Source organism: Pseudomonas sp. LFS074 (genome assembly GCF_047978165.1).
Classification (GTDB): Bacteria; Pseudomonadota; Gammaproteobacteria; order Pseudomonadales; family Pseudomonadaceae; genus Aquipseudomonas; species Aquipseudomonas putida_P.
Genome location: NZ_JBFPFV010000001.1, coordinates 1,257,401 through 1,370,016, shown reverse-complemented (window position 1 = coordinate 1,370,016; position 112,616 = coordinate 1,257,401). Strand labels below are relative to the sequence as shown.

At 62.6% G+C, this 112,616-nt stretch carries 110 protein-coding genes and 1 riboswitch (2 of these 111 running past the window's edge); of the genes, 33 read left to right on the top strand and 77 right to left on the bottom strand.

What is annotated here, in order from left to right:
• Together rmuC and ACNQP3_RS06330 are read right to left on the bottom strand one after the other, a co-directional pair.
• On the bottom strand, positions 1-1,228 hold the 5' portion of the coding sequence (rmuC, locus tag ACNQP3_RS06335) for a DNA recombination protein RmuC (protein WP_171577275.1). 146 nt of this gene lie to the left of the window's left edge; the window shows 1,228 of its 1,374 coding nt (coding positions 1-1,228); the start codon lies at positions 1,226-1,228; its stop codon lies off the left edge, out of view.
• A gap of 205 nt (positions 1,229-1,433) precedes the next feature.
• Positions 1,434-1,853, bottom strand: a complete 420-nt coding sequence (locus ACNQP3_RS06330; RefSeq protein WP_012270971.1) for a tetratricopeptide repeat protein — start codon at positions 1,851-1,853, stop codon at positions 1,434-1,436.
• Between the two features lie 951 nt (positions 1,854-2,804).
• On the opposite strand from ACNQP3_RS06330, the gene ACNQP3_RS06325 reads away from it, so the two are divergent.
• From ACNQP3_RS06325 to ACNQP3_RS06315, 3 genes are all read left to right on the top strand, one after another.
• Positions 2,805-3,029, top strand: a complete 225-nt coding sequence (locus ACNQP3_RS06325; protein WP_009686213.1) for a hypothetical protein — start codon at positions 2,805-2,807, stop codon at positions 3,027-3,029.
• A 249-nt stretch (positions 3,030-3,278) separates the two neighbouring features.
• Complete coding sequence (locus ACNQP3_RS06320) at positions 3,279-3,761, top strand: hypothetical protein (RefSeq protein ID WP_012270970.1); 483 nt, start codon at positions 3,279-3,281, stop codon at positions 3,759-3,761.
• 147 nt (positions 3,762-3,908) lie between these two features.
• Complete coding sequence (locus tag ACNQP3_RS06315; protein WP_012270969.1) at positions 3,909-5,174, top strand: OmpP1/FadL family transporter; 1,266 nt, start codon at positions 3,909-3,911, stop codon at positions 5,172-5,174.
• Positions 5,175-5,216: 42 nt separating this feature from the next.
• On the opposite strand, the gene ACNQP3_RS06310 is transcribed toward ACNQP3_RS06315, so the two are convergent.
• Entirely contained in the window at positions 5,217-6,146 is a 930-nt protein-coding gene (locus tag ACNQP3_RS06310; RefSeq protein ID WP_123109102.1) for a LysR family transcriptional regulator, read from the bottom strand.
• Positions 6,147-6,260: 114 nt separating this feature from the next.
• Here ACNQP3_RS06310 and ACNQP3_RS06305 point away from each other — a divergent pair, with 114 nt between their 5' ends.
• A complete protein-coding gene (locus ACNQP3_RS06305) occupies positions 6,261-6,521 on the top strand; it encodes a DUF2798 domain-containing protein (RefSeq protein WP_012270967.1) in 261 nt (86 codons plus the stop codon).
• A 228-nt stretch (positions 6,522-6,749) separates the two neighbouring features.
• Here ACNQP3_RS06305 and ACNQP3_RS06300 read toward each other — a convergent pair whose 3' ends face one another.
• The 14 genes from ACNQP3_RS06300 to cobO all read right to left on the bottom strand — a co-directional run bounded on the left by ACNQP3_RS06300 (position 6,750) and on the right by cobO (position 17,961).
• Positions 6,750-7,301, bottom strand: coding sequence for a glutathione peroxidase (locus ACNQP3_RS06300; protein WP_012270966.1), 552 nt, complete (start codon positions 7,299-7,301; stop codon positions 6,750-6,752).
• Between the two features lie 46 nt (positions 7,302-7,347).
• Positions 7,348-7,470, bottom strand: a complete 123-nt coding sequence (locus tag ACNQP3_RS06295; protein ID WP_012270965.1) for a hypothetical protein — start codon at positions 7,468-7,470, stop codon at positions 7,348-7,350.
• Positions 7,467-8,669, bottom strand: a complete 1,203-nt coding sequence (locus ACNQP3_RS06290; RefSeq protein WP_413470053.1) for an MFS transporter — start codon at positions 8,667-8,669, stop codon at positions 7,467-7,469. Before ACNQP3_RS06290 ends, ACNQP3_RS06295 begins: the two co-directional genes overlap by 4 nt.
• 64 nt (positions 8,670-8,733) lie before the next feature.
• Entirely contained in the window at positions 8,734-9,138 is a 405-nt protein-coding gene (locus tag ACNQP3_RS06285; protein ID WP_012270963.1) for a MarR family winged helix-turn-helix transcriptional regulator, read from the bottom strand.
• A gap of 69 nt (positions 9,139-9,207) precedes the next feature.
• On the bottom strand, positions 9,208-9,930 hold the full coding sequence (locus ACNQP3_RS06280; protein ID WP_012270962.1) for an adenosylcobinamide-GDP ribazoletransferase: 723 nt from the start codon (positions 9,928-9,930) through the stop codon (positions 9,208-9,210).
• A gap of 1 nt (position 9,931) precedes the next feature.
• Positions 9,932-10,498: an alpha-ribazole phosphatase family protein gene (cobC, locus tag ACNQP3_RS06275; RefSeq protein ID WP_012270961.1), complete on the bottom strand. Its 567-nt coding sequence runs from the start codon at positions 10,496-10,498 to the stop codon at positions 9,932-9,934.
• Entirely contained in the window at positions 10,495-11,550 is a 1,056-nt protein-coding gene (gene cobT, locus ACNQP3_RS06270) for a nicotinate-nucleotide--dimethylbenzimidazole phosphoribosyltransferase (RefSeq protein ID WP_012270960.1), read from the bottom strand. The genes cobC and cobT overlap by 4 nt, the downstream gene beginning before the upstream one ends.
• A complete protein-coding gene (gene cobU / locus ACNQP3_RS06265; protein WP_012270959.1) occupies positions 11,547-12,068 on the bottom strand; it encodes a bifunctional adenosylcobinamide kinase/adenosylcobinamide-phosphate guanylyltransferase in 522 nt (173 codons plus the stop codon). Before cobU ends, cobT begins: the two co-directional genes overlap by 4 nt.
• Before the next feature lies 1 nt (position 12,069).
• A complete protein-coding gene (locus tag ACNQP3_RS06260; RefSeq protein WP_012270958.1) occupies positions 12,070-13,524 on the bottom strand; it encodes a cobyric acid synthase in 1,455 nt (484 codons plus the stop codon).
• Positions 13,521-14,513, bottom strand: coding sequence for a threonine-phosphate decarboxylase CobD (cobD, locus tag ACNQP3_RS06255; RefSeq protein ID WP_012270957.1), 993 nt, complete (start codon positions 14,511-14,513; stop codon positions 13,521-13,523). Before cobD ends, ACNQP3_RS06260 begins: the two co-directional genes overlap by 4 nt.
• Positions 14,506-15,414, bottom strand: a complete 909-nt coding sequence (gene cbiB, locus ACNQP3_RS06250; RefSeq protein WP_012270956.1) for an adenosylcobinamide-phosphate synthase CbiB — start codon at positions 15,412-15,414, stop codon at positions 14,506-14,508. The genes cobD and cbiB overlap by 8 nt, the downstream gene beginning before the upstream one ends.
• Positions 15,411-16,061 carry a 5,6-dimethylbenzimidazole synthase gene (gene bluB, locus ACNQP3_RS06245; RefSeq protein ID WP_012270955.1) on the bottom strand — a complete coding sequence of 217 codons (651 nt, stop codon included), beginning with the start codon at positions 16,059-16,061 and terminating at the stop codon, positions 15,411-15,413. Before bluB ends, cbiB begins: the two co-directional genes overlap by 4 nt.
• Complete coding sequence (locus ACNQP3_RS06240) at positions 16,058-17,353, bottom strand: cobyrinate a,c-diamide synthase (protein WP_012270954.1); 1,296 nt, start codon at positions 17,351-17,353, stop codon at positions 16,058-16,060. Before ACNQP3_RS06240 ends, bluB begins: the two co-directional genes overlap by 4 nt.
• Positions 17,350-17,961: a cob(I)yrinic acid a,c-diamide adenosyltransferase gene (gene cobO, locus ACNQP3_RS06235; RefSeq protein ID WP_012270953.1), complete on the bottom strand. Its 612-nt coding sequence runs from the start codon at positions 17,959-17,961 to the stop codon at positions 17,350-17,352. Before cobO ends, ACNQP3_RS06240 begins: the two co-directional genes overlap by 4 nt.
• 118 nt (positions 17,962-18,079) lie before the next feature.
• Positions 18,080-18,302: riboswitch (cobalamin riboswitch) on the bottom strand.
• Between the two features lie 235 nt (positions 18,303-18,537).
• On the opposite strand from cobO, the gene ACNQP3_RS06230 reads away from it, so the two are divergent.
• Entirely contained in the window at positions 18,538-19,902 is a 1,365-nt protein-coding gene (locus ACNQP3_RS06230; RefSeq protein WP_012270952.1) for a PQQ-dependent sugar dehydrogenase, read from the top strand.
• Between the two features lie 11 nt (positions 19,903-19,913).
• On the opposite strand, the gene ACNQP3_RS06225 is transcribed toward ACNQP3_RS06230, so the two are convergent.
• The 6 genes from ACNQP3_RS06225 to ACNQP3_RS06200 all read right to left on the bottom strand — a co-directional run bounded on the left by ACNQP3_RS06225 (position 19,914) and on the right by ACNQP3_RS06200 (position 27,123).
• On the bottom strand, positions 19,914-22,460 hold the full coding sequence (locus ACNQP3_RS06225; protein ID WP_012270951.1) for a dermonecrotic toxin domain-containing protein: 2,547 nt from the start codon (positions 22,458-22,460) through the stop codon (positions 19,914-19,916).
• 175 nt (positions 22,461-22,635) lie between these two features.
• Positions 22,636-23,169 (bottom strand): C40 family peptidase, encoded by a 534-nt coding sequence (locus ACNQP3_RS06220; RefSeq protein ID WP_012270950.1) that lies wholly within the window; start codon positions 23,167-23,169, stop codon positions 22,636-22,638.
• A gap of 139 nt (positions 23,170-23,308) precedes the next feature.
• Positions 23,309-23,953, bottom strand: a complete 645-nt coding sequence (locus tag ACNQP3_RS06215; protein ID WP_012270949.1) for a C40 family peptidase — start codon at positions 23,951-23,953, stop codon at positions 23,309-23,311.
• A gap of 127 nt (positions 23,954-24,080) precedes the next feature.
• The gene (gene hda / locus ACNQP3_RS06210) at positions 24,081-24,788 is read right to left on the bottom strand and encodes a DnaA regulatory inactivator Hda (protein ID WP_012270948.1); all 708 of its coding nucleotides are present in this window, start codon (positions 24,786-24,788) and stop codon (positions 24,081-24,083) included.
• 181 nt (positions 24,789-24,969) lie between these two features.
• Entirely contained in the window at positions 24,970-26,043 is a 1,074-nt protein-coding gene (locus ACNQP3_RS06205) for an AI-2E family transporter (protein ID WP_012270947.1), read from the bottom strand.
• A gap of 12 nt (positions 26,044-26,055) precedes the next feature.
• Positions 26,056-27,123 carry a DUF2066 domain-containing protein gene (locus ACNQP3_RS06200; protein ID WP_012270946.1) on the bottom strand — a complete coding sequence of 356 codons (1,068 nt, stop codon included), beginning with the start codon at positions 27,121-27,123 and terminating at the stop codon, positions 26,056-26,058.
• A 255-nt stretch (positions 27,124-27,378) separates the two neighbouring features.
• Between ACNQP3_RS06200 and purM the strand changes: the two genes are divergently transcribed.
• The 4 genes from purM (at position 27,379) to ACNQP3_RS06180 (ending at position 30,191) form a co-directional block, all read left to right on the top strand.
• Positions 27,379-28,437, top strand: coding sequence for a phosphoribosylformylglycinamidine cyclo-ligase (gene purM, locus ACNQP3_RS06195; RefSeq protein ID WP_003252437.1), 1,059 nt, complete (start codon positions 27,379-27,381; stop codon positions 28,435-28,437).
• Positions 28,437-29,090 (top strand): phosphoribosylglycinamide formyltransferase, encoded by a 654-nt coding sequence (purN, locus tag ACNQP3_RS06190; protein ID WP_012270945.1) that lies wholly within the window; start codon positions 28,437-28,439, stop codon positions 29,088-29,090. The genes purM and purN overlap by 1 nt, the downstream gene beginning before the upstream one ends.
• A gap of 8 nt (positions 29,091-29,098) precedes the next feature.
• Complete coding sequence (locus ACNQP3_RS06185; protein WP_012270944.1) at positions 29,099-29,809, top strand: DUF3108 domain-containing protein; 711 nt, start codon at positions 29,099-29,101, stop codon at positions 29,807-29,809.
• Positions 29,810-30,008: 199 nt separating this feature from the next.
• On the top strand, positions 30,009-30,191 hold the full coding sequence (locus ACNQP3_RS06180) for a hypothetical protein (protein ID WP_012270943.1): 183 nt from the start codon (positions 30,009-30,011) through the stop codon (positions 30,189-30,191).
• A gap of 46 nt (positions 30,192-30,237) precedes the next feature.
• On the opposite strand, the gene ACNQP3_RS06175 is transcribed toward ACNQP3_RS06180, so the two are convergent.
• The 7 genes from ACNQP3_RS06175 to ACNQP3_RS06145 all read right to left on the bottom strand — a co-directional run bounded on the left by ACNQP3_RS06175 (position 30,238) and on the right by ACNQP3_RS06145 (position 38,559).
• A complete protein-coding gene (locus ACNQP3_RS06175) occupies positions 30,238-30,777 on the bottom strand; it encodes a DUF2058 domain-containing protein (protein WP_012270942.1) in 540 nt (179 codons plus the stop codon).
• 26 nt (positions 30,778-30,803) lie between these two features.
• Entirely contained in the window at positions 30,804-31,637 is an 834-nt protein-coding gene (mazG, locus tag ACNQP3_RS06170) for a nucleoside triphosphate pyrophosphohydrolase (RefSeq protein ID WP_012270941.1), read from the bottom strand.
• Between the two features lie 62 nt (positions 31,638-31,699).
• Positions 31,700-33,940, bottom strand: a complete 2,241-nt coding sequence (relA, locus tag ACNQP3_RS06165) for a GTP diphosphokinase (RefSeq protein ID WP_012270940.1) — start codon at positions 33,938-33,940, stop codon at positions 31,700-31,702.
• 96 nt (positions 33,941-34,036) lie between these two features.
• Entirely contained in the window at positions 34,037-35,395 is a 1,359-nt protein-coding gene (rlmD, locus tag ACNQP3_RS06160; RefSeq protein WP_012270939.1) for a 23S rRNA (uracil(1939)-C(5))-methyltransferase RlmD, read from the bottom strand.
• A complete protein-coding gene (gene cysM / locus ACNQP3_RS06155) occupies positions 35,396-36,295 on the bottom strand; it encodes a cysteine synthase CysM (RefSeq protein WP_024717686.1) in 900 nt (299 codons plus the stop codon).
• Positions 36,296-36,462: 167 nt separating this feature from the next.
• On the bottom strand, positions 36,463-37,836 hold the full coding sequence (locus tag ACNQP3_RS06150) for a sensor histidine kinase (protein WP_012270937.1): 1,374 nt from the start codon (positions 37,834-37,836) through the stop codon (positions 36,463-36,465).
• A gap of 3 nt (positions 37,837-37,839) precedes the next feature.
• Entirely contained in the window at positions 37,840-38,559 is a 720-nt protein-coding gene (locus ACNQP3_RS06145) for a response regulator transcription factor (RefSeq protein ID WP_264316877.1), read from the bottom strand.
• A 194-nt stretch (positions 38,560-38,753) separates the two neighbouring features.
• On the opposite strand from ACNQP3_RS06145, the gene ACNQP3_RS06140 reads away from it, so the two are divergent.
• The 4 genes from ACNQP3_RS06140 (at position 38,754) to ACNQP3_RS06125 (ending at position 43,428) form a co-directional block, all read left to right on the top strand.
• Positions 38,754-41,507, top strand: coding sequence for a response regulator (locus ACNQP3_RS06140; protein WP_264316876.1), 2,754 nt, complete (start codon positions 38,754-38,756; stop codon positions 41,505-41,507).
• A gap of 61 nt (positions 41,508-41,568) precedes the next feature.
• Complete coding sequence (locus ACNQP3_RS06135) at positions 41,569-42,558, top strand: 2-hydroxyacid dehydrogenase (RefSeq protein ID WP_012270934.1); 990 nt, start codon at positions 41,569-41,571, stop codon at positions 42,556-42,558.
• Positions 42,559-42,589: 31 nt separating this feature from the next.
• On the top strand, positions 42,590-43,027 hold the full coding sequence (locus ACNQP3_RS06130; protein ID WP_012270933.1) for a hypothetical protein: 438 nt from the start codon (positions 42,590-42,592) through the stop codon (positions 43,025-43,027).
• A complete protein-coding gene (locus tag ACNQP3_RS06125) occupies positions 43,024-43,428 on the top strand; it encodes an META domain-containing protein (RefSeq protein WP_012270932.1) in 405 nt (134 codons plus the stop codon). The genes ACNQP3_RS06130 and ACNQP3_RS06125 overlap by 4 nt, the downstream gene beginning before the upstream one ends.
• A gap of 34 nt (positions 43,429-43,462) precedes the next feature.
• On the opposite strand, the gene ACNQP3_RS06120 is transcribed toward ACNQP3_RS06125, so the two are convergent.
• Positions 43,463-43,927, bottom strand: a complete 465-nt coding sequence (locus ACNQP3_RS06120) for a TlpA disulfide reductase family protein (RefSeq protein WP_012270931.1) — start codon at positions 43,925-43,927, stop codon at positions 43,463-43,465.
• A gap of 85 nt (positions 43,928-44,012) precedes the next feature.
• Between ACNQP3_RS06120 and arsC the strand changes: the two genes are divergently transcribed.
• The 3 genes from arsC to ACNQP3_RS06105 are packed head-to-tail and all read left to right on the top strand — an operon-like array spanning position 44,013 to position 45,374.
• A complete protein-coding gene (gene arsC / locus ACNQP3_RS06115) occupies positions 44,013-44,366 on the top strand; it encodes an arsenate reductase (glutaredoxin) (protein ID WP_041166405.1) in 354 nt (117 codons plus the stop codon).
• Positions 44,363-44,968, top strand: coding sequence for an NAD(P)H:quinone oxidoreductase (wrbA, locus tag ACNQP3_RS06110; protein ID WP_012270929.1), 606 nt, complete (start codon positions 44,363-44,365; stop codon positions 44,966-44,968). Before arsC ends, wrbA begins: the two co-directional genes overlap by 4 nt.
• Positions 44,961-45,374: a DUF2069 domain-containing protein gene (locus tag ACNQP3_RS06105; protein ID WP_041166404.1), complete on the top strand. Its 414-nt coding sequence runs from the start codon at positions 44,961-44,963 to the stop codon at positions 45,372-45,374. The genes wrbA and ACNQP3_RS06105 overlap by 8 nt, the downstream gene beginning before the upstream one ends.
• A 40-nt stretch (positions 45,375-45,414) precedes the next feature.
• Here the strand turns inward: ACNQP3_RS06105 and ACNQP3_RS06100 are convergent, their stop codons facing one another.
• Together ACNQP3_RS06100 and ttcA are read right to left on the bottom strand one after the other, a co-directional pair.
• On the bottom strand, positions 45,415-46,086 hold the full coding sequence (locus ACNQP3_RS06100) for a DNA-3-methyladenine glycosylase I (RefSeq protein WP_012270927.1): 672 nt from the start codon (positions 46,084-46,086) through the stop codon (positions 45,415-45,417).
• 4 nt (positions 46,087-46,090) lie between these two features.
• Positions 46,091-46,915, bottom strand: coding sequence for a tRNA 2-thiocytidine(32) synthetase TtcA (gene ttcA / locus ACNQP3_RS06095; protein ID WP_012270926.1), 825 nt, complete (start codon positions 46,913-46,915; stop codon positions 46,091-46,093).
• A gap of 262 nt (positions 46,916-47,177) precedes the next feature.
• Here ttcA and ACNQP3_RS06090 point away from each other — a divergent pair, with 262 nt between their 5' ends.
• The gene (locus tag ACNQP3_RS06090) at positions 47,178-47,777 is read left to right on the top strand and encodes a Yip1 family protein (RefSeq protein WP_012270925.1); all 600 of its coding nucleotides are present in this window, start codon (positions 47,178-47,180) and stop codon (positions 47,775-47,777) included.
• Between the two features lie 131 nt (positions 47,778-47,908).
• A complete protein-coding gene (locus tag ACNQP3_RS06085; RefSeq protein WP_012270924.1) occupies positions 47,909-48,403 on the top strand; it encodes a SprT family zinc-dependent metalloprotease in 495 nt (164 codons plus the stop codon).
• An 87-nt stretch (positions 48,404-48,490) separates the two neighbouring features.
• On the opposite strand, the gene fpr is transcribed toward ACNQP3_RS06085, so the two are convergent.
• Positions 48,491-49,270, bottom strand: a complete 780-nt coding sequence (gene fpr, locus ACNQP3_RS06080; RefSeq protein WP_012270923.1) for a ferredoxin-NADP reductase — start codon at positions 49,268-49,270, stop codon at positions 48,491-48,493.
• A gap of 118 nt (positions 49,271-49,388) precedes the next feature.
• Between fpr and finR the strand changes: the two genes are divergently transcribed.
• Positions 49,389-50,315: a LysR family transcriptional regulator FinR gene (gene finR / locus ACNQP3_RS06075; protein ID WP_012270922.1), complete on the top strand. Its 927-nt coding sequence runs from the start codon at positions 49,389-49,391 to the stop codon at positions 50,313-50,315.
• Here finR and ACNQP3_RS06070 read toward each other — a convergent pair.
• The 3 genes from ACNQP3_RS06070 to ACNQP3_RS06060 form a co-directional block, all read right to left on the bottom strand.
• Positions 50,312-50,677, bottom strand: a complete 366-nt coding sequence (locus ACNQP3_RS06070; RefSeq protein WP_010952700.1) for a diacylglycerol kinase — start codon at positions 50,675-50,677, stop codon at positions 50,312-50,314. The genes finR and ACNQP3_RS06070 overlap by 4 nt on opposite strands.
• 73 nt (positions 50,678-50,750) lie before the next feature.
• Complete coding sequence (gene erdR, locus ACNQP3_RS06065; RefSeq protein WP_012270921.1) at positions 50,751-51,401, bottom strand: response regulator transcription factor ErdR; 651 nt, start codon at positions 51,399-51,401, stop codon at positions 50,751-50,753.
• A gap of 179 nt (positions 51,402-51,580) precedes the next feature.
• Positions 51,581-52,291: a tRNA-uridine aminocarboxypropyltransferase gene (locus tag ACNQP3_RS06060; protein WP_012270920.1), complete on the bottom strand. Its 711-nt coding sequence runs from the start codon at positions 52,289-52,291 to the stop codon at positions 51,581-51,583.
• Between the two features lie 218 nt (positions 52,292-52,509).
• Between ACNQP3_RS06060 and ACNQP3_RS06055 the strand changes: the two genes are divergently transcribed.
• Positions 52,510-52,929, top strand: coding sequence for a quorum-sensing-regulated virulence factor family protein (locus tag ACNQP3_RS06055; RefSeq protein ID WP_012270919.1), 420 nt, complete (start codon positions 52,510-52,512; stop codon positions 52,927-52,929).
• Between the two features lie 15 nt (positions 52,930-52,944).
• On the opposite strand, the gene ACNQP3_RS06050 is transcribed toward ACNQP3_RS06055, so the two are convergent.
• Positions 52,945-53,154 (bottom strand): hypothetical protein, encoded by a 210-nt coding sequence (locus tag ACNQP3_RS06050; protein ID WP_012270918.1) that lies wholly within the window; start codon positions 53,152-53,154, stop codon positions 52,945-52,947.
• Between the two features lie 160 nt (positions 53,155-53,314).
• Here ACNQP3_RS06050 and ACNQP3_RS06045 point away from each other — a divergent pair, with 160 nt between their 5' ends.
• A complete protein-coding gene (locus ACNQP3_RS06045; protein ID WP_012270917.1) occupies positions 53,315-54,436 on the top strand; it encodes an LOG family protein in 1,122 nt (373 codons plus the stop codon).
• 49 nt (positions 54,437-54,485) lie between these two features.
• On the opposite strand, the gene recX is transcribed toward ACNQP3_RS06045, so the two are convergent.
• The 4 genes from recX to ACNQP3_RS06025 all read right to left on the bottom strand — a co-directional run bounded on the left by recX (position 54,486) and on the right by ACNQP3_RS06025 (position 57,753).
• Complete coding sequence (gene recX, locus ACNQP3_RS06040) at positions 54,486-54,956, bottom strand: recombination regulator RecX (RefSeq protein ID WP_012270916.1); 471 nt, start codon at positions 54,954-54,956, stop codon at positions 54,486-54,488.
• Between the two features lie 20 nt (positions 54,957-54,976).
• A complete protein-coding gene (gene recA / locus ACNQP3_RS06035) occupies positions 54,977-56,044 on the bottom strand; it encodes a recombinase RecA (RefSeq protein ID WP_012270915.1) in 1,068 nt (355 codons plus the stop codon).
• 103 nt (positions 56,045-56,147) lie between these two features.
• Positions 56,148-56,630, bottom strand: coding sequence for a CinA family protein (locus tag ACNQP3_RS06030; RefSeq protein ID WP_012270914.1), 483 nt, complete (start codon positions 56,628-56,630; stop codon positions 56,148-56,150).
• Positions 56,631-56,694: 64 nt separating this feature from the next.
• A complete protein-coding gene (locus tag ACNQP3_RS06025) occupies positions 56,695-57,753 on the bottom strand; it encodes a hypothetical protein (RefSeq protein ID WP_012270913.1) in 1,059 nt (352 codons plus the stop codon).
• 186 nt (positions 57,754-57,939) lie between these two features.
• On the opposite strand from ACNQP3_RS06025, the gene mutS reads away from it, so the two are divergent.
• The gene (gene mutS / locus ACNQP3_RS06020; RefSeq protein ID WP_071890924.1) at positions 57,940-60,513 is read left to right on the top strand and encodes a DNA mismatch repair protein MutS; all 2,574 of its coding nucleotides are present in this window, start codon (positions 57,940-57,942) and stop codon (positions 60,511-60,513) included.
• A 140-nt stretch (positions 60,514-60,653) separates the two neighbouring features.
• Complete coding sequence (gene fdxA / locus ACNQP3_RS06015; RefSeq protein WP_012270863.1) at positions 60,654-60,977, top strand: ferredoxin FdxA; 324 nt, start codon at positions 60,654-60,656, stop codon at positions 60,975-60,977.
• A 534-nt stretch (positions 60,978-61,511) separates the two neighbouring features.
• On the opposite strand, the gene rpoS is transcribed toward fdxA, so the two are convergent.
• The 8 genes from rpoS to ACNQP3_RS05975 form a co-directional block, all read right to left on the bottom strand.
• On the bottom strand, positions 61,512-62,519 hold the full coding sequence (rpoS, locus tag ACNQP3_RS06010; protein WP_264316875.1) for an RNA polymerase sigma factor RpoS: 1,008 nt from the start codon (positions 62,517-62,519) through the stop codon (positions 61,512-61,514).
• Positions 62,520-62,627: 108 nt separating this feature from the next.
• Positions 62,628-63,485: a peptidoglycan DD-metalloendopeptidase family protein gene (locus ACNQP3_RS06005; protein WP_012270862.1), complete on the bottom strand. Its 858-nt coding sequence runs from the start codon at positions 63,483-63,485 to the stop codon at positions 62,628-62,630.
• A 229-nt stretch (positions 63,486-63,714) separates the two neighbouring features.
• Positions 63,715-64,353, bottom strand: coding sequence for a protein-L-isoaspartate(D-aspartate) O-methyltransferase (locus ACNQP3_RS06000; RefSeq protein ID WP_003252348.1), 639 nt, complete (start codon positions 64,351-64,353; stop codon positions 63,715-63,717).
• A 35-nt stretch (positions 64,354-64,388) separates the two neighbouring features.
• Complete coding sequence (gene surE / locus ACNQP3_RS05995; RefSeq protein ID WP_012270861.1) at positions 64,389-65,138, bottom strand: 5'/3'-nucleotidase SurE; 750 nt, start codon at positions 65,136-65,138, stop codon at positions 64,389-64,391.
• On the bottom strand, positions 65,126-66,184 hold the full coding sequence (gene truD / locus ACNQP3_RS05990) for a tRNA pseudouridine(13) synthase TruD (protein ID WP_012270860.1): 1,059 nt from the start codon (positions 66,182-66,184) through the stop codon (positions 65,126-65,128). The genes surE and truD overlap by 13 nt, the downstream gene beginning before the upstream one ends.
• The gene (ispF, locus tag ACNQP3_RS05985; RefSeq protein ID WP_012270859.1) at positions 66,181-66,654 is read right to left on the bottom strand and encodes a 2-C-methyl-D-erythritol 2,4-cyclodiphosphate synthase; all 474 of its coding nucleotides are present in this window, start codon (positions 66,652-66,654) and stop codon (positions 66,181-66,183) included. Before ispF ends, truD begins: the two co-directional genes overlap by 4 nt.
• A 76-nt stretch (positions 66,655-66,730) precedes the next feature.
• Complete coding sequence (gene fghA / locus ACNQP3_RS05980) at positions 66,731-67,585, bottom strand: S-formylglutathione hydrolase (protein ID WP_012270858.1); 855 nt, start codon at positions 67,583-67,585, stop codon at positions 66,731-66,733.
• A gap of 8 nt (positions 67,586-67,593) precedes the next feature.
• Entirely contained in the window at positions 67,594-68,706 is a 1,113-nt protein-coding gene (locus ACNQP3_RS05975; RefSeq protein WP_012270857.1) for an S-(hydroxymethyl)glutathione dehydrogenase/class III alcohol dehydrogenase, read from the bottom strand.
• Between the two features lie 107 nt (positions 68,707-68,813).
• Between ACNQP3_RS05975 and ACNQP3_RS05970 the strand changes: the two genes are divergently transcribed.
• Positions 68,814-69,710: a LysR substrate-binding domain-containing protein gene (locus ACNQP3_RS05970; RefSeq protein WP_012270856.1), complete on the top strand. Its 897-nt coding sequence runs from the start codon at positions 68,814-68,816 to the stop codon at positions 69,708-69,710.
• A 69-nt stretch (positions 69,711-69,779) separates the two neighbouring features.
• Here ACNQP3_RS05970 and ispD read toward each other — a convergent pair whose 3' ends face one another.
• From ispD to rpsB, 23 genes are all read right to left on the bottom strand, one after another.
• Positions 69,780-70,487, bottom strand: coding sequence for a 2-C-methyl-D-erythritol 4-phosphate cytidylyltransferase (gene ispD / locus ACNQP3_RS05965; RefSeq protein WP_012270855.1), 708 nt, complete (start codon positions 70,485-70,487; stop codon positions 69,780-69,782).
• Positions 70,484-70,765 (bottom strand): cell division protein FtsB, encoded by a 282-nt coding sequence (gene ftsB, locus ACNQP3_RS05960; RefSeq protein WP_012270854.1) that lies wholly within the window; start codon positions 70,763-70,765, stop codon positions 70,484-70,486. The genes ispD and ftsB overlap by 4 nt, the downstream gene beginning before the upstream one ends.
• A 166-nt stretch (positions 70,766-70,931) precedes the next feature.
• The gene (eno, locus tag ACNQP3_RS05955) at positions 70,932-72,221 is read right to left on the bottom strand and encodes a phosphopyruvate hydratase (RefSeq protein WP_012270853.1); all 1,290 of its coding nucleotides are present in this window, start codon (positions 72,219-72,221) and stop codon (positions 70,932-70,934) included.
• A 154-nt stretch (positions 72,222-72,375) separates the two neighbouring features.
• Positions 72,376-73,221 carry a 3-deoxy-8-phosphooctulonate synthase gene (gene kdsA, locus ACNQP3_RS05950; protein WP_012270852.1) on the bottom strand — a complete coding sequence of 282 codons (846 nt, stop codon included), beginning with the start codon at positions 73,219-73,221 and terminating at the stop codon, positions 72,376-72,378.
• 3 nt (positions 73,222-73,224) lie between these two features.
• Positions 73,225-74,853: a CTP synthase gene (locus tag ACNQP3_RS05945; RefSeq protein WP_012270851.1), complete on the bottom strand. Its 1,629-nt coding sequence runs from the start codon at positions 74,851-74,853 to the stop codon at positions 73,225-73,227.
• Positions 74,854-75,122: 269 nt separating this feature from the next.
• The gene (gene tilS, locus ACNQP3_RS05940; RefSeq protein WP_012270850.1) at positions 75,123-76,406 is read right to left on the bottom strand and encodes a tRNA lysidine(34) synthetase TilS; all 1,284 of its coding nucleotides are present in this window, start codon (positions 76,404-76,406) and stop codon (positions 75,123-75,125) included.
• 141 nt (positions 76,407-76,547) lie between these two features.
• Positions 76,548-77,495 (bottom strand): acetyl-CoA carboxylase carboxyltransferase subunit alpha, encoded by a 948-nt coding sequence (locus ACNQP3_RS05935; protein WP_041166396.1) that lies wholly within the window; start codon positions 77,493-77,495, stop codon positions 76,548-76,550.
• A 107-nt stretch (positions 77,496-77,602) separates the two neighbouring features.
• Entirely contained in the window at positions 77,603-81,127 is a 3,525-nt protein-coding gene (gene dnaE / locus ACNQP3_RS05930) for a DNA polymerase III subunit alpha (RefSeq protein ID WP_012270848.1), read from the bottom strand.
• 178 nt (positions 81,128-81,305) lie between these two features.
• On the bottom strand, positions 81,306-81,929 hold the full coding sequence (gene rnhB, locus ACNQP3_RS05925) for a ribonuclease HII (RefSeq protein ID WP_012270847.1): 624 nt from the start codon (positions 81,927-81,929) through the stop codon (positions 81,306-81,308).
• A 1-nt stretch (position 81,930) separates the two neighbouring features.
• Complete coding sequence (gene lpxB / locus ACNQP3_RS05920) at positions 81,931-83,058, bottom strand: lipid-A-disaccharide synthase (protein WP_012270846.1); 1,128 nt, start codon at positions 83,056-83,058, stop codon at positions 81,931-81,933.
• A 1-nt stretch (position 83,059) separates the two neighbouring features.
• Positions 83,060-83,836, bottom strand: a complete 777-nt coding sequence (lpxA, locus tag ACNQP3_RS05915; RefSeq protein WP_012270845.1) for an acyl-ACP--UDP-N-acetylglucosamine O-acyltransferase — start codon at positions 83,834-83,836, stop codon at positions 83,060-83,062.
• The gene (gene fabZ, locus ACNQP3_RS05910) at positions 83,833-84,273 is read right to left on the bottom strand and encodes a 3-hydroxyacyl-ACP dehydratase FabZ (protein ID WP_003252314.1); all 441 of its coding nucleotides are present in this window, start codon (positions 84,271-84,273) and stop codon (positions 83,833-83,835) included. Before fabZ ends, lpxA begins: the two co-directional genes overlap by 4 nt.
• Before the next feature lie 114 nt (positions 84,274-84,387).
• Positions 84,388-85,443 carry a UDP-3-O-(3-hydroxymyristoyl)glucosamine N-acyltransferase gene (gene lpxD, locus ACNQP3_RS05905; protein WP_012270844.1) on the bottom strand — a complete coding sequence of 352 codons (1,056 nt, stop codon included), beginning with the start codon at positions 85,441-85,443 and terminating at the stop codon, positions 84,388-84,390.
• Position 85,444: 1 nt separating this feature from the next.
• Entirely contained in the window at positions 85,445-85,948 is a 504-nt protein-coding gene (locus tag ACNQP3_RS05900; RefSeq protein WP_012270843.1) for an OmpH family outer membrane protein, read from the bottom strand.
• Between the two features lie 44 nt (positions 85,949-85,992).
• Positions 85,993-88,356 carry an outer membrane protein assembly factor BamA gene (gene bamA, locus ACNQP3_RS05895; protein WP_012270842.1) on the bottom strand — a complete coding sequence of 788 codons (2,364 nt, stop codon included), beginning with the start codon at positions 88,354-88,356 and terminating at the stop codon, positions 85,993-85,995.
• A 74-nt stretch (positions 88,357-88,430) separates the two neighbouring features.
• Positions 88,431-89,783, bottom strand: a complete 1,353-nt coding sequence (rseP, locus tag ACNQP3_RS05890) for an RIP metalloprotease RseP (RefSeq protein WP_012270841.1) — start codon at positions 89,781-89,783, stop codon at positions 88,431-88,433.
• A gap of 71 nt (positions 89,784-89,854) precedes the next feature.
• A complete protein-coding gene (ispC, locus tag ACNQP3_RS05885; RefSeq protein WP_012270840.1) occupies positions 89,855-91,045 on the bottom strand; it encodes a 1-deoxy-D-xylulose-5-phosphate reductoisomerase in 1,191 nt (396 codons plus the stop codon).
• Positions 91,042-91,857 (bottom strand): phosphatidate cytidylyltransferase, encoded by an 816-nt coding sequence (locus ACNQP3_RS05880; RefSeq protein WP_012270839.1) that lies wholly within the window; start codon positions 91,855-91,857, stop codon positions 91,042-91,044. The genes ispC and ACNQP3_RS05880 overlap by 4 nt, the downstream gene beginning before the upstream one ends.
• Positions 91,857-92,612: a polyprenyl diphosphate synthase gene (uppS, locus tag ACNQP3_RS05875; RefSeq protein WP_012270838.1), complete on the bottom strand. Its 756-nt coding sequence runs from the start codon at positions 92,610-92,612 to the stop codon at positions 91,857-91,859. Before uppS ends, ACNQP3_RS05880 begins: the two co-directional genes overlap by 1 nt.
• 15 nt (positions 92,613-92,627) lie before the next feature.
• Entirely contained in the window at positions 92,628-93,185 is a 558-nt protein-coding gene (frr, locus tag ACNQP3_RS05870) for a ribosome recycling factor (protein WP_012270837.1), read from the bottom strand.
• Positions 93,182-93,925, bottom strand: a complete 744-nt coding sequence (pyrH, locus tag ACNQP3_RS05865; RefSeq protein ID WP_012270836.1) for a UMP kinase — start codon at positions 93,923-93,925, stop codon at positions 93,182-93,184. The genes frr and pyrH overlap by 4 nt, the downstream gene beginning before the upstream one ends.
• A 180-nt stretch (positions 93,926-94,105) precedes the next feature.
• Positions 94,106-94,969 (bottom strand): translation elongation factor Ts, encoded by an 864-nt coding sequence (tsf, locus tag ACNQP3_RS05860; RefSeq protein ID WP_012270835.1) that lies wholly within the window; start codon positions 94,967-94,969, stop codon positions 94,106-94,108.
• Between the two features lie 185 nt (positions 94,970-95,154).
• Complete coding sequence (gene rpsB / locus ACNQP3_RS05855; protein WP_012270834.1) at positions 95,155-95,892, bottom strand: 30S ribosomal protein S2; 738 nt, start codon at positions 95,890-95,892, stop codon at positions 95,155-95,157.
• Positions 95,893-96,237: 345 nt separating this feature from the next.
• Here rpsB and map point away from each other — a divergent pair, with 345 nt between their 5' ends.
• The 4 genes from map (at position 96,238) to ACNQP3_RS05835 (ending at position 101,367) form a co-directional block, all read left to right on the top strand.
• Positions 96,238-97,020, top strand: coding sequence for a type I methionyl aminopeptidase (map, locus tag ACNQP3_RS05850; RefSeq protein WP_012270833.1), 783 nt, complete (start codon positions 96,238-96,240; stop codon positions 97,018-97,020).
• Positions 97,021-97,062: 42 nt separating this feature from the next.
• Complete coding sequence (locus tag ACNQP3_RS05845) at positions 97,063-99,765, top strand: [protein-PII] uridylyltransferase (protein WP_012270832.1); 2,703 nt, start codon at positions 97,063-97,065, stop codon at positions 99,763-99,765.
• A gap of 30 nt (positions 99,766-99,795) precedes the next feature.
• Complete coding sequence (dapC, locus tag ACNQP3_RS05840; RefSeq protein WP_012270831.1) at positions 99,796-100,995, top strand: succinyldiaminopimelate transaminase; 1,200 nt, start codon at positions 99,796-99,798, stop codon at positions 100,993-100,995.
• Positions 100,996-101,136: 141 nt separating this feature from the next.
• Positions 101,137-101,367, top strand: a complete 231-nt coding sequence (locus tag ACNQP3_RS05835; RefSeq protein WP_123109231.1) for a hypothetical protein — start codon at positions 101,137-101,139, stop codon at positions 101,365-101,367.
• Positions 101,368-101,423: 56 nt separating this feature from the next.
• Here ACNQP3_RS05835 and ACNQP3_RS05830 read toward each other — a convergent pair whose 3' ends face one another.
• The gene (locus tag ACNQP3_RS05830) at positions 101,424-103,070 is read right to left on the bottom strand and encodes a Na+/H+ antiporter (protein ID WP_012270829.1); all 1,647 of its coding nucleotides are present in this window, start codon (positions 103,068-103,070) and stop codon (positions 101,424-101,426) included.
• A 308-nt stretch (positions 103,071-103,378) separates the two neighbouring features.
• Here ACNQP3_RS05830 and ACNQP3_RS05825 point away from each other — a divergent pair, with 308 nt between their 5' ends.
• The 4 genes from ACNQP3_RS05825 (at position 103,379) to ACNQP3_RS05810 (ending at position 106,486) form a co-directional block, all read left to right on the top strand.
• The gene (locus tag ACNQP3_RS05825; protein ID WP_003252272.1) at positions 103,379-103,726 is read left to right on the top strand and encodes an ArsC family reductase; all 348 of its coding nucleotides are present in this window, start codon (positions 103,379-103,381) and stop codon (positions 103,724-103,726) included.
• 31 nt (positions 103,727-103,757) lie between these two features.
• The gene (dapD, locus tag ACNQP3_RS05820) at positions 103,758-104,792 is read left to right on the top strand and encodes a 2,3,4,5-tetrahydropyridine-2,6-dicarboxylate N-succinyltransferase (protein ID WP_012270827.1); all 1,035 of its coding nucleotides are present in this window, start codon (positions 103,758-103,760) and stop codon (positions 104,790-104,792) included.
• An 81-nt stretch (positions 104,793-104,873) separates the two neighbouring features.
• Entirely contained in the window at positions 104,874-106,079 is a 1,206-nt protein-coding gene (locus ACNQP3_RS05815) for a cysteine desulfurase (protein ID WP_264316874.1), read from the top strand.
• A complete protein-coding gene (locus ACNQP3_RS05810) occupies positions 106,076-106,486 on the top strand; it encodes a SufE family protein (RefSeq protein WP_012270825.1) in 411 nt (136 codons plus the stop codon). The genes ACNQP3_RS05815 and ACNQP3_RS05810 overlap by 4 nt, the downstream gene beginning before the upstream one ends.
• 162 nt (positions 106,487-106,648) lie before the next feature.
• Here the strand turns inward: ACNQP3_RS05810 and tcdA are convergent, their stop codons facing one another.
• Positions 106,649-107,458 carry a tRNA cyclic N6-threonylcarbamoyladenosine(37) synthase TcdA gene (tcdA, locus tag ACNQP3_RS05805; protein ID WP_264316873.1) on the bottom strand — a complete coding sequence of 270 codons (810 nt, stop codon included), beginning with the start codon at positions 107,456-107,458 and terminating at the stop codon, positions 106,649-106,651.
• A 119-nt stretch (positions 107,459-107,577) separates the two neighbouring features.
• Here tcdA and ACNQP3_RS05800 point away from each other — a divergent pair, with 119 nt between their 5' ends.
• Positions 107,578-110,166 carry a glycosyltransferase gene (locus ACNQP3_RS05800; RefSeq protein WP_012270823.1) on the top strand — a complete coding sequence of 863 codons (2,589 nt, stop codon included), beginning with the start codon at positions 107,578-107,580 and terminating at the stop codon, positions 110,164-110,166.
• A gap of 30 nt (positions 110,167-110,196) precedes the next feature.
• Here the strand turns inward: ACNQP3_RS05800 and ACNQP3_RS05795 are convergent, their stop codons facing one another.
• Together ACNQP3_RS05795 and ACNQP3_RS05790 are read right to left on the bottom strand one after the other, a co-directional pair.
• Positions 110,197-111,345, bottom strand: coding sequence for a DUF1120 domain-containing protein (locus tag ACNQP3_RS05795; protein ID WP_012270822.1), 1,149 nt, complete (start codon positions 111,343-111,345; stop codon positions 110,197-110,199).
• On the bottom strand, positions 111,311-112,616 hold the 3' portion of the coding sequence (locus tag ACNQP3_RS05790; protein ID WP_012270821.1) for a fimbria/pilus outer membrane usher protein. It continues 1,046 nt past the right edge of the window; the window shows 1,306 of its 2,352 coding nt (coding positions 1,047-2,352); its start codon lies off the right edge, out of view; it ends in the stop codon at positions 111,311-111,313. The genes ACNQP3_RS05795 and ACNQP3_RS05790 overlap by 35 nt, the downstream gene beginning before the upstream one ends.

Genomic DNA, 112,616 nt, shown 5'->3' with positions numbered 1-112,616 from the left:
CACGCCCTTCGCACAGTTTATTGCGGGCGGCGGCATAGGCCTTGTCCACCTGCTGCAGGCGGTTGCCCAATTCGTCCAGGTCCTGGATGAACAGCACGAACTTGTCGTACAGCCAACCGGCGCGCTCGGCGATCTCGCGGGCGTTCTGGCCCTGGCGTTCCTGCTTCCACAAGCTGTCGATCACCCGCAGGGTGGCGAGCAACGTGGTGGGGCTGACGATCACGATCTGCCGGTCGAAGGCTTCCTGGAACAAGTTCGGCTCGGCCTGCAGGGCTGCCGAGAAGGCCGCCTCGATGGGTACGAACAGCAGCACGAAATCCAGGCTGTGCAGGCCTTCGAGGCGGTTGTAGTCCTTGCTCGACAACCCTTTGACGTGGCTGCGCAGCGACTGCACGTGCTGTTTGAGCGCGGCCTCGTCATTGCCGGCAACGAACTGCTGGTACGCGGTAAGGCTGACCTTGGCGTCCACCACCACCTGCTTGTCGCCAGGCAGCATGATCAGCACATCGGGCTGGAAGCGCTCGCCATCGGCGCTCTTGAGGCTGACCTGGGTCTGGTATTCACGGCCTTTTTCCAGGCCAGCATGCTCCAGCACCCGCTCGAGGATCAGCTCGCCCCAGTTACCCTGGGTTTTCTGGCCCTTCAGGGCTTGCGTGAGGTTGGTGGCTTCGTCGGAGAGGCGCAAGTTGAGCTGTTGCAGTCGTTCCAGCTCCTTGCCCAGCGAGAAGCGCTCGCGGGCTTCTTGCTGGTAGCTTTCCTCCACGCGTTTTTCGAAGGACTGGATACGCTCCTTGAGCGGGTCGAGCAACTGCCCGAGGTGCTGCTGGCTGGTCTGGGCGAAGCGCTGCTCGCGCTCGTCGAAAATTTTGGTGGCCATGTCGGCGAACTGGGCGCGCAGCGTGTCACGGGCCTCCTGCAGGTCTTCCAGACGCTGCTGGTGGCTTTCCTGCTGCTCACGCAGTTCGGCCTCAAGGCGGGCGGTTTGCGCTTCCAGCCGGCGCAGTTCGGCTTCACGGTTGGCACGTTCAAGGTGCCAGGCGTGAGCTGCGTCACGGGCGTTGTCGCGGTCTATCTGCAGCAGCTCAAGCTCGCGGCCCTGGGCGGCCAGCTGGGTCTGCTTGACGGTGTTCGCTTCGCTGAGGTCGCTGACTTCGTCGCGGCTGGCGTCCAATTGCGCCTGCAAGCCGGCCTGAGCCAGTTGGGCGGCGTTCAGACGCTCTTCGAGCAAAGCCTGCTCACCTTGCCGCGCGCCCTGGCGGCGCTGCACCTGCATGACCCACCCCAGGCAGGGTAAAGCGCCTGCCACCAAGCCCAGCAGAATGCTGGCCAGATCCACTGTCATGCTTACCCCGAAAGATCCTGGACGATTGATGCGCAGCTTATCAGCCTGAGCACTGTGTTGCCTGTGCGGGCCTGTTCGGGGTCAGCACACCTCAGCCAGGAAACCACTGCCGCAACAGCCGCCGCGCTTCCTGCGACCCCTGCCCTGCCGCAAGCTCCAGCCAATAGCGCGCCTGCTCAGGCTCGTTATGCTGGCACTGCCGCGCGTACTCCAATTGCGCCCGCCGATCCCCTGCACGGGCGGCCTGGCGCAGCAGCTCATGGCCAATGCGCCGGTCGCGGGCGTTGCCACAATCGCGGCACAGCATCTGCCCCAAGCGGCTTTGCGCCACCACCACGCCCTGGCGCGCTGGCTGCTTCAACAGGCGCCCGGCCAGATGCTTGACCTGGGGCTTGTCGCCCAGGCGCGGGCTGTCGAGCAGCCACAAGGCCACTTTCAGGGAAAAGCGTTTGGCGGGAGGCGCAGGTGTCGATGCAGCGGGGCTGGCGAGGTGTTTACCGCGGAACTTCATGAGCAACAGGTTTGGCAACTCGAAAGGCGCGCCACTCTACTCTTTTTTTTTCACCCTGACCTGTCGATTTCTGGAGGATTGAAAAAAAATTTCAATGATCTTTTCTTGACGTTTTCAGGAGGGTGACCACCCGGTCTGTCGGGGCATGTCGATTGTCGGACAGTTCCTTCTATTGCTGGCACGCCCGTGCTAGAGCAAGCGCCCGGGACAATCCACAGTTCCTGTGGATAACTCGGTGGACAACCCTCTCCTATTCCCCGCAAACCCCCGTAAATTGGGGGCTTTGCTCAAACTGACGATTTTTTCACCAGCTAAAAATAGTGTTTTTTTTCATTGACTTAACCATGCAGTCAAGTCATTGGCGAGGTTCTCGAAGCCTGTTGCCAGGCTGTTACAGAGGATGCCCCGAATGTGAACAAGTGCACCATAACCCTCCAATTGAGTGCACGAAAAGGGCACATCGGCCCGCATACGGGCCATTTGCCCCCTCTTCACAGCAGCGAGAATTCGCGCCATACTGCGCGGCTCACCTGAACAAACGTAGTGCTTGCTATACCTGTGCACTTGCGGTAAGGTGCGCCTCGTTAGTACCAAGCTGAAAGTCAATTCTGGCCACAAGCGTCCTTGCAGAACCGCTCCCCCCAAGAGCGACCCTGCTGAAACCAGGACCGGCCCATTCAATGATTCTGTCGCCAGCCTTGCGCTGTTCAAGCACGAATCACATGACAGATTGATCAGGATCCCACCCCGACGGCCTAGAACCTTGGCCCCGGCGTGCTGCCTGCCTTCCGAAGTACCTACCAGTCAGCCCAAGCGCCCACATTTGATTGCGCCCCCTCTGGCTGCCCTGTTCCAGTCAGGTTCGTTCGTCCCTTAATAAAGGCGTCACTGGAACGTTTCTATCATGCACGGATCATATCCCCCGTGTTTAAAGCAGGAACCTCCAACAATATGCAAACTCATCATCAAATTCAGGCTGCCATTGGCACCCTCTCCCAGGCCTTCTCGCCGTTGAAGTGCCTTATCGTTGCCCCACGCAAGGGCAGCTTCAGCTTTACCCTGGTAGACGAACACGGCGTTGCCTGCCACACCGAGCGCCTGTACCCCGAACAGTACAGCCGCAATGAACCGCTGCAGGCAGTGATCGCCCGGACTCGCCAGTCGCTCACCGCGTGAGCGGCGAATACCGCGTCATTCAAGCGCTGAATCATCGAGTCGCAAGCCTGCCTGAACGTTCTTGGCGTAATTGCCTTAGGGCATATAGCGTGGAACGTCAGGCAGCAATCGATTTAAAAACAGCTCTTTACACCACGATTATCACACTACACTTCAACTCGAGCGGTGCTTGCCGCTTCCGGCGGGCCTGATCATTCACCAGCTGCCAAGCTCCAGCGCCCGTCCGGCCCTTACCTGCTCGAGGGCATCATGGGTATCGCGGCGAATGAATTGTGTCTGTATGTGATCCGACCCACCCTGGTCTACCTGAACCGTCACTGCGCCAGCGCCGAAGCCTTGCTGCTGGGCATCGCCGCCAGCCAGTCGGCACTCGGCTCAGCCTTGCATGACCGGCGCGGCCACGGCCTCTACCGTATTGGCGAACATCGTCACCAGGCGCTCTGGGACGATTATCTAGCCCGTGACCCCGACCTCGCCAGCCTGATCCGCGGCCTGGCCAGCCAACACGCCTTCCTGGGTGGCCCGCACTTGGAGCTCACCGTCAACCTGCGCTATTCCACTGCGATTGCCTGGATGCTCATCGAAGAGCAGGCCACCCCACTCCCTGCCGCTGACGACTTGCTTGCACTGGCGCGGATCTGGCGCCAAATTTTCAACCCTCAAGGCCGCCTGCGCGACTTCACCCATGCCTGGCATGCCTGCATAGATCAGAAATTGCCACAGGCATCTTGAGACACGTCCTACAACTGAACCGGAAAAAAGGGAATTTTGGTCGGATTGTCCTACAAAACCGCTCTAACTCCTGCGATTGAGCCTATAGCGCGGCGCGTGATTTGTTGGTAGCTTTTCGCCCCGGAGATCCCAAGGAGTTTTCTAATAATGAAAAAAGTAATGCTCAAAACCTCCCTCGGCGTTGCCGTTGCTCTTGCATCCAGCCAACTGCTCGCCAGCGGCTTTGCGCTCAACGAACAGAGCATCAGCAGCATGGGGACAGGTTTCGCGGGACGTTCTTCTTCTGCCGATGATGCCAGCACCGTGTTTGGCAACCCTGCAGGCATGTCCCGCCTCAAACGCGAACAATTCACCGTGGGCGGCGCTGCCGTCATCGCCAAGTCCGATATCTCGGGCCCGGGCAGCAACCTCGGGGGGGAAACCGATGGTGACATGGTGCCTTTCGTTGGCGTACCCATGGGTTACTACGTCAAGCCAATCGATGACCACTGGAGCGTCGGCTTCGGTGTCTATGTACCCTTCGGCCTGGTAACCGACTACGGCAGCGATGATGCCGCACGTTACTGGGGCAAGAAGAGCCACGTCGAGGTAGTCACCTTCCAGCCGACCGTCAGCTACGCCTTCAACGACAAGGTATCTATCGGTTTCGGTCCTACCATCAACCGCATCAAGGGTGAGCTGGGCTCGAGCCTGATCAACCCGTTCACCCCAGGCCGCAACGACGGCGAAGTAAAGATCAAGGGTGACGATACCGCCGTTGGCTACAACATCGGCGTTCTGGTACAGGCCACCGACCGTACCCGCGTCGGCCTGACCTATCACTCGATGGTGGACTACAAGCTCGAGGGCAAGACCCGCGTCAGCACCCCGCTGATCGGGCCATTCAACGGCAACAAGTTCGACGCCAGCTTGAAGATCAAAACGCCTGAGTCCGTCGACCTCTCGGTTACCCATGAGCTGGACGACCAGTGGACCCTGTACGCAGGTAGCACCTGGACGCGCTGGAGCCGCCTGAAAGACATCACCGTGCAGAACGATGTCCCCGCACCGCTGGCAGGCTCGGCGTTCCAGACCATTACCGAGGAACAGAACTGGCATGACACCTGGGCTCACGCCATTGGTGCATCGTACAAGGTCAACAAGGAGTGGGTGCTGCGCACCGGCTTCACCGTCGACCAGTCGCCAACCAACAACCACGACCGCTCGCCACGCATCCCGACTGGCGACCGTAAAGTGTTCAGCGTGGGTGCTGGCTGGAGCCCGAGCGACGACATGACCATCGACGTTGCCTACTCCTACCTGTGGGAGGAGGACACCAAGGTCAACCAGGTCAGCGCGACCAAGGGCAGCTACCAGGCCAAGTACGAGAACAGCGCTCACGGTATCGGTGCATCCCTCACCTACCGCTTCTGATTCGTACGCGTCACATGAAAAACCGCCCTCGTGGCGGTTTTTTCATGCCTGCACCTGACAGCGAGCCCCCAGACAGTCGCGCAGGTAGTCCATGAACACCCGCACTTTGGTGGTCATGGCAAAGCGGTCGGCCAGGCACAGGTAGATATCCATCGGCTCGGTCTGGGCATAGGCCTGGCCGCTGTCGCTGAATTCGAAAAGCGGTACGAGCGCACCGGAGGCAAGATGAGGCCGGACAATGAACTCGGCCAGGCGGGCGATGCCACCATCATGCAGTGCCATTTGGGTCAGGGCATCGATATCGTCACTGATCAATACGCTGCCGAACTCCGCGTCAAAACGCAGCCCGTCGCGCACGAAGCCCCAGCGCAGAAACCGCCCATCCACCGGGTAGCGAAACACCAGACACCGGTGAGTGAGCAATGACTCGGGCGTAGCGGGTACACCTGCGCTGTGCAGGTATCCGGGTGAGGCACAGCAAATGAACGGGATGCGGGCAATGTGCCGGGCCAGCAGTTGGTCTTCCAGTTGCGGGGCAATGCGCAGGCTTACGTCGATGTCTTCACGGGCATGGTTTACCCGGCGATCAGTCGTTATCAACTCTATCGAAAGTAGGGGATATCGGGCACTGAATGCGGGTATCAGCGGCGCCAGCACGTGTCGGCCAAAGGCGGACGTCGAGGCGATGCACAGCCGCCCCTGGGGCTCGCTGTCTGGGGTTGTAACCGCCTGTTCGGCCAAGGCCAGGTCACGGTCGATGTGCTTCACGCGCTCGTAATACTGGGTGCCTGCAGGCGTCAAGGCCATGCTGCGTGTGGTGCGGCTGAGCAGGCGTACCCGCAGGTGGCCTTCGAGTCGCGCCAGGTTCTGGCTGACGGCTGCCGGGCTAAGGCCGAGATTACGCGCACCAGCGGCGATGCTGCCAGCCTCGACCACCTTGATGAAACAGCGGATGGCGTTGAGCAGGTCCATGAAACGCTCTTTGATTCGTAAGAATTTCTTTATAAAGAACTCAATAGCGCGGGTCTACAGTTACGTGCCGGAGCATTGCTAACCTGCGCCTCCATTCAACTTTCAGGAGTTCGCATGAGCAACCTGTCCCAGTCGCGCAGCCGACGCAAATTGCACCCGGTCGCCACGCCCTATGTTTTCGCGTTCTACATGTCATCGATCATGGCGCTGTTGATGTGCTTCGTGATCACCGCGGCTAATGCCGGGGTGACACCGGAGTATCTGGGCAATGTGCTCAAGGCTTATCAGTTGGCGATGCCAGTAGCGTTTTTGTGTGTGCTGGTGGTCAGGCCGGTGGTGGTGCGATTGGTGGCGATAACGGTGCACGCACAGTAACCCACCCAACCACGGCCCGGCTCTTGATCTTGATCTTCGCGACTTCAGGAGGCCGAACGCAGGCCTTGCGGAGGGAGGTGACGGGCATGGATGCCCGTCAAGCGCTGGGCCGGATGAGGGGAGCGCAGCGTTTTTTGGTGGGCCTGCCCCGTGACAACAGACGCCAAGAAGCGATACCTACATCGCTATCTTGGAGGTTGTCATGTACCCAACCACCACGCACTTCAGCTACGGCTGTGAAGCGATGGCCTTTTCGATGGCTGCACGGAACGCAGGATCATCCGGTTTGGTCAGGCTGGAGAAGTTACCAATCACCTTCCCCTTACGATCGACAACATACTTGTAGAAATTCCACTTCGGCGCACTGCTCTGGCTGGCCAGCTCCGCAAACAGCGGTATCGCATCCTTGCCCCGCACAGCTTGCGTCTTGGTCATGGTGAAGGTAACGCCATAGTTGGCATAGCAAACCTTGGCGGTCTTTTCGCTATCGGCGTCTTCCTGCTTGAAGTCATTGGACGGCACGCCCAGCATTTCCAGGCCCTGCCCGTGATATTCCTTGTACGTCGCCTCAAGCCCCTCGAATTGCGGGGCAAAACCGCAATAGCTGGCGGTGTTCACCACCACCAGCGGCTTGCCGGCAAAGCGCTCGCACAGCTCGACCTGCCCCTTGCCGCGCAACTCTGGCAGGCTACCCTGCAACAATGCCGGGCAATCGGCAGCCCAGCTTGATGTGCTGGCAAGCAGGGCCAGCACCGGCACCGTCAACCAATGTGCACGCATGACTCGTTTCTCCCGCATGACAATCCTTGAGCTTGCAGGGTAGCGCCTAACAAACACTCATGCCCAGTTGCATCAGCGCCATCCCACCTTGATGCCAGCCCCACCACACCAGTGCCAGCAGCAGCAGGGCGGCGATGGCCAGCAGCCCACGGGCCAGGTAGCGGTTCATGCGGCCTGGGCCTGCAGGCGGGCGACCGGGCGTTCGCGCACCGGCCAGTTGAGGGCTGCGGCCAGCAGGCTGAGCAGGATGGAAATCTGCCAAACCAGGTCGTAGCTGCTGGTGCGGTCATACACCACCCCACCCAACCAGCCGCCCAAGAACGCACCTAACTGGTGGAACAAGAACACGATACCGCCGAGCATGGACAGGTTACGCACCCCGAATACCGTGGCCACGGTGCCATTGGTCAGCGGCACCGTGGACAGCCACAACAGGCCCATGGCGATGCCGAACAGGTAAGCACTGAACTCGCTTACCGGCGCCCACAGGAATAGCACGATCACCACCGCTCGCAGCAGGTACAGCCCGGTCAGCAGGCGCGGCTTGGACATGCGCCCGCCCAACCAGCCAGCAGTGAAGGTTCCGACGATATTGAACAGGCCAACCAACGCCAGCACCGTGGTACCGGTGGTCGCAGCCAGGTGCTGATCAACCAGGTAGGCCGGCAGGTGCACCCCGATGAACACCACCTGGAAGCCGCAAACGAAGAAGCCCAGTGCCAGCAACCAGAACCCAGGATGGGAACATGCTTCGCGCAGCGCCTGGCCCAGGGTCTGCTCGGCACCATGGCTGGGCAACGGGCGGTCGCGCAGCAGGCCGACGAAGGGCACGATAAACGCCACCATCAGGCCCAGCACCAGCAAGGCTGCGGACCACCCCAGCCACTGGATCAGGCCGAGGGTGCCCGGCAGCATGGCGAACTGGCCAAACGAACCGGCGGCGCTGGCAATGCCCATGGCCATGCTGCGCTTCTCTGCCGGTACGGCACGCCCGACCACGCCGAGGATGACCGAAAACGATGTGCCAGACAGGCCGATGCCAATCAGCAAGCCGGCACTGAGCGACAACGACCAGGCGGAGTCGGCCATGCCCATGAAGACCAAGCCGATGGCGTAGAGAATGCCACCGATGATCACCACCCGCGCTGCGCCCATACGGTCGGCCAAGGCACCGGCGAATGGTTGCGCCAGCCCCCAGACCAGGTTCTGCAAGGCAATGGCAAAGGCGAACACCTCCCGCCCCCAACCAAAATCGGCGCTCATCGGCGCCAGGAACAAACCAAAGCCGTGCCGCACACCCAGGGACAGCGCCAGGATCAAGGCCGCCCCCACCAATACCCACCCGCTGGTTCGCCACACCGAAGTCATTGTCGTTTTCTCCAGCACATCGCAAGGTTTTTGCGGGTATATACCCGCTTATAGTCGTATCAATTCACGCCAGTTGGTCCAGCAAACGCACCAGTTCATCCCGCGGCCCTTCGCCCAACCGCTCCACCAGCTTGATCTGGGCTTGTTCCCAGGCCGGATACGCAGCACGCAGCAGCTGCGTACCGGCCTCGGTCAACAGCACCACACGGTTACGCTGGTCGTCGCCATCAGCCAGGGCCACCAGCCCTTCCGCCTCCAGCACCCGCAGGTTGCGGCCTAGGGTACTGCGCTCCAGGCCCATGGCCTCGGCCAAGGTGGTGATACTGGGGCGGTCGAGCCGTTGCAGGTGTCTCAGCAAGGAAAACTGCGCAACATTGACCCCGAAGCCGGAGAGGGCCTCGTCGTAATGCCGGCTCACCCCACGGGCGGCACGACGCAGATGGGTACAGATGCATTCACTGGTCAGCATGGATACGTGTATATACCCGCACCTTAGATGTTGCAAGAAATTTCATATCTGCGTAGGCCTGAAAAGACTTCAGAGGCCCAAGGCCAACCCCAGCACCACCGCCAATTCGAGTAACTCGAGCAGCGCGCCGGCAGTATCCCCAGTGGCCCCACCCAGCCGTCGGTACATCAGATGTCGCAGCCAGGCAAACACCGCCACCGCCAGCAGCACTACCCATCCGCCCAAGAGCAGGCAGAAAAGCGCACAACACAGCAACACCCACCCGGCAGCACGCCGGGGCAGATGTTCGGCCAGCGCCTGCCCCAACCCACCGGGGCGCACATACGGCGTGCAAAGGAACAACCCCAACATTGCCGTTCGCCCGATCAACGGCGCCAGCAGCAATTGCGCCCCGACACCCTGCTCGACCAGCACCCATAAGGCGCAAAACTTCAACAACAGCACCAGCACCAGGGTGACCACGGCAATCGGCCCGCTGCGCGGGTCCTTCATGATCTGCAGGGTGCGTTCACGGTCGCCGAAGCCACCCAACCAGGCGTCTGCGCTGTCCGCCAGGCCATCCAGGTGCAAGGCGCCACTGAGCAGCACCCACGCTGTCAGCAGCAACGCCGCATGCAGCGGCGCCGGTGTACCTTGCAGCAGATGGCTGGCCAACCACAACAGCAGCCCGAACAATAGCCCGACCAGCGGGTAGTACAGCAGCGAACGCCCCACCTCACGCGCTGCCGGCATGCCCGGCAAGCTCACCGGCAGGCTGCTGAGAAACTGCAAGGCGATCAAGAAAGGCAGCATCTCAGCGGGCCTCGACCAACTGCCCGTCAACACCCGGCACCAGGCGCATCAACGCGCCATGCCCGACTTCGACCTGCAGCAATTGTTCCCTCGGCAAACCCCGGGCACGCGCCAGCAACAACCGCATTACCCCGCCATGGGTGACCAACAGCACGCGCTTGCCGGCATGTTGAAGGTGCAAACGCTCGACAGCTGCCAGCACCCGTTCGGCAAACGCCTCGACCGGCTCGCCGTTGGGCGGTGTGAAGGCGTAAGGGTCCGCCCAGAACCGCCCAAGCGCGTCGGCCTGGTGCTCCATGATCTGCGCGGCGCTACGCCCCTCCCAATCGCCGAAATGCAGCTCTTGCAGGGCAGGCTCACGCTGCACCGGCACGTTCAACCGCGCGCCCAGCTCATCGGCGAACCGCGCACAGCGCTGCAGCGGCGAGCTGACCAAAACCTGCCACGGGCCGGCCTCGGCCACGGCACTGCGCATTTGCGCCCACCCCTTGTCGGTCAGGGCATCGTCAAGGCTGCCGCGCAGGCCGCCCTGTTCCGTTTCACCATGGCGCAGCAGGTCGAGGATCATGCCGGGCGGTCCGCCACCGCGGCCTCGGCAAAGGTCGCCATTTGCCCATGCAGCGCACAGGCCAGGCGCAGCAGCGGCACCGCCAGGGCAGCACCACTGCCCTCGCCCAGGCGCAGGCCCAGGGCCAGCAACGGCTCGGCCTGCAGCGCAGCCAGCAAGGCCTTGTGCCCAGGCTCGGCACCCTGGTGGGCGAACAGCAGCCAGGCCCGGCACTGCGGGTTAAGATGCACTGCCACCAACGCGGCGACACTGCAGATGAAACCATCCACCAGCACCGCAACACCCGCCTGCGCGCAGCCGATGTAGGCGCCAGCCAACGCCGCTATCTCGAATCCGCCAACACAGCCCAGCGCCTGCAACGGGTTTTCAGCACGCAGGCCGTGCAGGCGCAGCGCCCGCTCGATGACCTCGGCCTTGTGCCGCACGCCGGCATTGTCCAGCCCAGTGCCTGGGCCGCTCAGCTGTGCCGCCGGGCAGCTCAGCAGGACGCTGGCCAGGGCTGCGGCGGCCGTGGTGTTGCCGATGCCCATCTCGCCACCGATGAACAGCTGAGCACCCTGTTCAGCGGCGCGCAGGGCGCTGTCGCGGCCGGCCTGCAAGGCTGCTTGCAACTGGTTCTCGGTCATCGCGGGCTGGCAGGCAAAGTTGGCGGTGCCGGCGCCCAGGCGCAGATGGCGCACACCGGGCAGCTCCAACTGCGCGTCGATGGTGCCCAGGTCGACCACTTCCAGGCTGGCTTGCAGTTGCCGCGCCAGTACACTGATCGCCGCACCGCCGCCGACGAAGTTACGCAGCATCTGCCCGGTCACCGCCTGCGGGTAGGCCGAGATGCCTTCTTCGACCACCCCGTGGTCGCCGGCAAAAATGGTAATTGCGACCTGATCCAGGATCGGCCGCTCACACCCTTGCAGGCCTGCCAACTGGATAGCCAAGCCCTCCAGCTGGCCGAGTGAGCCGGCAGGTTTGGTCAGTTGCTGCTGACGGGCGTGGGCCTGGTCCATGGCATCGTTGTCGAGGGGATGGCAGGCGTCACGCCACCAGGCTTGGGTCATAGTGCAGGTCCTTTGAGCATTAGGGGCAGGCCGGCCACCGTCAGCACCACGCGCTGACAGCGTTCGGCCACGGCTTGGTGCAGCCAGCCGGCCAGGTCGACATAGCGCCGGGTCAGCTCGCCCATGGGCACGACGCCCAGGCCGGTTTCGTTACTGACCAGGACAAGGGTGCCAGGCAACTGCTCCAGGCAGGCCAGCAGGGCATCACGCTCCTCGGCCAGGCGCTGGTCGTCTTCCAGCATCAGCAGGTTGGTCAACCACAGGGTCAGGCAATCCACCAGCAGGCATCGCCCTTCGGCCGCTTCGGCGCGCAGCACCGCGGCCAAGGCCAGGGGTTCTTCGATCAGCCCCCAGTCATCGGGGCGGCGCTGGCGATGCAGCAACACGCGTTCGTTCATTTCACCATCCAGCGGTTGGCTGGTGGCGATGTAGGTCACTGGCAGGCCACTGGCGCTGGCCAGCTGTTCGGCCAGCCGGCTCTTGCCGGACCGGGCGCCGCCGAGGATCAGGTTGCGCATGTCAGGCCACCCCGCACAGTTGGCGCAGCAGCGCGGTGTCCAGGTGCTTTTCCACCAGGTCGGCCAGGCGCTCGATGTCGCGTTCGCGCAACGCTTCGTAGTCGATCGCCTGCACATCCTCCAGCCCGGCCCAGCGCAGCAGCGCGGCACACGACTGGCTGCCTTCGAACAAACCGTGCAGGTAGGTGGCGAGGATCTGGCCATCCGCGCTGACAGCGCCATCACAGCGGCCATCGGCCAGTTGCACGGCAGGTCGCTCAAGGGCTGGACCCGAGGTGACCCCGGCATGAATTTCATAACCGGCAACCGCTGCAGCTTCAAGGTTCAGTGTGCCGGCAACGTTGCGCAGTTGCTTCTCGGCTTCAAGCACCGTGGCATAGTCAAGCAAGCCGAGCCCCTGGCTTGAGCCGGCGGCCCCTTCCAGCCCCAGTGGGTCATGCACTTGGCGCCCGAGCATCTGCAAGCCACCGCAGATACCGATCAGCTTGCCACCATAGCGCAGGTGCCGCTCGATGGCCTTGTCCCAACCGCGCTCGCGCAGCTGTGCCAGGTCACCGCGCACACTCTTGGAGCCCGGCAGGATGATCAGGTCGGCAGCCGGAATCGGCTGGCCTGGGCCGATGAACTGCAGGTCTACCTGCGGGTGCAGGCGCAGCGGGTCGAAGTCGGTGTGGTTGCTGATGCGCGGCAGTACCGGCACGATCACCTTGAGTACACGCGCGAGCTTGGCGCCCTGGCGCACATCGATACCGTCTTCGGCTTCCAGATGCAGGTCGGTGACGTAGGGCAGTACGCCCAGTACCGGCTTGCCGGTGCGTTGCTCCAGCCAGTCCAGCCCCGGTTGCAGCAAGGCGATATCGCCACGGAAGCGGTTGATCACAAAACCTTTGACCCGCGCCTGCTCACTGGGCGACAGCAATTCCAGCGTGCCCACAAGATGGGCGAACACACCGCCACGGTTGATGTCGGCGACCAGGATCACCGGGCAGTCCACCGCTTCGGCAAAACCCATGTTGGCGATGTCGCCGGCACGCAAGTTGATCTCTGCCGGCGAGCCTGCGCCCTCGACCATGACCACCGGGTACGCGGCGCTCAGGCGCTGGTGCGATGCCAGCACTGCCTGCATGGCCGTGGCCTTGTAGTCGTGGTAGGCCACTGCATTCATGCTGGTGACTGCGCGGCCATGAATGATCACCTGGGCACCGGTATCGCTATTGGGCTTGAGCAATACAGGGTTCATGTCGGTATGGGGTGCCAGCCGGCAAGCCTGAGCTTGCACTGCTTGAGCACGGCCGATTTCACCGCCATCGGCGGTCACTGCGCTATTGAGCGCCATGTTCTGCGGCTTGAAGGGCACCACACCGACACCCTGGCGCAGCAGCCAGCGGCACAGCGCGGTCACCAGCGTGCTCTTGCCGGCATCGGAGGTGGTGCCTTGCACCATGAGAGTGGTCATGCCGTTTCCTTTTGATAAGCCGCCAGGGCCTGGGCCAGGCGCTGTTCGTCCGCCGCGCAAGCCGGCAGCCCCAGGCGCACCGCCGCTGGTTGTTCGAACAGGCGCACCAGAATGCCGCGACGGGCGAGAAAGTCGTGCAGTTGTGCCGCATGCTCGCTGCGCACGTACTGGAACAGGTCGCAGCCACCGCTGGGCACCAGGCCGGCACTGCACAATATTGCCGCAAGCCGCTGGCTGGCGGCAGCACAGCGCTCGGTCTGCTGGCGCTGGGCGGCTTGGTCAGCCAGGCTAGCCTGGGCCAGCACCCGGGTCGGGCCGTTGACGGTCCACGGGCCGAGCAACTCGGCCAGGCGTAGCAGCAGGCTGTGCTCAGCCACGACAAAGCCCAGGCGCACCCCGGCCAGGCCGAAGAACTTGCCGAACGAGCGCAGCACGATCAGGCCCGGCCGTTCGGCGCAATCCACCACGCTGTCTGCCGGGGTGTTGTCCATGAAGGCTTCGTCGACCAGCAGCCAGCCACCACGAGCAGCCAGGCGAGCATGCCAAGCCAGCAGGCGTTCGCGCGATACCCGGCGGCCGGTCGGGTTGTTGGGGTTGACCAACACCAGCACATCGAGGCTGTCGAGCGTCGCCTCGACCTGCGCTTCATCCAGCTCAAGCAGTTGGTGGCCCGCCCGTTGCCAGGCATACGGGTGCTCGGCATAGCACGGCGTCAGCACGCCTACCCGGCCCGCTGTGCGCAGCAGCGGCAAGGCCTGGATCGCGGCCTGCGAGCCGGCTACCGGCAGCAGCTGGCGGGTGCCGTAAAACGCGCGCGCGGCGTCTTCCAGGCCGTCCTCGGTCTCCGGCAGGCGGGCCCAGGCATCGACGGGAATCGACGGAATCGGGAACGGCCAGGGCGCAATGCCACTGGACAAGTCGAGCCACTGCTCACGGGCGATACCGTATTGCCGCACCGCGCGCAGCAGGCGACCACCGTGTTCAAGCATTGATATAAGCCCCCAGGCAGATCACCAGCAGCCACAGCCACACACCGCGCTGCACCAGGCCCCAGCCGCGTTCGATGGCGTCGGCATCGGCCATCGGCCCCTCGCCCAGGCGTGGGCGCTCATGCAGCTCGCCGTGGTACACCGCCGGGCCACCCAACTCCACGCCCAACGCACCGGCACCGGCAGCCATCACCGGGCCGGCATTGGGGCTGTCCCACAGCGGGCCTTGCTTGCGCCAGCAGGCCAGGGCCAGGCGGGTCTTGCCCAGTAGCGCGTAGGTCAGCGCCACCAGCCTTGCGGGTACATAGTTGAGCACATCGTCGATGCGCGCCGCGCACCAGCCAAAACGTTCGAAGCGTTCATTGCGGTAGCCCCACATGGCATCCAGCGTATTGCTCAAGCGGTACAGCACCACACCCGGCGCACCCGCCACCACAAACCAGAACAACGCGGCGAACACCGCGTCGCTGCCGTTCTCCAGCACTGACTCGGTGGCTGCTCGAGCTACCGCCGGCTCGTCCAGTTCGCGGGTTTCGCGGCTGACCAGGTAACCGACCCGGCGCCTCGCCTCTTCCAGGTCGCCCTGGCGCAAGGCGTTGGCCACCGGCAGTACATGCTCGCCCAGGCTGCGCAGCCCCACGGCGCAATACAGCGCCAGCACGTCCACCAGCCAGCCGATGTACGGCAGCCACGACAGCACCAGTGCCACCAACGTCAGCGGCACCACCGCCAGAAACCAAGCACTTACGCCGTGGCTGCGCCAGCCACGTCCGCCGGCATTCAGGCGACGCTCAAGGTTACTGGCCATATTGCCGAAGGCCACCAAAGGGTGGCGCCGCTGCGGTTCGCCCAGCAAGGCGTCCAGGGCAACCCCAGCCACGGTCAGCAAGGCCACGCTCATTGACGCTCTCCCCATTGGTTTTCGTAAAGCATTTCACTCAAGGGCCGCTCTTGGGCCCAGTTTTCCTGCACCAGCATGGGCACCGGGTAGAACTCGGTGACCGGCCCCAGGCACAACACCGCAACGGGCTTGGCCCCGGCCGGCATGCCCAGCAACGCTGCCAGCGCAAGCGGGTCGAACAGCGACACCCAGCCCATCCCCAGTCCTTCGCCACGCGCAGCCAGCCATAGGTTCTGGATGGCACAGGCCAGCGAGGCCAGGTCCATTTCCGGCAGGGTACGGCGGCCGAAAATGTGCGGCTCGCGGTTGTCCATCAAGGCTGCCACCAGCAGCTCGGCACAGTCGTTGATGCCTTCTACCTTCAGTTTCATGAAGTCATCGGCTCGCTCGCCCAATGCCTCAGCCGTGCGTACACGCTCCGCTTCTACCAAGGCCTGGATGCGGCTGCGCAGGTCTCGCTGGGTAATCCGGATGAAGCGCCACGGCTGCATGAGCCCGACACTGGGCGCCTGGTGCGCGGCGGCAAGCAAGCGGGCAAGCAGCTCCGGCGCCACCTGGCCACCGGCAAAATGGCGCATGTCGCGGCGCTCACCGATGGCCCGGTAGATCGCGGCGCGTTCAGCGTCGCTGTAAGCGTGTTCGCTCATGGCCGCAACAGCGCCGCCGCCGCATCGGGGTTGGACGGGAAGTAGAAGTGCACGTAGGAAGCGGTCAACCGACCCAGGCGATACACCGCTTCGTTGCCCCGCCCGCCGTTGGGGCTCAGGCCACGAGCGATCGGTTCCAGCGCAGTGCTGGTCAGCGAGTGGTGATAGGTGTGCCCGCGCAAGGTACCCTCCGGCAGTTCCACCGCCTGCAGCGCCAGGGCCGCCAGGCGCTTCTGCATGGTCGCCTCACCCGGCAGCAGCCCCAGCAGCTCGGCACGTTCGCCTGCCACGTCAGTCAGGGCATCGAGCAGGTACAGCATGCCGCCGCACTCGGCCAGCAACGGCTTGCCCTGCGCATGATGGGCGCGAATCGCTGCGCACATCGGTGCGTTTGCGGCCAATGCGTGGTGATGCAGTTCGGGGTAGCCGCCCGGCAGGTACAGGCTGTCTACCGGTGGCAGCTCGCGGTCGTGCAGCGGCGAGAAAAACGCCAGCTGTGCGCCAAGGTTGCGCAGCAGGTCGAGGTTGGCGCCATAGGTGAAGGCAAACGCCTCGTCCCGCGCCACACCAATGCGTACACCTGCCAACGAGGTAGAGCAGGCCTGCGGTTCGGGCTCGGCAAAGGTTACCGGCGGCGGCAAAGCCGCGTCGCAACTGGCGCCCAGCGCCTCGGCAGCAGCATCCAGGCGGGCCTCCAGATCATTCAGCTCGCTGGCCTGCACCAGCCCCAGGTGGCGGCTAGGCAGCTCGATGCCACGCTCGCGGGACAAGCCGCCATACCAGCGCAACCCTTGGGTCAGGCTGCCTTCCAGCAGTTGCGCATGGCGCAGGCTGCCCACCCGGTTGGCCAGCACGCCGGCGAACGGCAGGTCGGCCTGATAGCGCGCCAGGCCCAGAGCCAGGGCGCCGAATGTCTGAGCCATGGCCGTGCCGTCGATCACCGCCAGCACCGGTACGCCGAAATGGCGGGCCAGGTCGGCGCTGGACGGGGTGCCGTCGAACAGCCCCATCACCCCTTCGATCAGGATCAGGTCGGCCTCGCCGGCAGCGTCCCACAACAGGCGACGGCTTTCATCTGCACCGATCATCCACAGGTCCAGCTGGTACACCGGCGCGCCACTGGCCCGCTCGAGAATCATCGGGTCCAGAAAGTCGGGCCCGCACTTGAACACCCGCACCTTACGCCCGAGGTTACGGTGCAAGCGTGCCAGAGCAGCAGTGACAGTGGTCTTGCCCTGGCCAGAGGCTGGTGCCGCGATCAGCACGGCGGGGCAGTGGCGCGATCGACTCACAGCTCGACGCCCTTCTGTGCGCGGATACCGGCCTGGAAAGCGTGCTTGAGCATGCCCATCTCGGTCACGGTGTCGGCCAGTTCGATCATTTCATCCTTGGCCGCACGGCCAGTGACGATCACATGCTGCATCGGCGGGCGGGCCTGAATGTCGGACAGCACCTGGTCCAGGTCGAGATAGCCATGCTTGAGGGCGATGTTGAGCTCATCCAGTACCACGAACTGCACACTTGGGTCTTGCAGCAACTGGCGCGACACCGCCCAGGCGGCTTCAGCGGCAGCAATGTCGCGCTGGCGGTCCTGGGTTTCCCAGGTAAAGCCTTCGCCCATGACGTGGTAGCGCACTTGCTCGGGGAAGCGGCGGAAGAACAGTTCTTCGCCGGTGCTGTTGCGGCCTTTGATGAACTGCACCACACCGCACTGCATGCCATGGCCCAGGGCGCGTGCGAGCATGCCGAAGGCCGAGCTGCTCTTGCCTTTGCCGTTGCCGGTCAGCACCAGCAGCAGGCCGCATTCGTTGGGGGAATTGGCGATGCGTTCGTCGATGACCGCCTTCTTGCGCTGCATGCGCGCCAGGTGGCGTTCGTCGCGTTCGGTGGATTCGCTCATGGGGTTCTCCGCTGGCTGGCACCACGGCAACGCGCGGCGGCAGGTAATAGGCAGGCAAACGGAGAACGCGCAGGGGCCATGGCAGGGCGCCACGGTGCACCGCGCATCACCCTCCGTGATGCCGTTGGCAGTAACAGGCCGGTCTCCGGGCTTGTGAGTGGGCGTTAGGCCCTGGCCTGCGCGCCTTCCCGGATGCTGGCATCCAGTGGCCTTGCGCGGCCTTCTGCTCACTTACCGTTGCGGGGGCAGCGCCGGATTCGCGCCATGCAGGCGCCCACCGGCTTCCCAGTTTCACCCTGCCCAGTCGAAGCTGGCAGGGCACCTGAAACACGCGCGAAGGTTAGAGGGTTGCACCGGGAGCGTCAATCGAAGCGGGTGTTGCAGCTATTTATGCTCTTGATCTTTATCTTGATCTTCGCGACTTCAGGAGGCTGAACGCTGAAGTCGCAATCTGCGTCGCCTGGACTATCGCGCGCTTTGAAGCAAAAGCCGAAGCAAGAGCAAGACCAAGGGACGGAACCCTGCGCGCCCTCGCGCCCTCTCAATCCCATAGGCCTGCTTCAGAGGACGCTGCCCATGAACCGCCTGTTGCCTTGGTTAGTCGCCGCCAGCCTGGCAGGCTGCGGCGAAACGGCCCTGTTGAACGTAAGCGAGGGCAGCGGGCCAACACCCGAGTTGCCTGCCCCCGTCACGACATTGATCCCCACCGTGAACATCGCCCCCGCAGTCGGCTGGCCAAAGGGCGGCAAGCCCACCGCAGCACCAGGCACTCAGGTCACCGCTTTCGCCAGCGGCCTCGACCACCCACGCTGGCTCTACTTGCTGCCCAACGGCGATGTGCTGGTAGCCGAAACCAACGCGCCCCCAAAGCCCGAAGATGGCAAGGGTATTCGCGGCTGGGCCATGGGCAAGGCGATGAAGCGCGCCGGTGCGACCGCCCCCAGCGCCAACCGCATCACCCTGCTGCGCGATGCAGACCATGATGGTGTGGCAGAAATCCGCACCCCGTTCATCGAGGGGCTCAACTCCCCCTTCGGCATGACGCTGGTAGGCAAGAATCTATATGTTGCCGACACCGACAGGCTGCTGCGCTTTCACTATGAACCAGGCGCCATGCAGATCACCGAAAAGGGTTACCTGGTTACCGAGTTGCCCGGCGGGCCGCTGAACCATCACTGGACCAAGAATGTAATCGCTAGCCCCAACGGCCAAAAGCTTTATGTGACGGTTGGCTCGAACAGCAATGTGGGTGAAAACGGCCTGGACAAAGAACAGTCGCGTGCCGCGATCTGGGAAGTGGACCCGGCAAGCGGCAATCATCGGCTGTTCGCCACCGGCCTGCGCAACCCCAACGGAATGGCCTGGGAGCCTCGCAGCGGCGCCTTGTGGACGGCGGTCAACGAACGGGACGAAATCGGCAGCGATCTGGTGCCGGACTACATCACATCCGTCAAAGAAGGTGGTTTCTATGGCTGGCCCTACAGCTACTACGGGCAACACGTAGACGAGCGAGTGCAGCCACAGGCCCCGCAGAAGGTAGCCCAGGCACTGACACCGGATTATGCCGTCGGCCCGCACACCGCATCGCTAGGGCTGGCATTCATAGAGCCTGGCGTACTGCCAGCACCCTTTGAACAAGGCGCACTGATAGGCCAGCATGGTTCGTGGAACCGCAAACCACACAGTGGCTACAAGGTGATATTCGTGCCATTCGACCACTCAGGCAAACCTGCAGCCCCCCCCATCGACCTGCTGACCGGGTTTCTGGATAGAGAGGACAATGCGATGGGGCGACCGGTGGGCGTGATCAATGATGGCCGCAGTGGTGTACTGGTGGCCGACGATGTCGGCAATGTAGTCTGGCGAGTAAGCATGACCGCCAGGGCCCGATTGAACCAGGGCACTGCTGCTCAAACCAGGCCAAACAGCAGTCCCGAATGACAAACCCGATATCAGGCTGGGAAAAAACGTTGCGCCAGCGCAGGCGTACGGAACTGCGCCCGATAAGCGGCCACATCGAACAGTAGCCCCGTACGCAAGTCATACACCGGGCCGGAAACAGGCTTGCCGGTTTGGGCCAACGTCACCTTGATAAAGCGATAATGCTCACCATACACCTGCTCCAGGCCCTCGATGCGCAAGTAGTTACCCGGTAGCATCAGTGATTCACCCTCCTGCCAGAAGATAGAAAACGCGCTGATCGGTGTTGCCCCCCTATATCGCCCAGCCACCAGCTCGAACACCACCGAACTGTCGTCGAACAGCCCAGGCAAACTGCCCGGCGCCCCGGCGAAGGGCAAGCAGGCGAACTCGGTAACCTTGTACGGGTTTTCGGTGAACGAAGTCAGGTCGGTATTGACCAGCACATCACCCACCCGCAAATGGCCGTTTCGATAGAACTCGCCACCGGTACCACGCGAGCGGTGCCCACCGCGATACAACGTGACCTCGTTGCTCTTGGGTAGCCGCCCCAGGCTATCGGCCAGATCATTGATATAACTGTCTTCATCGCCGTACTGGTACCGTCCGGTGCGCATGACATCGTTCACGGTGGACTCGTTGCTGGTGTACCACTCGACCAGCGAATTGAAGTACTCATGGCCGTAGCGGTAGGAATAGCGAGGCAAGCCATCAACCTTGACGCAATCCAGCCCACGCTCGTCCAGGTCTGGTGCCCGCCCATTAGGCAGCTCGGCGACAGGCCACTTCTCCAGCAATGCTTTCTGGCGCTGTAGAGACTGCTCGGCCAGCCGCGTGCTCGACGCGTCATCAATGGCTGTGTAGGTATCCCAGAACGGCGAGGGAACACTTGGCATGCCTTCCACCGCCGGAGGGCTGCCGCCCAGCAACCGAGGAGGCCCCAGCAGCTCCCACTCACCCGCCGCGTTCAAGCGCACGGGCCTAAGCGGGACGAAGGCATAGGGATTGTTTACGGGCACCACTAACCAGACGGCCAGTTCATGACTGTATCGCACCCGGTAAGTGAGACCATTCAATGTAATCCAGCACTTGCCATCGTCAGTCATGCGAACACCACGCAGGCGTCCACTCGCGCCCAACTCACCACTCACCAGCGCGTTGGTCTCCTCGCCCTCCACTAAGCGTGTGGCACTGCTATCGGCTTGCCAGACCTCTAGCTCGACACCAACTTCATGGGGTGGTGCCTGGCGCAAAACACTCCCCAGACTTGGCTGTGTCGTTACATCCAACAAGTTGAAACTTGCGAACACGCTGTCGAGCACTGCAGAACGCAGTGCACTCATGCGCGATTGCGCGTCTGTCGCGTTAAGGGCTTCATCAATATCCAGGGCGACCTTCGCCACACCCGCCCCGAGCAACATCAGGGATATCGGCCACCCCAAAGGAACGAAGCCGCCGAAGACGCCGATGAATGCTGACAGATAACCGCTGAGCATTGCCTTGCGCAAACTTGTGTTATCACGCATCAGTTGCGCATTACGGCGCATCTCGTCGAGCGCCTGCTCTATGATGCAGGTGAAGAAGTTGCCATTGAGCGGACGCTCGAACAGCTTGAGCGCGATCAACGCCGCCTCATCCGAACGGCTGTCAGCGATGCCTTTTAGGTGCACCTTGATCAACTGCTGCCTGGCGGCATCGTGCCGGTTGCCATGCCCTTGCGCGATAAAGCTGTCCAATGCCTGCGGCGTTTGCCATCGCGTCACAAGCCAGCGGACCATTTCCAGCTCGGAATCGAATGCCCTGAGCGCCTCAGCGTGCCAAGGCAAGTACGCCAATACCCTTCCACCCTGTGCGTGGAAGGTGAACAGGCAGCCCCTGTCTCCCTCGCCAAACACGTAGCGAACGACCGTGAGCGGAGGCTCGTCATTGTCCTGACGCAACTTCTGCAGGGTGGGCAGCTCTACGCCCGAAAGCGTCTCGCTTACCATGGCGCACAGATGTCGCCAGTCCGACTGCGAGATCCGCTGGCAAGTCAGCGCAAGCCTTCCTTCACCCAGCAGGTTGACTTTGGCCAGTACTCGAAAACTCTTCTCGTGAGCCGCCCAAAAACGCTCGACCTCTCCGCGGTAGAGTGATGCGAAATCCAGTGCCCACAAGTCCTGCTGCACCGCGCTACCCAGCATGCGGACTTCATTACGCTCGTCGTAAAAAGCCGCGTGAGGCCCCTGCCAATAGAAGCCGCCGCGCAGGTCCAGCTCATCTACAGCATCCTGAAAGTAGTCATCGAACCGCTCTACTACCAGCTCGGTAAGCACCAGCGACTTCTGTGGCGGCCCTCTGTGCTGCCACCCCGTGAAACTGCGGCTGCTGGAACTCTCGGTATTGAACTGGTGCCACCAGACGAACCGCGGATCCACACGCTTGCCAGTGTGTTTGAACACAATCTGCTCTGCGTGCCTGCTCGCTAGCAGGTAGGGATCAGGGTAAGCGTGCAGCACTTCATCGACCAGCCGGATCAAGGGGATCACGGCATCAGCCAATTCAAGGCTATGACGGGTTTGTTCTTCGATCTTGCTCATGACCCACTCCAGATGACACCCAAAGAAGGCATCATCGTCTTGCCATGGCATGAATCAGCGGTAGGTGTGCACTGCCACGAAGCGTGACGCGGTGGCCAGACCTGCAAGGCTGGACAAAACCTGCGCTGCAGGAACCGCGCTCAGCGGCTCCTGCAACGCCACACCCCAAGCGCTGTCAGGGGTTCTGTGCGAGGTGCCCTTGCGGGATCACACGCTTGGCCTGCAGGTAGGCTTTGGCCCAGTAGCTGTTGGACAGGTAGTCCAGGCGCACGGTACCGCCGGTGGAAGGGGCATGCACGAAGCGCCCTTCCCCAACATAAATGCCGGCATGGCTGACCTGCGAGCCACCACTGGTGGCGAAGAACACCAGATCACCGGACTGCAGCGACTTGGCGTCAACCGTCGGCGCGCGCATGACGATCATTTCTCGCGTGGAACGCGGCAGGCTGATGCCGGCAGCATCACGGTACACATATTTGATCAGGCCGCTGCAGTCGAAACCGGAATCCGGTGTATTGCCACCCCAACGATAAGGCGTACCCACCAGCCCAATGGCGCGAATCAACACGTCATCGGCAATCGGCGAAGGGTTGGGTTGGCTGTAGGTGACCTGCGGCTGTACCACAGGGGCCGGCGCAGGCGCACGGCTGGAGCAGGCAGCGAGTAATGCCGCCAGGGAGAGAAATGCGAAGCGCGCCATCTTTACCATGGCCAGAACATCCTGTCTGAGACCGCTGCGCCGCAGCCGAAAAGAGTTGAGAATTTAGATTAGACGCTTTCTGTAAATGCGCACGGCGGCGAGCTTTTTTCAAAGCATCGCCGCCGCGGCAGGGTACATCATTTTGCCATCAGTTGCGCGCGATGTTGGTCGGCGCCATGGCCAAGGCTCGCTTGGCTTCGATGAAGGTCTTGCTCCAGTAGCGGTCACCGAGGCTGTCGATGCGCACACCGCCGCTGCGGCGGCTGCTGGAGTGGATGAACTGGTTGTCACCCAAGTAGATGCCAGCATGGCTTACGCGACCGCGGCCATTGGTGCTGAAGAACAGCAGGTCACCTGGCTTGAGCTTGTTGCGGGCCACTTTCGGGGCATCGACGTTGATCATTTCACGCGTGGAGCGCGGCAGGGTCATGCCCGCCTCTTCGCGGAACAGGTAGCCGATGAAGCCACTGCAGTCGAAGCCGGACTTTTCCGAGGTACCACCGAAGCGGTAGCGGGTGCCGATCAGCGACATGCCGCGCTCGAGAATGCTGTCAGCCAGCACTGGCAGCTGGTAAGGCTTGCTGCTGGAGAACGACTCCAGGTCATCTTCAGTGGCCAGCTCCTCCGGCTCGCCGAATACCGACGAGGACGAGGCTTTGGCCTTGATTGCCGATTGTGCGGCGATCGGGGTGTGATCCTGAGGCTCTGAATGAGACGCTGGGCCTTGGGCCGCGCAGCCAAAAAGCAGGGTCACGAGTGCGAGTGGCACGAGGGGTGCGAAGCGCTTCAGCATGGGCACGACCGTGTCTGTAATCCTTTAGAAGGGTGAAACTATGCCCTCTATCATGGCCATTTGCAAATTTTATCGAAAAAGATGTGACTTTTTTGTTTTGCCGCTCTGGCCCAGCGTTTTCAAGGGGTTACCAGCCCAGGGTTTCTTTCAGGAATGGGATGGTGAGCTTGCGTTGCGCCTGCAGCGAAGCCTGGTCGAGGCGTTCGAGCAGGTCGAACAGCGCACTCATGCTGCGCGCACCGCGGGTGAGGATGAAGTGACCGACTTCGTCGGTGAGGTGCAGACCACGGCGCGAAGCACGCAGTTGCAGGGCCCGCAGCTTGTCTTCGTCGGACAGGCCACGCATCTGGAATACCAGGGCCAGGGTCAGCCGCGACTTCAGGTCCGGCAGCTTCACCGGCAGTTCACGCGGTGATGCCGAGGCAGCCAGCAGCAAGCGCCGGCCACTGTCGCGCAGGCGGTTGAACAGGTGGAACATGGCTTCTTCCCAGTCAGCCTTGCCGGCGATCACGTGCAGATCGTCGATGCACACCAGTTCGTATTGGGCCAGGTAGTCGAGCAAACCTACGCCACGATCGAGCAGTTGCGCCAGTGGCAGGTAGACAGCGGGTTCGCCCCGTTGCTGGAAGCGATGAGTGGCGGCCTGCAACAGGTGGGAACGGCCAACACCCTGCTTGCCCCACAGGTAGATAAGGCTCTCGGTCCAGCCGGCGTCGGCTTCGCATAGCCGCTCGACGTAACCCAATGCCGCAGCATTGGCGCCCGGATAGTAGTTGATGAAGGTGGCGTCATCGCGCAGGCGCACACCCAGGGGCAACTGGATCGGTGGTTTCATGCTCGCGGGCGGTCTACAGGACCGCAGGGGGCCTTTGGTGAACAATGTGCAAAGTCTATACCTGCAACGCGGGGCGCACAATCTCGGCTGCAGATAGCGCAAGCAAAATCAACAAGTTGCACTACTTTCAACCGTTGCAGAGGCTGCCATGTACCGGGCGGGCAGCACGGCAGCCCCACCGTTACAAGTCAGGATCGATATCTCCCGCGTACATGTCCGACTCCTTGTACAGGTCATGCATATGCCGCAGCAACACCATGATCACCGCCGCCACCGGCAAGGCCAGCAGCACCCCGGTAAAGCCGAACAGCTCACCACCGGCCAGGATGGCGAAGATAACGGCTACCGGGTGCAGGCCAATGCGGTCCCCCACCAGTAGCGGGGTCAGCACCATGCCCTCCAGCGCCTGCCCGACCATGAACACCGCAACGATGCCCAGCATCGGGTACAGGTCGCCGCCGAACTGGAACAGGCCAGCCACCAGCGCGGCACCAATGCCAATGATGAAGCCCATGTACGGCACGATGGCAGCAAGGCCGGCGAGCATGCCGATCAGTAGGCCCAGTTCGAGCCCCACCAGCATAAGCCCGGCCGAATAGATGATGCCCAGGGCCAGCATTACCATCAGTTGCCCGCGCACGAATGCCCCCAGCACTTCATGACACTCGCCCGCCAGGCCCATCACTTGCGGCTCACGCTGGCGCGGCAGCAGGCCGCGCAGCTTGCCCATCATCAGGTCCCAATCGCGCAGCAGATAGAAGCCCACTACCGGGATCAGCACCATATTGGCCAGCCAGGCCATCAACGCCAGGCTCGAAGCGGTCGCGTGGGACAACAACATGCCAACGATATCGGTGGTCTGGCCCATGTGCGCACCGATGGCGGCCTTGATCTTGTCGAACTTCCAGAAGCCATCGGCCAGGCCCAGACGGCTCTGCGCCCAAGGCAGCGCCACCTGTTCGAGCCAGTCGAGCATCTGCGGCGCCAACTCGTACAGACGCACCAACTGCTTGGCAAGCATCGGCACCAGCACCAGCAGCAAGGCCAGCAGCACCAGGGTGAACAGGCCGAACACCACCACCACGCCCCAAGTGCGCGACAGGCCCAGGCGTTCGAGGCGATCGACCAGAGGGTCGGCCAGGTAGGCCAGCAGAATGCCGACCAGGAACGGGGTAAGAATATTGTGCAGGCTATAAAGCAGCACAGCGATAAGCAGGGCGGCACCCAGCCAGATCCAGCGACGCATGTCGGTCACGGTGTGCTCCCCTTACCAGCGAAAACGCAGGCCGTCGAACGGCTTGGGCGCAGGCTGCGCGGGCGCGGGCTGCCCGGCGACGGCATCGGCGGCTGGCGCTGGCGTAGCAGGCACTACCGGCGCCTGCTCTGCCGGCATTTCCTGCAGCTTGGCCAGGCCAAGCTGGGCGCGCAGCTGCTCACGATTGCCAGTCACCCCGTAGGTCAGGGTAGTGCCTTCGGCCATTTGCAAACGAGGGCCATACGGCTCCAGTACACGGGCCAGCTCGGCGTAGCGATGCAGGTTCATGCCCTGCACTTGCACTTGCATTTGGCTGCTGGCGCCCGGCCGGGTGACGTAGCGCGGCGCCAGGCGGCTGCTTACCGCCAGCATCACCGCATCGGCAAGAGCTGCCTGGTCCGCGCCCTCGGCACTCCCCTGCTCACGCTGGTCGCCCAGCCACAGCCGCCACTTAGCCTGCCACTTGCCGTCGGCCTCCTGGGCATGTACCGCCAGCAATGCATCGGCGCCATAGCGTTCTGAGGCTTCGCGCAGCGGCGCCGGATCGCTGCCTTCGATCTGCTTGGCATTGGCGACCAGTTGCTCCTGCAGGTCGCCCAGCGGCAAGCGCAACGGCAGGCCACGGTGCTGGGCGGCGCGACGCAGGGGCTGGGCAGTCGCCTGGCCATCACCGACCAGGTTGCTGCCTTCGACGCTGTCGTTCAGCCACCACCCCAGGATCGAGGGCCGGTTACTGCCCCACAGGGCCAGGCCAGCCTTGCGCAAAGCACGCTCGGTGCTGCCGGGGTCGAACTCGACCACCACCGACTCGGGCGGGCCGGCTTCGCTGCCCACTTGATTGATGATTTGCTGTGGGTCCTTACGCAGCTCGGCCAATGCCGGGCTTTGTACGGCCTTTGGATCGCCGGTCAGGCGTAGCACCAGCGTGTCGAGGGCGTTGACGGTGGCTGCTGTACGGGCTTCGGCACCCTGCCCGGTCACCGGCTCGCGTACCTGATAAAGGCCTGAGACATTTTCAGCCACGGCTGTGGCCGAGATCAGCGCCAGGCAACCGGCTGCCAGAATATTGAACAAACGCATGGAGGATTCCTGTCCAGTCGAGCATGAAGCTCGCTACTTGCAGCTTATACACATGCAACCGCATCAACCACCCTCGGCCCTTTTTCAACAATTTACCGCCCTGCCCGTCGGCCTGAGGATGGCCGCTGCCCGGCAACCCTGATAAAATCGCGCGCCTTCACAGACCACTGACGTTTCAGGCAGCCGCCGCTTACCCGCCGGCCTTGGCCGTCATGGTCGTTTTTAAGAATCCCTCCCTCCTAAAGGCCTGGATCAATGAGCAAGCAACCCTCCCTGAGCTACAAGGACGCCGGTGTAGACATCGACGCCGGCGAAGCACTGGTCGAACGCATCAAGGGCGTGGCAAAACGCACCGCACGCCCTGAAGTCATGGGTGGCCTGGGTGGCTTCGGCGCCCTTTGCGAGATCCCGGCTGGCTACAAGCAGCCGGTGCTGGTCTCCGGCACCGACGGCGTCGGCACCAAGCTGCGCCTGGCATTGAACCTGAACAAGCACGACAGCATTGGCCAGGACCTGGTCGCCATGTGCGTCAACGACCTGGTGGTATGCGGCGCCGAGCCGCTGTTCTTCCTGGACTACTACGCCACTGGCAAGCTGAACGTTGACGTGGCTGCCACCGTGGTCACCGGCATTGGCGCCGGTTGCGAACTGGCCGGCTGCTCGCTGGTCGGTGGTGAAACCGCCGAAATGCCTGGCATGTACGAAGGCGAAGACTACGACCTGGCCGGTTTCTGCGTCGGCGTGGTGGAAAAGGCCGAAATCATCGATGGCTCCAAGGTTGCCACTGGCGACGCACTGATCGCTCTGCCGTCCTCGGGCCCGCACTCCAACGGCTACTCGCTGATCCGCAAGATCCTCGAAGTGTCGGCTACCGACATCGAAAACACCCAGCTGGACGGCAAGCCGCTGACCGACCTGCTGATGGCGCCGACCCGCATCTACGTCAAGCCGCTGCTGCAACTGATCAAGAACACTGGCGCAGTCAAGGCCATGGCCCACATCACCGGTGGCGGCCTGTTGGACAACATCCCGCGCGTGCTGCCGAAAAACGCCCAGGCCGTGGTTGACGTGGCCAGCTGGCAGCGCCCTGCGGTATTCGACTTCCTGCAGGAAAAAGGCAACGTCGACGAGCACGAAATGCACCGTGTGCTGAACTGCGGCGTGGGCATGGTCATCTGCGTCGCCCAGGACCAGGTCGAAGCGGCCCTGAACGAACTGCGCGCCGCCGGTGAACAGCCATGGGTGATCGGCCACATCGCCGAAGCCGCCGAAGGCGCCGCCCAGGTCGAGCTGCAGAACCTCAAGGCACACTGATGCCGAGCAAGACCTGCAATGTAGTGGTACTGCTGTCGGGCTCCGGCAGCAACCTGCAAGCCCTGATCGACAGCTGCCAAGGCCAGGACAGCCCGGTGCGCATCCGTGCGGTGGTTTCCAACCGCGCCGATGCCTACGGCCTGCAACGCGCCACGGCAGCGGGCATCGAAGGTGCCGTGCTTGACCACACCCAGTTCGACGGCCGTGAAGCTTTCGATGCCGCCTTGATGGCGCGCATCGACGGCTTTGCGCCGGACCTGGTGGTGCTGGCCGGCTTCATGCGCATCCTCAGCGGCGGCTTCGTGCGCCACTATCAGGGCCGCCTGCTCAACATCCACCCGTCGTTGCTGCCCAAGTACAAGGGCCTGCATACCCACCGCCGGGCGCTGGAAGCAGGCGACGCCGAGCATGGCTGCAGCGTACACTTCGTGACTGAGGAACTCGATGGCGGCCCACTGGTCGTACAGGCTGTGGTACCGGTGGCGTCTGACGACACCGTCGAAAGCCTGGCCCAACGGGTACACCGTCAGGAACACCTGATCTACCCGCTGGCGGTGCGCTGGTTCGCTGAAGGGCGCTTGCGTCTTGGCGAACAGGGCGCATTACTGGACGGCCAGCCACTGGCGGCCAGCGGTCACTTGATTCGATCCTAGGAGAATTTATGCGTCGCGCCCTGCTCTTGGCTCTCGCCGTGCTCGCCCTGCCCCTCCAGGCAGCTGATCTGAAGCCCTTCTCGGCCAGCTACACCGCCGACTGGAAGCAGCTGCCCATGAGCGGTACCGCCGAGCGCAGCCTGGTCAAAAATGCCAACGGTACCTGGGACCTTAATTTCAAGGCCTCCATGATGATCGCCAGCCTGACCGAGCAAAGCACCCTGCGCCTGGAAAACGACACCCTACTGCCGCAGAAGTATCACTTCGAGCGCGGCGGCCTGGGCAAGGCCAAGAAGGTCGACCTGAACTTCGACTGGAGCGCCAAGAAGGTCACCGGCAGCGACCGTGGCGATGCCGTGAGCCTGCCGCTGAACCGCGGCGTGCTGGACAAGTCGTCCTACCAGCTGGCCCTGCAGCATGACGTGGCCGCCGGCAAGAAGAGCATGACTTACCAGGTGGTTGACGGTGACGAGATCGACACCTACGACTTCCGCGTGCTGGGCACCGAAAAGGTCACAACCAAGACCGGCCAGGTCGATGCGGTCAAGGTCGAGCGTGTGCGTGATCCAAGCCAGAGCAAGCGCATCACCGAGCTGTGGTTCGCCAAGAACTGGGACTACCTGCTGGTGCAACTGCGCCAGGTAGAAACCGATGGCAAGGAATATGTGATCGTGCTGCAAGATGGCACGGTGGATGGCAAGTCGGTGAAGGGTAACTGAGCCAGCGCCGCCTGCTGTACCCGAAGCCCCGCCCAGTGCGGGGCTTTTTCATGCCCGGCCGAAAGCAACCCTTGTGGGAGCGCTCTGGCTTTCATGAAACTTGTTTCATGCCCGTTTTATTTACTTAGCCTGCTAACAAACTCTATAAAGAGGGTGTGCGACACACTGTCGCAGCCATCTGAAGAAGTGGAGTTTACCGATGACTGTCCAAGTAACCGAACGCGACGAATCGAAAATGTCCCACGAAGGCCTGGCCGCTGGCGTGCGGATCTGGGATGTGCACCAACAAGGCCAGCTGGTGGGCATGTTCCATAATGAGCATGAAGCACACCAATACCGTGTAGAGCTGGAAGACCTGGAAAACCAGCGCACCACGCAATGACCCAGTCTTCAAATGGAAAACCCCGCCAAGGCGGGGTTTTTCGTTTTTACCACATCAGATCATCAGGGATCTTGTAGGCCGCGTACGGGTCATCTTCGTCCGCTTCCTCGACATGGGTATTGAGCAACAGGATACGGCTTGGGTCGCGCTCCTGGATTTTCACCGCCGCCTCACGAGGAATGATCTCGTAACCGCCGGCATGGGCGACCACGGCAAGCGCGCCGTTGCTCAGCTTGGTTCGCATCAAGGCGTTGACCGCAATACGCTTGACCTTCTTGTCGTCGACGAAGTTGTAGTAGTCCTCAGTGTTCAGCTTGGGCAGGCGGGTGGCTTCGATCAGTTGCTTGACCTGCGCGGCACGGGCCTTCTGCTCGGCCTTTTCCTGCTGCTGGCGATTCAGCTCCTGGTCGCGCTTGACCTTTTCGGCCATGGCTTCCTTGGCTATGCGCTGCTGGCTGTCGTCGACTTCGACCTGGCCTTTGTGCTCCATGCGCTTCTGTTTCTTTTCAGCTTTGTTGGTCTGCGAGACCTGTTTCTGGTTGACCAGACCGGCTTTGAGCAATTGGTCGCGAAGGGAAAGGCTCATGAATGTTCACTCACTTATGCAACAGCTCAGCCGCAGCTGGGCAGGTTCTTTTCCTGACGTTTGGCCTCACCCCAAAGGGCGTCCAGCTCGTCAAGGTTACAATCTTCAATGGGGCGGCCACTGTCGCGCAATGCCTGTTCGATAAAACGGAAGCGTCGCTCGAACTTGCGATTGGCGCGGCGCAGGGCGTTTTCCGGGTCGTGCTTGAGGTGGCGAGCCAGGTTGACCGCGGCGAACAGCAAGTCACCCACTTCATCTTCCAGGGCATCGGCATCGCCATCAGCCATGGCCTGCAGCACCTCATCCAGCTCTTCACGGACTTTGTCCAGCACCGGCAATGCCGCCGGCCAATCGAAACCGACCGTGGCCGCGCGTTTTTGCAGTTTGGCTGCCCGCGACAGCGCCGGCAAGGCTGCCGGCACGTCGTCGAGCAGCGACAGCTGTTCGGGCTGGGCTTTTTCCGCGCGCTCTTCGGCCTTGATTTCTTCCCAACGCGACTTGACCTGGGCCTCGCTCAAGCTGGGGGTATCCACCGGCGCGTACAGCTCGCCGGTGGGGAATACATGCGGGTGGCGGCGGATGAGCTTGCGGGTGATGCTGTCGACCACGCCCGCGAACTCAAAACGCCCCTCCTCCCGGGCCAGCTGGCTGTAATAGACCACCTGGAACAGCAAGTCGCCCAGCTCACCTTGCAGGTGCTCGAAATCGCCCCGCTCGATGGTGTCAGCGACCTCGTAGGCTTCTTCGATGGTGTGCGGGACAATACTCGCGTAGTTCTGCTTCAGGTCCCATGGGCAGCCGTACTGCGGGTCGCGCAGACGGGCCATGAGGTGCAGCAGGTCTTCGAGGGTGTAGGTCATGTAAACAGGTCCTTCGGCGGTGGCTTCTTCGCGGGCGAACCCGCGAAGCAGGCGACGCAGTCTCAAGGGGTACGATTACGCCGCGTCTCGATGATGTTCGGCAGCTGCGAGATCCGCCCCAGCAGGCGACCCAGCGCGTCCAGGCCTGGAATCTCGATGGTCAGCGACATCAGCGCGGTGTTGTCTTCCTTGTTCGAGCGGGTGTTCACCGCCAATACGTTGATCTTTTCGTTCAACAGCACCTGCGACACGTCGCGCAGCAGGCCCGGGCGGTCGTAGGCACGGATGACGATGTCGACCGGGTAGGTCTGCACCGGGATCGGCCCCCAGCTCACTTGGATCATGCGCTCCGGCTCCTTGCCTGCCAGTTGCAGCACCGAGGCGCAGTCCTGGCGGTGAATGCTCACGCCACGGCCCTGGGTGATGTAGCCGACGATGGCATCGCCCGGCAGCGGCTGGCAGCAACCAGCCATCTGCGTCAGCAGGTTGCCGACACCCTGGATCTGGATGTCGCCACGCTTGCCGGTACGAGGCCCGGTTGGCTTGCGCGGCACCAGCTCGATCTGCTCGATGCGCTCGGGCTCCAGCAACTGCTGGGCGGCATTGACCAGGTGCGCCAGGCGCAGGTCGCCAGCACCGAGCGAGGCGAACATGTCCTCGGCGGTCTTGACGTTGGTCTTCTCGGCCAGGCGTTCGAAGTCCACTTGCGGCAGGCCCAGGCGGCTGAGCTCGCGCTCGAGCAAGGTCTTGCCGGCAGCGACGTTCTGGTCGCGCGCCTGCAGCTTGAACCAGTGGACGATCTTGGCCCGCGCTCGCGAGGTGGTGACGTAGCCCAGGTTGGAGTTCAACCAGTCACGGCTGGGGTTGCCATGCTTGCTGGTGATGATCTCCACCTGCTCGCCGGTTTGCAGGCTGTAGTTCAGCGGCACGATACGGCCGTTGATCTTCGCGCCCCGGCAGTTGTGGCCGATCTCGGTATGCACGCGGTAGGCGAAGTCCAGTGGCGTGGCGCCCTTGGGCAGGTCGATGGCGTGGCCGTCAGGGGTGAACACATAGACCCGGTCGGGCTCGATGTCGACCCGCAACTGCTCGGCCAGGCCACCGATGTCGCCCAGCTCTTCATGCCATTCCAGCACCTGACGCAGCCAGGAGATCTTCTCTTCATAGTGGTTGGAGCTGGGCTTGACGTCGGTGCCCTTGTAGCGCCAGTGGGCGCACACCCCAAGCTCGGCTTCTTCGTGCATGCCGTGGGTACGGATCTGCACCTCCAGCACCTTGCCCTCGGGGCCGATTACCGCTGTGTGCAGCGAGCGGTAGCCGTTCTCCTTGGGGTTGGCGATGTAGTCGTCGAACTCCTTGGGAATGTGCCGCCACAAGGTATGCACGATACCCAACGCGGTGTAGCAGTCGCGAATTTCCGGCACCAGCACACGCACTGCACGCACGTCGTAGATCTGGCTGAATTCCAGGCCTTTGCGCTGCATCTTGCGCCAGATCGAATAGATATGTTTCGCCCGGCCGCTGATGTCGGCGTTCACACCGGTGGCCAGCAGCTCGTTCTGCAGTTGGTTCATCACGTCGCTGATGAAGCGCTCGCGGTCCAACCGGCGCTCGTGCAACAGCTTGGCGATCTGTTTGTACTGGTCGGGTTCGAGGTAGCGGAAGGACAGGTCTTCCAGCTCCCACTTGATGTGGCCGATACCCAGGCGGTGCGCAAGCGGTGCATAGATGTCGAACACCTCACGCGCGACGCGCAGGCGTTTTTCGTCGTCGGCGGCCTTGACCGCACGGATTGCGCAGGTGCGTTCGGCCAGCTTGATCAATGCCACCCGCACGTCGTCGACCATGGCCACGAGCATCTTGCGCAGGTTCTCGACCTGCGCCTGCGAGCCCAGTACCAGCGACTGGCGTGGGCTGAGGCTGGCACTGATAGCGGCCATGCGCAGCACGCCGTCGATCAGCTTGGACACGACCGGGCCAAAACGCTGGCTGACTTCGGCCAGGGTAACTTTGCCCTCGCGCACCGAGCGGTAGATGACCGCTGCCACCAGGGAATCCTGGTCGAGCTTGAGATCGGCGAGAATTTCGGCGATTTCCAGGCCCGCCTGGAAGCTCGACGTACCGTCCGCCCAGGAATGCTTGGCCGGGTTGCCCTTTTTCTCTACTTCATGAGCAAACTCGCAGGCTTCTTTCAGCGCTGCGCGATCCAGTGCCGAATCGACGCTTACCACATGGTCCAACCATGCTTCGAGATTGATACTGCCGTCAGTGTTGACCGGCTGGTGCACTCTCACCTGTACCATCTTTGTTATACCTTTCCATACAGCGCACCACGCGGGTGCGCTGGCGATCACCGTGCGGCCGCCATTCCATGGCAACCGCACCAAGGGGCCAGTCAGCTAGCCCGCTTCGAATAACGCCATGGCCTCGACATGCGCCGTCTGAGGAAACATGTCGAGAATCCCGGCCCTTTTTAACCGGTACCCCTGACCGACCAGCACCTGGGCGTCTCGCGCCAGCGTGGCCGGGTTGCACGATACATAGACCAGCCTGCTGGCCTTGAGGCGGGCGATGCCTTGCACCACCTCGAAAGCACCGTCGCGCGGTGGATCCAAGAGTACCGCAGAAAAGCCCTCGGCGGCCCATCCGGTGCCTGCCAAAGGCTGCGATAAATCGGCCTGAAAAAACCGTGCGTTATGCACATTGTTGTTCCGGGCATTGGCTGCTGCCCGATCGACCATGGCCTGCACACCTTCTACTGCCACCACCTCGCGCGCCTGGCGGGCCAGCGGCAGGGCGAAGTTGCCCAGGCCACAGAACAGGTCCAGCACGCGCTCGTCGGCCTGTGGTGCGAGCCAGGCCAAGGCCTGCTCGATCATGGCCGTGTTGACCTGGGCATTCACTTGCACGAAGTCGCCAGGGCGCCAGGCCAGTTCCAGCTGCCAGGGCGCCAGGGCAAAGCCCAGTTGCGCGGCCGGGTCCACGGGTGCCGGCTCACCTTCGCCTTGCAACCACAGCTGGGCATTGGCCTGCTCGCAGAACGCCTGCAGCCTGGCCAGGTCCTCGGCCGGTAGCGGCGCCACGTGGCGCACCAGCACCGCCTCGGCAGTGCCGCTGAATAGCTCCACATGGCCTAGCGCCTGCGGTTTGTTCAACGAGCGCAGCACCGTCGGCAAGTGCCGCAGAATCGACTGCAAGGGCTGTACCAGCACAGCGCAATCATCGATGGCAATGATGTCCTGGCTGGCTTCGGCACGGAAGCCTACCTCCAGTTGACGCGCCTTGATGTCCCAGCGTACGGCCACGCGAGCCCGGCGCCGGTAGCCGAATTCCGGCCCGCTCAAGGGGGCGGCCCATTCCTCGGGCTGCACGCCGGCTACCCGCTGCAGTTGCTCAGCCAGGGTGCGCTGCTTGAGCGCCAGCTGCGCTTGGTGCGGCAGATGCTGCAGGTTGCAGCCACCACAGCGGTCGTAGTAGCGGCACGGCGCCTCACGGCGCTCGGGGCTTGCCTGCAGCAAACGCTCGAGGCGGGCCTCGACCACTTTGCCACGGGCATTGAGCACGCGCGCCTCCACGGCCTCGCCGGCCAGGGCACCACTGACGAACCAAGTGCGCCCTTCGTGGAACGCGATGCCACGGCCGTCACCGGCCAGGCGCTCGATGTCCAGGCGTTGTTTCTTGCCTACGGGAATCTGGGCGCTGCGGTTGCCGCCGGTCGGCTGGAAGCGCAGGCCACTGTTGGTTTTTTTCTTGGACATTTAGCTCGGGTCAAACAGGCCGGTGGACAGGTAACGGTCGCCACGGTCGCAGATGATCGCGACCATCACGGCATTTTCCACTTCGCGGGACAGGCGCAGCATGGCAGCGACCGCACCACCGGAGGACACACCGCAGAAAATGCCCTCTTCACGGGCAAGGCGACGGGTGGTGTCTTCGGCTTCCTGCTGCGACATGTCGACCACACGGTCGACGCGGGTGGCGTCGAAGATCTTTGGCAGGTATTCCTCGGGCCAGCGGCGGATACCTGGAATGGCCGAGCCTTCCATCGGTTGCAGGCCGATGATCTGCACCGCCGGGTTTTGCTCCTTGAGGTACTGCGAGCAGCCCATGATGGTGCCGGTGGTGCCCATGGAGCTGACGAAATGGGTAATGCTGCCCTGGGTCTGCTGCCAGATCTCGGGCCCGGTGCTGTTGTAGTGGGCAATTGGGTTGTCGCCGTTGGCGAACTGATCGAGCACCAGGCCACGACCTTCGGCCTGCAGCTTCTCGGCCAGGTCGCGGGCGCCTTCCATGCCCTCCTCCTTGGTCACCAGGATCAGCTCGGCGCCATAGGCGGTCATGGCGGCCTTGCGCTCGGCAGTGGAGTTGTCGGGCATGATCAGGATCATCTTGTAGCCCTTGATCGCCGCCGCCATCGCCAGGGCGATGCCGGTGTTACCGGATGTGGCTTCGATCAGGGTGTCGCCAGGCTTGATCTGCCCACGCAGTTCGGCGCGGGTGATCATCGACAGCGCCGGGCGGTCCTTCACCGAGCCGGCAGGATTGTTACCTTCGAGCTTGAGCAGGAGGGTGTTGCTGGTTTCACCAGCAATGCGCTGCAGGCGAACCAGGGGCGTATTGCCGACGCAATCGGCGATGGTTGGGTACTGCAAGGTCATGGCGTATTTCACAATCCGGACGGCAGGGGCGCCTATCATACCGGCAAACCCTCCGTGGCCATATCACGCAATCTGTGGTGCATATAGCTACAAGCTATAAGCTATAAGCTGCGACCTGTGCCAGCCTTTTCGCGGGTAAACCCGCGCCCACAGGGATTGGGCTGCCTTCAGGTGAAATGTGGTACCCGCGAAGAGGCCGATACATGTGACGGCAAACGCATCCACAGCCGCAACCCATGCTTGCCATTCTGCGCCCACAAGGTCCCACCCTGGCGCTGGATGGCGCTGCGGGCAATGCTCAGCCCCAGGCCAAAACCACCATCCCCCGGTCGCGAGCCATCCAGCCGCGAGAACGGCGCGAAGATCCTCTCCAGGTCTTCTTCGGCCACCCCGCCGCCCTCATCCTCCAGCCACAACCACCAATAGCTACCCTCACGCTGCCCGCCCAACCGCACGACACCCTCGGCCGGTGAATGGCGGATGGCATTGCGCAGCATGTTCTCCAGCGCCTGGGCCAGGTGGTTGAGGTTGCCCTGCACCCAGCAGTCGGCCGGCACTTCGCAGCGCAAGCGGGCAGGCGACCAGCCGCTTTCATAGCAGGCATTCTCAGCCAGCAGCTCCCAAAGCGCGTGCACTTCGATCGGTTCCAGGTTCATCGGCGCACGTTCGGCGTCCTGCCAGGCCAACTGCAGGGTGCCCTCCACCAGCTGCTGCATGCAGTCCACCTCACGGGTCAGGCGCTCACGCAGGCGTTGCAGGTCGGTTTCGCCGTCGCAAGCGACCCGCAACCGGCTCAGCGGCGTGCGCATTTCGTGGGACAAGTCGCGCAGCAACTGCTGCTGCATGGCCACCGTGCCCTGTAGCCGCTCGGCCATCTGGTCGAAGGCACGGGCCAGCTCGCCCAGCTCGTCGTGCCGGGCGATGGTGCGCGAGTCCAGGCGTGCCGACAGCTGATCGGCGCGCCAGGCATTGGCCTGCTCGCGCAGCTGGTTCAGCGGCACGATCAACATCCGGTACAGGCCCACGCACAGCAACAAGGTGAACAGACCGGGGATGATGCCGTTGGTGACAATGCGCCACAGCAAGCGGTACTGGTCCGGGTTGAACCGCTGTGGCAGCTCGATCACCAGCATGCCCTGCTCCGGCGCCCCCGGGAAGGGTATGCGCACCCACGGCTGGTCGACGCTGCGCCGGCTCATCGGCCAGTCGACACCGCGCAGGCGGGTCAGCCGCTGCATGATCTGCGGGTTGAGGGTAGCGCTGTCGAGCGGCCGCAGGTTGATGTCGAGCACGCCCACCCAGCCCCGTTCACGCTGATGCATCGCCGCCACCCACTGGTCCAGCCCCGCCCGCCCACCGCTGCGCCAGGCCTGTTCAGCCTCGCCGGCGTAGCCCCGCAATGCCTGCCGGGCCGGCTCCGATAGGAAGGCATTCTGGGTTTCCATGTGCCGGCCCCAGGTGTAACTGAGGCCGATCATCAGCAGGCAGAAACCCACCAGCAAAATGGCGAGTTTCCAGAACAGCGAGTGGCGATCCAGCATGGCTCACTCCGCCTCGCCGGCGCTGAGCACATAACCCTTGCCCCACACGGTGCGTATCTGTCGTTCGTGGTAGCCGATACCCTTGAGCTTGCGACGGATCTGGCTGACGTGCATGTCCAGGCTGCGGTCATGCCGCGAATAGCCGCGCTGCAACACCTGCTGGTACAGAAACGGTTTGCTCAGGACCTCTTCGAGGTTGCGGTTAAGGATGTCCAACAACCGGAACTCGCTGGGGGTCAAGCCTGCCAGATGGCCATCCAGGCGCACATCGCATAGCTCCTCATCGAACTCCAGCTCACCGCAGCCAGCCTGCTCCAATGGAGCTTGATAGCGCCGCTCAAGGGCCACGCGGCGCAGAATCGCCTCGATGCGCACCTGCAACTCGGCCATGCTGAACGGCTTGGGCAGGTAATCGTCGGCCCCTCGCTGAAAGCCGCTGATACGGTCGGCCTCGGCCCCCAGCGCCGACATCAGGATCACCGGTGTGGCGCTACGCTTGCGCAATTGCGCCAGGGCATCCAGGCCATTGAGCCCCGGCAGCAGGATGTCCATGAGCACCACATCGAAGATTTGGCGACCCGCTGTTTCCAAACCCTCCAGGCCATTACGGCACCAGGTGACCTGAAAACCACCCCGTTGCAGCTCTTCGTGCAGATAGGCACCCAGGACCGGGTCGTCCTCGATGGCGAGGATATTGGAGTTGTGAATAGCTACAGGATTCATTGGCAACTGCCATGCATTCTCAATTGTGCAATTATTGAGCATCCACCGCCTGCCAGGCAACCGCCCTGCGACCAATGCCCCGGCAATGCTGCAAATCAGCTATTGAAAGAGGTGCAATGGTGCGGCAGGCGGAGTAACTTCGCGGCTTGACCGTCACCACCTGACGGCTACCAGGCACATCACAGGAGGCGAGTGTGCTCGATCGTTTGGGAATTCGCAGCCGGGTACTGCTGCTGGCACTGCTGCCGGCCGGCTTGATGGCCCTGGTGCTGGGCAGTTACTTCACCTGGCTGCAACAGAACGACCTGCGCACCCAGTTGCTGCAGCGCGGCAAGATGATCGCCGAACAACTGGCGCCACTGGCAGCACCTGCCATGGCCCGGCTTGCGCCTGCGCAACTGGAACGCATTGCCGCACAAACCCTGGAGCAGGCCGATGTGCGCGCCGTCGCCTTCCTGGCCCCGGACCGCACGCGCCTGGCCCACGCCGGCCCGAGCATGCTCAACCTGCCACCCAGCGGCGGGACCGGCACGCAACTGCTGCAGCGCAGTGGCAATGACGCCACCCGCTACCTGATGCCGGTGTTCGGCCACCACCGCGACCTGGCCACCGATGCCGTGCCGGCCGAAGCCGAGCGCCTGCTGGGCTGGGTAGAGATCGAGCTGTCGCACGACGGCACGCTGCTGCGCGGCTACCGCAACCTGTTCACCAGCCTGTTGCTGATCTTCGCCTGCCTGGTCCTCAGCGGCCTGCTGGCGCTGCGCATGAGCCGCACCATCAACGACCCCATCGAACGCATCAAGCACGCGGTCAACCAGCTCAAGGACGGCCACCTCGAAGAACGCCTGCCGGCCATGGGCAGCCATGAGCTGGACGAGCTGGCTCGCGGTATCAACCGCATGGCCGAAACCCTGCAAAACGCCCACGAAGAACTGCAGCACAGCATCGATCAGGCCACCGAGGACGTGCGCCAGAACCTGGAAACCATCGAAATCCAGAACATCGAGCTTGATATGGCGCGCAAGGAAGCCCTTGAAGCCAGCCGTATCAAGTCAGAATTCCTGGCCAACATGAGCCACGAGATCCGTACCCCGCTCAACGGCATCCTCGGCTTCACCCACTTGCTGCAAAAAAGCGAGATGACGCCGCGCCAGCTGGACTACTTGAGCACCATCGAGAAGTCCGCCGACAACCTGCAGGGGATCATCAACGAGATCCTCGACTTCTCCAAGATCGAGGCCGGCAAGCTGGTGCTCGACAGCATTCCGTTCAACCTGCGCGACCTGATCCAGGACACCCTGACCATCCTTGCCCCGGCCGCCCACGCCAAGCAGTTGGAATTGCTCAGCCTGATCTACCGCGACACGCCGTCCTCGCTGATCGGCGACCCGTTGCGGCTCAAGCAGATCCTCACCAACCTGGTCAGCAACGCCATCAAGTTCACCCGCGAAGGCACGATCGTGGTGCGCGCCATGCTCGACGACGAGCACGAAGACCACGCGCAACTGCGCATCAGTGTGCAGGACACCGGCATCGGCCTGTCGCCGCAGGATGTGCGCACACTGTTCCAGGCCTTCAGCCAGGCCGACAACTCGCTGGCCCGGCAGCCGGGTGGCACTGGCCTGGGGCTGGTGATTTCCAAGCGCCTGATCGAGCAGATGGGCGGCGAAATCGGTGTCGACAGCACTCCGGGTGAAGGTTCGCAGTTCTGGATCAGCCTCAACCTGCCCAAGGCTCACGACGATGTCGAGGAGCTTCCGCTGCAGCCACTACTGGGCCGCCGCGCAGCCATTGTCGATGGCCACGAACTGGCGCGCCAGGCGCTGGAGCACCAGCTGGAAGACTGCGGCCTCAGCGTGAGCCTGTTCGCCTCCTACGACCAATTGCTGCATGGGGTGCAGGCCGCCAGCCAAGCCGGCCTGCCGTTCGAGTTCGCCGTGCTCGGGGCCAACCTGGGCAACCTGTCGCCCGAGCAACTGGGCCACTATCACCAGCAGCTTGAGCGTTACCATTGCCAATGCGTGGTGCTGTGCCCGACCACCGAGCAGGCGCTGTACCACCCGTACCTGCCCAACGGCCATGGCCAGTTGCTGTCCAAGCCCACCTGCACCCGCAAGCTGCGGCGCCTATTGCTGGAGCTGGTGCAGCCGCGTCGACCGCTGGCCGAGGTGAACAACGTCAACGGCCAGCGCCAGCCGAAAATACTCTGCGTCGACGACAATGCCGCCAACCTGCTGCTGGTGCAGACCCTGCTCGAAGACCTGGGTGCTGAGGTGCTGGCCGTCGACAATGGTTATGCTGCGGTACAGGCCGTGCAGGATGAGCCGTTCGACCTGGTGCTGATGGACGTGCAGATGCCTGGCATGGACGGCCGCGCCTGCACCGAACAGATCCGCCTGTGGGAAAACACCCAAAGCGGCAACCCGCTGCCGATCGTCGCCCTCACGGCCCATGCCATGGCCAACGAAAAGCGCGCGTTGCTGCACGGCGGCATGGATGACTACCTGACCAAACCGATCAGCGAACGGCAACTGGCCCAGGTGGTGATGAAATGGACCGGCCTGAGCCTCGGTGCACCGCACCAGGCGCAGGCCGAGTTGCCGGCCAACGGCGATGAACTGAAGGTGCTCGACCCGGAAGAGGGCCTGCGCCTGGCCGCTGGCAAGGCAGACCTGGCGGCCGACATGCTGAGCATGCTGCTGGCCTCGCTGGATGCCGACCGCGAAGCCATACGCGCTGCCCGCGAGGCCAATGACCGCGAAGGGCTGATCGAGCAGGTGCACCGTCTGAACGGCGCCTCGCGCTATTGCGGCGTGCCGCAGTTGCGGGCAGCGTGCCAGCGCAGCGAGACGTTGTTGAAGCAGGACAATCCGCAGGCGCAGCAGGCCCTGGATGAACTGGACAGTGCGATCGGCCGGCTGGCTGCGCAGGCGCGGCTGAGCGCCTGAGTGCCTGGCTTGATACAGGCAACCACCACCCCAAGACATGCACCACAAAGGAAACCCCACCATGCGCGCCCTGTTGTTCAGCAGCCAGCACTACGACCAAGAAAGCTTCACCGAGGCTGCCAACGGCACGTCGCTGGAGCTGCATTTCCAGCCCGCCCGCCTGACCCTGGACACCGCCGCACTGGCCGATGGTTTTGAGGTGGTGTGCGCCTTCATCAATGACGAACTCGACGCCACGGTGCTGCAGCGCCTGGCCGCAGGTGGCACACGGCTGATCGCCCTGCGCTCGGCCGGCTACAACCACGTAGACCTGGCTGCCGCCCAGCGCCTGGGCCTGGCCGTGGTACGCGTGCCGGCCTACTCGCCACACGCCGTGGCCGAGCACGCCGTGGCGCTGATCCTGGCGCTCAACCGGCGCCTGCACAGAGCCTACAACCGTACCCGCGAAGGTGACTTCACCCTGCACGGGCTAACCGGCTTCGACCTGCACGGCAAAACCGTGGGCGTGGTCGGCACCGGCCAGATCGGCGCCGCCTTCGCCCGCATCATGGCAGGGTTCGGTTGCCAATTGCTGGCCTACGACCCCTACCCCAACCCAGAGCTGCTGGCCCTTGGCGCGCGTTACCTGCCCCTGCCCGAGCTGCTGCGCGAAGCCCGCATCATCAGCCTGCACTGCCCGCTGACCGAACACACCCGCCACCTGATCAATGCGCAAAGCCTGGCCCAGTTGCAGCCCGGCGCCATGCTGGTCAACACCGGTCGCGGCGCGCTGGTCGATACCCCTGCGCTGATTGACGCGCTGAAAAGCGGCCAGCTTGGCTACCTGGGCCTGGACGTCTACGAAGAAGAAGCCCAGCTGTTCTTCGAGGACCGCTCCGACCTGCCACTGCAGGACGATGTGCTGGCCCGCCTGCTGACCTTCCCCAACGTGATCATCACCGCCCACCAGGCCTTCCTCACCCGCGAGGCGCTGGATGCCATTGCCCAGACCACGCTGGACAACATCAACCGCTGGGCGGCAGGCAATCCACAGAATCTGGTGATGGGTTAGTGCTAGGATACGCGGCATTTCTGGAGGACCCATGGTCGAGCACGATTTCCGCTACACCCTTTTCAACCCGCAACACACCCTGATCGAGTGCCGTGCCTTGGTGCCGGGCCGCTACCAGGTCACTGGCAACGGCGGCTCGATGCACAAAGGCGACACCCTGCTGGTCACCCTGAAGGGCAGCAAGGACTTGTCCATGCGCCTGACCGTGGAGAGCGTACGCCACCTGATCAACCCACGCGGCCAATGGGTTGCCGTGGCTACTGGCCCGGTGTTCAACGAGCTGGAAATCCTCACCTGGCAGGTCGAGTGCGACAACTGCGACGCCGTGCTGGACTTCGAGTTCGCGGTAGATGCCAAACTGGGCAAGAAAGCCCGCCAGCCTGCCGCCAGCGCGCGCATTGCCGAGCTGGGCTGGGTCAGCCGTGGCGAAAAACACCTGTGCCCCCATTGCCAGGAGAGCGCCGCGTGAAAAACCTGCTGACCGGCGCGCTGATTGCCACCGGCCTGCTCGGCTGCGCCGCCGAACCGTCCAAGCTGCAGCAGGAGCGCAGCTATGTGTTGGAGTGGATTGGCGAACGACCACTGATGGACTACAGCCACCTGACCCTGACCCTGGCCAGCGACGGCCGTGCCTACGGCAACGGCGGCTGCAACCACTGGTTTGCACCGTACACGCTCGATGGCGAGCACCTGAGCTTCGGCAAGGTCGGCAAGACCCGCAAGCTGTGCGCACCGGCGCTGATGGAGCAAGAAAAGCGCTTCCTGCAGGCGCTGGAAACGGTAGAGCGTTGGGACGTATCGCCGGTGGAGCAGATGCGCTTCTGGCCGGCCGAGGGCAAGCCGCTGCGCTTCTGGCCTGAAGAAGGCTGATAATCAATGGGGCCGCTTTGCGGCCCCAACTGCATCAGGCGCCTTTCAGCGCCTTGATCTTGGCTTGCAGCCCTTCCAGCGTCTGCTCGCCCAGCAACTGCTCACGCACCTTGCCCTTGTCATCGATGATGTAGGTCACCGGCAGCGCCTCGCTGCGCGGCAGGTCATAGCGCTCGGCCGGGTCCTGGGCCAGCACGGTGAAACCGATACCCAGGGTTTCAGCGGCCTGCTTCAAGTCCTGCCCCTGCAAACCATCGAAGTTCACCCCCACCACCTTGATGCCATCAGCCGCCCACTGCTTGGCCGCTGCGTTCAGTTCCGGGATCTCGGTACGGCACGGCCCGCACCATTCAGCCCAGTAATTGAGCACCAGCCAGTGCCCTTCGATCTGTTCGGCCTTAACCGTATTACCGTGTTGGTCCACGCCATAATCGGCACCGCAACCACCGAGCAACAGGCTCGCGGTGATGGCCAGTACTGCTGCCAGACGCCTTGCCATGGGTCAATCCTTCTCGAGTTTTAAAGCAAATTGGTCAGTCGCTGCGGTTAGAATAGCCGCCACACCCAGCTGGATGCGACCCGACATGACTGACCTCACGCTCTATCATAACCCGCGCTGCTCGAAATCCCGCGGCGCGCTGGAACTGCTCGAAGCCCGCGGCCTGGCACCGACCATCGTGCGCTACCTCGAAACCCCGCCCGACGCAGCCACCCTCAAGGCCCTGCTCGGCAAGCTGGGCATCGCCCCACGCCAATTGCTGCGTACCGGCGAGGACGAATACAAAGCGCTCAACCTGGCCGACCCGGCACTGACCGACGCGCAACTGATCGAAGCCATGGCCCAGCACCCCAAGCTGATCGAACGGCCGATTCTGGTCGCCGGTGACAAGGCCGTGGTCGGTCGCCCACCGGAAAAAGTGCTGGAGATCCTGCCGTGAGCGTGCCCTACATCCTGGTGCTGTATTACAGCCGCCATGGTTCCACCAGCGAAATGGCCCGGCACATCGCTCGCGGCATCGAGCTGGCCGGCATGGAGGCACGCTTGCGCACGGTGCCGGCGATTTCCACCGAATGCGAAGCGGTGGCCCCGGATATCCCAACCAGTGGCGCGCTGTACGCCACCCTCGACGACCTGCGCCATTGCGCCGGCCTGGTACTGGGCAGCCCGACCCGCTTCGGCAACATGGCGGCGCCGCTGAAGTACTTCCTGGATGGCACCAGCAGCCTGTGGCTGGGCGGTGAGCTGGTCGGCAAGCCAGCGGGCGTGTTCACCTCCACCGCCAGCCTGCACGGCGGCCAGGAAACCACCCTGCTGTCGATGATGCTGCCACTGATGCACCACGGCATGCTGGTAATGGGGCTGCCCTACAGCGAGTCGGCGCTGCTCGAAACCCGTGGCGGCGGCACCCCTTACGGCGCCAGCCACCACGCCGGTGCCGATGGCAAACGTGAACTCGACCAACACGAGATTGCCCTGTGCCGCGCCTTGGGCCAACGCCTGGCGACCACGGCCAAGGCCCTGGAGGCCGCGCGTGGCTAAAAAGCCCAAGGTGTTGCCGCCGCTGGAATGGCTGGCACCTCGCCTGCGCCTGACGCGGGCGTTGAGCCTGGCGTTCTTCTTCGGCCTGATCGCCCTGCTGGTGGTGAACAACCTGTGGTTCGCCAACCTGCATGGTGCGCGGGTCGAGGTGATCCTGGCGATCGAACTGGTGCCGTTGCTGTTGCTGCTGCCAGGCATGCTGACAGGCAGCGCCCGGGCACATGCCTGGACCTGCTTCGTGGTGAATATCTATTTCATCAAGGGCGTGCTGGCGGCATTCGACCCGGCGCGAGCGGTATTTGGCTGGGTTGAAGTGCTGGTGAGCCTGGGGCTGTTCATTGCCGGGCTGCTCTATGTGCGCTGGAAGTTCCAGCATGAGCGGCGCCTGGCGGGCGAAGGCAGTTAGACGCTTCGCGGGCTTGCCCGCGAAGAAACCAACACACCCGTCAATGGTTGACGGTATGCGCCAGCATCACCGACAACTGGCACAGCGGCCGACCGCTCTCTGCGTGCCACTGGTTGAATGCCTGCTGCACCAAGGCCAGGTCACGCTGGCTGGTCGGTTGCTTGTCTATCACCTTCTGCGCGATCAACGCCGCCGCCATGTCATCGGTAGGGATGAAGGTGTCCTTGCCAACCATGCGCAGAAAACGCGGCGCCGACAACCCGCCCAACTGGTTGCCATGCTTGGCCAGGTACTTCCACAAGCCGACGATATCGGTCACCGGCCAGTCGGCGATGAACGCGCCGAAACTGCCCTTTTCCTTGGCCACGTCGAGAATCATCTGCGCATTGCGCGGCACGCTCTTGAGCTTGCCCAGGTGGCGGATGATGCGCTCGTCATGCATCAGCCGCTCCAGGTGCTCGGCGCCCATCAGCACTACCTTTTCCGGGTCGAAGCCGAAGAACACCTGCTCGAACGCCGGCCACTTGGCATCTACCAGGCTGTGCTTGAGCCCGGCGCGGAACACGCGCAAAGCCAGGGTCGACAGGTAGCGGTCGTCACTGATGTCGCGCAATTGCGCCGGGGTGCGCGGCTGCGGCAGAAAGGCCTCCAAGGCCTGGGCCGAGCCAAAGCGGTTCAGGCAGTACTCGTGCAGCCACTGGTAATCGCGCATAGGCTCAGATGTTCAGCACATCGAGAAAACGCGGGGTGGCGTTTTCGTCGATCTTCAGGCTGGTGAAATCGAACAGGTTGCGGTCGGCCAGTTGCGATGGCGCCACGTTCTGCAGCGCCCGGAAGATACTCTCGGTACGGCCCGGGTGCTTGCGCTCCCACTCCACCAGCATGTCCTTGACCACCTGGCGCTGCAGGTTTTCCTGCGAGCCGCACAGGTTGCACGGGATGATCGGGAATTCCTTCATGTCCGAGTAAGCCTGGATGTCCTTCTCGCTGCAGTAGGCCAGCGGCCGGATCACCACGTTGCGGCCGTCGTCGGCGCGCAGCTTCGGCGGCATGCCCTTGAGCGCGCCGTTGAAGAACATGTTGAGGAAGAAGGTTTCGACGATGTCGTCGCGGTGGTGCCCCAACGCCATCTTGGTCGCGCCGATTTCGTCGGCGAAGGTGTACAGGGTGCCACGGCGCAGGCGCGAACACAGCGAGCAGGTGGTCTTGCCCTCGGGCACCAGCTCCTTGACTACCGAGTAGGTATCCTTCTCGACGATGTGGTACTCGACGCCCAGCTCCTTGAGGTAGGCCGGCAGCACATGCTCGGGGAAGCCCGGCTGCTTCTGGTCCATGTTCACCGCGACGATCTCGAACTTGATCGGCGCCACCTTCTGCAGGTGCAACAGAACGTCGAGCATGGTGTAGCTGTCCTTGCCGCCGGACAGGCAGACCATGACCTTGTCGCCATCCTCGATCATGTTGTAGTCGGTGATGGCTTCGCCGGCGAGACGACGCAGGCGTTTTTGCAGTTTGTTCTGGTTGACCGAGAGGGTGCCCATAGCGCTTGGATCCGCGAGGTGTGACAAAAGCCGGCTATTTTACGCACAAACGCGGCATCGCTGTAGGCATTCCGATAAAGACTTCAATGTAATCAACAGCACGCCTTACAGCGCAATTTGCTCTAAAAAGCACGGTTTGTGCCGGTAACCGCTTCCTATACTGCGACATAAGGCCACATTACCGCTTGCATCGGTGTTCGGGCCTCGGGCCGCTTGCGCTCCATCTGGGGGGCGTTTGGCAACATTGAGAGGAGTGATCGGCATGATTCATCACGTTGTGGGGCTGTTTACCCATCCCGATCAGGAATGGCGGGAAATTCGTGGCGAAGAAGAAACCATCAGCCACATGTACCTGACGCACACCCTGATCCTGGCGGCAATCCCTGCCATTTCAGCCTTTATTGGCACAACCCAGGTGGGCTGGGTGATCGGCGACCGGCCGGCAGTGATGCTGACCATGGAAAGCGCCATCTGGATGAGCATCATGTCGTACCTGGCCATGCTCGCCGGGGTGGCGGTAATGGGCGCGTTCATCCATTGGATGGCTCGCACCTACGACGCCAACCCTTCCATGGCTCAGTGCATCGCCTTTGCCACCTACACTGCCACCCCCTTGTTCATCGGTGGCCTCGCGGCACTGTACCCGCACCTGTGGCTGGGCATGCTGATCGGCACTGCCGCCATCTGCTACACGGTGTATTTGCTGTATGTCGGCTTGCCGACGTTCATGAACATACCGTCCGACGAAGGCTTCCTGTTCTCCAGCTCGGTGCTGGCGGTGGGCCTTGTGGTATTGGTGGCGATCATGGCCGCCACGGTGATTATCTGGGGACTGGGCGTGGGGCCCGTCTACACCAACTAGAACAGACTCAACCAACACTGGGGCATCAACCAGGGGCCGCCGCAAGGCGGCCTCTGGCTGTGCGCTGACCGGTGGCTCGGCAGGCCGCCGATGCTTGCGGCATAATGCCCGGTCAGGAGAACCGCCCCACCATGCCCGAGCTGCTCAAAGAACGCGTCGAAACCTGTTACCAGCAAGCCGAAACCTTTTTCAAACGCCCCTTCCCGCGCCCGGAAGTCAGCTTCAAGCTGCGCGGGCAGAAAGCAGGTGTCGCCCACCTGCACGAAAACCTGCTGCGCTTCAACCTGCAGCTCTACCGTGAAAACCAGGAAGACTTCCTGCGCCAGACCGTGGCCCATGAAGTGGCGCATCTGGTGGCCCACCAACTGTTCGGCGATAGCATCCAGGCCCATGGCGAGGAGTGGCAACTGATCATGCGTGGGGTGTACGAGCTGCCACCCAACCGTTGCCACAACTATGAGGTGCAACGGCGCGCGACGACCCGCTACATCTACCGTTGCCCGTGCCCGCAGGGTGATTTCCCGTTTACCGCGCAGCGGCACAAGCTGGTGCGCCAGGGGCGGCGCTACCTGTGCAAGCGGTGCCGGGCGATTCTGGTGTACAGCGGCGAGACGCGCGTCGAATAGGCACACCGACCGCCCCACAAACAGCGCATTTCTCAGAAGCAATAAAAAAGGCGACCCCAGGGTCGCCTTCTTGTACCAGCCTGCGCCTTACTTCTCGACGAAGGCTCGTTCGATCAGGTAATCACCCGGCTCGCGCATGCGGGCAGAGACTTTCAGGCCGAAGCTGTCCAGCACTTCGCTGGTCTCGTCGAGCATGCTCGGGCTGCCGCAGATCATCGCGCGGTCGTCCTGCGGATTGATCGGTGGCAGGCCGATGTCACTGAACAGCTTGCCGCTGCGCATCAGGTCGGTCAGGCGGCCCTGGTTTTCGAACGGCTCGCGGGTCACGGTCGGGTAGTAGATCAGCTTTTCGCGGACCGACTCACCGAAGAACTCGTTCTGCGGCAGGTGCTCGGTGATGAACTCGCGGTAGGCCACTTCGTTCACGTAGCGCACGCCGTGCACCAGGATGACTTTTTCGAAGCGCTCGTAGGTTTCCGGGTCCTGGATGACGCTCATGAACGGCGCCAGGCCAGTACCGGTGCTCAGCAGGTACAGGTGCTTGCCTGGGTTCAGGTCGTCGAGCACCAGGGTACCGGTAGGCTTCTTGCTGATGATGATCTCATCGCCTTCCTTCAAGTGCTGCAACTGCGAGGTCAGCGGGCCGTCCGGCACCTTGATGCTGAAGAATTCCAGGTGCTCTTCCCAGTTTGGCGAGGCGATGGAATAGGCACGCATGAGCGGGCGGCCGCTTTCCTGCTGCAGGCCGATCATCACGAACTGACCGTTCTCGAAGCGCAGCCCCGGGTCGCGGGTGCACTTGAAGCTGAACAGGGTGTCGTTCCAGTGGTGCACACTGAGGACACGTTCGTGGTTCATGTTGCTCATCGATGGGGCTCCTGAAGAAAAACGCGGCGCGCAAAACGCGCAGTTGCGCGATAGTTTAGGGGCAGCGACAATATCTGTTAACTGGATTATCAAGATATGTGTTATCGGTTATATCGATATGCGATTCACACTTCGTCAACTGCAAGTCTTCGTCGCCGTCGCTCAGCACCAAAGCGTCTCTCGGGCCGCTAGCCTGCTGTCGCTGTCGCAGTCGGCCGCCAGCACCTCCATCACCGAACTGGAGCGGCAATCGAGCTGCCAACTGTTCGACCGTGCCGGCAAACGCCTGGCCCTCAATGCCCTGGGCCATCAACTGCTGCCACAAGCGGTGGCCCTGCTCGACCAGGCCAAGGAAATCGAAGACCTGCTCAACGGCAAGTCCGGTTTCGGTTCGCTGGCGGTCGGCGCCACGCTGACCATCGGCAACTACCTGGCCACCCTGCTGATTGGCAGCTTCATGCAGACCCACCCGGAAAGCCAGGTAAAGCTGCACGTACAGAACACTGTGCATATCGTGCAACAGGTAGCGCACTACGAAATTGATCTAGGTCTAATCGAAGGCGACTGCAACCACCCGGACCTGGAAGTGCAGCCGTGGGTCGAGGACGAACTGGTGGTGTTCTGCGCGCCGCAGCATCCGCTGGCCAAGCTGGGCCGTGCCGATATAGACAACCTTTCGCAAGAGGCGTGGATCCTGCGCGAGCAAGGCTCAGGCACACGCCTGACCTTCGATCAGGCCATGCGCCATCACCGCGCCAACCTCAATATCCGCCTGGAGTTGGAGCACACCGAAGCGATCAAGCGCGCAGTGGAGTCGGGCCTGGGTATCGGTTGCATTTCACGCCTGGCCCTGCGTGACGCCTTCCGCCGTGGCAGCCTGGTACCCGTGGAAACCCCGGAACTGGACCTGATGCGCCAGTTCTACTTCATCTGGCACAAACAGAAATACCAGACGTCGGCCATGCGTGAGTTTCTCGAGCTATGCCGCAACTTCACTGCGGGCTTTACCCGCAGTGACGAAATTGTGTTGCCGCCAATCGCTTAAAGCAGGATCACGCCCCACACCAGCGCCACCATGGTCAGTGCCACCAGTTGTGCGGCGCTGCCCATGTCCTTGGCATTTTTCGACAGTGGGTGGCGCTCCAGCGAAATGCGGTCGATGGCCGCCTCTACCGCCGAATTGAACAGCTCGACGATCAGCCCCAGCAGGCACACCGCGATCATGATTGCCCGCTCGGCACGGCTGACCGGCAGCCAGAAGGCTATCGGGATCAGCAGCACGTTGAGCAGCACCAGCTGGCGGAATGCGGCCTCGCCCTTGAAGGCGGCGCGCAGGCCGTCCAGCGAGTAGCCGGCGGCGTTGAAGATGCGTTTGAGGCCGGTCTGGCCTTTGAATGGCGATGTCATGTGAGTCACTTCACAACAGAAAGGCCAGCAGACTAGACCGGCTCGGGTCAAAAAAGCGTGAAGCCACGCGCAGTCAGTTGCTGGCAACCGATTCAAGTTGTTGCAGCAGCAGCGCGGCCTGGGTCCGGGTACGCACGCCCAGCTTGCGGAAGATCGCGGTAACGTGGGCCTTGATGGTCGCTTCCGACACGCTCAGCTCATAGGCGATCTGCTTGTTCAGCAGGCCTTCGCAGACCATGGTCAGTACGCGGAACTGCTGCGGCGTGAGGCTGGCCAAGCCCTCGCTGGCGGCCTTGGCCTCGGCCGAGACATCCACCTTCTCGAACGCCTGCGGCGGCCACCAGACCTCGCCATCGAGCACCTTGCGCACCGCATCCTGGATCACTTCCAGGGGGCTGGATTTGGGAATGAAACCACTGGCGCCAAACTCGCGGGACTTGACCACCACGGCGGCCTCTTCCTGCGCCGAAACCATAACCACGGGGATCTGCGGGTATTGCCCACGCAACAGCACCAGCCCGGAAAAACCGTAGGCACCCGGCATGTTCAAGTCCAGCAGCACCAGGTCCCAGTCGGCTTTTTCGCTCAGGCGGGTTTCCAGTTCGGCAATGCTCGCGACTTCGACCAGGCGTACATCCGGGCCCAGGCCAAGGGTAACGGCCTGGCGCAGGGCGCCACGGAACAGTGGGTGGTCATCGGCAATCAGGATTTCGTAAGTGGCCATCGATCTAAGGATCCTGTTCTGTGCCAGGCGCTTGGGGGTAAAGGAGGCGCCCGGCGGGGAATCGGCGCCAAGGATGCCGAGCACGGTCAAGGGTGGTCAAGCCAATCGCCCTGCCGTCTCGCCCACCCTGGCTGCCAGCTCCGTCATTATGAACCAAAGCAGGGGTTGTGCCCCTTGGACTATAGGAAGGTATGCAAACGTTGGTGGGTGTCGTCCTGCTCGTCCAGCGGCAGGCGCTGCTTGCCGCTCAGGTAATGCAGGCTGAACACATCCAGGTACGCATCCAGCGCCTGGGAGGCCTGGCTGTCGCCGGCCAGGTCCAGGCACATGGCCGCGACTTCCGCCGTGCAGAAATGATCGTCGCGCTTGGAGCGACGCAAGCGGTAGCGCGACATCTGTTCGGCCTGCAGGCTCAGCACCGGAAAACGGTCCAGGTACGGGCTTTTGCGGAACATCTTGCGTGCTTCGGTCCAGGTGGCATCCAACAGGATGAACAGCGGGCGCTTGCCAGGCTCGCGCACCACCTCGCTGACCACCCGCTCCTGAGCAACGAACTCGCCCGGGAAAACGATATAGGGCTGCCAGCGCGGGTCGTCGAGCAAGGCCAGCAGGCGCTCGTCAACCGAGGTGCGCAACCAGCCGAAGGCCGCGGTGTCTTCGATCAGGTCGGCAATCAGCCAGCCGGTGTTGGTGGGCTTCAGCGGCTCGGTGTCATGCATCAGCAGGCATACACCGGCGTCAGCCTTCACCCGGGGCTTCCAGGCACACAGGCAATGGGTAGCGATGACCCGGCAATCCGGGCAACGCTCTGCTCGCGAGCCACGGGCGATGAAAGGCTTGTTGCTGCGGGCCAGGCGTTCGGCGCGCAGGCGCGCTACCGCATGGCTCATGCCGGCAGGCCTCTGGACAGGTTGGAAATGGGCACAAGGATGACTCGGAGAAAACAAGGGTGCCAGTCTACCAGAACAGGGGGCAATTGCTGTGCAGGCGGCAAGGTGGCCCTTATAATCGGGGTTTTATCGCGCCCGGTAGTCACCACCGCGCGATTTCACGGAACGCCGTCGACCCGCGCATGTCAAAGCGCCAGTCATCGAACCAGGAGAGATTCATGCTGCGCCTTATCGCCCCCGCCCTGAGCTTGTTGCTCGCCCTGCCTCTGGCAGCCCAGGCGGCTTCCAAGCAGGATTACGACCTGAACAAGATGCTGGAGAAGGTTGCCAAAGAGAGCAGCGTCGGCACCCCGCGTGCGATCAACGAGGACATCCTCGATCAGGGTTACACCGTTGAAGGCAAGGCGCTGGTCAACCACCTGAGCGTGCGCCAGAGCCACGCTGAACGCATGCAGGCCAACCCTGCACAGGTGCGTAGCCAACTGGGCGACAGCGTCTGCCGCAATAGCGGTTTTCGCAACCTGATGTCCAAGGGCGCGGTGATGGTCTACCGTTTCACGGTTTACAAGACCAACCAGCCAATCATGGACCAGGCCTTCGACAGTGCCAGTTGCGTTGCCGGCAACAAGAAGAAGTAAAGGCAGCCCTCCCAGCTATACCTTCTCGTCCTCGCGGGCACTCCAGTGCCCTTCGGCGGCGTCGGCGCGCATCTCGGCCAATAACGCCTGCAAATAGCGCGACTGACACTCCAGCCCCGCCAACCTGCGGCGGCACTCGGCCTCAAGGCTCAGGTGATGCACCTGGGCCGCGTTCTCCAGCTGCTGAAAGAGCTGCCGGTCCACCTCGATGATCAAGCGATGCATACCGCCACCTCCTGCATCGATACGTTTCGCCCTACCAGTTAACCAAACCCATGCGGCCGGTGGCCGCATGCCGACGGGCGGCGGTGGCAAACAGCCCGGCACAATCGGTCGCGAGGGTCTAGATTGAGGTCAGAGGTATTGGTGCAGAAGGAGACGTTGCATGCCTTACCAATCGAATGAACTGCTGTTCAGCCACTTCCGTGACAACAACATCGACTTGAACCACATCGACGCACAACTGCAACTGGTTGCACCCGACAGCCCCAACCTGCCGCTGTACCGCGACATGATGCTGACCATCCTGCGCATGGCCCACGACGACAGCGACCGCTGGAACGCCAAGATTACCCTGCAGGCCCTGCGCGAGCTGGACCACTCGTTCCGCACCCTGCAGCGCTACAAAGGCCGACGCAAGGTGACCGTGTTCGGTTCGGCGCGCACCCCGCTGGAACACCCCATGTACGCCCTGGCCCGCGAGCTGGGTGCCACCCTGGCGCGCTCCGACTTGATGGTCATCACCGGCGCCGGCGGCGGTATCATGGCCGCCGCTCACGAGGGTGCCGGCAGTGCCCACAGCCTGGGCTTCAATATCACCCTGCCCTTCGAACAACATGCCAACCCCACGGTGGATGGCACCGACAAACTGCTGCCGTTCCATTTCTTCTTCATCCGCAAACTGTTCTTCGTCAAGGAAGCCGACGCTTTGGTATTGTGCCCCGGCGGCTTCGGCACCCTTGATGAAGCGCTGGAGGTCCTGACCCTGATCCAGACTGGCAAGAGCCCGCTGGTACCGGTGGTACTGCTGGACTCGCCAGGCGGTAGCTTCTGGCGCGACTGCCTGGACTTCATCAGCCGCCAGTTGGAAGAAAACCGCTACATCCTGCCCAGCGATCTGAAGCTGGTGCGCCTGGTGCACAGTGCCGACGAGGCAGTGGAGGAAATCAACCAGTTCTACAGCAACTACCATTCCAGCCGCTGGCTCAAGAGCCAGTTCGTTATCCGCATGCATCACCCGCTCAGCGAGGCCGCGCTGTATGACATCCAAGAAGGCTTTGCCGACTTGCGCCTGAGTGGCAAATATCACCAGCAAGCTGATAGCAGTGCCGAGCATGAAGTAGGCAATTTCAATCACCTGACCCGCCTGTCATTCGCCTTCAATGGCCGCGACCAGGGCAGGCTGCGCGAGTTGGTGGATTTCATCAACTTGCCCGAGAACTGGGCCAAGCCGCAACCCATGCATACCACGCAGCGGGCCAGGGAGGCGTTGAAGGTCAGTTCATAGGTGTTTGCTGCAGGGGGGCCGCAAAGCGGCCTCAGCCTTTCAGCAATGCTCAGTAATCGTCGAGATCACGCCCACTGAGCAGGCGGCCGATCATGTCCATGGGGAACCCACGGTATGCCAAAAACCGGGTCTGCTGGGCACGACTGCGCGGGTCTTGCGGGCGCTGCCCGGCAAACTTGCGCTGCCATACGTCATGCATACGCTCGCGCCAATCCACTTCGCTCTCGCGCAATGCCTGCTCGATATCAGCACGCGCCAAGCCACGCTGCCCCAGCTCCTCACGAATACGCGAAGGACCGTAGCCAGAGCCTGAACGATAGCGGATGAAGCTTTCGAGGTAACGGGCTTCACTCAGCAGCCCTTCTTCGGCGAGCCGGTCGAGCTCAGGCTCTATCAACTCGTCCGAAGCGCCGCGCTGACGCAACTTGCGCGTCAGCTCGACGCGACCGTGCTCACGTCGCGCGAGCAGGTCCATGGCTGTCCGCCGGATGGCGACGGGGGTGTCGAGTACGGCGGACATATTGGCTATCTACCGCGCAATCAATAACCGGCTTCGGCGTCAGCCACATCGTCGGCACTGGCATCAACGGCGGCAGCCTTGCCGGCTTCAGCGGCAGCACCGGCTTTCAACAGCTTTTCACGGATCTGCTTCTCGATCTCGGCACCAATAGCCGGGTTTTCCGCCAGATACTTGGCAGCGTTGGCTTTACCTTGACCGATCTTGTTGCCCTGGTAGGCGTACCAGGCACCGGATTTCTCGACCAGGCCCTGAGACACACCCAGGTCAATGATCTCGCCGTTACGGTAGATACCTTTGCCGTAAAGAATCTGGAACTCGGCCTGACGGAACGGAGGCGATACCTTGTTCTTGACGATCTTGACGCGGGTTTCGCTACCGACCACTTCGTCGCCTTCCTTGACCGCGCCGGTACGACGGATATCCAGACGCACCGAGGCGTAGAACTTCAGGGCGTTACCACCGGTGGTGGTTTCCGGGCTGCCGAACATCACGCCAATCTTCATACGGATCTGGTTGATGAAGATGACCAGGCAGTTAGCGTTCTTGATGTTACCAGTGATCTTGCGCAGCGCCTGGGACATCAGGCGAGCCTGCAGGCCGACGTGCATGTCACCCATCTCGCCTTCGATCTCGGCCTTCGGCACCAACGCGGCCACGGAGTCGACGATGATCACGTCAACGGCGTTGGAGCGCACCAGCATGTCGGTGATTTCCAGGGCCTGTTCGCCAGTGTCCGGCTGCGAAACCAGCAGGTCGTCGACGTTGACGCCCAGCTTGCCGGCGTACTCAGGGTCGAGGGCGTGTTCGGCGTCGACGAAGGCGCAGGTGGCACCGTTTTTCTGAGCTTCGGCGATGACCGATAGGGTCAGCGTGGTCTTGCCCGACGATTCCGGGCCGTAGATCTCGACGATACGGCCTTTTGGCAGGCCGCCGATGCCAAGGGCGATGTCCAGGCCCAGCGAGCCGGTGGAGATGGCCGGAATGCCTTGACGCTCCTGGTCACCCATGCGCATGACCGCGCCTTTACCGAATTGACGTTCGATCTGACCCAGGGCCGCAGCCAAGGCGCGCTTCTTGTTGTCGTCCATTGAAATCCTCACGTGTTCGACTTGGCCCTGACGGCCGGAATACCTGTATAAGTAGCCAGTATTATTCCACAGGCCGGCGCCCGCGCAAACCCCTGTCGTCGATTTACTCGGCACCAAGCTGTAACAAGCCGTCTAACGCGGCGATCACCGTCTGTCGGCGCACCGCTTCGCGGTCACCGTCAAACTGGCGGCGCTCGCTGAACACCCGGTTGCCATCGCCCCAGGCCAGCCACACGGTACCTACCGGTTTGGCTGGCGAGCCGCCGTCGGGCCCGGCCACCCCGCTCACCGCCACGGCAAAGCGCGCCCCGCTGGCAACCTGGGCCCCGCGGACCATGGCTTCGACGACTTCCTGGCTGACCGCGCCTACCTGGCCGAAGAACACCTCGGGCACACTCAGCAGACGGGTTTTCTGGGCGTTGGAGTAGGTCACGTAGCCAACCTCGAACCAGGCCGAGCTGCCAGGTACGCGGGTAATGGCTTCGGCAATGCCACCGCCAGTGCAGGATTCGGCGGTGGTCACCTGCGCATTGAAACGGCGCAGGTGTTCACCCAGGCGGGTAGCAAGCGTGGTGATCGGGTCCATGTCGGGGCTCCTTGTAAACGGCCCTCTACCCTATCACCCCGCGTCGGGCCCTGGCTCAGGAAACCTACAGGCTGTCCCGGGCAATTTCGCTGAACGCACGCTCGTCGCGCCGACCGAGGCGCGGCAGCCCTTCAGGCCACTCCTCGCGCCAGTCGAAGCCGTCCAGCTTGCGCATGTCTTCGATTGCCGAACGCCACCAGATCACTTTGCACGCGCGCTGATAGTCATCATTACTCATCACGCTGCCGTACAGCAGCTTGCGGCCGATGCCCCGCAGCTCGCGCGGCACCCGCTTCAGGCTCCACTTCACCGACAACCGCGCCAGCCACGAAGGCACAGGACGATACGCCGGCACCTTGAGGGCCAGGCTTGGCATCTGCGGATGGAAGCCCTCGCCGTGCTTGGCGAAGAAGATTTCCAGGATGGCATGCACGTACTGTTTCATCGCGAAGTAGTGGCTGATCACCCCACGCGCTTCGTTGACCTGCGCCCCGTGCAATTCGAAGGAAAAGGCGATCTGTTCGATGGTGTGCAGGTCACCGGTGTAGGGCGTCCAGGCATCGATGCGGGGGATGGCGCGCTCGGCAATGCCGACATTGCAGCGGGTGAAACCCATGACGCCGCTGTTGCAGAGCCGCAAATCATCGGCCGGCGCATTTCCAGCCTCGGCCAGCCCGGCGCTGAAGCGAAGGTAGTCACTGCTGCGCGACGCCTCGGCCCAGCTCGTCTCCACTTCATCGACCAGGAACTGGCCGGCATCGACCTGGCTGAACAGCTTCAACGGCGATTGCAGGAACACCGTATCGGTATCGATGAACACGGTCTTGTCCGCCCACTGCCCGGCCTGAGCAATGGCGCAGGCCTTGCGCCGGTGGGTGTAGCCGCCGTCGCCGGTCCAGGCCTGCAAGGTCTGCTCGTCCAGCGTGATCACTTCCACCGGCCAGCCAGCAAAAGCCTGTGGCTGATCGGTAAGTACACGGATCACTGGCAGCTCAGCCGGTTTGCAACGCGCCATGGCGGTGAGGATGCTGAGTTTGGCCTCCAGCTGATAGATCCGGCGCTCGCCATAAAGGAGGTAGATCAGCTGTTGCTTTACATAGGGAACTGGGCTGGACACATTCATCGTACGGGTCACGGCTAGAGGCGTTTGTCGAGGGCCGCGCATTCTAGAGGTTAACGCCGCACGGCTCCACCTTTGCCGCCAGGCTGCGCGAACATGCCCCAATGCCTGCGCCTGCATCTCGCTGAAAAAGCCTGTACCATTGCCGGTTTACCCTTGCCAACCAGATCACCCGCTGTAAGGCCCTGAATGTCAGATCTTTCCGCACACACACCGATGATGCAGCAGTACTGGAAGCTGAAAAACCAGCACCCAGACCAGCTGATGTTCTACCGCATGGGCGACTTCTACGAAATCTTCTACGAAGATGCGAAAAAAGCCGCGAAACTGCTGGATATCACCTTGACCGCCCGCGGTCAGTCGGCCGGCCAGTCCATTCCCATGTGCGGGATCCCGTTCCATTCGCTCGAAGGCTACCTGGCCAAGCTGGTCAAGCTGGGCGAATCGGTGGTGATCTGTGAGCAGATTGGCGACCCAGCCACCAGCAAGGGCCCGGTGGAGCGCCAGGTGGTGCGCATCATCACCCCTGGCACGGTCAGTGACGAGGCCCTGCTCGACGAGCGCCGCGACAACCTGATTGCCGCGCTGCTCGGCGACGAGCGCCTGTTCGGCCTGGCCGTACTGGACATCACCAGCGGCAACTTCAGCGTGCAGGAGATCAAGGGCTGGGAAAACCTGCTGGCCGAGCTCGAGCGGCTGAACCCGGTCGAGCTGTTGATCCCGGACGACTGGCCGCGCGATTTGCCTGCGGAGAAACGCCCTGGCGCCCGCCGCCGCGCACCGTGGGACTTCGACCGCGACTCGGCGCGCAAGGCCCTGTGCCAGCAATTCGCGACCAAAGACCTCAAAGGCTTCGGCTGCGACAAGCTGACCCTGGCCATCGGTGCCGCCGGCTGCCTGCTGACCTACGCCAAGGAAACCCAGCGCACCGCCCTGCCCCACCTGCGCAGCCTGCGCCACGAGCGCCTGGACGACACGGTCATCCTCGATGGCGCCAGCCGCCGCAACCTGGAGCTGGACATCAACCTGGCCGGCGGGCGCGACAACACCCTTCAGTCGGTGATCGACCGCTGCCAGACCGCCATGGCCAGCCGCCTGCTGAGCCGCTGGCTGAACCGCCCGCTGCGCGACCTCAAGGTACTGCAGGCACGCCAGGATTCGATCCGCTGCCTGCTCGACAGCTATCGCTTCGAGAAGCTGCAGCCGCAGTTGAAGGAAATTGGCGATATCGAGCGGATCCTCGCTCGCATCGGCCTGCGCAATGCCCGCCCGCGCGACCTGGCGCGCCTGCGTGATGCCTTGGGCGCATTGCCCGAGCTGCAGAACGCCATGACCGAGCTCGAGGCACCGCACCTTGCGCGCCTGGCAGCCATCACCGGCACCTACCCGGAACTGGCCAGCCTGCTGGAGCGGGCGATCATCGACAACCCGCCGGCGGTGATCCGCGACGGCGGCGTGCTCAAGGCCGGCTATGACAATGAGCTGGACGACCTGCTGGCGATCAGCGAAAACGCCGGCCAGTTCCTGATCGACCTGGAAGCCCGGGAAAAGGCTCGCACAGGCCTTGCCAACCTCAAGGTCGGCTACAACCGCGTGCACGGCTACTTCATCGAGCTACCGACCAAGCAGGCCGAGCAGGCCCCAGGCGACTACATTCGCCGGCAGACGCTCAAGGGCGCCGAGCGCTTCATCACCCCGGAGCTGAAGGCATTCGAGGACAAGGCACTGTCGGCCAAGAGCCGCGCCCTGGCCCGCGAAAAAATGCTGTACGACGCCCTGCTGGAAACCCTCATCAGCCACCTGGCGCCGCTGCAGGACAGCGCCGCTGCCCTGGCCGAACTGGATGTACTCAGCAACCTGGCCGAACGTGCACTGAACCTTGACCTGAACTGCCCGCGCTTCGTCGACGAGCCGTGCCTGCGCATCGTGCAAGGCCGCCACCCGGTGGTGGAGCAGGTATTGACCACGCCGTTCGTGGCCAACGACCTGGGCCTGGACAACAGCACACGCATGCTGATCATCACTGGCCCGAACATGGGCGGTAAGTCCACCTACATGCGCCAGACCGCCTTGATCGTGCTGCTGGCACACATTGGCAGCTTCGTGCCGGCGGCCAGCTGCGAGCTGTCGCTGGTCGACCGCATTTTCACCCGCATCGGTTCCAGCGATGACCTGGCCGGCGGGCGCTCGACGTTCATGGTCGAGATGAGCGAAACCGCCAACATTCTGCATAACGCCACCGACCGCAGCCTGGTGCTGATGGACGAAGTCGGCCGCGGCACCAGCACCTTCGACGGCTTGTCGCTGGCCTGGGCCGCCGCCGAGCGCCTGGCCCAGCTGCGTGCCTACACGCTGTTTGCCACGCACTACTTCGAACTGACCGTGCTGCCGGAGAGCGAGCCGCTGGTGGCCAACGTGCACCTGAACGCCACCGAGCACAACGAACGCATCGTTTTCCTGCACCACGTGCTGCCTGGCCCTGCCAGCCAGAGTTACGGCCTGGCCGTGGCGCAACTGGCCGGCGTACCGACAGTGGTCATCCAGCGTGCCCGCGAACACCTGGGGCGCCTGGAAACCACCAGCCTGCCGCACGAGCAGCCCCCGGCCGCAAAAGCCAAGGATGCGCCGCAGGTACCGCACCAAAGCGACCTGTTCGCCAGCCTGCCACACCCGGCCATCGAGAAGCTGGGCAAGCTGCAGCTGGACGACATGACCCCGCGTCAAGCTATCGAAATGCTATATCAACTAAAGAACCTGTTATAACGGCGCCCACTACAAGCTGATAGAATCCGCCGCGGTTTGCTGGTGCTGCAGGTTATTAGCCTGGCCTGCAGCCACATACCTGTAAACCGCGCGGCCCTGAGAGGAAGGGCCGCCGCCGTCGCCTGAGGAGAGAATTAGAAATGACCTTCGTCGTCACCGACAACTGCATCAAATGCAAATACACCGACTGCGTGGAAGTCTGTCCGGTGGACTGCTTCTACGAAGGCCCGAACTTCCTGGTCATCCACCCGGACGAGTGCATCGACTGCGCCCTGTGCGAACCGGAGTGCCCAGCGCAAGCCATCTTCTCGGAAGACGAAATCCCTGCAGGGATGGAGAACTTCATCGAGCTGAACGCCGAACTGGCGGAAGTCTGGCCGAACATCACCGAGCGTAAGGATGCCTTGCCTGACGCCGAAGAGTGGGATGGCAAGACTGGCAAGATTGCCGACCTGGAGCGCTGATAACGCCCAGATGCGAAAAAGGCCCCTCGGGGCCTTTTTTGTTTTCTGCGGGCAAAAAAAGGGGCGGTTTGACCCGCCCACATTTTTTCCGTAGTCCCTGCTTGTCCCAAACATCATCCTGATGAAATCGCTTCTTGCGACGTCCTTGGCCTTCGTCCTGAAAGCCTGTGCATGTCCCTGTGCACAGTTCGAATACTAGCGGGTTGAGCCGGACGGGCAAGCGCGAACCCTCACAAGGTATTGCCGGGGACATATTCCCTCACAGCAAAATAAGCCATTGTTTTCAATGAGTTGGAAAAATACAGAGGCTGAAAACGACAATGATTTACTGAGACTTGCATAGATAGCTTACAAAACAAGTAAGAAAAGGCTTACATGGAATGTTACTGGGGTAGCGCAATACACATTGGATATCTGTTATGCCCAGGTTTTGAGGCAGCTTTGCAGCCCTGCAATCTCGGATGGGGATAACTCTTTTAGCCACACACAAAAACGCCCCGAGGTCATCGGGGCGCTTTGTGTTACGAGCCTTCGCTACTGGAACAACGACTCGCTGGACAAGCCGTTCTTCTCCAGGATCTCGCGCAAGCGCTTAAGCCCCTCTACCTGAATCTGCCGCACCCGCTCCCGGGTCAGGCCGATCTCCAGGCCAACATCTTCAAGGGTACTGCTCTCATGCCCGCGTAGGCCAAAGCGCCGCACCACCACTTCACGCTGCTTGTCGGTCAACTCACCCAGCCACTGATCGATGCTCTGCGACAGGTCATCATCCTGCAGCAGCTCGCACGGGTCGGTCGGGCGGTCGTCGGTCAAGGTGTCGAGCAGGGTCTTGTCCGAGTCCGGGCCAAGCGGCACATCCACCGAAGACACCCGCTCGTTCAAGCCAAGCATGCGCTTGACCTCGGCGACCGGCTTCTCCAGCAACGTGGCGATTTCTTCTGGCGAGGGTTCGTGGTCGAGTTTCTGGGTCAGCTCGCGTGCAGCGCGCAGGTAGACGTTCAGTTCCTTGACCACATGGATCGGTAGGCGGATGGTGCGGGTCTGGTTCATGATCGCCCGTTCGATGGTCTGGCGAATCCACCAGGTCGCATAGGTCGAGAACCGGAAACCACGCTCTGGGTCGAACTTCTCGACCGCACGGATCAGCCCCAGGTTGCCCTCCTCGATCAGGTCGAGCAGCGACAGGCCACGGTTCACGTAACGACGGGCAATTTTTACAACCAGGCGCAGGTTGCTTTCGATCATGCGCTTGCGGCCGGCAGGATCGCCCTTTTGCGACAAGCGCGCAAAGTGCACTTCTTCTTCCGGCGACAGCAGCGGCGAGAAACCAATCTCGTTGAGATACAGCTGGGTGGCATCGAGCGCCCGGCTGTAATCGATGTACTTGTGTTGCTTGAGCGAAGAGCCCGACTTGGCCCTCGTCCGAACCGAAGATACAGCAGGTTCGTCTGACACCACATCCGTTTCCAAAACGATACCCGTCTCCATCAGGAGGACGTCATCGTCGATGTCAAACTCCGGCACTTCTTTACTGAGAGCCATTGTTATAGTCCTTTGCTGAGTTCGAACTCAGACTCGAGCGGCACCTTTATCCCTGGCAGCGCTTGAGCCTGTCCCCTCTACATCACAGGAACAGGCCGGGTACAACGATCAACGGCGTGGCAGGAACTGGAGCGGATCGACGGGTTTGCCCTGGCGGCGAATCTCAAAATGCAGCTTCACCCGATCTGTGCCCGTAGACCCCATTTCAGCAATCGACTGCCCTGCCTTGACCTGCTGCCCCTCCCGAACCAACAGCCTGCGGTTATGGCCGTAGGCACTGACGTAGGTATCGCTGTGTTTGATGATGATCAGCTCGCCGTAGCCCCTCAAACCACTCCCGGCGTAAACCACCGCACCATCAGACGCAGCAAAAACAGGCTGTCCCAAATCACCGGCGATATCAATGCCTTTATTCAAACTACCGTTTGAAGCAAATTTTCCAATCAACACGCCGTTGGCAGGCCAGGTCCAGCCGCCTACCGCGCGCTCCGCAGCCGGCACGGTGGCAACCACTGGCGCACTGGTGGAAGGGGCCGGAGTAGCTGGTTTGCTGGTGCTGGCCGGCGCCGTGGCGGGGCTGCCCACAGGCCGCCGCGTGACCGTGGTGCGGCTCGACGAGGAAGGGTTGGATACCACCGTGGTACTGCTGCTAGAACCGCTGCTGAAACGAATCGCTTGGCCCGGGCGGATGGTGTAAGGCGCCGGGATACCGTTGCGTGCGGCCAGCTCCTTGTAGTCCCAGCCATAACGGAAGGCGATGGAGAACAGGGTGTCGCCAGGCTTGACGATGTATTGCCCGGAAGTCACCGCCGGGCGCTTGGGCACGCTGTTGTTGCGGTCGACCACCCGCGCGCTGTTGCTGCTGGTGCTCGAGCAACCCACCAGTAGCGTGCCCATGGCCAATGCAATCACCAGAAGCTTGAAACCTGACCCGTCCTTGCGCTGCCGAATGACTGTGTGACCCACCCGCGCTCCCCTCATGGTGCCGAAAACGATATGAAGACAAGAAATGCAATATTGTTGCAATTATAACCAAGCCAGCCGGTATTGGCAGACTGGAGCAATAGGCTGTTGCAAAGCCCCGGTGTACGCTGGCGCTTCGCCCCGCCAGATAGACAGGGCGAAGCGGCAAGAATTCGCTGCAGGCCCAAAAATACCGCGTGGTGCCTACCCAAACAGCCAATGCAAGCTGGGCTCAGGCCAACGGACCATTGAGCAGCGGCACGAAACGCACAGCCCCCAGCACGCGACGGGAGAACCCATGCTCCTCGCGCACGATCAGCATCAGTTGCTGCGCTTCGCCGGCCGGCCCCACCGGGATGACCATGCGGCCTCCAGGTGCCAGCTGGTCGAGCAATGCCTGCGGCACTTCCGGCGCCACGGCAGTGACGATGATGCCGTTGTACGGCGCCAATGCCGGCCATCCCTCGCAACCATCGCCCCAGCGGAACACCACGTTGCGCAGGTTCAGCTCCACCAGGCGTTCTTTGGCCCGATCCTGCAATACCTTGATGCGCTCCACCGAGAATACCCGCTCGACCAGCTGGGCCAGGATCGCCGTCTGGTAACCCGAGCCGGTGCCGATTTCCAGCACCTTGTCCAGCGGCCCGGCTTCGAGCAGCAGCTCGCTCATGTGGGCAACCATGAACGGTTGCGAGATGGTCTGGTTGTGGCCGATCGGCAACGCGGTGTCTTCATAGGCGCGATGTGCCAGCGCCTCGTCGACGAACAGGTGGCGCGGGGTACGACGGATCACGTCGAGCACCTTGGTATTCGACACACCCTCTTCGCACAGGCGCTGGATCAGCCGCTCCCGGGTACGCTGGGAGGTCATGCCGATACCACGCCGCAGCATATCGTCCTCGCGCATCAGAGCAGGCCCTCCAGCCAACCGTCGAGCTGCTCGAAGGCATCATTGAAGGTGCGATCGAGTTGCAGCGGGGTGATCGATACGTAGCCCTGCATGACCGCGTGGAAGTCGGTGCCCGGCCCCCCATCCTCGGCATCACCGGCCACGGCAATCCAGTAGCCTTCCTTGCCGCGCGGGTTGACCACCTTGGTCGGCGCCGCCGCCCGCGCCCGATGACCGAGGCGGGTGAGCTGGATGCCACGGATGTGCTCCAGCGGCAAGTTGGGGATATTGACGTTGAGTACGGTGCGGGGCGGCAGCGCCAGGCGCGACTGTGCCTCGACCAATCGACGGGCGATATAGGCAGCGGTCGGCAGGTTGTCCGGCTGGCGCGACAACAGCGAGAACGCCAGCGAGGTACCGCCGAGGAAACGGCCTTCCAACGCCGCAGCGACCGTACCCGAATACAGCACGTCGTCGCCCAGGTTGGCACCGAGGTTGATCCCCGACACGACCATGTCTGGCGCCTGTGGCAACAACCCATTGAGGCCCAGGTGCACACAGTCGGTTGGCGTGCCGTTGAGGCTGATGAAGCCGTTGGCCAGGGTCTGCGGGTGCAGTGGCCGGTCCAGCGTCAGCGAACTGCTGGCGCCGCTCTTGTCTTGATCCGGGGCGATCACCGCGCACTCGGCGTAATCCGCCAGCGCAGCGTGCAACGCGGCGATGCCGGGTGCGGTAACACCGTCGTCGTTCGAAATCAGAATACGCATGGGCTGTCCGTCTGCCCTGCCGACACCAGATCCACGACTTCACGCACCACCACGGTGGCGAAGCATCCGGCCGGCAGGACGAATTCCAGTTGCAGGATATCAGGCTCGGGATAATGCCACGTCAGGCCGCCAATAGGGAGCCGCAGAATTCGCCGTTCGTGATCCATGCCCGCCTGGGCCAACCACTGGCAAAGTGCCGGCTGCCGTGCGCCAACGGCGTTTTCCAGCTGGGCAGTGGCTGCGCCAGCAGGCGAGGCGCCCTCGCCCCACATAGGGCCAGTCGGGTGCAGATCGAGAATCGCCAGGCGCGGGTCGGCACATTCCGCCTCACCGGCCGGGAAGAAACTACGGCTGTCAGTGAACGCCAGCAGGTCGCCGACCTGGGCGCGAGCCCAGCTGCCGTCAGCGACACGCGCAGCCAGCAGTTGATTGAACAGGAAGCTGCGCCCAGCCGAAAGCAGCCGCGAACGCACGTTGCGCTGCTCAGGCAAAGCCTTGCGGGCAGCCCACTCGAGGGCGTCATGCACGTTACCACCGCCGTGGCCGAAGCGCTGGGTGCCAAAATAGTTGGGCACACCGTTCTGCTTCAGCTGTTCCAGGCGCGTGTCCAGCGCCTGGTGATCGGCTGCCAGAGCCGTCAGGCGCAGGGTAAAACCGTTGGCCGAATGCGCGCCGCGCTGGAGCTTGCGCAGGTGGCGCACCTGCTTGAGCACACGCAGGCTGGCATCCTCGGCCCGCGACAGGTCCGGGTCGGCCTTGCCCGGCAGGTGCAGGCTGAACCACTGGCGGGTCAGCGCCTGGCGGTCCTTCAGGCCGGCATAGCTGATGCTGCGCACGGGCACGCCTGCGGCACGGGCCAGGCGGCGGGCGGCCTCTTCAGTGTTCAGGTCACGCTTCTCGACCCACAGCCACAGGTGCTCGCCCTGCCCCGACAGGGGGATATCCAGCACTTCGTCGACCTGGAAATCCTCGGCCACCGCCTTGAGTACGGCGGTGCCCAACGGTTCGCCCGATGCGCGCGGGCCCAGCAGTTCCAGTTCGGTCATGCTGGCAGCAGCAGGGCGACCGAATGCACGGCAATCCCCTCCTCGCGGCCGGTGAAGCCCAGCTTTTCAGTCGTGGTGGCCTTGACGTTGACCTGGTCGAGCTCGACCTGCAGGTCTTCGGCGATCAGCTGGCGCATGGTCTCGATGTGCGGGGCCATCTTCGGCGCCTGCGCGACGATGGTGGCGTCGACATTGCCGACCTTCCAGCCCTTGGCCCTGACGATGCCGACCACATGGCGCAGCAGCGCTCGGCTGTCGGCCCCCTTGAACTGCGGGTCTGTGTCGGGGAAGTGCTTGCCGATGTCGCCCAGCGCCGCGGCGCCCAGCAAGGCATCGCTCAGGGCGTGCAGCAGCACGTCGCCGTCGGAATGGGCCAGCAGGCCGTATTTGTGGGGGATACGCACCCCGCCCAAGGTAATGAAATCACCGTCGCAGAAACGGTGCACATCGTAGCCATGGCCAATACGCATAGAAAAACGCCCTGAATGAGTCAGGGCGTGATTCTACCTGCTTTGCAGCGGGTTTGGCGGCTTTTGGCCCAGGGTGCTACACCCGCCCCAGTGCCACCGCATGATGGCGCAGGTGCTCCTCGATGAAGCTGGCAATGAAGTAGTAGCTATGGTCATAGCCCGGCTGCAGGCGCAGGGTCAGTGCATGGCCCCCTTTGCGTGCGGCCTGCTCCAGCGCTTCGGGCTTGAGCTGTTTCTCGAGAAAGTCGTCACGGTCGCCCTGGTCAACCAGCAACGGCGGGCACTCGCCGGCAGGGGTTTCGGCCAGCAACACGCTGGCATCCCACTCGCGCCAGCGCGCCCGATCTTCACCCAGGTAGCGGCTGAAAGCTTTCTCGCCCCACGGGCAATCCATCGGGTTGCTGATGGGGGAAAACGCCGACACCGAACGGTAGCGCCCTGGGTTGCGCAAGGCGCACACCAGCGCGCCATGCCCGCCCATGGAGTGGCCGCTGATGCTGCGCTCGCCCGACGCCGGGAAGTGCGCTTCGATCAGGGCTGGCAACTCCTGTACCACATAGTCATGCATGCGGTAATGCTGGGCCCAGGGCTGCTGGGTGGCGTTGAGGTAGAAGCCGGCCCCAAGGCCGAAGTCCCACGCGCCATCCGGGTCGCCCGGCACCTGCTCGCCACGCGGGCTGGTGTCGGGGGCGACGATGATCAGCCCAAGCTCGGCGGCCAGGCGCTGAGCGCCGGCCTTCTGCATGAAGTTCTCGTCGGTACAGGTGAGGCCACTGAGCCAGTACAACACCGGCAGCTTCTCACCCTGTTCGGCCTGCGGCGGCAGGTACACGGCGAACACCATGTCGCAACCCAGCACCTTGGAGTGATGCCGGTAACGCTTGTGCCAGCCGCCGAAGCTCTTCTGGCAGGAGATGTTATCCAGGCTCATGGCGTACCTCAGAAGTGGATCACGCTACGGATGCTCTTACCTTCATGCATCAGGTCGAAGGCCTTGTTGATGTCTTCCAGGCCCATGGTGTGGGTGATGAAGGTGTCCAGCGGGATTTCGCCCTTCTCGGACATTTCCACGTAGCTTGGCAGCTCGCTGCGGCCTCGCACGCCGCCGAACGCCGAACCGCGCCATACCCGGCCGGTAACCAGCTGGAACGGACGGGTGGCGATTTCCTGGCCGGCACCCGCCACACCAATGATCACCGACTCGCCCCAGCCCTTGTGGCAGCATTCCAGGGCCGCGCGCATCAGTTGCACGTTGCCGATGCACTCGAAGGAGAAGTCCACGCCACCGTCGGTGAGGTCGACAATCACTTCCTGGATCGGGCGGTCGTAGTCTTTCGGGTTGACGCAGTCGGTGGCACCCAGTTGACGGGCGATTTCGAACTTGGCCGGGTTGATGTCGATGGCGATGATACGCGAGGCCTTGGCCTTGACCGCACCGATCACCGCCGACAGGCCGATACCGCCGAGGCCGAAGATGGCCACGGTGTCACCCGGCTTGACCTTGGCGGTGTTGAGCACCGCGCCGATACCGGTGGTGACGCCACAGCCCAGCAGGCAGACCTTTTCCAGGGGGGCTTCCTTCTGGATTTTGGCTACGGAGATTTCCGGCAGCACGGTGTACTCGGAGAAGGTCGACGTGCCCATGTAGTGGAACAGCTGCTGGCCCTTGTACGAGAAACGCGTGGTGCCGTCCGGCATCAGGCCTTTGCCCTGGGTGGCACGAATGGCCTGACACAGGTTGGTCTTGCCCGAGAGGCAGAACTTGCACTTGCCGCATTCCGGGGTATACAGCGGGATCACGTGATCACCGACAGCTACCGAGGTCACGCCCTCGCCTACCGCTTCGACGATCGCGCCGCCTTCGTGGCCGAGAATCGACGGGAAGATACCCTCCGGGTCCGCCCCGGACAGGGTGTAGGCGTCGGTATGGCAAACACCGCTGGCGACCACGCGCAGCAGCACTTCACCGGCCTTGGGCATGGCCACGTCGACTTCGACGATTTCCAGGGGTTTCTTGGCCTCGAAGGCTACGGCAGCACGGGACTTGATCATCAAAGGTCTCCAGACAGAGGGTCGATTCAGACTTGCAGTGTAATTCAGCCGCTTTTGATGAATAATCCGGGCAAAGACAAAACATTATTGCCATACAGGGATAATCAATGAGCAGCCGCTGGGAAGGCATCGACGAATTCGTCGCCGTAGCCGAATCAGGCCAGTTCACCGCGGCCGCTGAACGGCTGGGAGTATCTTCGTCACATATCAGCCGGCAGATCGCTCGCCTGGAGGAGCGCCTGCAGACGCGCCTGCTGTACCGCAGCACCCGCCGGGTAACCCTGAGCGAGGCCGGGCAGACCTTTCTGCAGCATTGCCAGCGCCTGCAGGATGGCCGCGAGGAAGCCCTGCGCGCCATGGGCGACCTGGCCAGCGAGCCCAAGGGTTTGCTGCGCATGACCTGCGCGGTAGCCTATGGCGAGCGCTTCATCGTGCCACTGGTAACGCGGTTCATGGCGCTGTATCCGCAACTGCGGGTGGATGTGGAACTAAGCAACCATACCCTCGACCTGCTGCATGAAGGCATGGACCTGGCCATCCGCCTGGGCAGGCTGGCCGACTCTCGGCTGGTGGCCACCCGCCTGGCACCCAGGCGCATGTACCTGTGCGCCTCGCCGGCCTATCTCGAGCGCTATGGCCGACCACACAGCCTTTCGGAGCTGGCGCGGCACAATTGCCTGGTGGGCAGTTCGGATTTGTGGGCGCTGCAGCAGGATGGCCGTGAAATCAGCCAGCGGGTGCAGGGCAATTGGCGCTGCAACAGTGGGCAGGCGGTGCTGGATGCGGCGTTGCAAGGGATAGGGTTGTGCCAACTGCCGGATTATTACGTGCTGGAACACCTGAACAACGGTGCGCTGGTGTCACTGCTAGAGGCGCACCAGCCACCAAATACAGCGGTATGGGCGCTATATCCGCAGCAGCGGCACCTTTCGCCGAAGGTACGGCGGTTGGTGGATTACCTGAAGGAAGGGTTGGCGGGGTTGCCGGAATATCGTCTCGGCTGAAGGAGTGCGCTGCTTGTACTGGCCCTTTCGCGGGCATGCCCGCGAAGAAGCCAGCACTGGTCCAAAGCCTTAGCGACGCCCTGCCCAACGCTGGCGCAACCACTCCAGGTCTTCCGGCCGGGTCACCTTGATGTTGTCACTTCGCCCTTCAACCAGCCGCGGCGCTTGACCGGACCACTCGATGGCCGAAGCCTCATCGGTCACCACGACATCCGACACCAGGCACTCGGCCAACGCACGGTGCAACGCACCCAGGCGGAACATCTGCGGCGTATACGCCTGCCAGATGGTGCTGCGGTCCACGGTAGCGCTCACCCGGCCATTGCCATCGGCACGCTTGAGGGTATCGCGCGCCGGCACCGCCAGCAGGCCACCCACCGGGTCGTCTGCCAATTCCGACAACAGCTTGTCCAGGTCGCTGCGCGCCAGGTTTGGCCGCGCGGCATCGTGCACCAGTACCCAATCGCTGTCCGAGGCCCCTTGGGCATGCAGCACCAGCAAGGCGTTGAGCACCGAGTCAGCGCGCTCACGCCCACCTGCCGCGCGCTGGATGCGCGGGTCGCTGGCGTAGCGCAGGCCAGGCCAATACGGGTCGTCATCGGCAATGCTGACTACCACCCCTGCAAGCGCCGGGTGGCCAAGAAAACAATCGAGGCTGTGCTCGAGAAGGGTCTGCCCAGCCAGCTCCAGGTATTGCTTGGGGCGGTCGGCAGCCATGCGGGCACCAACGCCCGCAGCAGGAATCACGGCCCAGAAGGCCGGCAAGGTATTGATCATTTCTGTGGCAACTGGAAGAGGGTTTCGCCCTCTTTGACCATCCCCAATTCATGGCGAGCCCGTTCTTCAACGGTCTCCATGCCTTTTTTCAGCTCCAGCACTTCGGCATCGAGCACGCGGTTACGCTCAAGCAAGCGCTCGTTTTCGGCATGCTGGTCGGCAATCTGCTGCTTCAGCTCGGTCACTTGCGCCAGGCTGCCGTTACCCACCCACAGGCGGTACTGCAGGCCACCCAGCAGCAGGAGCAGAACGAGGAACACCCAATAGGGACTGCGCATCACGTTATCCAGGTTAAAAAGGCTGCCGCATACTTTTTTACGGGGCCTCGAATAGCACGAAGCCTGGCCGAGGCCAGGCTTCGTTGACAGAAACCCGTTGGAACGTAGTTAAGTTCAGTACGAACGTTCCTACCGCTCCGGCTGCTGCCTTTTTACCATCTCTTGCTTAGCCGCGAAACTCGGCACGACCACGGTAAACCGCTTTGGCGCCCAGTTGCTCTTCGATGCGCAGCAGCTGGTTGTACTTGGAAACGCGGTCGGAACGGCACAGCGAACCGGTCTTGATCTGACCCGCGGCAGTACCCACGGCCAGGTCGGCAATGGTCGAGTCTTCGGTTTCACCGGAACGGTGCGAGATCACTGCAGTGTAGCCAGCAGCCTTGGCCATCTGGATCGCTTCCAGGGTTTCGGTCAGCGAGCCGATCTGGTTGAACTTGATCAGGATCGAGTTACCGATGCCCTTCTCGATGCCTTCCTTGAGGATCTTGGTGTTGGTCACGAACAGGTCGTCACCGACCAGCTGGACTTTTTCACCGATCTTGTCGGTGAGGATTTTCCAGCCAGCCCAGTCGGACTCGTCCAGGCCGTCTTCGATCGAGATGATCGGGAAGCGCTCGGTCAGGCCTTTCAGGTACTCGGCGAAGCCTTCGGCGTCGAACGACTTGCCTTCGCCGGACAGGTTGTACTTGCCGTCTTCGTAGAATTCGGAAGCCGCGCAGTCCAGGGCCAGGGTCACGTCGGTGCCCAGCTTGTAGCCGGCTTTTTCGACCGCTTCGGCGATGGCGCCCAGGGCGTCTTCGTTGGAAGCCAGGTTAGGCGCGAAACCACCTTCATCACCTACGGCGGTGTTCAGGCCACGGGCCTTGAGCACGGCTTTGAGGTGGTGGAAGATTTCGGTACCCATGCGCAGGCCGTCGGAGAAGGTCTTGGCGCCAACCGGCTGAACCATGAACTCCTGGATGTCGACGTTGTTGTCGGCGTGCTCGCCACCGTTGATGATGTTCATCATCGGCACCGGCATCGAGTACTGGCCAGGAGTGCCGTTCAGGTTGGCGATGTGCGCGTACAGCGGCAGGTCCTGGTCCTGGGCGGCAGCTTTGGCGGCAGCCAGGGAAACAGCCAGGATGGCGTTGGCGCCCAGCTTGGCCTTGTTCTCGGTACCGTCCAGTTCGATCATGGCGCGGTCCAGGGCCTTCTGGTCGGAAGGGTCCTTGCCCAGCAGCAGCTCACGGATCGGGCCGTTGATGTTGGCGACGGCCTTCAGCACGCCCTTGCCCAGGTAACGGCTCTTGTCGCCATCACGCAGCTCCAGCGCTTCGCGCGAGCCGGTGGAAGCACCGGACGGCGCGCAAGCGCTGCCGATGATGCCGTTGTCGAGCAGTACATCGGCTTCCACGGTGGGGTTGCCACGCGAATCGAGAACTTCACGACCTTTGATGTCGACGATTTTTGCCATTGTTGTAAGCACTCCAGAATTTGACGAAAACAACTTAGCTTAGGAAATTCTTGCCGTTCACCGGGCGGACTTGCTTTGGGCAGGCCAGGTGAAGGGAGCCCCTGACCGACTGGTCAGGGGTGGATCGGGCGGTACTTTACCCGAGAAATGAGCTTTACGCGGTTTCTACCGTCGGAAAACTTTTCACCAGGTCGTCCAATTGCTTGAGCTGGGCCAGGAACGGCTCCAGTTTGTCCAGGCGCAGGGCGCATGGGCCATCGCACTTGGCGTTGTCCGGGTCGGGGTGGGCCTCGAGGAACAGCCCGGCCAGGCCCTGACTCATGCCGGCCTTGGCCAGGTCGGTGACCTGGGCACGGCGGCCACCCGCCGAATCGCTGCGGCCACCCGGCATTTGCAGGGCGTGGGTCACGTCGAAGAACACCGGGTACTCGAACTGCTTCATGATGCCGAAGCCGAGCATGTCCACCACCAGGTTGTTGTAGCCGAAGCTCGAACCACGCTCGCAGAGGATCAACTGGTCATTACCGGCCTCTTCGCACTTGGCCAGGATGTGTTTCATTTCCTGGGGGGCGAGGAACTGGGCCTTCTTGATGTTGATCACCGCGCCGGTCTTGGCCATGGCCACCACCAGGTCAGTCTGCCGCGACAGGAAAGCCGGCAACTGGATGATGTCGCACACCTTGGCGACGGGCTCGGCCTGGTAAGGCTCGTGTACGTCGGTAATCACCGGCACGTTGAAGGTGCGCTTGATCTCTTCGAAGATCTTCAGCCCTTCTTCCATGCCTGGGCCACGGTAGGACGTCACCGACGAACGGTTGGCCTTGTCGAAGCTGGCCTTGAACACATACGGGATACCGAGCTTTTCGGTAACCCGCACATACTCTTCGCAGACCTTCATTGCCAGGTCACGGGATTCCAGGACGTTCATGCCGCCGAACAGGACGAACGGCTTGTCGTTGGCGATCTCGATGTTACCGACGCGAATGATCTTCTGGGTCATTGATCAGGCCTTGTTCTTCTGAGCCAGAGCTGCCTTGACGAAACCACTGAACAGCGGGTGGCCGTCACGTGGGGTCGAAGTGAATTCTGGGTGGAACTGGCAAGCGACGAACCATGGGTGGTCCTTGGACTCGACCACTTCCACCAGCGCGCCGTCTTCGGAACGACCGGAAACCACCAGGCCTGCGTCGACCAGCTGCGGCAGCAGGTTGTTGTTCACTTCGTAGCGGTGACGGTGACGCTCGGTGATCACGTCCTTGCCGTAGCAGTCGTGCACCTTGGAACCGGCAGCCAGCTGGCAGTCCTGAGCACCCAGGCGCATGGTACCGCCCAGGTCGGAAGCCTCGTCGCGGGTCTCGACGGCACCGGTGGCATCGGCCCACTCGGTGATCAGGCCGACCACAGGGTGGCCGCTGTTACGGTCGAATTCGGTGGAGTTGGCGTCTTTCCAACCCATCACGTTACGGGCGAATTCGATCACCGCCACTTGCATGCCCAGGCAGATACCCAGGTACGGCACCTTGTTCTCACGGGCGTATTGCACCGCGGTAATCTTGCCTTCCACGCCGCGCAGGCCGAAACCGCCAGGCACCAGGATGGCATCGGCGCCTTCGAGCAGGCTGGTGCCCTGGTTCTCGATGTCTTCCGAGTCGATGTAGCGCAGGTTGACCTTGGTGCGGTTGGTGATGCCGGCGTGGCTCATTGCCTCGATCAGCGACTTGTACGCATCCAGCAGTTCCATGTACTTGCCGACCATGGCAATGGTCACTTCGTGCTCTGGGTTGAGCTTGGCATCGACCACTTTGTCCCACTCGGACAGGTCGGCGCCATTGCACTGCAGGCCGAAGCGCTCGACGACGAAGTCGTCCAGGCCCTGTGCGTGCAGTACGCCCGGGATCTTGTAGATGGTGTCGACGTCTTCCAGCGAAATCACCGCACGCTCTTCAACGTTGGTGAACAGCGCGATCTTGCGACGCGACGAGGCATCGACCGGGTGGTCGGAGCGGCAGATCAGCACATCAGGCTGCAGGCCGATGGAGCGCAGCTCCTTGACCGAGTGCTGGGTCGGCTTGGTCTTGGTTTCGCCAGCGGTGGCGATGTACGGGACCAGGGTCAGGTGCATCAGCATGGCGCGCTTGGAACCCACTTCGACGCGCAGCTGGCGAATGGCCTCGAGGAACGGCTGCGACTCGATGTCACCCACGGTACCGCCGATTTCCACCAGGGCCACGTCGGCATCGCCGGCGCCCTTGATGATGCGACGCTTGATTTCGTCGGTGATGTGCGGGATGACCTGGATGGTCGCGCCCAGGTAATCACCACGGCGCTCCTTGCGCAGCACGTGCTCGTAGATACGGCCGGTGGTGAAGTTGTTGTTCTGGGTCATGGTGGTGCGGATGAACCGCTCGTAGTGGCCCAGGTCGAGGTCGGTCTCGGCGCCATCGTGGGTGACGAACACTTCACCATGCTGGAACGGGCTCATGGTGCCCGGATCGACGTTGATGTACGGATCCAGCTTGAGCATGGTGACCTTCAGGCCCCGCGCTTCCAGGATGGCCGCCAGGGAAGCCGAGGCAATGCCTTTCCCCAATGAAGAAACAACACCGCCCGTGACGAATATGTAGCGCGTCATGAAAAACCCTAGAAGTCTGCGTTAAGGCGGCCAGCGCCGCCGGAGAAAGCGAAGGAAGGCCGAAGCCCCCGATCACCTGCGTCAATCACAGTGCATCTCGAAAAACTGCCGCGTCTGTACAGACCAGGGGTATCCCCGGCATGGAGCTCGCTCGTCATTTCCAGAATCAGCCCAGCAAAAAACTGCTTGGTAATCGGCAACCCCTGTGTTTTCGCGGAACCCACAGAAGTTGTATCAAGAAGGGAGGGTAGTCTACCGGAATGTACCCTTCAGCTCAAACCTTGCGCGTTCGTCGGTAACTGCCAATGCAGCTGGCAATCCGCCTGCACCTGCCTGGGCAAGTTGGCCACTGCCAGCAGGCGTTCGCCCCGATACAGCAGCGGCAGGCGCGAACGCAGGAAATGCGGCACTTGCTGCTCGTTGAGCAGGCGCTTGAGGTCGCGCCGTCCACGGCCGGGGATCTCCAGCATTTCACCACCCAGGCGGTAGGCGATGCGCAACCCATCGAGCTGGCCTGCGCCAACAAGACGCACACTACCATTGCCCGGCAACAGCAACGGCTCGTCAGGATCAGCCCAGGCCAGCTGGCCGATGGGTGTCTTCAGCCAATCGCCACTCAACCACCAGACGCGCCCTTGGCTACGCAGCAACCGCCCATCGGCAAGCGACCAGACTGGCTGGGCATCGGCGCCGGCATCGCGCAGGTCTGCCCAGCCAGCCCAATGCCGCGTGTCGGGCAAACGGGTGCGCTGGCTCAGCCAATATTGCAAGGCATTGCGTTGACGGGACGGCGAAAGCGTCGCCAGGGCAGCCAGGCCGAGCGATGGTAGCGCCGACCACGCGGCGGGTGCCCCCTCCTGCGCGCGCGCCAGGTCGGCCTGGGCCAGCTCGTCCAGCAGGCCCAGGGCCTCACCCAAGTGCTCTGCAGCGCGGGCGAGGTTCTGACTGGCTTGTGGCCAACGTTGTTGCAAGCGCGGGAACACCTCGCCGCGCAGGTAGTTGCGGGCGAAATGTGTGTCAGTGTTCGACGGGTCTTCGATCCAGGCCAGCCGGTGGGCGCTGGCGTAGTCCTGCAACTGTTGCCGGGCACACCCCAGCAACGGCCTGGCCAGGCTGCCCTGCCCTAGCGCCCGCTGCCCCGGCATTGCCGCAAGGCCACGCAGACCGGCGCCGCGCAGCAGGCGGAACAGCAGGGTTTCAGCCTGGTCGTCGCGGTGCTGGCCGGTGAACAGGATGTCGCCAGGGCCGAGCGTTTGCTTGAAAGCGGCATAGCGGGCGTCGCGAGCGGCCTGTTCGACACTCGCGCCAGGGCTGACCTGGACGTGGATGACCTGGAGTTCGATGCCGAGATTGTCGCAGATGGCTTGGCAATGGGCAGGCCAGGCGTCAGCGGCGGTTTGCAGGCCGTGATGGACATGAATGGCGCGCAACGGGGGGGACGCGTGGTTGCGGGCGTAGTCAGCCAGCAGGTGCAGGAGGACGGTGGAGTCGAGGCCGCCGGAGTAGGCGATGTACCAGTTGGGGGCATTGAGCCAGGGGTTGAGGTTGATCATCTAGCCCTCGCTCGATTCAACAAATCATTCGCGGGCACGCCCGCTCCCACAAGTATGCCGCTAGCCCCGAGGGTAGAGCATTACCTGTGCAAGCGGGCGTGCCCGCGAACACCGGCAAAGCCGGTGCCCGTCATCTCGCTATCAGAGGCCGTAGCTCATCAGGCGCTCGTAACGGCGTGCCAGCAGCGCGTCGTTGTCGAACTTGCCGAGCATGTCCAGTTGCTGCACCAGGTCGGCACGGATGGCTTCCGACATCTTGGCCGGGTCACGGTGGGCGCCGCCCAGCGGCTCCTGGATGACCTTGTCGACAATGTTCAAGCTCTTCAGGCGCTCGGCAGTGATGCCCATTGCCTCGGCGGCGTCAGCGGCTTTGTCGGCAGTCTTCCACAGGATCGAAGCGCAGCCTTCCGGCGAGATCACCGAGTAGGTGGAGTACTGCAGCATGTTCAGTTGGTCGCACACGCCGATGGCCAGTGCACCGCCAGAACCACCCTCACCGATCACGGTGGCGATGATCGGGGTTTTCAGGCGCGCCATCACGCGCAGGTTCCAGGCGATTGCCTCGCTCTGGTTGCGCTCCTCGGCGTCGATGCCTGGGTATGCACCTGGGGTGTCGATGAAGGTCAGGATCGGCATTTTGAAGCGCTCGGCCATCTCCATCAGGCGGCAAGCCTTGCGGTAGCCTTCCGGGCGCGGCATGCCGAAGTTGCGACGCACCTTCTCGCGTACTTCGCGGCCCTTCTGATGACCAATGACCATGACTGGCTTGCCGTCCAGGCGGGCGGTGCCGCCTACGATGGCAGCGTCATCGGAGAAGTGGCGGTCACCGTGCAGCTCTTCGAACTCGGTGAAGATGTGCTCCAGGTAGTCCAGGGTATAAGGACGACGTGGGTGACGGGCCAGGCGGGCGATCTGCCAGCTGGTCAGGTTGCCGAAGATGCTTTCGGTCAGGGTGTTGCTCTTGTCTTGCAGACGGGCAATTTCATCGCTGATGTTCAGCGAGTTGTCGTTACCTACCAGGCGCAGGCCTTCGATCTTGGCTTGCAGGTCGGCAATCGGCTGTTCGAAATCGAGAAAATTCGGGTTCATAGTCATCCGTCTTGGGTCTACGGCCAGGCGGCCGGCCGGTTGATCCGTTTGGCGCCATACCTTAAGGGATCAGGCGCATTCAGGTCGAGATTAAATGTTTTGTCGGTTCAACGATATTGCAGGAAGACGTTCTCACGCCCGAACTGGTCACGCAGCGCCTGAATCAGCCCGTCGGCCGGGTCGATCGCCCACTGCTCGCCGAACTGCAACATGGCCTTGGCGTCGCTGCCGGTGTACTCCAGGGTGATCGGGCAAGCACCGCGATGGCGGGTGATCAGCTCACCCAGCCACTTCAGCCGGTCGCCCTTCAGGGCATCGTGCGCCACTTTCAGGCGCAGGCTCTCGGCCAGCTTGGTGCGTGCGTCTTCCATGGTCATGACCTGCTTAACCCGCAGGCGCAGGCCGCCGGAGAAGTCGTCGTTGCTGACCTCGCCTTCGACCACCACCATGGCATCGGCCTGCAGCAAGGACTGTGCCGCGATGTAGGCATCTGCGAACAGGGAAGCCTCTATGCGCCCGGAGCGGTCATCCAGGGTAACGAAGCCCATCTTGTCGCCCTTTTTGTTCTTCATCACCCGCAAGGCGATGATCATGCCGGCGATGGTCTGGGTTTCGCGCGACGGCTTGAGGTCGATGATGCGCTGGCGGGCGAAGCGGCGGATCTCGGTCTCGTACTCGTCGATCGGGTGACCGGTCAGGTACAGGCCAAGGGTGTCTTTTTCGCCCTTCAAGCGCTCCTTGAGGGTCAGCTCGCGGACCTTGCGGTGGTTGGCATAGACGTCGACTTGCGCCTCGTCGAACATGCTGCCGAACAGATCGACGTGACCGCTGTCAGCGGTGTGGGCCGCTTGCTCGGCAGCCTTGATGGCCTCACCCAGCGCCGAGAGCAAGGTCGCACGGTTGATGTCGATGTTGGCCTGGTAGGCCTTTATCTCGTCATGGAAGTGCGGGCCCAGCCGGTCCAGCGCGCCGCTGCGCACCAGCGCATCGAGGGTACGCTTGTTCACCCGTTTGAGATCGATGCGGTCACAGAAGTCGAACAGGTCCTTGAACGGGCCGCCCTGGGCACGGGCCTCGACGATTGCTTCCACCGGCCCTTCGCCGACGCCCTTGATGGCACCCAGGCCGTAGACGATACGGCCGTCGTTGTTGACGGTGAACTTGAAGTCGGAGAAGTTCACATCTGGCGCGTCCAGACGCAACTTCATGCTGCGAACTTCTTCTACCAGCACCACCACCTTGTCGGTGTTGTGCATATCCGCCGACAGTACCGCAGCCATGAATGGCGCCGGGTAGTGGGTTTTCAGCCAGGCGGTCTGGTAAGACACCAGGCCATAGGCTGCGGAGTGAGATTTGTTGAAACCGTAACCGGCGAACTTTTCTACCAGGTCGAAGATGTTACCAGCCAGGTCCGCATCGATATTGTTGGCCACGCAACCTTCGATGAAACCACCGCGCTGCTTGGCCATTTCCTCGGGCTTTTTCTTACCCATCGCCCGGCGCAGCATGTCGGCGCCGCCCAGGGTATAGCCTGCCATCACCTGGGCGATCTGCATCACCTGTTCCTGGTACAGGATGATGCCGTAGGTGGGCGCCAGTACCGGCTTGAGGCCTTCGTACTGGTAGTCCGCATGTGGGTAGGCCAGCTCGGCGCGGCCGTGCTTGCGGTTGATGAAGTCGTCCACCATGCCCGATTGCAGCGGGCCGGGGCGGAACAGTGCCACCAGTGCGATGAGGTCTTCCAGGCAGTCGGGCTTGAGCTTCTTGATCAGCTCCTTCATGCCCCGCGATTCAAGCTGGAACACGGCCGTGGTTTCGGCCTTCTGCAACAGCTCGTAGGTCTTGCGGTCATCCAGCGGGATGAAGTCGATGTTCAAGTCGGGCAGGTTGTTCTTGGCCTGCTCGCGGTTGATGATCTCCATCGCCCACTTGATGATGGTCAGGGTACGCAGGCCGAGGAAGTCGAACTTCACCAGGCCGGCGGCCTCGACGTCATCCTTGTCGAACTGGGTGACCAGGCCACCGCCTTCTTCATCACAAGCGATCGGCGAAAAATCGGTAAGCTTGGTCGGCGCGATAACCACACCACCGGCGTGCTTGCCGGTACCCCGGGTCACACCTTCCAGCTTCAGGGCCATGTCCCAGATTTCGCGGCCGTCTTCGTCGCTTTTGAGGAAGTCGCGCAGGATTTCTTCCTGCTCGTAGGCCTTCTCCAGGGTCATGCCCACTTCGAACGGGATCATCTTCGACAGGCGATCGGCCAGGCCGTAGGACTTGCCCTGCACCCGCGCCACGTCACGCACCACCGCCTTGGCGGCCATGGTACCGAAGGTGATGATCTGGCTTACCGCGTTACGGCCGTAGGCCTCGGCCACGTAGTCGATGACCCGGTCGCGGCCGTCCATGCAGAAGTCGACGTCGAAGTCGGGCATGGAAACACGTTCAGGGTTCAGGAAGCGCTCGAACAGCAGGTCATAGGCCAGCGGGTCAAGGTCGGTGATCTTCAGTACGTAGGCCACCAGCGAGCCGGCACCCGACCCCCGCCCCGGGCCGACCGGCACATCGTTGTTCTTGGCCCACTTGATGAAGTCCATGACGATCAGGAAGTAACCGGGGAAGCCCATCTGGATGATGATATCCAGCTCGAACTTCAGGCGGTCGAGGTAAACCTGGCGCTTCTCTTCGTAATTGGGCGTGGTGTCTTTCGGCCACAGCACCGCCAGGCGCTCTTCAAGGCCCTCGTAGGACACATGCCGCAGGTAATCGTCGATGCCCATGCCGTTGGGCGTCGGGAAGTCAGGCAGGAAGTATTTGCCCAACTGCACCTGGATGTTGCAGCGCTTGGCGATTTCGACCGTGTTGGCGATGGCGTCGGGCAGGTCGCTGAACAACTCGGCCATTTCCTCGGCCGACTTCAGGTACTGCTGGTCGCTGTAGCCACGCGGGCGGCGTGGGTCGTCGAGGGTCCAGCCTTCGCCGATGCATACACGGGTTTCGTGGGCGTCGAAGTCCGACTGCTTGATGAAACGCACGTCGTTGGTGGCCACCAGCGGCGCGCCAAACTTGTCGGCCAGGGCTACCGCAGCGTGCACGTATTCTTCGTCGCGGGCGCGATTGGTGCGCTGTACTTCTACATAGAAGCGCTCGGGGAACATGCCCATCCAGTCTTGCAGCAGGGCTTGGGCTTCATCGTCTCGACCATTGAGCAAGGCCATGCCGATGTCGCCTTCCTTGCCCGCAGACAGGGCAATCAGGCCTTCGCTGGCGGGGGCGATCCATTCACGCTGGAGGATGACCAGGCCGTTTCGCTGGCCGTCGGTCCAGCCCCGCGAGATCAATTCGGTGAGGTTGCGATAGCCCTGGGGGTTCATGGCCAGGAAGCAAATGCGCGACAGCGGGGCTTCCGGGTCGGCACCGGCCAGCCACAGGTCGGCACCGCAGATCGGTTTGATGCCGGCGCCCATGGCCGTTTTGTAGAACTTCACCAGCGAGCACATGTTGCTCTGGTCGGTGATCGCCACCGCTGGCATGTTCATCCCGGCCAGCGCCTTGGCCAGCGGTTTGATCCGCACCAGACCGTCGACCAGCGAGAATTCGGAGTGGACGCGCAGGTGAACGAAGGGAACCGACATGGAAGATCCTGTAGCAGTGCTTAACGACAAGGGCGGGATTGTAGCTTAAATGGGGAGGGGATTTGGGGCTGCGTCGCAGCCCTCCGCGGGCACCCCCGCTCCCACCGAGAGATTGCTGCCATCAGCAGCGACGCCGCACCTGCGGCAGCGGGCAAGCCCGCGAAGCGGCCCTGGCAGGTCAGATCAGGGAATCGGTGACGCCTTCACGCGCTTCCCACGCCGCCCGCACCGGGGCAAACGAACGCCGATGAATGGGCGTAGGCCCCAGGCGCGCGAGCGCCTCAAGGTGCACGGGAGTCGGGTAACCCTTGTGCCCGCCGATGCCATACCCTGGGTAGATCAGTTCGAATGCGCTCATTTCCCGATCACGGGTTACTTTGGCCAGGATCGATGCCGCCGCAATGGCCGGCACCTGGCTATCGCCCTTGACCACAGGCGACGCCGGCACGGCCAGCTTCGGGCAGCGGTTGCCATCGATCAAGGCCAGCTTGGGGGTAATGTGCAGGCCTTCCACCGCACGTTGCATGGCCAGCATGGTGGCTTGCAGGATATTCAGGCGGTCGATTTCCTCGACCTCGGCGCGGGCGATGCAGAAGCTCAGGGCCTTTTCGCAGATCTCGTCGAACAGCGCCTCGCGTTTGGCCTCAGTGAGTTTCTTCGAATCGTTCAGGCCAAGAATCGGTCGCGCAGGGTCGAGGATCACTGCCGCCGTAACCACTGCGCCGCACAGCGGGCCACGGCCCACTTCGTCAACGCCGGCAACCAGGTCTTCGACCAGGTTGAAGTCCAGTCCAATTTGCATGTCAGCGGTCCTTGAGCAGGGCCAGTACCGCCTCGGCCGCCTGGTTGGAGGCGTCACGGCGCAGGGTGCGGTGAATTTCGTCGAAACGTTCGGTCTGTTGGCTACCATCGCGCACCAGCGGCGCAAGGGTGTTGGCCAACGCTTGGCTGGTGGCTTGGTCCTGCAGCAGCTCGGGCACCAGCTCGCGCTGGGCCAGCAGGTTCGGCAACGACACGTAGGGGCTTTTCACCAGGCGCTTGAGAATCCAGTAGGTCAACGGTGCCAGGCGGTACGCCACCACCATCGGCCGCTTGTACAGCAGCGCTTCGAGGGTCGCGGTGCCCGAAGCGATCAACACCGCGTCACAGGCCGCCAGGGCTTGGTGCGACTGGCCATCGAGCAAGGTCAGCGGCAGCTGGCGCCCTTCAAGCATGTGCTCGACCTGGGCACGCCGCGCAGCGTTGGCACAGGGCAGCACAAAGCGCACACCCGGCACCTGCTGACACAGGTGCTCGGCTGCATCGAGGAATAACGCGCCCAAGCGCCCTACTTCACCACCCCGGCTACCGGGCATCAGCGCCACTATCGGCCCTTCGCCCAGGCCCAGTGCGGCACGCGCGACCGAGCGGTCAGCTTCAAGCGGGATGGTGTCGGCCAGCGGGTGGCCGACAAAGCGCACCGGTACACCTTGCTCTTCGTAGAAGCGCGCCTCAAACGGCAACAGCGTCAGCATCAGGTCGCAACCTTCGCGAATCTTCAGCACACGCTTCTGCCGCCAGGCCCACACTGATGGGCTGACGTAGTGCACGGTCTTGATGCCGGCCTGACGCAGTTTCAGTTCGATATTGAGGGTGAAGTCCGGGGCGTCGATACCGATGAAAACGTCGGGTTTTTCGTCGATCAACGTCTGGATCAATAGCTTGCGGCGCTTGAGCAGCTCGCGCAGGCGCCCCAGTACTTCGACCAGGCCCATGACGGCCAGGCGCTCCATGGGGAAATAGGATTGCAGGCCTTCGGCTTCCATCAAAGGGCCGCCGACGCCGATAAAACGTACATCAGGGTGACGTGCCTTGAGGGCACGCATCAAGCCTGAACCCAGAATATCGCCGCTGGCCTCACCGGCGACCAGCGCTACGCAAAGCTGGGCCATATCAGCGTGTAATACCGCGGGCGGAGCTCACGATCGACTGACGGAACAGCTCGACCTCAGGATGTTGCGCGGCCGGCTCGGCCAGTTCCTTGAGCGCGTCTTCGACGGTCAGGCCCTGACGGTAGACAATCTTGTAGCAACGACGCAGCACGTGGATCACCTCGTCGCTGAAACCACGGCGGCGCATGCCCTCGAAGTTCATGCTGCGGGCTTCGGCCGGGCTGCCGAACACGGTCACGAAAGCCGGAACATCCTTGCCAATCGCCGTACCCATGCCGGAAAACGCGTGGGCGCCAATGTGGCAGTACTGGTGAACCAGGGTGTAGCCGGACAGGATCGCCCAGTCACCCACATGCACATGACCGGCCAGCGCCGTGTTGTTGACCAGGATGCAGTGGTTGCCGATGACGCTGTCGTGGCCAATGTGGGCGTAGGCCATGATCAGGTTGTGGTCACCCACGGTGGTCTCCGCGCGGTCCTGAACAGTACCACGGTGGATGGTCACCCCTTCGCGGATCACATTGTGATCGCCAATCACCAGGCGCGTCGGCTCCCCCTTGTACTTGAGGTCCGGGGTGTCTTCACCGATCGAGGAAAACTGAAAGATACGGTTGTGCTTGCCAATACGGGTCGGCCCCTTGAGCACAACATGCGGGCCGATAACGGTGCCCTCCCCGATTTCTACATCAGGGCCAACGATCGACCAAGGGCCGACCTCGACCCCATCGGCCAGCTTGGCCGACGGATCGATAATGGCCCGAGGATCAATCGAATTCATAGGGAGCGTTCCGCGCAGGTGATTTCTGCCGAGCAAACCGGTTTGCCATCGACCAGGGCGCGGCATTCGAACTTCCAGATCATGCTTTTGCGGCTGAGGAACTTGGCTTCCAGCACCAGCTGGTCACCCGGCAGTACCGGCTGACGGAAACGCAGTTTGTCGGAACCGACGAAATAGTACAGGGTGCCATCGGCCGGCTTGGCATCGAGCATCTTGAAACCAAGGATGCCGGCCGCCTGGGCCATGGCTTCGATGATCAGGACGCCCGGCATGATCGGGTGCGCCGGGAAGTGGCCATTGAAAAACGGCTCGTTGATGCTGACATTCTTGTAGGCACGAATGCTCTGGGCCTCGAAGTCCAGATCCGTCACACGATCCACCAGCAGGAACGGGTAGCGGTGAGGCAGGTATTCGCGAATCTCGTTGATGTCCATCATTTCGGGGGGGAAGCCTGTAATAAGAATAGGGAGCGCAGGTGCTGACCACACGCTCCTTTTGCAATCCAAAGAGGAGCCAGCTAGCGACTGTTCACTCTTGCTCAGGGAATGGTATCAGCCTTCTGATGTCGGCAGGCCACCTGAGGTCACGGTATCGACGCGTTTTTCCAGCTGCTGAAGACGTTTGGCCATGTCATCCAGCTGGCGGATACGCGCAGCGCTCTTGCGCCAGTCAGCCAGAGGCTGCATGGCTGTGCCGGATGAATAGGAACCGGGTTCGGTGATCGAACGGGTTACCATTGTCATCCCGGAAACAAATACGTTATCGCAAATATCGATGTGCCCCACCAGGCCCACGCCGCCGGCCAGCATGCAATGCTTGCCGATGCGTGTACTGCCGGAGATGCCTACGCAAGCGGCCATAGCCGTGTGGTCACCGATCTGCACGTTGTGGGCGATCTGGATCTGGTTGTCGAGCTTGACCCCGTCCCCGATCCGCGTGTCGGACAGCGCACCACGGTCAACGGCAGTATTGACGCCGATTTCCACGTCATCACCAATGGTGACGCCACCAATCTGGGCAATCTTGCGCCAGATGCCCTTCTCATTGGCAAAACCGAAGCCTTCGCCGCCGATCACAGCACCCGACTGGATGACCACACGCTTGCCGATGGTGACGTCGTGATACAACGTAACCCGCGGCGCCAGCCAGCCGCCCTCACCTACAACGCAACGCGCACCGACGAAGCAATGTGCGCCGATGCTGACATCAGCCTCGATACGTGCACCACTTTCGATGACCGCGAACGGCCCGATGCTGGCGCTGGCGTCTACCTGCGCGTCCTCAGCCACCACGGCGCTGGGATGGATTCCCGCCACAGCCTTGGGTTTAGGGTCGAACAGGTGGGAAATACGCGCATACGCCTGGTAGGGGTCGGCCACGATCAGGGCATTGCCAGCGAAACTCTCGGCATCCGCGGCCTTGAGCAATACCGCACCCGCCTGGCAGTTATCCAGGTACTTGCGGTACTGCGGGTTGGCGAGGAAGCTCAACTGACCGGGGCCAGCCTCTTGCAAGGTGGCCAGCCCGGTAATCTGCAGCGCCTCGGGCCCCTTGAGGGTGGCACCGAGGGCCTCGGCCAGTTGGCCTAGCGTCATGGTCACACTCATATCAACGGGCTTGGTTCATGCGCTCGATGACCTGGCGGGTGATGTCGTACTGAGGTTTGACATCGATGACCGCACCACGCTCGAGAACGAGGTCGAAACCGCCTTTCTTGATCACTTCCTCGACGGCGCCATCCAGCTTCGGCTTCAGCTGCTTGAGCATATCGCGGTCAGCGACGGCCTTGGCTTCGTTCAGCTCCTTGGACTGGAACTGGAAGTCGCGGGCCTTTTGCTTGAACTCGAGCTCCAGGCGCTCACGCTCCTGCTGCTGCATCTTGTCACCGCCCTTGATCAGGCGGTCCTGGATGCCCTTGGCGCTGCTTTCCAGGCTTTTCAGCTTGGTCAGTTGCGGGCCGAACTTCTTCTCGGCATCGACCGCGTACTTCTTGGCGGCATCCGACTCGAGCAGGGCCATCTGATAGTTCAGCACGGCTACCTTCATTTCGGCGAAAGCCGGGGTGGCGACCAGCGCCGCGGCCACTACGGCCAGTTGAGCCAATTTACGCACGATGCACTCCTGGATAAACCGTTGTCATTAAGCAGGGGCCGACCTTAGAAGGTCTGGCCCAGAGAGAATTGGAACACCTGGGTATCGGCATCGTCCGGCTTCTTGACCGGCATTGCCAGGCTGAAGCTCAGCGGGCCCAGTGCGGTAATCCAGGTGACACCCAGGCCGACCGAACTGGCCATGCCCGAGAAGCCGACCTTCTCGCAATCAGGTTTGTTGCCGCAATTGGTGTCGAACACGTTACCCACGTCCCAGAACACGGACGTGCGCAGCGAACGCTGATCCTTGACGAACGGCAGCGGGAACAGCAATTCGACGCCACCTTGAACCAGCACGTTGCCACCGAACGGCAGCGGATCCTGGTCCGGGTCACGGATGGTACCGGGTTTGCCGTTAGGATCATCCGCGCCACGGCTCGGGGTACTGCGCGGGCCCAGGCTGCTGTCCTTGAAGCCACGGACAGAGTTGAAGCCACCTGCGAAGTAGTTCTCGTAGAACGGCAGGCCCGATGTACTGCCATAACCATCACCATAGCCCAGTTCGGTGTGCAGGCGCAGGGTGTAGTCGTTGCTGATCGGCTGAAACAGCTGCCCACGGTAGTCGAGCTTGAAGAACGACAGGTCGCTGCCCGGAATGGTGGATTCCAGGGTCAGGCTTTGCGAGTGACCACGGGTGGCCAGCACGCCTTTGTTCAAGGTCGATTCGGACCAACCGATCGAAGCCTTGAAGTTCAGGAAGTTGTCGCCTTCCTGGTCGAGGAAATCGAAGATCTCGTCAACGGTGTACTTACCGGTCTTGATCTTGTCCTGCTGCACGCTCAGGCCGTAGGTCAGGCGCGAGGTTTCGCTGATCGGGTAGCCCAGGCTCACGCCGGCACCGTAGCTGTCGACCGCATAGCTGGCCACGTCGACGTCGAGGTCGTCGTAGTCGGTGCTGCGGTAGAAGGCGTTGTAGCCCAGGCTGACGCCATCGGCAGTGAAGTAGGGATCAACGAAGCCGAAGTTGTAGCGGGTCTGGTATTCCGAACGGGTCAGGCCGACGGATACTTTGTTACCGGTACCGAGGAAGTTGCTCTGGCTGATCGAACCACCGAGGATCAGGCCGGCGCTCTGGGCGAAACCGACGCTGGCGGTGATCGAGCCGGAGGCCTGCTCTTCGACGCTGTAGTTGACGTCGACCTGGTCGTCGGTGCCCGGCACCGGTGGGGTCTCTACGTTGACTTCCTTGAAGAAGCCCAGGCGCTCCAGACGGGTCTTGGACTGGTCGATCAGGTAGGTCGACGCCCACCCGCCTTCCATCTGGCGCATTTCGCGGCGCAGCACTTCGTCTTCGGTCTTGGTGTTGCCGCGGTAGTTGATGCGGTTGACGTAGGCACGCTTGCCCGGGTCGACCACGAACATGATGTCGACCGTGTGGTCCTGGTCGTTCGGCTGTGGCACGCCGTTGACGTTGGCGAAGGTGTAGCCTTCGTTACCCAGGCGGCGGGTGATCAGCTCGGAGGTGGTGGTCATCACCTTGCGCGAGAATACCTGGCCTGGCTGCACCAGCAGCAGCGACTTGACCTGGTCTTCCGGCACCTTGAGGTCACCGGACAGCTTCACGTCGCGAACGGTGTACTTCTCGCCTTCGTTGATGTTGACGGTGATGTAGACGTGCTTCTTGTCCGGCGTGATGGACACCTGGGTGGAGGCGATGTCCATGTTGATGTAGCCGCGGTCCAGGTAGTAGGAACGCAGGCGCTCCAGGTCACCGGAGAGTTTTTCACGGGCGTACTTGTCATCGTTCTTGAAGAACGACAGCCAGTTGGTGGTCTTCAGCTCGAACAGCTGCCCCAGGGTTTCATCATCGAACACGTTGTTGCCAACGATGTTGATGTGCTGGATGGCGGCGACGGTGCCTTCGTTGATCTTGATCTTCAGCGCCACACGGTTGCGCGGCTGCGGCACCACTTCGGCGTCGACCTCGGCCGAGTAGCGGCCCTGGGCCACGTACTGGCGCTGCAGCTCGTTACGCACACCTTCGAGGGTGGCACGCTGGAAGATTTCGCCCTCGGCCAGGCCCGATTGCTTCAGGCCCTTCATCAGGTCTTCGGTGCTGATCGCCTTGTTGCCTTCGATCTCGATGCTCGACACCGACGGGCGCTCGACCACGTTGATGATCAGCACATTGCCATCGCGGTTCAACTGGATGTCCTGGAAGAACCCGGTCTTGAACAGGGAACGGGTCGAGTCCACCAAGCGGCGGTCATCGGCCTGGTCGCCGACGTTCAGCGGCAGGGCACCGAACACACTGCCGGCGGAAACCCGCTGCAGGCCGTTGACGCGAATATCGGAGATGGTGAAGGACTCGGCGTGAACTTCAGCGATCATCAGTGCGGACATGACCGCAGTTAGCAGCAGACGTTTCATGAAGTCCTTTTATTCCAACTGGCAATAAACAACCTACCGCCACAAAACGGCAGGTTCGCAATTGAGCGAAGCTTTTATAGTCGACCCAGATCGTTGATCAGGGCGAGCAACATCACCCCTATGACCAAACTGATACCGATCTGGACCCCCCAACCTTGCACCCGATCGGATAGCGGACGACCGCGCGCCCACTCGACCAGGTAAAACAGCAAATGCCCCCCATCCAGTACTGGAATGGGCAGCAGGTTAAGAACCCCCAGGCTTATGCTCAGGTAGGCCAGGAAATTCAGGAAATCCCCCACGCCGGACTGGGCTGAAGCGCCCGCCACTTTAGCAATGGTTATCGGTCCACTCAAGTTTTTTACCGAGAGCTCCCCGAACAGCATTTTCTTCAGCGATTCAAGGGTCAGGACGCTCATGTTCCAGGTGCGCGACAAGCCCTCACCCACCGCATCCAGCGGGCCGTAGCTGACTTCGCGGAGCATGTTGGCAGGCCATTCGCCACCTTTTACCCCGGCACCCAGATAGCCACCAACTGCCTTGCCCTCGCCCTTGCGGGCCAGGGTCACCGGCAGCTCCAGGGCCGCACCGTCGCGCTCCACACGCACCACTACTTTGGCATCTGGGCGGGCGCGAACACTGTCGACTACTTGCTGCCATTCAGTGACGGCCTGGCCATCGACAGCCAGCAACTTGTCACCGGTTTTCAGGCCCGCAGCGGCTGCCGGCCCCTTCGGATCGATCTCGGCAAGCACTGGCGTGATCGCCGGGCGCCAAGGGTGCAGCCCCAGAGACTGGATCGGGTCCGGCTCGTCAGCGCCCTTGAGCCAGCTGTCCAGCTTGACCTGCAGTTGGCGCTCAGCGCTGGCGCCCTCTTCAAGCACGCCAACCTGCAACGTACCGCTCTCACCCAGGCGACGAACCAGTTGCAGATTGACCGCTGACCAACCGTTGGTCGCTTTGCCATCGATAGAAACGATTTCCTGACCTGCGGTCAGACCGGCCGATGCTGCCAGGCTGCCACTATCGACCGCACCGATTACCGGACGGACCTGCTGGGTACCCAGCATCGCCAGCACCCAGAAAAACAGGATAGCCAGCAGAAAGTTGGCAATCGGGCCTGCCGCGACGATCGCGATACGCTGGCGTACCGACTTGCGATTGAACGATTGCCCAGCCAGCGCTGGCGGCACATCGCCTTCGCGCTCGTCGAGCATCTTGACGTAGCCCCCCAACGGGATAGCCGCAACCACGAACTCGGTGCCGTGGCGGTCATGCCAACGCAGCAGCGGCGTGCCGAAGCCCACCGAAAAACGCAACACCTTGACGCCACAGCGGCGCGCCACCCAGAAGTGGCCGAATTCGTGGAAAGTGACCAGCACCCCCAAGGCCACAAGGGTGCCGATAATCATGTAGAGCGCTGTCATGTCCATCTCCGAATGATGTTCAGCGGGCCGGTGTCACGCCCAGCCCCCTCACGAACCGTGGCGAGCCTGCATCAGCGACCGTGACGCCTCAGCCACTCACGGGAAAGCTCCCGGGCACGCTGATCGGCGGCAAACACCGCGTCCAGCGACGGCAGCGGCACGACGGGCTCCTGGTCGAGTACCTGTTCGATCATACCCGCGATCTCCGGGAAGCGGATACGCCGCTCAAGAAATGCCTCGACCGCCACTTCGTTGGCCGCATTGAGCACGGCGGGCGCGCTATTGCCGGCCTCGGCAGCCTGCCGCGCCAGGCGCAGGCAAGGGAAGCGTTGTTCGTCGGGCGCCTGGAAATCCAGACGGGCGATGGCGAACAGGTCCAGCGGCGCGACCCCGGAGTCGATCCGTTCAGGCCAGGCCAAGGCATTGGCGATCGGTGTGCGCATGTCCGGGTTGCCCAGTTGCGCGAGCACCGACCCGTCCACATAGTCGACCAGCGAGTGGATCACGCTCTGCGGGTGCACCACCACCTCGACCTTGGCCGGCGCAGCATCGAACAGCCAGCAGGCTTCGATCAGTTCGAGCCCCTTGTTCATCATGCTGGCCGAATCCACGGAAATCTTGCGCCCCATGGACCAGTTAGGGTGCGCGCAGGCTTGTTCCGGGGTCACGTCCAACAACGCCTCGACCGGCGTCTCGCGGAACGGACCACCGGAAGCGGTCAGCAGGATCCGGCGCACACCAACGGCACTCAAGCCTCGGGCGTAGTCGCCAGGCATGCACTGAAAGATCGCGTTGTGCTCACTGTCGATCGGCAGCAACACGGCGCCACTGCGCCGCACTGCCTCCATGAACAGCGCGCCCGACATCACCAGCGCTTCCTTGTTGGCCAGCAATACCTTCTTGCCAGCCTCGACAGCCGCCAGCGTAGGGCGCAGGCCGGCGGCACCGACAATGGCCGCCATCACTGCATCCACTTCCGCTGCCGACGCCACCTGGCACAGCCCGGCCTCGCCTTCCAGCACCTCGGTGGCGCAGCCGGCTGCAGCCAGGCTTGCGCGCAGCCTTGCGGCTGCCTCGGCGCTCGGCACCACGGCGAACGCCGGGCGATGACGCACGCACAGCGCCAACAGCTCGTCGACGCGCGAATAGCCACTGAGGGCAAACGCCTGATAGCGATCAGGGTGCCGCGCGATCACATCCAGCGTGCTCAGGCCGATGGAGCCAGTGGCCCCGAGCACGGTAATACGCTGCGGGCGACTCACATCACACCCCATTCGGCAGCCCACAACAGCACCGCAAAAATCGGGATTGCCGCAGTCAGGCTGTCGATGCGATCAAGCACGCCACCGTGGCCGGGCAGCAGGTTGCTGCTGTCCTTGATGCCGGAGCGGCGCTTGAACATGCTTTCGGTCAGGTCACCGACTACCGAGGCCATGACCAGCAGCGCGGCGCCCAGCAGGCCGAGCAGGACCTGACCAAAGCTCCAGTCGCGGCTGATGCCGACACCCAGGGTAATCAGCAGGCTGACCGCCAGACCACCGTACACGCCCTCCCAGCTCTTGCCCGGGCTGACTTGCGGGGCCAGCTTGCGCTTGCCGAACGCCCGCCCAGAGAAGTACGCGCCAATGTCGGCAGCCCACACCAGCACCATGACCGACAGGATCAACCCGTTGCCCAGCGGCCAGTGCTTGAGCAGCACCAGCCCCTGCCAGGCGGGCAGCAGCACCAGCAGGCCGATCAGCAGCCGGCAGGCAGCACTGGCCCACAGCTCGCTGCTGCGCGGATAGGTCAGCACCAGCCAGGTTGCCAGCCCCCACCAGATCACCGCGGCGCCCAGCACCCAGGGCGCCAGCTCTGGAAGGATGTACAGCAGCATCAGCGCCCCGGCGACCACCGCGGCATAGGCAATACGCAGCGGCTGGGCCATCAGCCCGGCAAGGCGCGCCCACTCCCAGGCACCGAGGGTCACCACGAAGCCGATGAACAGGGCGAAATCGCCACCGTTGAGCAGGAAGAAACCGCCCAGCGCGATCGGCAGCAGGATCAGCGCAGTAATGATGCGTTGTTTAAGCATTAAGCACGAGCTCCAGCCTCGACCTGCTCGCTGGTCTTACCAAAGCGGCGCTGGCGCGAAGCGAAATCGGCCAGGGCATTGCGCATGGCCTCGTGTTTGAAGTCCGGCCAGTACAGGTCGGAGAAATACAACTCGGCATAGGCCAGCTGCCACAGCAGGAAATTACTGATGCGGTGCTCGCCACCGGTGCGGATGCACAAGTCCGGCAATGGCAGCTCGCCGGTTGCCAGGCAGGCCTGCAAAAGGCCCGGGGTGATGTCTTCCGGGCGCAGGTGCCCAGCTTGCACTTCCCGCGCCAGCCGCTGGGCGGCCTGGGCGATGTCCCACTGGCCACCGTAGTTGGCTGCAATCTGCAGGATGAAGCGATTGTTACCGGCGGTCACTGCCTCGGCTTCGCGCATGGCAGCCTGCAGCTCAGGGTGGAAACGCGAACGGTCACCGATGATGCGCAGGCTGATGTTGTTTTCATTGAGGCGCTTGGCCTCACGGCGCAGGGCCGAGAAAAACAACTCCATCAGCGCACCCACTTCTTCGGCGGGGCGCTGCCAGTTTTCGCTGGAGAAGGCGAACAGGGTCAGCACCTCGACCCCGGACTTGGCACAGACTTCGATGACCGCGCGAACGGCGTCGACACCCGCCTTGTGCCCGGCAACGCCGGGCAGCAGGCGTTTCTTCGCCCAGCGGTTGTTGCCATCCATGATGATCGCGACATGACGCGGCACCGAGGACGGCACCGCTGGCTTGGTCTTTTCCATTAAAAAACCCCGGCCTTAAACGGCCATCAGGTCCTTTTCCTTGGCTTTGAAGGCAGCATCGACTTCGGCAACGAACTTGTCGGTCAGCTTCTGGATCTCATCAGCGGCGCGACGTTCTTCGTCTTCACTGATTTCCTTGTCCTTGGTCAGCTTCTTCAGGTCAGCCAGGGCGTCGCGGCGCACGTTGCGCACAGCTACCTTGGCGTCCTCGGCCACACCGCTGGCCTGCTTGGTGTAGCCCTTGCGGGTTTCCTCGGTCAGGGCCGGCATCGGCACACGAATGGTGGTACCGGCGCTGGATGGGTTCAGGCCCAGGTCGGAGGTAAGGATGGCCTTCTCGATGGCAGCGCTGAGGTTCTTGTCGTGAGCGACGATCTTCAGGGTGCGAGCATCTTCGACGGTGATCGCGGCAACCTGGTTCAGCGGCATTTCGCTGCCCCAGGCAGTGACCTTGACGGTATCCAGGATGCTTGGGTGCGCGCGACCAGTGCGGATTGCCGCCAGGTTGCGGCCCAGGGCCTCGAGGGACTTGGTCATGCGCTCCTGCGCGTCTTTCTTGATGTCGTTGATCATGCTTGGCCTTCCTCGATCAGAGTACCTTCAGCGCCACCCACCACGATGTTCAGCAGGGCGCCAGGCTTGTTCATGTTGAATACCCGCAATGGCATCCCGTGGTCGCGACACAGAACGATTGCAGTCAGGTCCATCACACCCAGCTTGCGATCCAGGACCTCGTCGTAGGTCAGGTGATCGAACTTCTCGGCGTGCGGGTCCTTGAATGGATCGGCAGTGTACACACCATCGACCTTGGTCGCCTTCAGCACCACATCGGCATCGATTTCGATGGCACGCAGGCAGGCTGCGGAGTCGGTGGTGAAGAACGGGTTGCCAGTACCGGCGGAGAAAATTACCACATCCCCGGAGTTGAGGTGGCGAATAGCTTTGCGACGATCGTAATGATCGGTGACACCGACCATGGAAATGGCCGACATGACCAGGGCCGGGATGTTCGAGCGCTCCAGCGCGTCGCGCATGGCCAGGCCGTTCATCACGGTGGCCAGCATGCCCATGTGGTCACCGGTGACACGGTCCATGCCGGCTGCGCTGAGCGCGGCACCGCGGAACAGGTTGCCACCGCCGATCACCAGGCCGACCTGGACACCGATCCCTACCAACTGGCCAACTTCAAGGGCCATACGATCCAGCACTTTCGGGTCGATCCCGAAGTCTTCCGAGCCCATCAGGGCCTCGCCGCTAAGTTTGAGCAAAATGCGTTTATAGCGAGGTTGGCGACCACTCACCTGCTGAGCCATTGCGAGTCTCTCCTGCGGCGTACTTTTAGAAAATTCATGCGGGCTGTTTGCAGCCTGCTAACTGTAGCGTGGCACCGTTTTGGCGCCAGCGGCGGCGGGCCTTATAAACCCTTTGCCGTTTTGACAAAGAGGCTGCGCGCGTGAGCGGGCAGCCTCTTTGGGGCGACAGACGAGGCTGTCTTACTGCTTGGCAGCAGCTACCTGAGCGGCAACTTCAGCAGCGAAGTCGTCGACTGGCTTCTCGATGCCTTCGCCTACTTTGAAGTAGGTGAAGGAAACGATTTCAGCACCGGCTTTCTTGGCCAGTTCACCAACCTTGACTTCTGGGTTCATGACGAAGGCTTGCTCTTTCAGCGAGGCTTCGGCCTTGAACTTGGTGATACGGCCGTTGATCATGTTTTCAACGATGTTTTCCGGCTTGCCGGCGATCTTGTCGGCGTTCAGCTGCAGGAAGACACCCTTCTCGCGCTCGATGGCCTCGGCGGAGATTTCCGACGAATCCAGGAACTCAGGGTTCGACGCTGCAACGTGCATGGCGATGTTTTTCGCCAGCTCTACGTCACCGCCTTTCAGAACGACGACAGCGCCGATCTTGTTGCCGTGCAGGTAGGCACCGACAACGTCACCTTCAACGCGCACCAGGCGACGGATGTTGACGTTCTCGCCGCACTTGGCAACCAGGGCTTCACGAGCAGCTTCACGCGAGGCGATCAGCGGAGCAGCATCGGTCAGCTTCTGGGCGAAGGCTTCTTCGAGGCTTTCGGCAACGAAGTTCTTGAAGTCGTCTTGCAGGGCCAGGAAGTCGGTCTGCGAGTTCACTTCCAGCAGGACGGCGGATTTACCGTCGGTCTTGACGGCGATAGCGCCTTCAGCAGCGACGTTGCCAGCCTTTTTGGCGGCCTTGATGGCGCCCGAGGCACGCATGTCGTCAATGGCTTTTTCGATGTCGCCGCCGGCCTTTTCCAGGGCCTTTTTGCAATCCATCATGCCTTCGCCGGTACGCTCGCGCAGTTCTTTTACCAGCGCTGCAGTAATTGCTGCCATTTCAAAATCCTCTTGGAAAGTTTTTCAACCATTCCACCCGTTGATCACGGGCGTTCAATTCTGCTAATCCGCTGTTTTCATTTCAGCACGCCCATGATGCGGGGCCGATGCTGACAGCAGGATTTCAAGGTGGCAAAAAGGGGGCAGAGCCCCCTTTTTGCGTGCCAAGTAGACGCTAGCGCCTATTACTCAGCAGCAGGTGCAGCCGCTTCTTCAACATAGACTTCGGTGCCGCCAGCAACGTTGTTGCGGCCGCGGATGATGGCGTCAGCCATCGAAGTCATGTACAGCTCGATGGCGCGGATGGCGTCGTCGTTGCCTGGGATGATGTAGTCAACACCTTCCGGGCTGCTGTTGGTATCGACAACGCCGATAACCGGGATGCCCAGCTTGTTTGCTTCGGTGATAGCAATGCGCTCGTGATCAACGTCGATCACGAACAGGGCATCAGGCAGACCGCCCATGTCCTTGATACCACCCAGGCTGCGGTCCAGCTTTTCCAGATCGCGCGAACGCATCAGGGCTTCTTTCTTGGTCAGCTTGGCAAAGGTGCCGTCTTCGGCCTGGGTTTCCAGGTCGCGCAGACGCTTGATCGAAGCGCGGATGGTTTTGTAGTTGGTCAGCATGCCGCCCAACCAGCGGTGATCAACGTATGGCGAACCAGCGCGAGCAGCTTGCTCGGCGACGATCTTGCCGGCGGAACGCTTGGTGCCGACGAACATGATCTTGTTCTTGCCCTGAGCCAGACGCTCTACGAACGCCAGAGCGTCGTTGAACATTGGCAGGGTTTTTTCCAGGTTGATGATGTGGATCTTGTTACGCGCGCCGAAAATGTACTTGCCCATTTTCGGGTTCCAGTAACGGGTCTGGTGGCCGAAGTGCACACCGGCCTTCAGCATATCGCGCATATTGACTTGGGACATGATAGTTCCTTGATAAGTCGGGTTGGGCCTCCACGCGTCCCAATGACCAACCCGCAAATTCGAGAATCCGGGGCACCCAGGTCATCGTGTCGACACGTGTGTGGGTTTAAGCTGACGGGGTCGTCCCCGAAAGCGGCGCATGTTATACCACAGACCGCGAGCGAACGAAACCCGGATGAGGTCGCGTCCGTCAGCGGTTTTTGCAGCGCCCCGTCAAACAGGCCAAAATGCCTCCTGTAGAGAGCAGCATGGCCGCCTTTATCCCGACAGAATGCCGCCCTGCTCTGCTAGAATCCGGCCTTTCCCGTTTGTTCGCGCCGCATGCGGCGCTGTAGAGAGCCTGTAATGACCGTCAACATCAAGACCGCAGAAGACATCGAGAAGATGCGCATCGCCGGCCGCCTGGCCGCCGACGTGCTGGAAATGATCGAGGAACACGTCAAGCCCGGTGTTACCACCGAAGAGCTCGACCGCCTGTGCCATGACTATATCGTCAACGTCCAGCAGGCCATCCCGGCGCCGCTCAACTACAAGGGCTACCCGAAGTCGATCTGCACCTCGATCAACCATGTGGTCTGCCATGGCATCCCCAACGACAAACCGCTCAAGGACGGTGACACGCTGAACATCGACGTCACCGTGATCAAGGACGGCTACCACGGCGATACCAGCCGCATGTTCCACGTCGGTAACGTGCCGGTATGGGCCGAGCGCCTGTCCAAGGTTACCCAGGAGTGCATGTACAAGGCCATCGAGCTGGTCAAGCCGGGCTGCCGCCTGGGCGATATCGGCGAAGTGATCCAGAAGCACGCGGAAAAGAACGGCTTCTCCGTGGTGCGCGAGTTCTGCGGCCACGGCATCGGCAAGGTGTTCCACGAAGAGCCGCAGATCCTGCACTACGGCCGCGCCGGCACCGGCATGGAGCTTAAAGAAGGCATGACCTTCACCATCGAGCCGATGATCAACCAGGGCAAGGCCGACACCAAGGTGCTGGGCGACGGCTGGACTGCCATTACCAAGGATCGCAAGCTTTCAGCCCAGTGGGAACACACCCTGGTGGTGACCGCGACCGGCTACGAGATTTTCACCCTGCGCAAGGACGACACCATCCCGCGCACTTCGGCCTGACCTCGCCCCCCACAGGCCACCCCACGACAGGAATGTGACGCGATGCCCCAGGTGGATCCCGAGCTGTTCGACCGTGGCCAGTTCCAGGCGGAACTGGCCCTCAAGGCGAGCCCTATCGCCGCCTTCAAGAAAGCCATCCGTCTGGCCGGCGAGGTGCTCGACAAGCGTTTTCGTGCTGGTAGCGAAATCCGCCCACTGATCGAAGCCCGCGCCTGGCTCGTCGACAACATCCTGCAACAGGCGTGGAACCAGTTCGACTGGGGCGACCAAAGCGGCATCGCCTTGGTCGCGGTAGGCGGTTACGGGCGCGGTGAGCTGCACCCGCACTCGGACATCGACCTGCTGATACTGCTGGGCGCTGCCGAGCACGAGCAGTACCGCGACGCTATCGAACGCTTCCTTACCTTGCTGTGGGACATCGGCCTGGAAGTGGGCCAAAGCGTGCGCACCGTCGACGAATGCGCCGAACAGGCCCGCGCGGACCTGACGGTCATCACCAACCTGATGGAAAGCCGCACCATCTGCGGCCCAGAGGCCCTGCGCCAGCGCATGCTGGAGGTGACCAGCACCGCGCACATGTGGCCGAGCAAGGAGTTCTTCCTGGCCAAGCGCGCCGAGCTCAAGGCCCGCCACCACAAGTACAACGATACCGAGTACAACCTGGAACCCAACGTCAAAGGGTCGCCAGGTGGCCTGCGCGACATCCAGACGGTGCTGTGGGTGGCCCGCCGCCAATACGGCACCCTGAACCTGCATGCGCTGGCCGGCGAGGGTTTCTTGCTGGAAAGCGAGAATGAACTGCTGGCCTCGTCCCAGGACTTTTTGTGGAAGGTGCGCTACGCCCTGCACATGCTTGCCGGACGCGCCGAAGACCGCTTGCTGTTCGACCACCAGCGCAGCCTGGCCACACTGCTGGGCTACGGCGACGACAACCCCAAGCGGGCGATCGAGCAGTTCATGCAGCAGTATTACCGGGTGGTGATGAGCATCAGCCAGCTGTGCGACCTGATCGTCCAGCACTTCGAAGAGGTCATCCTCGCCGACGAGGAAAGTGGCAGCACCCAGCCGCTCAATGCGCGCTTCCGCCTGCATGACGGCTATATAGAAGCGGCCAACCCGAACGTGTTCAAGCGCACGCCGTTCGCCATGCTGGAAATTTTCGTGCTCATGGCCCAGCGCCCGGAAATCAAGGGCGTACGTGCCGATACCGTGCGCCTGCTGCGCGAGCACCGGCACCTGATCGACGACACGTTCCGCACCGATATCCGCAACACCAGCCTGTTCATCGAGCTGTTCAAGTGCGAAATCGGCATTCACCGCAACCTGCGGCGGATGAACCGCTACGGCATCCTTGGCCGCTACCTGCCGGAGTTTGGCTTGATCGTCGGGCAGATGCAGCATGACCTGTTCCACATCTACACAGTCGATGCGCACACCCTCAACCTCATCAAGCACCTGCGCAAGCTGCAATACACGCCGGTATCCGAAAAATTTCCGCTGGCCAGCAAGCTCATGGGGCGCCTGCCCAAGCCCGAGCTGATCTACCTGGCCGGCCTGTACCACGACATCGGCAAGGGCCGCCAGGGCGACCACTCGGAAATCGGCGCGGTGGACGCGCAAAAATTCTGCGAGCGCCACCAGTTGCCGGCCTGGGACAGCCGCCTGATCGTCTGGCTGGTGCAAAACCACCTGGTGATGTCGACCACTGCCCAGCGCAAGGACTTGTCCGACCCGCAGGTGATCAATGACTTTGCCCTGCACGTGGGCGACGAGACCCGCCTCGATTACCTGTACGTGCTGACCGTGGCCGATATCAACGCCACCAACCCCAGCCTGTGGAACTCATGGCGGGCCAGCCTGCTGCGCCAGTTGTACACCGAGACCAAGCGCGCCCTGCGTCGCGGCCTGGAAAACCCGCTGGACCGCGAAGAGCAGATTCGCCAGACCCAGTCATCAGCGCTGGATATCCTGGTGCGCGAGGGCACCGACCCAGACGACGTGGAACAATTGTGGTCGCAGCTGGGTGACGACTACTTCCTCAAGCACAACGCCGCCGATGTGGCCTGGCACACGGATGCAATTCTCCAGCAACCGGCCGATGGTGGGCCGCTGGTACTGATCAAGGAAACCACCCAGCGCGAGTTCGAAGGCGGCACGCAGATCTTCATCTACGCCCCCGACCAGCACGATTTCTTCGCCGTGACGGTGGCGGCCATGTCGCAGCTGAACCTGAACATCCACGATGCGCGCATCATCACGTCGAGCAGCCAGTTCACCCTCGACACCTACATCGTGCTGGACAACGACGGTGGCTCGATCGGCGACAACCCGCAGCGGGTAAAGCAGATTCGCGACGGCCTGACCGAAGCGCTGCGCAACCCCGAGGACTACCCGACCATCATCCAGCGCCGAGTGCCGCGCCAGCTCAAGCACTTCGATTTCCCACCGCAGGTGACCATCCTCAACGATGCCCAGCGGCCAGTGACCATCCTCGAAATTACTGCACCCGACCGCCCTGGTCTGCTGGCCCGGCTGGGGCGGATTTTCCTGGAGTTCGACCTGTCGTTGCAGAACGCCAAAATCGCCACCCTCGGTGAGCGGGTGGAAGACGTGTTCTTCATCACCGATGCCGACAACCAGCCGCTGTCGGACCCGCAGCTGTGCAGCCGCCTGCAGGAAGCCATCGTGCAGCAGCTACAGGCCGGCCAAGGTAGCGACACCAGCCCGACCCGCGTGACTTTTTAACGATTAGACGATTGACGAGACCTTGCGCAGATGAACCATGCCTTGACCCAGCTTCAGCCTTACCCGTTCGAAAAGCTCCGCGCCCTGCTGGGCAGCGTGAAGCCTGCGGCGGACAAACGCGCCATCGCCCTGTCGATCGGTGAGCCGAAGCACGAATCGCCGGCGTTCGTCGCCCAGGCCATGGCCGACAACCTCGACAAGCTGGCGGTATACCCCAGCACCCTCGGCTTGCCGGCCCTGCGCCAGGCTATCGGCCAGTGGTGCGAACGGCGCTTTGGCGTACCGGCCGGCTGGCTGGATGCCGACCGCCACATCCTGCCGGTAAACGGCACCCGTGAAGCCCTGTTCGCCTTCACCCAGGCCGTGGTCAACCGTGCCGATGACGGCCTGGTCATCAGCCCCAACCCGTTCTACCAGATCTACGAAGGCGCAGCACTGCTGGCCGGTGCCACCCCGCACTACCTGCCGTGCCTGGAAAGCAACGGCTTCAACCCCGACTTCGACGCCGTCCCGGCCGAGGTATGGAAGCGCTGCCAGGTCCTGTTCCTGTGCTCGCCAGGCAACCCCACCGGCGCGCTGGTGCCGATGGACACCCTGAAAAAGCTGATTGCACTGGCCGATGAGCACGACTTCGTGATTGCGGCCGACGAATGCTACAGCGAGCTGTACTTCGATGAGGACGCACCGCCACCGGGCCTGCTGACCGCCTGCGCCGAACTGGGCCGCAGTGACTTCAAGCGCTGCGTGGTGTTCCACAGCCTGTCCAAGCGCTCCAACCTGCCGGGCCTGCGCTCGGGCTTCGTCGCTGGCGATGCCGAGATCATCAAGCCGTTCCTGCTGTACCGGACCTACCACGGCTGTGCCATGCCCGTGCAGACCCAACTGGCCAGCGTCGCCGCCTGGCAGGACGAGGCACATGTGCGCGCCAACCGCGACCAGTACCGAGCCAAGTACGATGCCGTGCTGGATATCCTGCAACCGGTGCTCGACGTACAACGCCCGGACGGCAGCTTCTACCTGTGGGCCAAGGTGCCGGGCAACGACGATGCCGCCTTCACCCGTGACCTGTTCGAAGCCGAACACGTGACCGTGGTGCCAGGTTCGTACCTGTCCCGCGAAGTCGACGGCGTGAACCCCGGTAGCGGGCGTGTGCGCATGGCCCTGGTTGCCCCCCTGGCCGAGTGCATCGAGGCGGCGGAGCGTATTCGCGCGTTCTTGCAAAAGCGCTGAGCCGTCCTGAAAACCTTGCCGACCGGCAGGGCAGATCGACGCCGTCGAATTGCCCTACCGGCCAGGCTGAATACGCCAATATCGCCCCAATCACCCCGACCTTAAGGTTAAGCCTCCTCCACCGCAGACGAGGCAACACCCATGACCCGGATCAGCAGCGATATATGTCAGGATGCCAAAAGCTGGCTCCTCGAAATGGACGACAACGGCGACGGCAAGGTTTCGCTGGAAGAATTCAAGAACCGCTTCGACAACTTGCACAGTAGCGATGAGAGGGATGCCATCCTGGCACTGATGGATGTGAACGGCGACGGTTTCATAGAGGTGGGCGAAACCCTGCTGCGCCTCGATGGCTCCCCTGCCTGCAAGTAAGCCAGGCAACGCCCGTGCTCTCGGTGAGCGCGGGCAATCCTCGCCATTTCGACGCCCTACCTGACTTGCCCAAGGTTCGCTTCACTCATGTCCAGCTCCCCCAGGACCTGGCGCACCACTTCATCACCGACCAGGTGCTGGCGATGCAGGTTGTATAGCTCCAACCGCTGCGCCCTCAGTGCACGCAAGCGCAAATGCCGCTCCAGCAGGTCCATCTGCTCGGCCAGCGCCTTGGCTTCGGCGCTGTCGTTGTAGCTGTCCAGCTCATCCCGGTATTCTGCCATCAACCGCGCTTTCAGTTCGGTCGCCAAGGTCGCCTGCGCGGCGTCCTGCGGCGCATTGCTGTCGATCACCTCCTCTGCCTCCAGGGCATGGATCGCCGCTTCGGCCGTGCGCCGCCAGGCTTCCTGCACTTCCTGGCGCAGGCGCTCGTCCGGGCTCTTGGTCACCCCGCGCAGCAACAACGGCAACGCGATACAGGCACTGATCAACGACAGCAGGATCACCCCGGCGGCAATGAAGATCAACAAGTCACGTTCCGGGAAGGCCTTGCCCGCCCCCATCAGCAACGGCACCGACATCACACCTGCCAAGGTCACCGCACCCCGCACCCCGCCCAGGGTCAGCAGCCAGCAGGAGCGCGCTGTAGGCATCAGCACCAGCGCCGGTTTGCCACGCCAGCGACGCACCACGCCGATCGAGCGCCAGATGCTCTGCACCCAGATGTAACGCAGCAGGATAAGCGCGGCAAAGATCGCCACCACATCCAGGCAGCGGTAGGCCAGGGTCGGCCAGACGGTGGGTTCGTGGCTGACCACCGCCTTGATGATGTCCGGCAACTGCAGGCCCAACAGCAGGAAGATCAGGCCGTTGAAGGCGAACTCCAGCAGCGACCAGACGCTGCGGTTGAGCAGGCGGGTGCTGGTTTGCCGTGGCAGCAGGTCGAGCCAGCTCTGCATCATGCCCGCCGCCACCGCCGAAAGGATGCCCGACACGCCAAGACGCTCGGCCAGCACATAGGCAGCAAATGGCAACAGCAGCATGAACACCACATGCGTGGCTGGGTCGTCCCAGCCGCGAGCGATCATCCAGGCGCGCAGGCGGCCGACCAGCCAGCTCAAGCCCACACCCACCGCCAGACCGCCAAGCGCGACCAGGACAAAACTGAAGCTTGCATCGGTCAGCGAGAACACCCCGGTAATCGCCGCTGCCAAGGCAAACTTGAAGGTCACCAGGCCCGACGCATCGTTCATCAGGGCTTCGCCCTGCAGCATGTGCATCAGCGGCGTGGGCAGGCGGTCTTGGGCAATGGCCGAAACCGCCACGGCGTCGGTTGGCGAAAGTACCGCTGCCAGGGCGAAGGCCACTGGCAACGGGATGCTCGGCAGCAGCCAGTGAATGAAGTATCCAGCCCCAACCACGGTGAAAAGGACCAGCCCGACGGCCAGCGCCACCACGGGCCCGCGAATGCGCCACAGCTCCCGCTTGGGGATGCGCCAGCCGTCGGCAAACAGCAGCGGCGGCAAGAACAGGAACAGGAACAGTTCGGGGTCAAGGGCCACATGCAGGCCCAGTGTCGGCAAGGCCAGCAAGGCACCGGCGGCGATCTGCACCAGCGGCAAGGGCAGCGGAATCATGCGGCCGACCAGCTTCGACAGGCTGACCAGCGTCAGCAGGATGAGGACGGTGTAGGCGGACTGCATCCGGGAGAGCTTCCTTTGTGAACCAGAAACGATAGCAGGGCGAAACATCGCCATTGAAACAATATGTTAGCGGCGACCGACGGTTTGGGGCCGCTGCACGATAGTCGCAGGTGGCAGGTGAATATGTAACATGATGATACTTCTTCGTCTGTGAGATCGAGCGCCGCACGGCCGGCACCCAATCGCCGACCCACTGCAAGACTCAAGGCGAGCACACCCGTGGCGCTCACAGTTTGGTTCCCGCATAATCCCGCGACTGACATCGAAAAACGGAGAGATTGGGGCAACCTGCACCCCCAATGTACACAATGACCTACACGCTCTACGGCATAAAAGCCTGTGACACCATGAAAAAGGCGCGTACCTGGCTCGAAGACAAGGCCATCGCCTACGAATTCCACGATTACAAGACCCAAGGCATCGACCGTGACAGCCTGAACCGCTGGTGCGACGAACACGGCTGGGAAGTCATCCTCAACCGTGCCGGCACCACATTCCGCAAGCTGGACGACGCCAGCAAGGCAGACCTCGACCAGGCCAAGGCCGTCGAGCTGATGCTGGCCCAGCCGTCGATGATCAAACGCCCGGTGCTGGACCTTGGCGCGCGTACCCTGGTCGGCTTCAAGCCCGACCTGTACGCCGCTGCCCTGGCCTGAGCCCCTACCCTATTTCGCACGAGGTAATCACATGTCCAATACCCTGTTCAGCCTGGCCTTCGGTGTCGGCTCCCAGAACCGCCAGGGCGCCTGGCTGGAAGTGTTCTACGCACAACCTTTGCTTAACCCGAGCGCCGAACTGGTTGCTGCGGTAGCCCCTGTTCTCGGTTACGAAGGTGGCAACCAGGCCATCGCCTTCAGCAACGGCCAGGCCGCCCAACTGGCCGAAGCCCTGAAAGGCGTTGATGCTGCCCAGGCCGCCCTGCTGACCCGCCTGGCCGAGAGCCACAAGCCGCTGGTCGCCACCCTGCTGGCCGAAGACGCTGCCCTGACCTCCACCCCAGAGGCCTACCTCAAGCTGCACCTGCTGTCGCACCGCCTGGTCAAGCCACACGGCGTCAGCCTGGCCGGTATCTTCCCGCTGCTGCCGAACGTGGCCTGGACCAACCAGGGCGCGGTCGATCTGGCCGAACTGGCCGAGCTGCAACTGGAAGCGCGCCTTAAGGGCGAGCTGCTGGAAGTGTTCTCGGTGGACAAGTTCCCGAAAATGACCGACTACGTGGTCCCGGCCGGCGTGCGTATCGCCGACACCGCCCGTGTGCGCCTGGGCGCCTACATCGGCGAAGGCACCACCATCATGCACGAAGGCTTCGTCAACTTTAACGCGGGCACCGAAGGCCCAGGCATGATCGAAGGCCGCGTGTCCGCTGGCGTATTCGTCGGCAAAGGTTCGGACCTGGGCGGCGGTTGCTCGACCATGGGCACCCTGTCCGGTGGCGGCAACATCGTCATCAAGGTCGGCGAAGGCTGCCTGATCGGCGCCAACGCCGGTATCGGCATTCCGCTGGGCGACCGCAACACCGTCGAAGCCGGCCTGTACATCACCGCCGGCACCAAGGTGAACCTGCTGGACGAGAACAACGAGTTGGTGAAAGTGGTCAAGGCCCGCGACCTGGCTGGCCAGACCGACCTGCTGTTCCGCCGCAACTCGCTGAACGGCGCCGTAGAGTGCAAGACTCACAAGTCGGCCATCGAGCTGAACGAAGCACTGCACGCCCACAACTGAGAACCTTGTCGGGTTTGAAGTGTTAAGATCGGGTCTGGCGCCAACGCGCCAGACCCGATTTTCATTCCAGGCCCCGCGAACATGTTCCAGCCCTCCCCCTGGCGTGCCGACTTTCCCGCCATCGCCGCCCTGCAACGGCAGCACCAGACCTACCTGGACAGCGCCGCCACCAGCCAGAAGCCGCAAGCCCTGCTCGATGCCCTGAGCCATTACTACGGCCATGGCGCAGCCAACGTGCACCGTGCCCAGCACTTGCCCGGTGCGCTGGCGACCCAGGCCTTCGAAACCAGCCGCGACAAGGTCGCCGCCTGGCTCAATGCCGCAGACTCACGGCAAGTGGTGTTCACCCACGGCGCCACCTCGGCACTGAACCTGCTGGCATACGGCCTGGAACACCGCCTCGAAGCCGGGGACGAAATTGCCGTCAGTGCCCTGGAGCACCATGCCAACCTGCTGCCCTGGCAACAGCTGGCGCACCGGCGCGACCTGCGCCTGGTGGTACTGCCGCTGGACGCTCATGGTTGCATCGACCTGAACCAGGCACTGCAACTGATCGGCCCGCGCACCCGCGTGCTGGCAGTCAGCCAGCTGTCCAACGTACTGGGTACCTGGCAACCGCTACCGGCGCTGTTGGCCCATGCCCGCGCCCAAGGCGCGCTGACCGTGGTCGATGGTGCCCAGGGCGTGGTGCACGGCCGCCATGACGTGCAGCAACTGGGGTGCGACTTCTATGTGTTTTCCAGCCACAAGCTGTACGGCCCGGACGGCGTCGGCGTGCTTTATGGCCACAGCCAAGCGCTGGGGCTGCTGCGCCACTGGCAGTTCGGTGGCGAGATGGTGCAACTTGCCGAGTACCACAGCGCCAGCTTCCGCCCGGCACCGCTGGGGTTCGAGGCAGGTACGCCGCCCATAGCCGGGGTGATCGGCCTTGGCGCAACCCTGGGCTACCTGGCCAGCCTCGATGCCCAAGCGGTCGCGGCCCACGAAACCAGCCTGCACCAGCACCTGCTGCGCGGCCTGGCTGACCGCGAAGGCGTGCGCATACTCGGTACGCCACAGGCGGCCCTGGCCAGCTTCGTCATCGAGGGCGTGCACAATGCCGATATTGCCCACTTGCTCACCGAGCAAGGCATTGCCGTGCGCGCCGGTCACCACTGTGCCATGCCGCTGCTGAAAGGCTTGGGCCTGGAAGGCGCAATTCGGGTGTCGCTGGGCTTGTACAACGACAGCGATGACTTGCAGCGCTTTTTCACGGCGCTGGATCAGGGCCTGGAGCTGCTGCGATGAACATGCCGGAGCAGGCACGCCAGGCGCTGGACGCTTTTGAACAGGGCAAGGGCTGGGAGCAGCGCGCGCGGCTGCTGATGCAATGGGGCGAGCGACTGGAACCGCTGGCCGAGACTGAAAAGACCGAAGCCAACCGGGTGCATGGCTGCGAAAGCCTGGTCTGGCTGGTGGCCGAGCAGGTCGACGGCTTGTGGCGGTTCAAGGCCAGTAGCGATGCACGCCTGTTGCGCGGGCTGCTGGCGTTGATGCTGGTGAGGGTGCAGGGGTTGGCCAGTGACGAGTTGGCCATGCTCGATCTGCGCGCGTGGTTTACACAGCTGGGGCTTGAGCGCCAACTGTCGCCGTCGCGCAGCAATGGGCTGCATGCGGTGCTGCAGCGGATGGCGGAGTTGGCGTCCAACCGCTAAATCCAGGGCAACGCTGCTCCCTGTAGGAGCGGCCTTGTGTCGCGATGGGGCGCGCAGCGGCCCCCACATTTTCAGCTTCGCCGCCAAAATTGCTGGGGCCGCTTTGCGGCCCTTTCGCGACACAAGGCCGCTCCTACAAAGACCGAGTAGGCCTGAGAATGGTTACTCAGGTTTGATACGCTCCGAAGGGCGCCGCGCACCGGCCACCAGCTTCTCGATCGCCTTGCTGGCTGCCACCATGCCAAAGGTCGCGGTCACCATCATCACCGCGCCAAAGCCACCCGCGCAGTCCAGCCTTACGCCCTCACCCACGAAGCTTTTCTGCAGGCAAACGCTGCCATCGCCCTTGGGGTAACGCAGCTGTTCGCTGGAGAACACGCACGGTACGCCATAGTTGCGGCTGACATTGCGCGAGAAGTTGTAGTCGCGGCGCAGGATTGAGCGCACCCGCGAAGCGAGCGGGTCGTTGAAGGTCTTGTTCAGGTCGGCGATCTGGATCTGCGTCGGGTCGATTTGCCCACCCGCACCACCGGTGGTGACAATCGCGATCTTGCGCCGCCGGCACCAGGCGATCAGCGCCGCCTTGGCCATCACGCTGTCGATGCAGTCGATCACGCAATCCAGCTGCTCATGGATGTACTCGACCATGGTCTCGCGGGTGACGAAGTCAGCCACCGCATGCACCTTGCACGCCGGGTTGATCGCTCGCAGGCGTTCGGCCATGACCTCAACCTTGGGCCGCCCCACCTGGCCTTCCAGGGCATGGGCCTGGCGGTTGGTGTTGCTGACGCAGACATCGTCCAGGTCGAACAGGGTGATTTCGCCCACGCCACTGCGGGCCAACGCTTCGGCCACCCAGGAGCCCACTCCGCCAATACCGACCACCGCCACATGGGCCTGGCCCAGGCGTTGCAGCCCCTGGTCGCCGTACAGCCGGGCAACGCCGGCGAAGCGTGGATCTTCTGTGCTCATGTTCATACCCCAAAAAACCGGCGCGCATTATATGCCAGCGGGCCCATCGCCTGCATCGTTAGGAAAGAGACTACCAACCCTGCTTTAATGTCCTATCACTTCGACACAAATGGACGACAATGTCTTCACGTAAATTCGGCCTGAACCTGGTTGTGGTGCTGGCCATCGCCGCGCTGTTCACCGGGTTCTGGGCACTGATCAACCGCCCGGTTTCCGCCCCCGCCTGGCCAGAGCAGATCTCTGGCTTTTCGTATTCGCCATTCCGCCTGGGTGAAAGCCCGCAGAAGGGCCAGTACCCTACTGACGACGAGATGCGCCAGGACCTGGAGCAGTTGAGCAAACTGACCGACAGCATCCGTATCTACACCGTGGAAGGCACCCAGGCCGACATCCCGCGCCTGGCCGAGGAGTTCGGCCTGCGGGTGACGCTGGGCATCTGGATCAGCCCGGACCTGGAACGCAACGAACGCGAAATCGCCACCGCCATCGAGCTGGCCAACACCTCGCGCAGTGTGGTGCGGGTAGTGGTCGGTAACGAGGCGCTATTCCGCGAAGAAGTCACCCCGGAAAACCTGATCAAATACCTGGATCGGGTACGTGCGGCCGTAAAAGTGCCGGTGACCACCAGTGAGCAATGGCACATCTGGAAGGAACACCCAGAACTGGCCAAGCACGTCGACCTGATTGCCGCGCATATCCTGCCCTATTGGGAGTTCGTGCCGATGAAGGACTCGGTCGAGTTCGTCCTCGACCGCGCCCGTGAGCTGAAGCACCAGTTCCCGCGCAAACCCCTGCTGCTGTCGGAAGTCGGCTGGCCAAGCAACGGCCGCATGCGCGGGGGTGCCGATGCCACCCAGGCCGACCAGGCCATCTACCTGCGCACCCTGGTCAACACCCTCAACCGCCGTGGCTACAACTACTTTGTCATCGAAGCCTACGACCAGCCGTGGAAAGCCAGCGACGAAGGCTCGGTAGGCGCCTACTGGGGCGTGTACAACGCCGAGCGCCAGCAGAAGTTCAACTTCGACGGCCCGGTGGTGGCGATCCCGCAGTGGCGTGCTCTGGCGGTGGCCTCGGTGGTGCTGGCGATGATCGCCCTGATGGTGCTGTTCATCGACGGCTCGGCCCTGCGCCAGCGTGGCCGGACCTTCCTCACGTTCATCACCTTCCTGTGCGGGTCGGTGCTGGTGTGGATCGCCTACGACTACAGCCAGCAGTACAGCACCTGGTTCAGCCTGACCGTGGGCGTGCTGCTGGCCCTCGGTGCGCTGGGCGTGTTCATCGTGCTGCTCACCGAAGCCCACGAACTGGCCGAGGCCGTCTGGATACACAAGCGCCGCCGCGAGTTCCTGCCGGTGCAGGCCGACAGTGCCTACCGGCCCAAGGTGTCGGTGCATGTGCCGTGCTACAACGAACCGCCAGAAATGGTGAAACAAACCCTCGACGCCCTGGCTGCCCTGGACTACCCCGATTACGAAGTGCTGGTGATCGACAACAACACCAAGGACCCAGCCGTGTGGGAGCCGCTCAAGGCCCACTGCGAGAAGCTCGGCGAGCGCTTCAAGTTCTTCCACGTCGCGCCCCTGGCCGGTTTCAAGGGTGGCGCGCTGAACTACTTGATCCCGCACACGGCCAAGGACGCCGAAGTGATCGCGGTCATCGACTCGGACTACTGCGTCGACCGCAACTGGCTCAAGCACATGGTGCCGCACTTCGCCGACCCGAAAATTGCCGTGGTGCAGTCGCCGCAGGACTACCGCGACCAGCACGAAAGCGCCTTCAAGAAGTTGTGCTACAGCGAATACAAGGGCTTCTTCCACATTGGCATGGTCACCCGCAACGACCGTGATGCGATCATCCAGCACGGCACCATGACCATGACCCGGCGCAGCGTGCTGCAAGAGCTGGGCTGGGCCGAGTGGTGCATCTGCGAGGACGCCGAACTGGGCCTGCGGGTATTCGAGAAGGGCCTGTCGGCCGCCTATGCCCACAACAGCTACGGCAAAGGCCTGATGCCCGACACCTTCATCGACTTCAAGAAGCAGCGCTTCCGCTGGGCCTACGGCGCCATCCAGATCATCAAGCACCACGCCGGCGCCCTGCTGCGCGGCAAGGGCAGTGAGCTGACCCGTGGCCAACGCTATCACTTCCTGGCCGGCTGGCTGCCATGGATCGCCGATGGCATGAACATCTTCTTCACCGTCGGTGCGTTGCTGTGGTCGGCGGCGATGATCATCGTGCCGCACCGGGTCGACCCGCCACTGATGATCTTCGCCATCCCGCCACTGGCGCTGTTCTTCTTCAAGGTCGGCAAAATCATCTTCCTCTACCGCCGTGCGGTGGGGGTGAACCTGAAGGATGCCTTTGCGGCGGCGCTGGCGGGGCTGGCGCTGTCACATACCATCGCCAAGGCGGTGCTGTACGGGTTCTTCACCAGCAGCATGCCGTTCTTCCGCACGCCAAAGAATGCCGACAGCCACGGGTTGCTGGTGGCGATTTCCGAAGCGCGTGAAGAGCTGTTCATCATGTTGCTGCTGTGGGGGGCGGCGCTAGGCATCTACCTGGTGCAGGGGCTGCCGAGCTCGGACATGCGCTTCTGGGTGGCGATGCTGCTGGTACAGTCGTTGCCTTATCTGGCGGCGCTGGTGATGGCGTTCCTGTCATCGCTGCCCAAGCCTGCACCCCAGGTACATCCCGCGCACACTTGACCTGGACTGCCGGCCACCTGCAGCTCATCCTCACAGATAGATGAGCTCCAGCGTGGCCGCCCCATCGATGAGCGTCTCGTCACGCAGGTCGAGCTGGCGCATAGGCGCAACATACAGCTCGACCATCAGCATAGCGTCGAGCTGCCTGATCAAGGTAGGCCCGGCAGCAGTGCGTTCGCTGGCCGCGAACCCGTGCAGGCGATTGTCGGTGTGAAGGAACGCTGTTCGTGGGGTTGGCTCCCAGCCAGCACCACCTTGAGAGGAATACAGGGGTTGCAATGCAAGCCCATCGCCTACCACCGCACCGTCGAACCGCAACGACCACGCCAGGCTGTCGCTGGCCTTTTTACCCGCGCCAAACAAGACAGAACGTGCAAGGCCTTGCACATGGGCGAACGTTCCTGACTGGCGGTTGTCAATCGCGCGAAGGGCAAACCGAGTGGGGCTGTCACAAGTCACCGCGGCGGACAAAGACCGTCGCAAGGTACTGGTTTTACTGGCAGACAACTCCCCGGTCGCGATCACGCCAAAATCCACGAGGCCGTCATTGCCCAGATGCAATTTACACGCTGCGGGTACAACATTGGCTTGCAGTGCCAGGCTCACGGCAGCATCGTCGACAGCCATCATGCCACTTGCCTGCAGCTCGGCCGTGCTCGACAGATCCGACGTTGCGTCGAGCCATGCATCAACGGTCAGGCGAGCCGTGAAGGTTGTGCCTTGAAGGGGTACATTGGCCTCTAGTGGCGCGAGCTGCATTGCTGGCAACCAGTGAACCTTGTCGCCCTTCATCTGCCAGGGGCTGCGCGCGCTTGCTGCTCCCAAGGCCACCGGACGGCCATCGAGCCGCGCATCAGAAAGCAGCAGTGAATACTGCCCTCGCTCAGCAAAACCGAAAACATCGCCATTGATGCCATCAGCCAGATAGCTGAGGACCATATCGGTATCTCTGGAACACTGGACTGTCATCTGCAGGTGCCGCTCTCCCAGTAGGTAGCGATTGCCTTGTTTCTGCAACTGGGTCTTGTTGACCTTGCCGTAATCGATCTGGGGCTGGCCGAGCGTAATCTGACAACCCTGTGCGGCCGCAGCACAGCTCATGCCCATCAACAGCAAGGCCAGGCACAGCTGTCTGCACACGCATTCAGATCGCATGGCAGCGTGCGGTGGTCGTTTCATAATATTGCTCCGGGTCCGGGCTGTCGCTGAGGGTGAACTCAAGGGCACAACCAGAGCCGTCTGGCGAGGTCACGTGGTAGCGCTCTTCCTCTTGGAAGTCATGCAGGAATATCAAGCCTCCGGCCTGCACCATGGTCACGAAGCTTCCGTTGGCATCCACTACCATGGAACTGTCCGCCAAGGGCGGCCCGTCGCCCTGCAAAGTCTGCAACAGCACGCGCCTGGTCCGCTCGACGATGAAACTCAATTGGGAAACCGCGCCTCGACCTGCCCGTACGATGCCAAGGCTGTTGGCCAGATCGACACTGCGCGGCAGGCTTCGGGGCTGCACCTGCACTCGATTGTCTGCGTAGGGGGTAATCCGTGAGGCAATGGCTCGGCCTTGGCGATCGGTCCATACGGGGCCGCTGGGCGTATCGACCTTCACCCCGTGAAGATCACCCACTTCGATGAGCGCGAAAGTATCCTGAATGGAATAAGGTGCTAGCGTGATGCCCTGTGCATGCCCAAGGGCCCCACCGCGCAGGTTGGCTGCCAGGGTTCGTGCAGAATCGCCAGTCTTTGAGTAATCCAGCTGCACCTGGCTGAAGGGGGCCAGCCAGGAAACCCCCACACTGGGTAGCAGCGCCGGATCATGGCTATCGTGACTGCCACTCAGGCGATAACCTAACGTATCGCTGACCTGTTCTCGCAGGTTGAATGAAGAACGGTAGTGGTCACCTGAAGCTCGGGTCGAGGCACCAAGACGACGATTGGTGCCCAATGGCACGCTAGCGCTCATGTAAAGAAGACGCCCTCGATCATCTGCTCCTCTGAGGCTCCATTCCACACCAGCATTCAATGACACCTGCCCCAACGTCGCTCCCCAGCGCAGGTTTGCCTGGCTGCTGGTCTGGCCATTACGCGTGCGCGATTGGCCGCCCCCGACACTGAAGTTGCCCAGCCCAGTGCCCTGCCATGACAGGCCGACGCTGAAAAAATCGCGCAAGCCCTCCAAGCGACCTGACGGCTCAAGCGCCTGCTGGAGGTCCTGATAACTTTGGCTCTGCAGCCCATAGGTCAAGCCCGCTCCCCATCCGCCGGCAAACTGCTGGTTCAGGGTCATCTGGCTTTGCATCCCCCTCTCCTGATGCAACGGCTGCGAGTAGCCCAGCGACCATTGCATCTGAGCCTGCGTCCACGGCTGAGCACCGAGCGCGAACCCGGTAGCCTGATAGCTGTCGGTCGCAATTAGCCCTCCCCCCACTTCCAAGCCATCAAGCACACTCCCG

Excerpts from the sequence above, each read along its gene's own strand:
- rpsB (WP_012270834.1), bottom strand. The coding sequence starts at position 95,892 with ATGTCCCAAGTCAATATGCGCGATATGCTGAAGGCCGGTGTGCACTTC.
- tcdA (WP_264316873.1), bottom strand. The coding sequence starts at position 107,458 with ATGAGCACAGAAGATCCACGCTTCGCCGGCGTTGCCCGGCTGTACGGC.
- ACNQP3_RS06305 (WP_012270967.1), top strand. The coding sequence starts at position 6,261 with ATGAGCAACCTGTCCCAGTCGCGCAGCCGACGCAAATTGCACCCGGTC.
- purN (WP_012270945.1), top strand. The coding sequence starts at position 28,437 with ATGCCGAGCAAGACCTGCAATGTAGTGGTACTGCTGTCGGGCTCCGGC.
- ACNQP3_RS06280 (WP_012270962.1), bottom strand. The coding sequence starts at position 9,930 with ATGCTGCCTTTCTTGATCGCCTTGCAGTTTCTCAGCAGCCTGCCGGTG.
- ispD (WP_012270855.1), bottom strand. The coding sequence starts at position 70,487 with ATGATCAATACCTTGCCGGCCTTCTGGGCCGTGATTCCTGCTGCGGGC.
- ACNQP3_RS06135 (WP_012270934.1), top strand. The coding sequence starts at position 41,569 with ATGCGCGCCCTGTTGTTCAGCAGCCAGCACTACGACCAAGAAAGCTTC.
- ftsB (WP_012270854.1), bottom strand. The coding sequence starts at position 70,765 with ATGCGCAGTCCCTATTGGGTGTTCCTCGTTCTGCTCCTGCTGCTGGGT.
- frr (WP_012270837.1), bottom strand. The coding sequence starts at position 93,185 with ATGATCAACGACATCAAGAAAGACGCGCAGGAGCGCATGACCAAGTCC.
- fpr (WP_012270923.1), bottom strand. The coding sequence starts at position 49,270 with ATGAGCAACATGAACCACGAACGTGTCCTCAGTGTGCACCACTGGAAC.
- arsC (WP_041166405.1), top strand. The coding sequence starts at position 44,013 with ATGACTGACCTCACGCTCTATCATAACCCGCGCTGCTCGAAATCCCGC.
- mutS (WP_071890924.1), top strand. The coding sequence starts at position 57,940 with ATGTCAGATCTTTCCGCACACACACCGATGATGCAGCAGTACTGGAAG.
- ACNQP3_RS05830 (WP_012270829.1), bottom strand. The coding sequence starts at position 103,070 with ATGCAGTCCGCCTACACCGTCCTCATCCTGCTGACGCTGGTCAGCCTG.
- recA (WP_012270915.1), bottom strand. The coding sequence starts at position 56,044 with ATGGACGACAACAAGAAGCGCGCCTTGGCTGCGGCCCTGGGTCAGATC.
- ACNQP3_RS06230 (WP_012270952.1), top strand. The coding sequence starts at position 18,538 with ATGAACCGCCTGTTGCCTTGGTTAGTCGCCGCCAGCCTGGCAGGCTGC.
- ACNQP3_RS06070 (WP_010952700.1), bottom strand. The coding sequence starts at position 50,677 with ATGACATCGCCATTCAAAGGCCAGACCGGCCTCAAACGCATCTTCAAC.
- ACNQP3_RS06300 (WP_012270966.1), bottom strand. The coding sequence starts at position 7,301 with ATGCGTGCACATTGGTTGACGGTGCCGGTGCTGGCCCTGCTTGCCAGC.
- ACNQP3_RS05845 (WP_012270832.1), top strand. The coding sequence starts at position 97,063 with ATGCCCCAGGTGGATCCCGAGCTGTTCGACCGTGGCCAGTTCCAGGCG.
- kdsA (WP_012270852.1), bottom strand. The coding sequence starts at position 73,221 with ATGACCCAGAAGATCATTCGCGTCGGTAACATCGAGATCGCCAACGAC.
- ACNQP3_RS05825 (WP_003252272.1), top strand. The coding sequence starts at position 103,379 with ATGACCTACACGCTCTACGGCATAAAAGCCTGTGACACCATGAAAAAG.
- ACNQP3_RS06030 (WP_012270914.1), bottom strand. The coding sequence starts at position 56,630 with ATGGACCCGATCACCACGCTTGCTACCCGCCTGGGTGAACACCTGCGC.
- ACNQP3_RS05935 (WP_041166396.1), bottom strand. The coding sequence starts at position 77,495 with ATGAACCCGAATTTTCTCGATTTCGAACAGCCGATTGCCGACCTGCAA.
- rseP (WP_012270841.1), bottom strand. The coding sequence starts at position 89,783 with ATGACAGCGCTCTACATGATTATCGGCACCCTTGTGGCCTTGGGGGTG.
- ACNQP3_RS05810 (WP_012270825.1), top strand. The coding sequence starts at position 106,076 with ATGAACATGCCGGAGCAGGCACGCCAGGCGCTGGACGCTTTTGAACAG.
- purM (WP_003252437.1), top strand. The coding sequence starts at position 27,379 with ATGAGCAAGCAACCCTCCCTGAGCTACAAGGACGCCGGTGTAGACATC.
- cobD (WP_012270957.1), bottom strand. The coding sequence starts at position 14,513 with ATGCTTGAACACGGTGGTCGCCTGCTGCGCGCGGTGCGGCAATACGGT.
- cobU (WP_012270959.1), bottom strand. The coding sequence starts at position 12,068 with ATGCGCAACCTGATCCTCGGCGGCGCCCGGTCCGGCAAGAGCCGGCTG.
- ACNQP3_RS06175 (WP_012270942.1), bottom strand. The coding sequence starts at position 30,777 with ATGAGCCTTTCCCTTCGCGACCAATTGCTCAAAGCCGGTCTGGTCAAC.
- eno (WP_012270853.1), bottom strand. The coding sequence starts at position 72,221 with ATGGCAAAAATCGTCGACATCAAAGGTCGTGAAGTTCTCGATTCGCGT.
- ACNQP3_RS06120 (WP_012270931.1), bottom strand. The coding sequence starts at position 43,927 with ATGGCAAGGCGTCTGGCAGCAGTACTGGCCATCACCGCGAGCCTGTTG.
- ACNQP3_RS06200 (WP_012270946.1), bottom strand. The coding sequence starts at position 27,123 with ATGCGTTTGTTCAATATTCTGGCAGCCGGTTGCCTGGCGCTGATCTCG.
- erdR (WP_012270921.1), bottom strand. The coding sequence starts at position 51,401 with ATGGCCACTTACGAAATCCTGATTGCCGATGACCACCCACTGTTCCGT.
- ispF (WP_012270859.1), bottom strand. The coding sequence starts at position 66,654 with ATGCGTATTGGCCATGGCTACGATGTGCACCGTTTCTGCGACGGTGAT.
- ACNQP3_RS05800 (WP_012270823.1), top strand. The coding sequence starts at position 107,578 with ATGTCTTCACGTAAATTCGGCCTGAACCTGGTTGTGGTGCTGGCCATC.
- rlmD (WP_012270939.1), bottom strand. The coding sequence starts at position 35,395 with ATGTCCAAGAAAAAAACCAACAGTGGCCTGCGCTTCCAGCCGACCGGC.
- ACNQP3_RS06100 (WP_012270927.1), bottom strand. The coding sequence starts at position 46,086 with ATGCGCGATTACCAGTGGCTGCACGAGTACTGCCTGAACCGCTTTGGC.
- hda (WP_012270948.1), bottom strand. The coding sequence starts at position 24,788 with ATGAAACCACCGATCCAGTTGCCCCTGGGTGTGCGCCTGCGCGATGAC.
- rpoS (WP_264316875.1), bottom strand. The coding sequence starts at position 62,519 with ATGGCTCTCAGTAAAGAAGTGCCGGAGTTTGACATCGACGATGACGTC.
- dapC (WP_012270831.1), top strand. The coding sequence starts at position 99,796 with ATGAACCATGCCTTGACCCAGCTTCAGCCTTACCCGTTCGAAAAGCTC.
- lpxB (WP_012270846.1), bottom strand. The coding sequence starts at position 83,058 with ATGGCCCAGCTTTGCGTAGCGCTGGTCGCCGGTGAGGCCAGCGGCGAT.
- ACNQP3_RS05795 (WP_012270822.1), bottom strand. The coding sequence starts at position 111,345 with ATGAAACGACCACCGCACGCTGCCATGCGATCTGAATGCGTGTGCAGA.
- ACNQP3_RS05880 (WP_012270839.1), bottom strand. The coding sequence starts at position 91,857 with ATGCTTAAACAACGCATCATTACTGCGCTGATCCTGCTGCCGATCGCG.
- ACNQP3_RS06290 (WP_413470053.1), bottom strand. The coding sequence starts at position 8,669 with ATGACTTCGGTGTGGCGAACCAGCGGGTGGGTATTGGTGGGGGCGGCC.
- map (WP_012270833.1), top strand. The coding sequence starts at position 96,238 with ATGACCGTCAACATCAAGACCGCAGAAGACATCGAGAAGATGCGCATC.
- lpxD (WP_012270844.1), bottom strand. The coding sequence starts at position 85,443 with ATGAGTGTGACCATGACGCTAGGCCAACTGGCCGAGGCCCTCGGTGCC.
- ACNQP3_RS06260 (WP_012270958.1), bottom strand. The coding sequence starts at position 13,524 with ATGACCACTCTCATGGTGCAAGGCACCACCTCCGATGCCGGCAAGAGC.
- ACNQP3_RS06330 (WP_012270971.1), bottom strand. The coding sequence starts at position 1,853 with ATGAAGTTCCGCGGTAAACACCTCGCCAGCCCCGCTGCATCGACACCT.
- rnhB (WP_012270847.1), bottom strand. The coding sequence starts at position 81,929 with ATGCAAATTGGACTGGACTTCAACCTGGTCGAAGACCTGGTTGCCGGC.
- ACNQP3_RS06000 (WP_003252348.1), bottom strand. The coding sequence starts at position 64,353 with ATGACCTCCCAGCGTACCCGGGAGCGGCTGATCCAGCGCCTGTGCGAA.
- ACNQP3_RS06285 (WP_012270963.1), bottom strand. The coding sequence starts at position 9,138 with ATGCTGACCAGTGAATGCATCTGTACCCATCTGCGTCGTGCCGCCCGT.
- ACNQP3_RS06050 (WP_012270918.1), bottom strand. The coding sequence starts at position 53,154 with ATGCATCGCTTGATCATCGAGGTGGACCGGCAGCTCTTTCAGCAGCTG.
- truD (WP_012270860.1), bottom strand. The coding sequence starts at position 66,184 with ATGACCGAACTGGAACTGCTGGGCCCGCGCGCATCGGGCGAACCGTTG.
- uppS (WP_012270838.1), bottom strand. The coding sequence starts at position 92,612 with ATGGAAAAGACCAAGCCAGCGGTGCCGTCCTCGGTGCCGCGTCATGTC.
- cobO (WP_012270953.1), bottom strand. The coding sequence starts at position 17,961 with ATGAGCGAATCCACCGAACGCGACGAACGCCACCTGGCGCGCATGCAG.
- ACNQP3_RS05945 (WP_012270851.1), bottom strand. The coding sequence starts at position 74,853 with ATGACGCGCTACATATTCGTCACGGGCGGTGTTGTTTCTTCATTGGGG.
- ACNQP3_RS06315 (WP_012270969.1), top strand. The coding sequence starts at position 3,909 with ATGAAAAAAGTAATGCTCAAAACCTCCCTCGGCGTTGCCGTTGCTCTT.
- ACNQP3_RS06310 (WP_123109102.1), bottom strand. The coding sequence starts at position 6,146 with ATGGACCTGCTCAACGCCATCCGCTGTTTCATCAAGGTGGTCGAGGCT.
- lpxA (WP_012270845.1), bottom strand. The coding sequence starts at position 83,836 with ATGAATTCGATTGATCCTCGGGCCATTATCGATCCGTCGGCCAAGCTG.
- ACNQP3_RS06320 (WP_012270970.1), top strand. The coding sequence starts at position 3,279 with ATGGGTATCGCGGCGAATGAATTGTGTCTGTATGTGATCCGACCCACC.
- fghA (WP_012270858.1), bottom strand. The coding sequence starts at position 67,585 with ATGAGCCTGGATAACATCTCCTGCCAGAAGAGCTTCGGCGGCTGGCAC.
- dapD (WP_012270827.1), top strand. The coding sequence starts at position 103,758 with ATGTCCAATACCCTGTTCAGCCTGGCCTTCGGTGTCGGCTCCCAGAAC.
- ACNQP3_RS06085 (WP_012270924.1), top strand. The coding sequence starts at position 47,909 with ATGCCCGAGCTGCTCAAAGAACGCGTCGAAACCTGTTACCAGCAAGCC.
- ACNQP3_RS06215 (WP_012270949.1), bottom strand. The coding sequence starts at position 23,953 with ATGCTGAAGCGCTTCGCACCCCTCGTGCCACTCGCACTCGTGACCCTG.
- ACNQP3_RS06295 (WP_012270965.1), bottom strand. The coding sequence starts at position 7,470 with ATGAACCGCTACCTGGCCCGTGGGCTGCTGGCCATCGCCGCCCTGCTG.
- ACNQP3_RS05835 (WP_123109231.1), top strand. The coding sequence starts at position 101,137 with ATGACCCGGATCAGCAGCGATATATGTCAGGATGCCAAAAGCTGGCTC.
- ACNQP3_RS05970 (WP_012270856.1), top strand. The coding sequence starts at position 68,814 with ATGAGCAGCCGCTGGGAAGGCATCGACGAATTCGTCGCCGTAGCCGAA.
- tilS (WP_012270850.1), bottom strand. The coding sequence starts at position 76,406 with ATGATCAACCTCAACCCCTGGCTCAATGCCCCCAACTGGTACATCGCC.
- ACNQP3_RS05975 (WP_012270857.1), bottom strand. The coding sequence starts at position 68,706 with ATGATCAAGTCCCGTGCTGCCGTAGCCTTCGAGGCCAAGAAACCCCTG.
- relA (WP_012270940.1), bottom strand. The coding sequence starts at position 33,940 with ATGGTACAGGTGAGAGTGCACCAGCCGGTCAACACTGACGGCAGTATC.
- recX (WP_012270916.1), bottom strand. The coding sequence starts at position 54,956 with ATGTCCGCCGTACTCGACACCCCCGTCGCCATCCGGCGGACAGCCATG.
- surE (WP_012270861.1), bottom strand. The coding sequence starts at position 65,138 with ATGCGTATTCTGATTTCGAACGACGACGGTGTTACCGCACCCGGCATC.
- ACNQP3_RS05815 (WP_264316874.1), top strand. The coding sequence starts at position 104,874 with ATGTTCCAGCCCTCCCCCTGGCGTGCCGACTTTCCCGCCATCGCCGCC.
- ACNQP3_RS06180 (WP_012270943.1), top strand. The coding sequence starts at position 30,009 with ATGACTGTCCAAGTAACCGAACGCGACGAATCGAAAATGTCCCACGAA.
- cysM (WP_024717686.1), bottom strand. The coding sequence starts at position 36,295 with ATGACCTTGCAGTACCCAACCATCGCCGATTGCGTCGGCAATACGCCC.
- ttcA (WP_012270926.1), bottom strand. The coding sequence starts at position 46,915 with ATGGGCACCCTCTCGGTCAACCAGAACAAACTGCAAAAACGCCTGCGT.
- ACNQP3_RS06055 (WP_012270919.1), top strand. The coding sequence starts at position 52,510 with ATGCTGCGCCTTATCGCCCCCGCCCTGAGCTTGTTGCTCGCCCTGCCT.
- ACNQP3_RS06145 (WP_264316877.1), bottom strand. The coding sequence starts at position 38,559 with ATGAATCCTGTAGCTATTCACAACTCCAATATCCTCGCCATCGAGGAC.
- fabZ (WP_003252314.1), bottom strand. The coding sequence starts at position 84,273 with ATGATGGACATCAACGAGATTCGCGAATACCTGCCTCACCGCTACCCG.
- cbiB (WP_012270956.1), bottom strand. The coding sequence starts at position 15,414 with ATGAGCGTGGCCTTGCTGACCGTGGCTGGGGTTGCCCTGGACGCCTTG.
- ACNQP3_RS06150 (WP_012270937.1), bottom strand. The coding sequence starts at position 37,836 with ATGCTGGATCGCCACTCGCTGTTCTGGAAACTCGCCATTTTGCTGGTG.
- mazG (WP_012270941.1), bottom strand. The coding sequence starts at position 31,637 with ATGACCTACACCCTCGAAGACCTGCTGCACCTCATGGCCCGTCTGCGC.
- bluB (WP_012270955.1), bottom strand. The coding sequence starts at position 16,061 with ATGAGCGAACACGCTTACAGCGACGCTGAACGCGCCGCGATCTACCGG.
- ACNQP3_RS06045 (WP_012270917.1), top strand. The coding sequence starts at position 53,315 with ATGCCTTACCAATCGAATGAACTGCTGTTCAGCCACTTCCGTGACAAC.
- bamA (WP_012270842.1), bottom strand. The coding sequence starts at position 88,356 with ATGAAACGTCTGCTGCTAACTGCGGTCATGTCCGCACTGATGATCGCT.
- tsf (WP_012270835.1), bottom strand. The coding sequence starts at position 94,969 with ATGGCAGCAATTACTGCAGCGCTGGTAAAAGAACTGCGCGAGCGTACC.
- ACNQP3_RS06025 (WP_012270913.1), bottom strand. The coding sequence starts at position 57,753 with ATGAATGTGTCCAGCCCAGTTCCCTATGTAAAGCAACAGCTGATCTAC.
- ACNQP3_RS06185 (WP_012270944.1), top strand. The coding sequence starts at position 29,099 with ATGCGTCGCGCCCTGCTCTTGGCTCTCGCCGTGCTCGCCCTGCCCCTC.
- ACNQP3_RS06130 (WP_012270933.1), top strand. The coding sequence starts at position 42,590 with ATGGTCGAGCACGATTTCCGCTACACCCTTTTCAACCCGCAACACACC.
- finR (WP_012270922.1), top strand. The coding sequence starts at position 49,389 with ATGCGATTCACACTTCGTCAACTGCAAGTCTTCGTCGCCGTCGCTCAG.
- fdxA (WP_012270863.1), top strand. The coding sequence starts at position 60,654 with ATGACCTTCGTCGTCACCGACAACTGCATCAAATGCAAATACACCGAC.
- cobC (WP_012270961.1), bottom strand. The coding sequence starts at position 10,498 with ATGATCCTCGACCTGCTGCGCCATGGTGAAACGGAACAGGGCGGCCTG.
- ACNQP3_RS06060 (WP_012270920.1), bottom strand. The coding sequence starts at position 52,291 with ATGAGCCATGCGGTAGCGCGCCTGCGCGCCGAACGCCTGGCCCGCAGC.
- ACNQP3_RS06220 (WP_012270950.1), bottom strand. The coding sequence starts at position 23,169 with ATGGTAAAGATGGCGCGCTTCGCATTTCTCTCCCTGGCGGCATTACTC.
- pyrH (WP_012270836.1), bottom strand. The coding sequence starts at position 93,925 with ATGGCTCAGCAGGTGAGTGGTCGCCAACCTCGCTATAAACGCATTTTG.
- dnaE (WP_012270848.1), bottom strand. The coding sequence starts at position 81,127 with ATGTCGGTTCCCTTCGTTCACCTGCGCGTCCACTCCGAATTCTCGCTG.
- ACNQP3_RS06325 (WP_009686213.1), top strand. The coding sequence starts at position 2,805 with ATGCAAACTCATCATCAAATTCAGGCTGCCATTGGCACCCTCTCCCAG.
- cobT (WP_012270960.1), bottom strand. The coding sequence starts at position 11,550 with ATGACCCAAGCCTGGTGGCGTGACGCCTGCCATCCCCTCGACAACGAT.
- ACNQP3_RS06225 (WP_012270951.1), bottom strand. The coding sequence starts at position 22,460 with ATGAGCAAGATCGAAGAACAAACCCGTCATAGCCTTGAATTGGCTGAT.
- ACNQP3_RS06090 (WP_012270925.1), top strand. The coding sequence starts at position 47,178 with ATGATTCATCACGTTGTGGGGCTGTTTACCCATCCCGATCAGGAATGG.